This is a genomic window from Pseudomonas sp. TE3644 (assembly GCF_056278815.1).
Genome location: NZ_JBWBQF010000001.1, coordinates 5397968 through 5512397, shown reverse-complemented (window position 1 = coordinate 5512397; position 114430 = coordinate 5397968). Strand labels below are relative to the sequence as shown.

Sequence of the window (114430 nt, the reverse complement as noted above, 5' to 3'; positions counted from 1 at the left end):
CTCGGTGCCAGCGCCTGCGAAGGACCAAATTCGTTACCGTACGCCTCGGTGTTTGTTACGCCTTGGCGGTGGGGGTAACAGTTTGTCACTCCCCCACGTTTGTTACCTGTGACACTCGATAATTAGCTGAAACGTATCAGCTCTCGCTGGCCACACCCGACTTGCGACGCGGTATGCCCAAACGCTGACGCCGTTCCCACAGACACTTGCGGCTGACGCCCAACTTGCGCGCCAATTCGGTCTCGGTCATGTGGTCCTGGTGTTCCAACACGAAGTGCTGGAAGTAGTCCTCCAGGGACAGGTCCTCGGTGGGCTCGTGGTTGGTGGTGCCGACATTGCTGCCCGGTTGCGCGGCCAGCGCCTCGAAGGCCTCGTCGTCCAGGTCCTCCAGCTCGATATCGATGCCCAGCAGCTCGGCGGAAATTTCCGCGCTCTCGCTGAGAATCACCGAACGTTCCACGGCGTTTTCCAGTTCCCGCACGTTACCCGGCCACGAATAGTGACGGATGGCCTGCTCGGCGTCCGGCGCAAAACGCAGGTCGTTACGGCCGATGCGCGCACTCTGGCGGGCCAGGAAGGCGTTGGCGATTTCGTTGACGTCGGCGCCACGCTCACGCAGGGCCGGCAGCTTCAAGGCGATCACGTGCAGGCGGTAGTACAAGTCCTCACGGAATTGACCGACCTTGGCCAGGCTCTTGAGGTCACGGTGGGTGGCGGCAATCAGGCGTACATCGACCTTTTGCGACTGCACCGAACCCACGCGGCGGATCTCGCCCTCTTGCAGCACGCGCAACAGGCGCGCCTGGGCTTCGAGCGGCAGCTCGCCGATCTCGTCGAGGAACAGCGTGCCGCCGTCCGCCGCTTCCACCAGGCCCGCGCGCCCGGCGCTGGCGCCGGTGAACGCGCCCTTTTCGTGGCCGAACAGCTCGGACTCGATCAGGGTTTCCGGGATGGCGGCGCAGTTGACCGAAATCATCGGCGCCTTGGCCCGGCGTGACAGGTTGTGCAGGGCGCGGGCCACCAGTTCCTTACCGGTGCCCGACTCGCCCTGGATCAGCACGTTGGAGTCGGTGGGTGCCACCTTGCGGATCTTGCTGTACAGGTCCTGCATGGGCGGGCACGAGCCGATGATGCCGATGTCGCCATTGGCGTTCTCGGCCCCGGCTGCCGCCTTGCCGCTGCCGTTGGTGGCGCGTTCGGCGGGGGCGGCGACAGGCGCGGGGGCGCTTTGCCGGTCGCGCAGGATGCGCGCCACGGCCTGCAGCATCTCGTCGTGGTCGAAAGGCTTGGCGATGTAGTCCACCGCGCCCATCTTCATGGAGTCCACCGCCGAGCGCAGGCTGGCGTAGCTGGTCATGATCAGCACCGGCTTGCCTTGGCCCAGCTTGATCAGTTCGGTGCCCGGGGCGCCAGGCAGGCGCAGGTCACTGACGATCAGGTCAAAGGTGGGGATGGAGAAGCGCTCTTGTGCTTCCTGCACGGAGCCGGCTTCGCTGACCTGGTACTGATTCCGTTCAAGCAGGCGTCGCAGGGCAGAACGAATGATTGTTTCGTCTTCGACGATCAGAATGTGCGGCATTGATTCAATACTCTCGACGGTCTCAGTTCACGGCGGACGTCGCTTCGACATGACGCGGCAAGGTCACCCGGATACGGGTGCCGCGTTGGCTCTGGATATCAGCCGGGCTGTCGATGGTGATTTGTCCATAATGCTCTTCAACGATGGAATAGACCAGAGCAAGCCCCAGTCCGGTTCCCTCGCCAGGGTCCTTGGTGGTGAAGAACGGTTCGAATAAACGGTCCATGATGTTCTTGGGAATGCCGCTGCCTTCGTCCTCGACGATCAGGTCCACGGTGTGTTCGCTGGCCTCACTCTTGACCCGCACCGCGCCGCCCGCCTTGGAGGCATCGCGGGCGTTGGACAGCAGGTTGATCAGCACCTGGGCCAGGCGTTGCGGATCGCCCTCCACCCAGTGGTCGGGGTCGCAGAGGTTGTAGAACTGCACTTCGAAATTGCGCCGGTTCAGGGCCAGCAGGCCGATGGCGTCCTGGGCCACCTCGGCCAGGCTCACCGGTTCGTCGCTGTGCTGGTGGCTGCCGGCGTGGGCGAAGCTCATCAGCGACTGCACGATGCGCGACACGCGCTTGGTCTGCTCGAGGATCTGGCTGCTGAGTTCGGTGATCTCGCCGTCTTCTTCGCGCTCTTCACGCAGGTTCTGCGCCAGGCACGCAATGCCGGTGATCGGGTTGCCGATTTCGTGGGCCACACCGGCGGCCAGTCGGCCAATGCTGGCCAGGCGCTCGGAGTGCACCAGCTTGTCTTCCAGCATCTGCGTCTCGGTCAGGTCTTCGACCAACAGCACCAGGCCGCTGTTGCCCGGCGCCAGCGGCTCGTCGATGGCCGCCTTGTGCAGGTTAAGCCAGCGGGTCTGGCCGTCCAGGGCCAGGCGCTGTTTATGCAAGTGCTCGTCAGGCACGTTGATGAAGCCTTGCAGCAGGCCGCGCCACGGCTCGCCGATGGTCATCAGGCGCGAGCCCACCACGCGCTGCGCGGCAATGCCGGTCAGCTCTTCCATGGCCTTGTTCCACATCAGGATTTCCTGGTCCTTGGCCAGCGAGCAGACGCCCATGGGCAGCTCTTGCAGGGTCTGGCGATGGTAGCGGCGCAGGGCGTCGAGCTCGGCGGCAAGGCCGGTAAGGCGCGAGTGGTAGTCTTCCAGGCGGCTCTCGATGAAGTGGATGTCTTCGGTAACGTAGTTCTCGTTGCCCGATTTGTACGGCAGGAAGGTCTCGACCATGTCCTGGGCCACGCTGGGGCCCATCAGGCCGGACAGGTTGGCCTCGATGCGGTCGCGCAGGCGGCGCAGGGCATAGGGGCGGCGCTCGTCGAATGGCAGGTAGAGGTCGCGCAGGGCCTGCTCCACTTCCTTCTGCGCGGCCTTGGCGCCCAGCGGCTTGGCCAGTTGGGTGGCGAATTCCTGGGGCGAGGCGGCGTGCAGCTCGCGGCGCTGGGGCCGGCGCACGTTATCCACGGCGCAGGCTTCGGCGGCGCTGGCCTCTTCGGGGCTGGGGTTACTGAACAGCGAGATCAGGGTGAACATCAGCACGTTGGCCGCCAGCGAGGCGATGGCCGCGATGTGCCAACTGGTGTCGTCCAGCACGTAGATCATGTTCAGCAGTGGGATGTAGAAGCCCTGCAGGTTGCCGATCAACGGCAGCAGCATGGTCACCATCCACACCGTGATGCCCGCCAGCAGCCCGGCGATGAAGCCACGGCGGTTGGCCGCCGGCCAGTAAAGCACGGCCAGCACGCCGGGCAGGAACTGCAGGGTGGCGACGAAGGCGACGATGCCCAGGTTGGCCAGGTCCTGGGCGGTGCCCAGCAGCAGGTAGAAGGCGTAGCCGGCCATGATGATGGCCACGATCAGGCCGCGGCGGGTCCACTTCAGCCAGCGGTAGATGTTGCCCTCGGCCGGCGGCTGGTACAGCGGCAGCACCAGGTGGTTCAGGGCCATGCCCGACAGCGCCAGGGTAGTGACGATGATCAGCCCGCTGGAGGCCGACAGCCCGCCCACGTAGGCCAGCAGCGCCAGGGCCTTGCTGTTGGCGGCGATGCCCACGCCCAGGGTGAAGTATTCCGGGCTGGTGGTGGCGCCCAGGCGCAGGCCGGCCCACAGAATCAGCGGCACCGCCAGGCTCATCAGCAACAGGAACAGCGGCAGGCCCCAGCTGGCGCTGACCAGCGAGCGCGGGTTGAGGTTTTCGGTGAAGGCCATGTGGTACATGTGCGGCATCACGATGGCCGATGCGAAGAACACCAGCAACAGGGTGCGCCATGGGCCTTCTTGCAACGGTGTGTGCAGGGCGGCGAGGGCGGTCTGGTTTTGCAGCAGCCACAGTTCCAGTTCATGGGGGCCGTTGAACACGCCGTACAACGCGTACAGACCGATGCCGCCCACGGCCACCAGCTTGATGATGGACTCGAAGGCGATGGCGAACACCAGGCCTTCGTGCTTTTCCCGGGTGGCGATATGGCGCGAGCCAAAGAAGATGGTGAACAGCGTGATCAGCGCGCAGAACGCCAGCGCCACGCGGTTCTGCACCGGGTCGCGGGTGAGGATGCTGATAGAGTCGGCCACGGCCTGGATCTGCAATGCCAGCAACGGCAGCACGCCGATCAGCATGAACACCGTGGTCAGCGCGCCGGCCCAGGTGCTGCGGAAGCGGAAGGCGAACAGGTCGGCCAATGACGACAGCTGATAGGTGCGGGTGATCTTCAGAATCGGGTACAGCAGCACCGGTGCCAGCAGGAACGCCCCCGACACCCCCAGGTAACACGCCAGGAAGCCGTAGCCGTACTGGTACGCCAGGCCCACCGTGCCATAGAACGCCCAGGCGCTGGCGTACACGCCCAGCGACAGCGTGTAGGTGAGGGGGTGGCGAATGATTGCGCGCGGGATCATCCCGCGTTCGCTGACCCAGGCCACGCCGAACAGCACCAGCAGGTACGCGGCGCTGATCAGGATCATCTGGGTGAGGCTAAAGCTCATCGGCATCACGTTGGCTCTGGAGAATGAAGGTCACCACAATCAGGATCAGCCACAGCAGATACGGCCGATACCAGGCGCCGGTCGGTTCTATCCACCAGTCCATGATCGCGGGGGAGAACAGGTAGATACCGACTACCAGCAGCAGGACCAATCGATAGATATACATGCCGGCCTCTCGAGTGGATAAAGCGTCAAACCCCAGGGTGCTCGACTTATTATTGTACGCATGGGCTAAAAAGGTGCGGCGATGGTAACGCAAGCGCATCGTAGTGCAACTGGAAGTTCACTACATCCGGCTGAGGGCCTCATCGCGAGCAAGCTTTGCTCCCACAGGTGTACGCCTCAGTTGCGGCGGACACTGTGGGAGCAAAGCTTGCTCGCGATAGCCGCGCCGCGGTTCAGGGGGTGAGCTGCGCTTCAGCCAGGGTCAAGGTGCGCGGGATCAGGTCGGCGTTCCAATGGGCGATGCCCCAGGCCAGCACTTCTCCGGGCATGGCATCGCGCAACTGCGCCGGCACCGGCTGCCCCAACGCCCGCAAGGCACGCACCAGCAATGGCGCCGCCTCATCAGCCTGCAACGGCGGCGAGCGGTAACTCTTGCCCAGCTTGTGGCCATCGGGCTGGGTAATCAGCGGCACATGCAGATACCTGGGCTGCGGCAACCCCAGCAACTCCTGCAGGTACAGGTGCCGCGGGGTGGAGTCCAGCAGGTCGGCGCCGCGCACGATGTGCGTCACCCCCTGCCAGGCATCGTCCAGCACCACGGCCAACTGATAGGCATACAGCCCGTCCCGGCGGCGGATCACGAAGTCCCCGGACTCGCGCCCCAGGTGCTGTTCGAAACGCCCTTGCACGCGGTCGACGAAGCTGTAGTTCAGTTCCGGCACGCGGATACGGATGGCTGCGTCCTCCTGGCCATGGCCAAGGTTGCGACACAGCCCCGGGTAGATCCCGTGGTAAGGCTCCAGCTGCTTGCGCGAGCAGGTACAGGCATAGGCCAGCCCCTGCTGGAACAGGCGGTCGATGACCTGGGCATAGGCGTCATGACGCCGGCTTTGGTACACCACCTCGCCGTCCCATTCGAAGCCGTAGTTCTCCAGGGCCTGGAGGATGGCCGCCTGGGCACCGGGCATTTCCCGCGGCGGGTCCAGGTCTTCCATGCGCAGCAGCCAGCGGCCGCCGACGGCACGGGCATCAAGGTAGGAGGCAAGGGCGGCCACCAGCGAGCCGAAATGCAGGAAACCACTGGGCGTTGGCGCGAAGCGGCCAATGTAGGCAGGCGTGTTCATGGGGAACAGGGTACTGGAAATGTCAGCGAAGGGGGGCAGCAGTACCGGGGCGTTGGGCACGCCCCGGGCTCAACAGGTCATTTGCCGACCTGTTTTTCCTTGATCTCTGCCAGGGTCTTGCAGTCGACGCACAGGTCGGCGGTAGGACGGGCTTCAAGGCGCTTGACGCCGATTTCGACGCCGCACGAATCGCACCAGCCGTATTCTTCGTCGGTGATCAGTTGCAGGGTCTTATCGATCTTCTTGATCAGCTTGCGCTCGCGGTCGCGGGCACGCAGTTCCAGGGCGAATTCCTCTTCCTGGCTGGCACGGTCGGCGGGGTCGGGAAAGTTGGCAGCTTCGTCCTTCATATGGTCCACGGTCTTGTCGACGCCGACCATCAGCTCCATCTTCCATTTTTGCAGGAGCTTGGTGAAGTGGGCGCGCATGGGCTTGCCCATGTACTCCTCACCGGGAGCTACTACGTAAGGCTCAAAGCCCGATTCCAGTGTTTGGGTAGATGCTTGCTTTTCATTGGTGGACATTTGGTGACCGCCTCTCGCTCTTCTAATCCATTGCGCAGGATGCTCCATCTCCGACACCCGCCGGCCCTGCGACTGCAAGCCGGCGAACTTAGCAGATCAATCCGGACGGCGCCACTCCCGGTTGTCGAGCCTGTCGCAGATGACGTCAAAGCATATGGACCGGCCGTTTCGCGACACGTTCGACTGGCGTGTCCGGTAGAATCGTCATTTTACACCCTTTTAAGGAAGGTCAATGGCCCAGCCCTACAGTGCGCGCAGCCGCGCCATCGAACCCTTTCACGTCATGGCGCTGCTGGCGCGGGCCAATGAATTGCAGGCGGCGGGCCATGACGTCATCCACCTGGAAATCGGCGAGCCGGACTTCACCACCGCCGAGCCGATCATCAAGGCCGGCCAGGCCGCCCTGGCCAACGGGCAAACCCGTTACACCGCGGCCCGCGGCCTGCCAGCGCTGCGCGAGGCCATTGCCGGTTTCTACGACCAGCGCTACGGCGTGTCGGTGGACCCCCAGCGTATTCTGATTACCCCCGGTGGCTCCGGTGCGCTGTTGCTGGCCAGCAGCCTGCTGGTGGACCCGGGCAAGCACTGGCTGCTGGCCGACCCCGGCTACCCGTGCAACCGCCATTTCCTGCGCTTGGTCGAAGGCGCGGCGCAACTGGTGCCGGTTGGCCCCGAGGTGCGCTACCAACTGACGGCAGACCTGGTGGCCCGCCATTGGGACAGCGATAGCGTCGGCGCCTTGGTGGCGTCGCCGGCCAACCCCACCGGCACGCTGCTGAGCCGGGACGAACTGGCCGAGCTGTCGCAGGCCATCAAGGCACGCAATGGCCACCTGGTCGTGGACGAGATTTACCACGGCCTGACCTACGGCACTGATGCGGCCAGCGTGCTGGAAGTGGACCAGCAAGCCTTCGTCCTGAATAGTTTTTCCAAATATTTCGGCATGACCGGTTGGCGCCTTGGCTGGCTGGTAGCACCGCCTGAAGCAGTGCCTGAGCTGGAGAAGCTGGCGCAGAATCTCTACATCAGCGCCCCGAGCATGGCCCAGCATGCCGCCCTGGCTTGCTTCCAGCCCGAAACGCTGGAGATTCTGGAGCAACGCCGCGCCGAATTCGGCCGCCGTCGTGACTACCTGCTGCCGGCCCTGCGCGAACTGGGCTTCGGTATTGCGGTGGAGCCCGAAGGGGCGTTCTACCTGTACGCCGATATCAGCGCGTTCGGCGGTGATGCCTTCGCGTTCTGCCAGCACTTCCTCGAAACCGAGCACATTGCCTTTACCCCGGGCCTGGACTTCGGCCGCCATCAGGCGGGCCACCATGTGCGGTTCGCCTACACCCAGAGCCTGCCGCGCCTGGAGCAGGCCGTGGAGCGCATCGCCCGTGGCCTGCGGAGCTGGAAAGGCTGATGGAATTCAATCCCCCGTTGCAAGAAGGTCGTCTGCTGCGTCGCTACAAGCGTTTCCTGGCCGACATCCGCACCCTGGACGGCGAAGAGCTGACCATCCATTGCCCCAACACCGGCTCGATGTTCAATTGCATGGTGGAGGGCGGCCAGGTGTGGTTCAGCCGCTCCAACGACCCCAAGCGCAAGCTGCCCGGCACCTGGGAAATCAGCGAAACGCCCCAGGGGCGGCTGGCATGCGTCAACACCGCGCGGGCCAACCGGCTGGTGGAAGAGGCGTTGAACGCCGGTGTGATCACCGAACTGGCCGGCTTTACTGCCCTGAAGCGTGAGGTGGCCTATGGCGAGGAAGGCAGCCGCGTCGATTTTTGTCTGCAATACCCCGAAGGCCCGGCCTACGTGGAGGTCAAGAGCGTGACCCTGGGCTACGACGGCACCGCCGTGGCGGCGTTCCCTGACGCCGTGACCCAGCGCGGCGCCAAGCACCTGCGCGAACTGGCGACGTTGGCGCGCAATGGCGTGCGGGCGGTGCAGTTGTATTGCGTGAACCTCACCGGTATCGAGGCCGTGCGGCCGGCCGGGGAGATCGATGCCGCGTATGCCGAGGCGTTGAAGGTGGCGGTGGAGGCGGGTGTGGAGGTGTTGGCGTATGGGGTGCATCTGGACAGCGAGCGGGTGTACGTGAACCGCCGCCTGAACGTGATTCTGTAACCGTCTTTCTTTTGTGGGAGCGGGCTCTGCCCGCGAAAAGAGCGCCTCGGTGTGTCAGAGGTTGCTCGCAGTAGCTTTCGCGGGCAGAGCCCGCTCCCACGAGATTAATTTTTGCCAGGGGTCACACCTCGACCCAAATCCCCTTGTCATCCTCGCGGCAGTCGAAATTCTCCAATTCCTTACCCTCGCAAGGCCCTGCCACGCACTCCCCCGAGTCCATCAGGAACAGCGCCCCATGGCTGGCGCAGCGGATCATGGTGGCGCTGTCGTCCAGAAACACGTCGGTTTCCCACTGCAATGCCGTGCCCCGATGCGGGCAGCGGTTGCGGTAGGCATACACCCGTCCTTCGCGGCGCACGATAAAAAGCTTGATGCCCTCACACTCAAAACCACGGCTTTGTGCTTCGCTCAAAGCGCTGCTTTCACACAGCCACTGCATGCTGACCTCTATGTGTTACCTGATGATACAAGGGTTGGCTTGACGTCCAAATGCAAATAATTATCAAATGGAATGTCGAGTTGCCGTTCGGGCGCGCATTCAACGGGATATCGTCGAGCGCCGCAACCCTTGCCATTTATTGATCAGAGGATTACCAGATGCGCTTGAGCGCCAAGGTCATCGGTTTCACCGCCACCCTGTTGCTGCACCCCTGGGCCATGGCCGCCGAAGCACTGCCCCAGCACTGGGCCAGCGCCGGCGGCAGCTTGACCGAGTGGGTGGTGGCCATGGGCGGGGAGAGCAAGCTGGTGGGCGTTGACACCACTAGCCAGCACCCGGACAGCGTCAAGGCGCTGAAAAGCATCGGCTATCAGCGTGCGCTGTCGTCCGAGGGCATCCTCAGCCTCACGCCGCGCCCCGATATTCTCATTGGCACCGAGGAAATGGGACCACCGCCGGTCCTGGAGCAGATCCGCAGCGCCGGCCTGAAAGTGGAAATGTTCGACAGCAAGGCGGACCTGCCGACCCTGCAAGCCACTTTGCTGCACTTGGGCCGCCTGTTGGGCGACGAAGCCCATGCCGGCAAGCTGTTCGATGATTACCGTCAGCAATTGGCCAACCATCAGGAGTGGGTCAAGCAGGCCGAAGCCAAACAGCCGGCACCGGGGGTTATCCTGATGCTCGGGCACATGGGCGCCAAGCCGCTGGTGGCAGGGCCCGACACCGTCGCGGGCTGGCTGATTACCCAGGCAGGGGGCCGTAACCTGGCCACGCAGCCGGGTTACAAGAACTTCTCCACCGAAGTGCTGGCGGCCCTGGACCCGCAGGTGATCGTGTTCGCCGATCGCTCACTCAGTGGTGAGGCGGCCATCGCCGCGCTGCTCAAGGACAACCCGGCGCTGGCCACCACCCAGGCGGTGAAGAACAAGCGCATCGTGCAGCTTGACCCGACCCTGCTGGTGGGTGGCCTGGGCCCGCGTCTGCCGGCCAGCCTGAACGGCTTGTCGCAGGCGTTCTTCCCTGATGCCAAGCCTGCACCATGAGGCCAGTGCTGGCGCCGCGCACGCTGTTCGTTGCCCTGGGGCTGTTGTGCCTGCTGGCCTGTTGGCTGTCGCTGGCGCTGGGGCCTGTAAGCTTGCCGCTGCTGGACACCGTGCGGGCCTGCCTGCATCTGCTCGGGGTGCCGATGCAGGGGCAAGGGCTGGAACAGGCGGAAATGATCGTCGGCCAGATCCGTCTGCCGCGCACGCTGCTGGGCCTGACCGCCGGTGCGGTACTGGCGCTGGCGGGCGTGGCCATGCAGGGGTTGTTTCGCAACCCGCTAGCCGATCCCGGCTTGGTCGGTGTGTCCAGCGGGGCGGCGTTGGGGGCGGCCATTGCCATTGTCGGGGGCAGCTGGTTGGGTGGCTTGCCGCCGATGCTGGAGCCTTACCTGCTGTCGATCTGCGCGTTCCTGGGCGGGCTGGGCGTGACCGCGTTGGTCTATCGCCTGGGGCGCAAGGACGGCCAGACCAGCGTGGCGGTGATGCTGCTGGCCGGCGTCGCCCTGACAGCGCTGGCCGGCGCAGCAGTGGGGCTGTTCACCTACCTGGCCGATGACGCCACCCTGCGTACCCTGACGTTCTGGAACCTGGGCAGCCTCAATGGCGCCAGCTATCAGCGCTTGTGGCCGCTGTTGCTGATTGCCACCGGGGTATCGCTGTGGCTGCCACGCCGGGCCAAGGCGCTGAATGCGCTGTTGCTGGGTGAATCGGAAGCACGACACCTGGGCATCGATGTGGAGCGCCTCAAGCGTGAACTGGTGTTCTGCGCCGCGCTGGGCGTGGGCGCGGCGGTGGCCGCTGCGGGGCTGATCGGCTTTATCGGCCTGGTGGTGCCGCACCTGGTGCGTCAGGTATCGGGGCCTGATCATCGCGTTCTGCTCCCAGCTTCGCTGTTGGCCGGGGCGAGCCTGCTGCTGTTTGCCGATTTGATTGCGCGCATGGCCCTGGCGCCGGCTGAATTGCCGATTGGCATCGTCACGGCGTTCCTGGGCGCGCCGTTCTTTCTTTTTCTGTTGGTGCGGGGGCGTCCCTGATGGTGCGTGTGGATAACCTGAGCGTGCTGCGCGGTCAGGACGTGGTGCTGGAGGACATCAGCCTGGCGTTGCAGCCGGGTGAAGTGCTGGGCGTGCTGGGGCCCAATGGTGCCGGCAAAAGCACCTTGCTGGGGGCGTTGTGCGGCGAACTGGCGGTGAAGCAAGGTCAGGTATGGCTGCATGACCGGCTGCTGGCCGAATGGACCGGGCCGGAGCGGGCGCGACGGTTGGCGGTATTGCCGCAGGTGTCGACGCTGGGGTTTGCCTTCCGGGTCGAAGAAGTGGTGGGCATGGGCAGGCTGCCCCACGACAGCGGTTTGGCACGTGATGGCGAGATCATCGAGGCCGCTTTGCAGGCTGCCGATGCACTGCACCTGTGCGGCCGCAGCTACCTGGCACTGTCGGGTGGCGAGCGGCAGCGCGTGCACCTGGCGCGGGTGCTGGCGCAGCTATGGCCGGGGGAGCCGGGCACCACGTTGTTGCTGGACGAGCCCACCTCTGCCCTCGACCCCTTGCATCAGCACGTCACCCTTCAGGCGGTGCGGGCGTTTGCCGACCGCGGTGCAGCGGTGCTGGTGATTCTGCATGACCTGAACCTGGCGGCGCGGTATTGCGACCGGATTCTGTTGTTGCAGCAGGGTAGGGCGGTGGCGCTGGATACGCCTGGCAAGGTGTTGCAGCCCGATGTGCTGCAGGCAGTGTTCGGGTTGGAAGTGCTGGTGCAGGCCCACCCGGAGCGGGGGCACCCACTGATCATCGCCCGGTGATGCTGTAGCCGCTGCCGTCAGGCTGCGCTGGCCCCTGAGTACACCCGGCAAACCCCAGCGTATAGGAGGGCCAGCGCAGCCTGGCGGCAGCGGCTACGGATCGCGAGGCAAATCGCAGGCAAAAAAAGACCCGGCAAAAAGCCGGGTCAATAACCGTGATTAGCCTGATGAGGAGATAATCTGAGAGTCCGAACCAAGGTCTTTCAAATCATCACTGGCCTCGCGACCAGATGTGATAATCATAACAATTCTCATTTAGAAGTCAACAGGCCGTTCCAATCTTTTTCACGGGCTGTCGATCAGCCGTGTCACCTGCTTGTTCAATGCCTCGATGCGTCGCGCCATGCTCTCGATCAAGCTATGAGCAATGCGCGGGTTGGTCTGGGTCAGGCTGAGGAACTGCTCCTTGGGGATGATCATCAGCGTGGTGGGCTGGCTGGCGATCACGGTGGCGCTGCGCCTCTCGTGGGTGAAGATGGCCATGGCGCCGAAAATCTCGTCCTTGGGCACATCGCCCACCTTGTGCCCGTCCACAAACGCCTCGGCGTGGCCGTCGATGATCACGAACACGTGGTCGGCCTCATCGCCCTGATTGATCAGTACCGCCCCGGCCGCCACGTGCTGGAAGCCGTTGCTGGCGCGGTACTCGGGCTGCTTGAGGCGGGTGATGGCATCGCACAGCAGGGTGGTCTGCCCGGTCAGGTACTCGATCAGCAGTTCCTGGGTGCTTGGGGTGGCGTTAATGTGCGCCAGTACTTCGCTGCGCAGGTAGGGCACCAGGCGCAGCAGGCCGTCGGTGCTGTACTGATAGGCCAGGTCGTCGCGGTTCTGGTACAGGCCCAGCAGGTCGCCGTCCTGCAGGTAGAACAGCGGGCGCTGGCTGATGCAGGCCTTGATCAGGCCGCTGTCGATCAGGTACAGGTGGCTGTCGACCAGCAAGGGCGACAGGTCAGCCCCCGGTTCCAGCTCCAGGGCCGGGCCATGCGGCGCCACGCCCAGCAGCAGTTGCGAAGCAATCCCCTGCAGGCGATTGACCCACGCATCGGCGTACGCCGGCTGCTCTCCAAATAGATACATTGCGCGATTCCCTCGACAGTCGAGCCTGACGCGCGGGCGCGGTCAGTTTTTACGACGAGACGATATCGCGTCGAGTTGCTGATTCAAAGCCTCTTTGCGCTCGGCGGGGATGTCATTCCAGTGCACATCCAGCAGCGCGCCCTCGATGGCATACAGCAACACCTTGGAGGCGCGGAAACCTCGGGTCTTGACCGCGCGGTAGGCGTCCACCGCGCCCAGGCGGCGCAAGTCCGAGGCGCTGTGGATGCCGACGGCGTGCAGCCATTGGGCTGAGGTCTTGCCCAGGTTTTTCAAATGCTGAAGCTCATCGTTCATCAAGCCTCCTTGCGTCAGCGGAACGGGTCGGGGCGCAATTGCTGGCCATTATGAAAAGGGAGTGTAGCGGCAGATTGGAAATGCGCTCAGGCACGCTTTTCTGCGGATATCAGCAGCTTGCAGGCGTCAGCGATCCGGCACGCAGGGCGCCGGACGGCCGCGGGGGGAGGTTTCAGCGGGTGCGGTAGCGCAGGCGGGTGCCGAAATTGACCGACATCAGGATTTCGTCGGCGCTCAATTCCACCGGGAAGTAGGCACCGGAGATTTGCGCATGGGCCAGGCTGGCGCCTTCCATGCAGCTGTGGCGCAGGTCCAGGCCGCGCAGGTCGGCGGTACGGAAATAGGCGTCGGTGAAGTCAATGCCGCGGGCGTCGAGTTCGCGCAGGTCCAGGCCGCGAAAGTCACCGCCACGGAAATCGACCTTGCCCTCAGGCGGGCGTTGTTCATTGAAACCGCGAACGTTTTCGTGGTGCACGAGGGCGTAGAGGGGCGAGTCGAGCTGCTTGGGCTGGCTCATGGCGACTTCCTGTTGGAATTATTGACGCCATTACAATGACATCATTCGCTGGGCCAGACTGTCGACTGCTTCACGGCTGGAGAAAATATCTTGTGGGACCGGGCGAAGCTCGGGAAGCGGCCAGCACGGTCATCGAGTCGTCCGCTTCCCGAGCTTCGCCCGGTCCCACAAAGATAGGTGCCGCTTTTACAGCCCCGGCAAACGCTGACGAATCTGCTCTACCAGCTTGTCCAGGCTGCCGCTTTCATTGGTTTCCACGCGCTTGCTCAGCGCCTGTTCCTCGGCAGTCAACGGCTCACGGCTGGCCTGCTGGGCCTTGATCACTTCCAGGGTGGCGTCGGAAGGGTCGTTCTGCTCGGCCTGACGCTGTTGCAACCACGCTTCCAGCACCGCCTGCGGTGCGTTGCAGTCCAGGATCAGGAATGGCACGCCGGTAGTCTCGGCAATGGCCGCAGCCTGCTGGCGCTGGTCGTGCTTGAGGTAGGTGGCGTCGATCACCACCGGGAACCCGGCGCGCAGGATGCCATCGGCGACCTGGTGCAGATGCTGGTAGGTAGTGACGCTGGCCTCGTTGCTGTAAATGCCGCTTTGCAGCAGGTTGTCGCCCTGCTGCTCACCGAACAGGCGCTTGCGCTCCACGTCCGAGCGCAGGCGGATGGCGCCCAGGGCTTCGACCAGGCGCATGGCCACGTAGCTCTTGCCCACCGCCGACACGCCGCTGGTCACGGCCAGGAAGCGCGACGGGATGGCGCTGTAGCTTTCCGCCAGGTTGGCGTACTTGCGGTACTGCTTGAAGGTGGTGGCGCGCTGCACGGCGTCCGACTCGGGCGTCAGGCCGAACAGGGCGACCTTGGCGCGCACCAGGGCGCGGTAGGCCTTGTAGAAGTTCAGCAGGTCCAGGCCGCGGTAGTCGCCGGTCAGCTCCAGGTACTGGCTGATGAAGCGGCGGGCCAGGCATTTCAGGCCGCGGTCTTCCAGGTCCATGGCCAGGAAGCCGATATCGGCGTACACGTCGGTGAAGCGGAACGGTTCGTTGAACTCGATGCAGTCGAAAATCACTACCTCACCGTCGATCAGCGTGGCGTTGCCCAGGTGGATGTCACCGTGGCATTCGCGGATCGAACCGCCAGCCTTGCGCTCTTGCAACAGCGGCTTCAGGCGCTCGAAGCTGGCCTGGGCCCAGCCTTGCAGAGCGTCGAGTTGTTGCAGGTCGGCCGCATCCTTGAGGAACGGGCGGATCTGGTCGAAGTTCTGCTGCACCGGGGCCATCACCGCTTCCGGGGTGCCGGCTTCGTTGTCGGCCGGCACCACCGGGGCGCTGAGGTGGAATTCGGCGATCTGGCGGGCCATGGAGTCGATGTGCGTGCTGGTCAGCTCGCCATTGGCCTGCAGGGTGCTGAGCAGGTTGCTCTGCGGGAACTGGCGCACTTGCAGGGCGTACTCGATGGCCGGGCCGTCGCCACCCAGCACGGGGGCCTCGGCGGTGCCGGTGATGGGCAGCACTTGCAGGTACAGGTCGTTGGTCAGGCGCTGGTTCAGGCGCAGCTCTTCATGGCAGAAGTGCGCGCGCGATTCCAGGCTGGAGAAGTCCAGGAAGCCGAAATTCATCGGTTTCTTGATCTTGTACACGTAGGGACCGGTGAGCAGCACCCAGGAAATGTGCGTCTCGATGACCTGGAAGCCCTCGACGGGGTGAGGGTAAAGGGCCGGGTTCTGCAGGGCGGCGATAAGGGCTTGGCTCACGGGCGGTCCTTCAAGAGTTGAAAATTCAAGGCCCGCATTATGGCCGCTGGTGGGCCCTGTGCAAACCTTTCATGGGCGCTTGTCGTCGTACGGCCGGGACGTCTGCCCAGCGGGAATAAAGTGCGTATAATCCGCCGCCATGACTCGATCCCGATCCCCCCGCACCCCTAAAAAACGCGCCTCCGGCGGCCTTCGTACCTGGCTTGGCTGGGGCCTTAAGCTGGGCCTGGTAGGCCTGGTGATACTGGCTGGCTTCGCCGTGTACCTGGATGCCATCGTGCAGGAGAAGTTCTCCGGCAAGCGCTGGACCATCCCGGCCAAGGTGTATGCCCGGCCGCTGGAGATGTTCGTCGGCCAGAAGCTGAGCGAAACCGACTTCCTCACCGAACTCGACGCCTTGGGCTACCGCCGCAGCGCCGCCCTGGACGGCCCCGGCACCGCCGTGGTCAAGGGCACCTCGGTAAGCCTCAATACCCGTGGCTTCCAGTTCTATGAAGGGCTGGAGAAAGCCCAGCCGGTGCAAGTGCGCTTCAACGGCGACTACGTGGCCGAGCTCAGCAGCCTGGACGGCGCCAAGCTGCCGGTGGTGCGCCTGGAGCCGCTGCTGATCGGTGGCCTGTACCCTAAAAATCTTGAAGACCGCATCCTGATCAAGCTCGATCAGGTGCCGCCGTACCTGCTCGATACCCTGGTCACGGTGGAAGACCGCGACTTCTATCACCACTTCGGCGTGTCGCCCAAGTCCATCGCCCGCGCCATCTGGGTCAACACCTCGGCCGGTCAGATGCGCCAGGGCGGCAGTACCCTGACCCAGCAGTTGGTGAAGAACTTCTACCTGACCAACGAACGCAGCCTGAGCCGCAAGCTCACCGAAGCGATGATGGCGGTGCTGCTGGAGGTTCACTACAGCAAGCAGGAGATCCTGGAGGCGTACCTCAACGAGGTGTTCATCGGTCAGGACGGCCAGCGTGCGGTGCACGGCTTCGGCCTGGCCAGCCAGTTCTTCTTCAGCCAGCCATTGTCCGAGCTCAAGCTGCACCAGGTGGCGTTGCTGGTGGGCATGGTCAAGGGGCCGTCCTACTACAACCCGCGTCGTTACCCGGACCGTGCGCTGGAGCGCCGTAACCTGGTGCTCGACCTGCTGGCGCAGCAGGGCGTGGCCACCCAGGCGCAAGTGGATGCGGCGAAGAAAATGCCGTTGGGCGTGAGCAAGCAGGGCAGCCTGGCGGACAGCTCGTTCCCCGGTTTCCTGGACCTGGTGAAGCGTCAGTTGCGTGAAGACTACCGCGACGAGGACTTGACTGAAGAAGGCCTGCGGATCTTCACCAGTTTCGACCCGATCCTGCAGCAAAAGGCTGAAGCGTCGGTGACCGACACCTTCAAGCGCCTGGGCAACCGCAAGGGCGTGGACGACGTGGAAGCCGCCATGGTGGTCACCAACCCGGAAAGCGGGGAAGTGCAGGCCCTGGTCGGCAGCCGCGTGCCGGGCTTCGCCGGTTTCAACCGTGCCCTGGACGCCGTGCGCCCGATCGGCTCGCTGGTCAAGCCGTCGATCTACCTGACGGCGCTGGAGAAACCCAGCCAGTACACCCTGACCAGCTGGGTCAAGGATGAGCCATTCGAAGTGAAGGGCGCTGACGGCCAGATCTGGCGGCCGAAGAACTACGAAGGCAACTCCAACGGCACCATCTTCCTGTACCAGGGCCTGGCGCACTCGCTGAACTTGTCCACAGCGCGCCTTGGCCTGGACCTGGGCGTGCCCAACGTGTTCAAGACCATTTCCAAGCTGGGCGTGGACGTGGACTGGCCGACCTACCCGTCGATGCTGCTGGGCGCCGGGGGCATGTCGCCGATTCAGGTGGCCACCATGTACCAGACCATCGCCAACGGCGGTTTCAATACGCCGATGCGCGGCATTCGCAGTGTGCTGACCGCCGATGGCGAGCCACTCAAGCGTTACCCGTTCCAGGTGCAGCAGCGCTTCGACCCGGGCTCCATCTACCTGATCCAGAACGCCATGCAGCGCGTGATGCGCGAAGGTACCGGCCGCTCGGTGTACAACGTACTGCCCAGCTCGCTGAACCTGGCGGGCAAGACCGGTACCAGTAACGACTCGCGCGACAGCTGGTTCGCCGGCTTCAGCCAGGACGTGCTGGCCGTGGTGTGGATTGGCCGTGACGACAACGGCAAGACACCCTTCACCGGTGCCACCGGTGCGTTGCAGGTGTGGACCAGTTTCATGAAGAAGGCTGACCCGTTGCCGCTGGACACCCCGGTGCCGGACAACGTGGTACAGGCCTGGATCGACCCGCACAGCGGCCAGGGCTCGGACGCCAACTGCCCTGGCGCCGTGCAGATGCCGTATATTCGTGGTAGCGAACCCGCCGCAGGCCCCGCCTGTGGTAGCCAGGCACCGGCCGATTCCGTGATGGATTGGGTCAAGGGCTGGCTGAACTGATCTTGGTCGAGCCAAGCAAAGAGGAATCGAAGTGAACAAGTGGTGGTTTCCTGCTGTAACGGCCCTGGCGCTGCTCAATGGCTGCGCCACGGTGCCGCAAGGTTCAATCCCGGTGGTGGACTCGGGCAGTGCCGTGTCCAACAGCGAGCGCGTGTCTGCCGGCAACCGTGGCTACGCCTCGGTACAGCGCCAGGCGCCGCGCGCGGTGTCGGAAGATTCGGGTGTGGTGGTGATGCCTCAGGGCAATTCCGCGCCCATGACCTTCGCTGCGCCGCAAAACGCGCCGATCAGCACCGGGCCAATCACCCCGGGTGCCTACACCCCGCCGCCAGCGGCTGCCCAGCCGTATAACAGCGCGCCGGTCACCAGCAATTACTCGATGCCGTCGAGCAACAGTGCGCCTACCGGCATCCCGCGTGGCAACACCGGTGGCGGCCTGGCCGCTGACGAACAGCTGGACGGCCCGGTGCTGGCGCTGTTGACCACCGCCCAGCAGCAACAGGGCGGTGGCGACCTCAACGGCGCCTCGTCGAGCCTGGAGCGTGCCCAGCGCATTGCCCCGCGTGAGCCGCAGGTGCTGTACCGTCTGGCCCAGGTGCGCCTGTCCCAGGGCGACGCCCCGCAGGCCGAGCAACTGGCCCGTCGTGCCTTGACCTATGCCAACGGCCGCCCTGACCTGCAGGCCAGCCTGTGGAACACCATCGCTCAATCCCGCGAGAAGCAGGGTGACAGCGCCGGTGCCAACCTGGCTCGCCAGAAAGCCTCGGGGAATTGATGATGGACGCACGTTTTCCGCAGATCGCCGACCATTTGCTGCTGATCGAGCGTGAGCTGCGGGTGCAGGGGTGGTGGTGCGAAGCGCTGCCGACGGCTGAACAGTTGTCCAGCCAGGAGCCTTTCAGCGTCGACGTCCTCGACTTTTCCCAGTGGCTGCAGTGGATCTTCCTGCCGCGCATGAAGCAGATCCTGGAGCAGGACCTGCCCTTGCCCAATGCGTCGGGGATTCTGGCCATGGCCGAGATGGTGTATGCCGATCAGGCCGAGAAAAGCCGTGGGATTCGGGTGTTGTTGCATGAGTTTGATGAGTTGATTGCCCAGCACAGCTGAGTGTGCTCTGGAAATCTGCTGGGGGGCTATGGCCAGCGCAGCCTAGCGGCAGCGGCTACAGCGCGTTGTAGCCGCTGCCGCCAGGCTGCGCTGGCTTTTATGCCCGCCGAAAGTCTTCAGTGAGGCGCAATGCCTCATTGGCAATTCTCCGCCAATTGCTTCTGCACCAGCGCAATTTTCCCCTGGCGTTCCTCCTCCGTCAGCGGCTTCAGCTCCCCGCCAATCTCCTGGCGAATCCTCGGATTGCCCTGCAACTGCGCCAGATTGTTACGACTGGTGTCGCAGAATTGCGCCATTTGATCATTCTGGTCCTGTACCTGCTGCTGCACCTGCTGGTCTGCCGCGCGCTGCGCTGCCTGGGCCTGGGCCGGGTCGCGTGCCCTGGGTGCGGCGGGCGGCGGGGGCGCCACCGGTCTGGCCGCGTCCACCGCGGTTGCGTTCTGCCCGGTCGGCGGCTGGGCGTCGAAGTGGGTCACGCCCTGGCTGTCGACCCATTTGTAGATCTGGGCGGCGAAGCCCGCAGGGCTCGCCAGCACCAGCGCAATTGCAGGGATGAGGATCGCTCGCATGCTAATTCCTTGATCATTAACGCAATCATGAAACTACCTGAGACGCTTCTGAGCAAATGTTTTCTGCATCTGGCGAAAAAATTAGCACGCATTAAATTGCAACAGATGGCTTGACTTGAGCGTCGCGAATCACAACAATCGTAAGTCCGCTGTATAGGGACTGCCAGAAGCAGACCTTACCAGCAGATCATGAGGCGCACACCCGCGCCGACCCGCAACACCCGCAACGCGTTACCTCGCGCTGGGTGGGAAACCCCCGCAACACTTTGGGGAAGTCCCAATACTTGCTCAGTCAGTGCTGACGTAGTCGGCGACCACCGTCGCTCATGCTCTGCTGGCAGTAAACCTATTAAGACCCGTTCCCATGGAGCGGTATTCTGGCGTTTTAGAGGTGAACAACGTGGAGCTTTTATCTGGCGCTGAGATGGTCGTCCGCTTTTTGCGTGACGAAGGCGTTAAGCACATCTACGGGTACCCTGGTGGTGCTCTCCTGCATGTTTACGATGCCCTGTTCAAAGAACCGGAAGTGGAACACATCCTGGTTCGTCACGAGCAGGCCGCAACCCATATGGCTGACGGCTACGCCCGTGCCACCGGCAAGGCCGGCGTGGTACTGGTAACCTCCGGCCCGGGTGCGACCAACGCCATCACCGGCATCGCCACGGCCTACATGGACTCGATCCCCATGGTCGTGCTGTCCGGCCAGGTTGCTTCCACTCTGGTAGGTACCGACGCGTTCCAGGAAACCGACATGATCGGTATTTCCCGGCCGATCGTGAAGCACAGCTTCATGATCAAGCACGCGTCGGAAATCCCTGAAGTCATGAAAAAAGCCTTCTACCTGGCGCAGTCCGGTCGCCCGGGGCCTGTCGTTGTCGACATCCCGAAAGACATGACCAACCCGGCCGAGAAGTTCGAATACGTCTACCCGAAAAAGGCCAAGCTGCGCTCCTACAGCCCGGCCGTTCGTGGCCACTCGGGCCAGATCCGCAAAGCCGTGGAAATGCTGCTGGCCGCCAAGCGTCCGGTGATGTACGCCGGCGGTGGCGTGATCCTGGGCGGTGCTTCGGCGCAGTTGACCGAGCTTGCACAGCTGCTGAACCTGCCGGTGACCAACACCCTGATGGGCCTGGGCGCCTACCCGGGCATGGACCGTCAGTTCGTGGGCATGCTGGGCATGCACGGCAGCTACACCGCCAACCTGACCATGCACCACGCCGACGTGATTCTGGCCGTGGGCGCGCGCTTCGATGACCGTGTCATCAACGGCGCCAGCAAGTTCTGCCCGAACGCCAAGATCATCCACATCGACATCGACCCGGCATCGATCTCCAAGACCATCAAGGCAGACGTGCCTATCGTCGGCCCGGTCGACAGCGTGCTGACCGAAATGGTCGCCACCCTGAAGGAAATCGGCGAAACCCCGAACAAAGAGTCGGTGGCCAGCTGGTGGAAGCAGGTTGACGAGTGGCGCGGTGACAAAGGCCTGTTCCCTTACAACAAGGGCGACGGCAGCCTGATCAAGCCGCAGACCGTGATCGAGACCCTGTGCGAAGTGACGGGCGGCGACGCCTACGTCAGCTCCGACGTGGGTCAGCATCAGATGTTCGCAGCCCAGTACTACCGCTTCAACAAGCCGAACCGCTGGATCAACTCCGGCGGCCTGGGCACCATGGGCTTCGGCCTGCCTGCCGCCATGGGCGTGCAGATGAGCTTCCCCGACGCCCACGTGGCCTGCGTGACCGGTGAAGGCAGCATCCAGATGAACATCCAGGAGCTGTCCACCTGCCTGCAGTACGACTTGCCGGTGAAGATCATCCTGCTCAACAACGGCGTGCTGGGCATGGTCCGCCAGTGGCAGGACATGAGCTACGGCGGTCGTCACTCGCACTCGTACGTGGAATCGCTGCCTGACTTCGTCAAGCTGGTCGAGGCCTATGGCCACGTCGGCATGCGTATCACCGATCTGAAAGACTTGAAGCCGATGATGGAAAAAGCCTTCGCCATGAAGGACCGTCTGGTGTTCCTGGACATTCAGGTCGACGTCACCGAGCACGTCTACCCGATGCAGATCAAAGACGGTTCGATGCGCGATATGTGGCTGAGCAAGACGGAGCGTACCTAATCATGCGGCACATTATTTCCCTGCTGTTGGAAAACGAACCGGGTGCGCTGTCGCGTGTGGTCGGGCTGTTCTCGCAACGCAACTACAACATCGAAAGCCTGACCGTGGCGCCAACCGAAGATGCGACCCTGTCGCGCCTGACGCTGACCACTGTCGGCCACGATGAGGTGATCGAGCAGATCACCAAGAACCTCAACAAATTGATCGAAGTGGTCAAGCTGGTCGACCTGTCGGAAAGCGCGCACATCGAACGTGAGTTGATGTTGGTCAAGGTCAAGGCCACCGGCGCCCAGCGCGCCGAGATCAAGCGCACCACGGATATCTTCCGCGGGCAGATCGTTGACGTCACCAGCAGTGTCTACACCGTACAACTGGCCGGGACCAGCGATAAGCTGGACAGCTTCATCCAGGCCATCGGCACCGCCTCGATCCTGGAGACCGTCCGCAGCGGCGTCACCGGCATCGCCCGCGGCGACAAAGTGCTGAGCATCTGAACACGGCAGTAAAGGTGGCGGGACAACCCGCCACCCTCAACCAAATTAGCGTATGGCCACAGGCCAAGATAACAGGGGTAATTTCATGAAAGTTTTCTACGACAAAGACTGCGACCTGTCCATCATCCAGGGCAAGAAAGTTGCCATCATCGGTTACGGCTCCCAGGGCCACGCTCAAGCGTGCAACCTGAAAGACTCCGGTGTTGACGTCACTGTCGGTCTGCGCAAAGGCTCGGCCACTGTTGCCAAGGCTGAAGCCCACGGTCTGAAAGTTGCCGACGTGGCTAGCGCCGTCGCTGCTGCCGACCTGGTCATGATCCTGACCCCGGACGAGTTCCAGGGCGCCCTGTACCGTGACGAAATCGAGCCGAACATCAAGAAGGGCGCTACCCTGGCCTTCTCCCACGGTTTCTCGATCCACTACAACCAAGTCGTGCCACGCGCTGACCTGGACGTCATCATGATCGCGCCGAAGGCCCCAGGTCACACCGTGCGTTCCGAGTTCGTCAAAGGCGGCGGTATCCCTGACCTGATCGCTATCTACCAGGACGCTTCGGGCAACGCCAAGAACGTTGCTCTGTCGTACGCTTCGGGCGTTGGCGGCGGCCGTACCGGCATCATCGAAACCACCTTCAAGGACGAGACTGAAACCGACCTGTTCGGCGAACAAGCCGTACTGTGCGGCGGTACCGTTGAACTGGTAAAAGCCGGTTTCGAAACCCTGGTTGAAGCTGGCTACGCGCCGGAAATGGCCTACTTCGAGTGCCTGCACGAACTGAAGCTGATCGTTGACCTCATGTACGAAGGCGGTATCGCCAACATGAACTACTCGATCTCCAACAACGCCGAATACGGCGAGTACGTGACCGGCCCTGAAGTCATCAACGCCGAATCCCGTCAGGCCATGCGCAACGCTCTGAAGCGCATCCAGGATGGCGAATACGCCAAGATGTTCATCAGCGAAGGCGCTACCAACTACCCTTCGATGACCGCCAAACGTCGCAACAACGCCGCTCACGGCATCGAAGTCATCGGCGAGCAACTGCGCTCGATGATGCCTTGGATCTCGGCGAACAAAATCGTCGACAAAGCCAAGAACTGATTCAAGTCTTGTAGCGATGAAAAACGCGGCTTAGGCCGCGTTTTTTCGTTATGGCGGTCAGGTTCTGGTATAAAGCTGCAACGTTTGCGGTCGAACCCCGGCCGCGCACGTCTGTCGAAACTTTCCACACCGTTGCAAGGTACTGTCCATGAGCGAACGTCCCGAAGAGCCGCACACGGCCTCTGACGCCGAAAGCCTGCTGCCGATCGATGAGCATGTCGAAGAAGGGCATGACGCAGAAGGGCGTAAAGTCCGGCATCGCGGCATCTATCTGCTGCCAAACCTGTTTACCACGGCAAACCTGTTTGCCGGGTTCTACTCGATCATCAATTCCATCAGCGCGCAAAGTGCACTGAGCGCCGGCAACTCCGTCGATGCCGCCAAGTACTTCTCGTTTGCTGCCATCGCCATTTTCGTTGCCATGGTGCTCGATGGCCTGGACGGCCGCGTGGCGCGCATGACCAACACCCAGAGCGCCTTTGGCGCCGAATACGATTCGCTGTCCGACATGGTCGCCTTTGGCCTGGCGCCGGCGCTGCTGGCCTTCGGCTGGGCGCTGGGCGACATGGGCAAGGTGGGCTGGATGGTCGCCTTCATCTATGTAGCCGGTGCCGCGCTGCGCCTGGCTCGCTTCAACACCCAGGTCGGCACCGCCGACAAGCGCTACTTCATCGGCCTGGCCAGCCCGGCTGCGGCCGGCGTTGTGGCCGGTACCGTGTGGGCGTTCAGCGACTACGGCATCCAGGGTTCCAAGCTGTCGTTCCTGGTGGCCTTGCTGGTTGCAGCGGCGGGCATGCTGATGGTCAGCAACATCAAGTACAACAGCTTCAAGGAGCTGGACCTCAAGGGCCGCGTGCCTTTCGTGGCCATCCTGGCCGTGGTGCTGGTGTTCGCCGTGGTGTTCAGCGATCCGCCGCGCATTTTGCTGCTGATCTTCCTGTGCTACGCAGCCTCCGGCCCGATTCAATATCTGTTACGCAAGAGCCGGCACAAGGCGGGCGAATAAGCTCATACTCCGTGGTCTGATGCTGATATAGCCAGACCGCGGAGCGCTTATGCTGATCAAGCTTGCAAAGACTTCGGACTGCAACGAGTCCGAAGTCACCCCTCACGCTACCTACCTTTCGCGTCGCACCTTGCTCGGCGGCTCCCTGCTGGCCCTGGCCGCGACCGGCCTGCCGCGCATCGCCACGGCCGACCCCTCTTTATATAGTGACGTAGAACCCGGCAAGGCACCTGGCTGGTTCAGCGACAAGCTGCCCGGTACCCAGTGGCAGGCCATGACCGTGAAAGGGGAGGCCATCACCCCGTTCAAGGACGCCACCCACTACAACAACTTCTACGAGTTCGGCACCGACAAGGGTGACCCGGCTGCCAATGCCGGCGCCTTGAAGACTGAGCCGTGGACCGTGGTGATTGACGGCGAAGTCGGCAAGCCGGGGCGCTACGCGCTGGAAGACTTCATGAAGCCTTACCAGTTGCAGGAGCGCATCTATCGCATGCGCTGTGTCGAGGCCTGGTCGATGGTCATTCCCTGGCTGGGGTTTCCCCTGGCCGATCTGCTCAAGCAGGTGGAGCCCACCAGCAAGGCGAAATACATCCGCTTCGAAACGCTCAACGACCCGAAGGTGATGCCAGGTCAGCGATCCGATTTCGCCCTGATCCAATGGCCTTATGTAGAGGGCCTGCGCCTGGACGAGGCCATGCACCCGCTGACCATCCTGGCGGTGGGCATGTACGGCCGCGAACTGCCCAACCAGAATGGCGCGCCGTTGCGCCTGGTGGTGCCGTGGAAGTATGGCTTCAAGGGCGTGAAGTCTATCGTGCGTATCAGCCTGGTCAGCGAGCCGCCGGTTACCACCTGGCAGAACATCGCCCCGGACGAGTACGGCTTCTACGCCAACGTAAACCCCCAGGTTGACCACCCCCGTTGGACCCAGGCCCGCGAGCGCCGCCTGCCCAGCGGGCTGTTCAGCCCCAATGTGCGCGACACCTTGATGTTCAATGGGTATGAGGAGGAGGTGGCTTCTCTTTATACGGGTATGGATCTGCGGAAGAACTATTGATGCGTTACGTGTGGTGGCGGTTGGCGGTGTTTGTCGCGGCGGGGGTATGGCCGTTCTGGTGGGTGTATCAGGCGTGGATCTTCGCGCTGGGGCCAGACCCGGGCAAGGTGCTGGTAGATCGCCTGGGGTTGGGCACCTTGATATTGCTGATGGTGACCTTGTGCATGACCCCGTTGCAGAAGTTGACGGGGTGGGCCGGGTGGCTGCGTGTTCGGCGGCAGCTGGGGTTGTGGTGCTTTGCTTATGTGGTGATGCACCTGGCGGCGTATCTGTTTTTTGTCCTGGGATTGGATTGGGGGCAGTTGGGCGTGGAGTTGCGCAAGCGGCCTTACATTATTGTGGGGGCGTTGGGGTTTGTGTGTTTGCTGGTGATGGCGGTGACGTCGAACCGTTATAGCCAGCGGCGGCTGGGGCGGCGGTGGAAGATGCTGCATCGGTTGGCTTATGGGGTGCTGGGGTTGGGGTTGTTGCATTTTTTGTGGGTGGTGAGGGCGGATTTGAAGGAGTGGGTGGTTTATGCGGGGGTGGGGGTGTTGTTGATGGTGGTTAGGGTGCCTGGGGTGGCGCGGCGGATTCCGCGGGTGGTTTAGGGTTGGGTGTTGTGGGATTGCATGAGGGCGGCTAGGTGCATGTCTTTGGATTGCATTAAGGCCACCAGGTGCATGCCTTTAGGATTTCATGCCTCATGAAATCGAGCGCCGCCCGCGCGGCGCTTCGCGGGCAGAGCCCGCTCCCACGTTTGTTTCGGGCCAGTTATGCCAGTGCCATCACCTCGTCCGCCTTGTTTGCCCACTGCAGATCTGTGTTGGTGCCGCCAGGTGCACCACCAATCCACAGCGGGGCACGTTGCAACCAACGTGGGAGCGGGCTCTGCCCGCGAAGCGCCGCGCGGGCGGCGCTCGATCTCATGAGGCATGAACCTCTCCCGACATGCACCTGGCGGCCCCGATCCGGTGTGCTGCGTGGATGCTTTTGACTTTAAAGACAATTTGTTGAAATTAACCCTTGACCTGCCTTTGAATCTCTCTATAATTCGCCCCACTTCCGGCGCAGACGAAACGGAAAACTCCTTGAAACTCAATGAGTTAACCGAAGTAACCAGCCCTGAAGTGTTTCGATCTTAACGTCGAAAGCGGCAAAAAGGCAGTTGACAGCGACTCAAATCACTGTAAAATTCGCCTCCCGCTAACGAGAGATCGAAGCGAGCCAAGTGTTTGAAGTTCAACGAGAAATTCTGAAAAACTTCAAAATAAACGCTTGACAGGCTCTGAGGAAAGCGTAGAATGCGCGCCTCGGTTGAGACGAAAGAATCAACCAACCGCTCTTTAACAACTGAATCAAGCAATTCGTGTGGGTGCTTGTGACTCAGACTGATAGTCAAAAAGATTATCAGCATCACAAGTTACTCCGCGAGAAATCAAAGATGTAACCAACGATTGCTGAGCCAAGTTTATAAGGTTTTCTCAAAACCTAATTGCAGTATTGAACTGAAGAGTTTGATCATGGCTCAGATTGAACGCTGGCGGCAGGCCTAACACATGCAAGTCGAGCGGATGAGAAGAGCTTGCTCTTCGATTCAGCGGCGGACGGGTGAGTAATGCCTAGGAATCTGCCTGGTAGTGGGGGACAACGTTTCGAAAGGAACGCTAATACCGCATACGTCCTACGGGAGAAAGCAGGGGACCTTCGGGCCTTGCGCTATCAGATGAGCCTAGGTCGGATTAGCTAGTTGGTGAGGTAATGGCTCACCAAGGCGACGATCCGTAACTGGTCTGAGAGGATGATCAGTCACACTGGAACTGAGACACGGTCCAGACTCCTACGGGAGGCAGCAGTGGGGAATATTGGACAATGGGCGAAAGCCTGATCCAGCCATGCCGCGTGTGTGAAGAAGGTCTTCGGATTGTAAAGCACTTTAAGGTGGGAGGAAGGGTTGTAGATTAATACTCTGCAATTTTGACGTTACCGCCAGAATAAGCACCGGCTAACTCTGTGCCAGCAGCCGCGGTAATACAGAGGGTGCAAGCGTTAATCGGAATTACTGGGCGTAAAGCGCGCGTAGGTGGTTTGTTAAGTCGGATGTGAAATCCCCGGGCTCAACCTGGGAACTGCATCCGAAACTGGCAAGCTAGAGTATGGTAGAGGGTAGTGGAATTTCCTGTGTAGCGGTGAAATGCGTAGATATAGGAAGGAACACCAGTGGCGAAGGCGACTACCTGGACTGATACTGACACTGAGGTGCGAAAGCGTGGGGAGCAAACAGGATTAGATACCCTGGTAGTCCACGCCGTAAACGATGTCAACTAGCCGTTGGGGACCTTGAGTCTTTAGTGGCGCAGCTAACGCATTAAGTTGACCGCCTGGGGAGTACGGCCGCAAGGTTAAAACTCAAATGAATTGACGGGGGCCCGCACAAGCGGTGGAGCATGTGGTTTAATTCGAAGCAACGCGAAGAACCTTACCAGGCCTTGACATCCAATGAACTTTCCAGAGATGGATTGGTGCCTTCGGGAACATTGAGACAGGTGCTGCATGGCTGTCGTCAGCTCGTGTCGTGAGATGTTGGGTTAAGTCCCGTAACGAGCGCAACCCTTGTCCTTAGTTACCAGCACGTTATGGTGGGCACTCTAAGGAGACTGCCGGTGACAAACCGGAGGAAGGTGGGGATGACGTCAAGTCATCATGGCCCTTACGGCCTGGGCTACACACGTGCTACAATGGTCGGTACAGAGGGTTGCCAAGCCGCGAGGTGGAGCTAATCTCACAAAACCGATCGTAGTCCGGATCGCAGTCTGCAACTCGACTGCGTGAAGTAGGAATCGCTAGTAATCGCGAATCAGAATGTCGCGGTGAATACGTTCCCGGGCCTTGTACACACCGCCCGTCACACCATGGGAGTGGGTTGCACCAGAAGTAGCTAGTCTAACCTTCGGGGGGACGGTTACCACGGTGTGATTCATGACTGGGGTGAAGTCGTAACAAGGTAGCCGTAGGGGAACCTGCGGCTGGATCACCTCCTTAATCGACGACATCAGCTGTATCATGAGCTCCCACACGAATTGCTTGATTCATTGAAGAAGACGATAGAAGCAGCTTTAAGCTCCAAGCTGATAGCTGAACTAGCTAACAGTTACGCTCGAAATTGGGTCTGTAGCTCAGTTGGTTAGAGCGCACCCCTGATAAGGGTGAGGTCGGCAGTTCGAATCTGCCCAGACCCACCAATTTTGTTATGGGGCCATAGCTCAGCTGGGAGAGCGCCTGCCTTGCACGCAGGAGGTCAGCGGTTCGATCCCGCTTGGCTCCACCATAAACTGCTTCCAAAGCTTAGAAATGAGTATTCGCATCGAATATTGATTTCTGAACTTTATCAGAATCGTTCTTTAAAAATTTGGGTATGTGATAGAAAGATAGACTGAACGTTACTTTCACTGGTAACGGATCAGGCTAAGGTAAAATTTGTGATTCAAATTGCAAATTTTCGGCGAATGTCGTCTTCATAGTATAACCAGATTGCTTGGGGTTATATGGTCAAGTGAAGAAGCGCATACGGTGGATGCCTTGGCAGTCAGAGGCGATGAAAGACGTGGTAGCCTGCGAAAAGCTTCGGGGAGTCGGCAAACAGACTGTGATCCGGAGATGTCTGAATGGGGGAACCCAGCCATCATAAGATGGTTATCTTGTACTGAATACATAGGTGCAAGAGGCGAACCAGGGGAACTGAAACATCTAAGTACCCTGAGGAAAAGAAATCAACCGAGATTCCCTTAGTAGTGGCGAGCGAACGGGGACCAGCCCTTAAGTTGATTTGAGATTAGCGGAACGCTCTGGAAAGTGCGGCCATAGTGGGTGATAGCCCTGTACGCGAAAATCTCTTGTCAATGAAATCGAGTAGGACGGAGCACGAGAAACTTTGTCTGAATATGGGGGGACCATCCTCCAAGGCTAAATACTACTGACTGACCGATAGTGAACTAGTACCGTGAGGGAAAGGCGAAAAGAACCCCGGAGAGGGGAGTGAAATAGATCCTGAAACCGTATGCGTACAAGCAGTGGGAGCAGACTTTGTTCTGTGACTGCGTACCTTTTGTATAATGGGTCAGCGACTTATATTCAGTGGCGAGCTTAACCGAATAGGGGAGGCGTAGCGAAAGCGAGTGTTAATAGCGCGTTTAGTCGCTGGGTATAGACCCGAAACCGGGCGATCTATCCATGGGCAGGTTGAAGGTTGGGTAACACTAACTGGAGGACCGAACCGACTACCGTTGAAAAGTTAGCGGATGACCTGTGGATCGGAGTGAAAGGCTAATCAAGCTCGGAGATAGCTGGTTCTCCTCGAAAGCTATTTAGGTAGCGCCTCATGTATCACTGTAGGGGGTAGAGCACTGTTTCGGCTAGGGGGTCATCCCGACTTACCAAACCGATGCAAACTCCGAATACCTACAAGTGCCGAGCATGGGAGACACACGGCGGGTGCTAACGTCCGTCGTGAAAAGGGAAACAACCCAGACCGTCAGCTAAGGTCCCAAAGTCATGGTTAAGTGGGAAACGATGTGGGAAGGCTTAGACAGCTAGGAGGTTGGCTTAGAAGCAGCCACCCTTTAAAGAAAGCGTAATAGCTCACTAGTCGAGTCGGCCTGCGCGGAAGATGTAACGGGGCTCAAACCATGCACCGAAGCTACGGGTATCACCTTTTGGTGATGCGGTAGAGGAGCGTTCTGTAAGCCTGTGAAGGTGAGTTGAGAAGCTTGCTGGAGGTATCAGAAGTGCGAATGCTGACATGAGTAACGACAATGGGTGTGAAAAACACCCACGCCGAAAGACCAAGGTTTCCTGCGCAACGTTAATCGACGCAGGGTTAGTCGGTCCCTAAGGCGAGGCTGAAAAGCGTAGTCGATGGAAAACAGGTTAATATTCCTGTACTTCTGGTTATTGCGATGGAGGGACGGAGAAGGCTAGGCCAGCTTGGCGTTGGTTGTCCAAGTTTAAGGTGGTAGGCTGGAATCTTAGGTAAATCCGGGATTCTAAGGCCGAGAGCTGATGACGAGTTGTCTTTAGACGACGAAGTGGTTGATGCCATGCTTCCAAGAAAAGCTTCTAAGCTTCAGGTAACCAGGAACCGTACCCCAAACCGACACAGGTGGTTGGGTAGAGAATACCAAGGCGCTTGAGAGAACTCGGGTGAAGGAACTAGGCAAAATGGCACCGTAACTTCGGGAGAAGGTGCGCCGGTGAGGGTGAAGGACTTGCTCCGTAAGCTCATGCCGGTCGAAGATACCAGGCCGCTGCGACTGTTTATTAAAAACACAGCACTCTGCAAACACGAAAGTGGACGTATAGGGTGTGACGCCTGCCCGGTGCCGGAAGGTTAATTGATGGGGTTAGCTAACGCGAAGCTCTTGATCGAAGCCCCGGTAAACGGCGGCCGTAACTATAACGGTCCTAAGGTAGCGAAATTCCTTGTCGGGTAAGTTCCGACCTGCACGAATGGCGTAACGATGGCGGCGCTGTCTCCACCCGAGACTCAGTGAAATTGAAATCGCTGTGAAGATGCAGTGTATCCGCGGCTAGACGGAAAGACCCCGTGAACCTTTACTATAGCTTTGCACTGGACTTTGAATTTGCTTGTGTAGGATAGGTGGGAGGCTTTGAAGCGTGGACGCCAGTTCGCGTGGAGCCATCCTTGAAATACCACCCTGGCAACTTTGAGGTTCTAACTCAGGTCCGTTATCCGGATCGAGGACAGTGTATGGTGGGTAGTTTGACTGGGGCGGTCTCCTCCTAAAGAGTAACGGAGGAGTACGAAGGTGCGCTCAGACCGGTCGGAAATCGGTCGTAGAGTATAAAGGCAAAAGCGCGCTTGACTGCGAGACAGACACGTCGAGCAGGTACGAAAGTAGGTCTTAGTGATCCGGTGGTTCTGTATGGAAGGGCCATCGCTCAACGGATAAAAGGTACTCCGGGGATAACAGGCTGATACCGCCCAAGAGTTCATATCGACGGCGGTGTTTGGCACCTCGATGTCGGCTCATCACATCCTGGGGCTGAAGCCGGTCCCAAGGGTATGGCTGTTCGCCATTTAAAGTGGTACGCGAGCTGGGTTTAGAACGTCGTGAGACAGTTCGGTCCCTATCTGCCGTGGACGTTTGAGATTTGAGAGGGGCTGCTCCTAGTACGAGAGGACCGGAGTGGACGAACCTCTGGTGTTCCGGTTGTCACGCCAGTGGCATTGCCGGGTAGCTATGTTCGGAAAAGATAACCGCTGAAAGCATCTAAGCGGGAAACTTGCCTCAAGATGAGATCTCACTGGAACCTTGAGTTCCCTGAAGGGCCGTCGAAGACTACGACGTTGATAGGTTGGGTGTGTAAGCGCTGTGAGGCGTTGAGCTAACCAATACTAATTGCCCGTGAGGCTTGACCATATAACACCCAAGCAATTTGAGCGGAAGCCAGATTGCGGTGTTGTGAAGATGATACGAACCGAAAGTTTGCTGATCCACAAATACCATCACATACCCGATTCGCTGGAATGCCACCCAAAGGGCATCCTGGCTACAGAATTTCTTGACGACCATAGAGCATTGGAACCACCTGATCCCATCCCGAACTCAGCAGTGAAACGATGCATCGCCGATGGTAGTGTGGGGTTTCCCCATGTGAGAGTAGGTCATCGTCAAGATTAAATTCCGAAACCCCCATCTGCGAAAGCAGGTGGGGGTTTTGTATTTATGGCTCCCCCACTCCCTTGTGGGACCGGGCGAAGCTCGGGAAGCGAACGACTCGATTCCCCTGCTGGCCCCTTCCCGAGCTTCGCCCGGTCCCACAGGCGCCTTGCCGTAGCCGCTGCCGCCAGGCTGCGCTGGCCGCAAGCCTCACTGAAGATCTGCAGCGCACTCCAGGGCCAGCGCAGCCTACGGCAGCGGCTACAGGTTTCGCAGGCACAAAAAACCACCCATCGCGGGTGGTTTCTTTGCAAGCCATCAGCTCAGATCAAGCCGAAACCTCTTCAGCCTCATCATCCTCAACCACCACCTTCACCGCATCATGACGACGGATGTACTTCCAGTCCGACTCATCAATGTAGATGCCGTTAGGCCCGCTACCACCTTCCAGGTCGATGGCCACATGGGCCGACACCTGTGGCTTCACGCTCGCCAGAATCGGTACAAAGCCCAATTGCTGGCTGGTTTCCAACAGCGCCGACTGGTTACGCTCGTCGATGTCCGCCGCCTCGTCCAGGTAGTAAGGCAAGCGAATACGCCCCGCCTGGTCACGGTCCATCAAGTGCAGCAACAAGTACATGTTGGTCAGCGCCTTGATGGTCATGGTGGTGCCGTTGGACGCCGCACCGTCGATGTCGGTGTGGATGATTGGCTGGCCGTTGACCTTGGTGATCTCGAAGGCCAGTTCGAACAGGTCCTTGAGACCCAGCTGGTTATGGTTGGCAGCTACCAGGCGGGCCAGGTATTCCTTGGCCTCTTCGTTCTTGTTGTCCTGCTCGGCGCTTTGGCTGAGGTCGAACACCGACAGCGTCTCGCCTTCTTCGTACTGGCCGGCGCTGTGGATGATCTGGTCAATGTGCTTGAGCGCTTCCTTGTTGGGGGCCAACACGATGCGGAAGCTCTGCAGGTTGGACACCTGACGCTTGTTGATCTCGCGGTTGAACAGCGCCAGCTGGTGTTCCAGGCTGTCGTAGTCGCTGCGGATGTTGCGCAGGGTACGGGCGATGTCGGTCACCGCCGCGCGCCGGGCCTTGGCCAGGGTGATGGCTTCTTCGCTGCGGTGGTCATAGGCGTTGATCAGCAGTTGCAGACGGCGCTCCATGTCATCTTCGCTGTCGAACTTGGCCACGCCTTTCAAGCGCACCTGGGCGTATAGCGCGTCGATCTGACCGTCCACGCGCTGCAGGCCTTGCCAGCTGTCCTGGTAGTCGTTGAGCAGTGGCAGCAGGTTGTCCATGGAGTCGTCCACCGCTTCCATGAACGGCGTGCCGAACGGCAGGTCAGCCGGCAGCAGCTGACGGCGGCGCAGTGCGTCGTCCAGGGTGCGTTGCTTGGCTTCCATGTCAGCGATCTGGCGGCCTACTAATTGCAGCTTGGCCGACAGTTGCTGGACGCGTTCGGTAAAGGCATCGCTGGAGCGCTTGAGTTCGTCCTGGGCGGCTTCCAGTTGCGCCAGTTGTTCCAGCTTGTCTTCTTCCTCGGCACCCAGGGTCTGGGCACGGCGGAAATCTTCCAAAGCCTTCTGGGCATCGAGTACCTGCTGGTACAGGGCCTCGGTCTGCTCTTTGCTGGCGGCGCGGTCGGAGGCCACGGCCTGCTGGGTCTTGAGCTGCTTGAGCTCTTTCTCCAGACGCTCCTTCTGCTCGCGCAAGGCGGCACGGTCGGCCAGGGCCTGCAGGGCAGGGGGCTCGATGTGGGACAGGTCGATGGAAATACCCGGCACTTCGAAACGCTCACCCTTGAAGCTGTCCAGGATCGCTTCCAGGGATTTGACCCAGGCGTCGCTGTCATCCAGGGCAATGCCCTGCTCACCCAGCGGCAGGCTGAACAGCGCGCTGTTGAACAGGCGCATCAGGCGCTCCACGTCCTGTTGCGAGAACTCCTCGCGCAGGCGGGCGTAGCTGTTGTTGTCGGCATGGTCGAGTTGCTGACGCACCGACTTCAGGCGTTTTTCCAGGTCGCGCAGACGCTCTTCCAGGTCTTCGGCGCTGAACTGACGTGACTGCGCCAAGGCACCGGCCAGTTCGTCGTGGGCGTCCTTGGCGGCCAGCAGTTGCTGTTCCAGCACCTTCACGTCGGTGACCAGCGCGAAGCGATGCTTGAGCACCGACAACTCGCCCAGCCAGCGCTGCACTCCGGTGATCTCGCGCTCCAGGCGCATCAGTTCCTGGGTGCCGCCACGCTGGTTGTTCTGCAGCGCGTCCTGTTCCTTGCGGTAGTGCTCGGACTGGATGACCAGCTCTTCCTTGCGCGCACCGGAGTAGTCCTGCCAGGTACCCAACAGCGAATCCAGTACCGGCGAGATGCGGTGCAGCTTGCCGCGCAGAATGTCGCGCTGACGCACGCCGTTGGCCAGGGCCTCGACCAGCGGGCCGGCGGACACCAGCGAGTTGTAGTCCTGCTCCATGCGTCGCACATCACGGAAGGCTTCTTCGCACGCGGCGATGTAGTCGACGCTGCCCGAACGCAGGCTGTGCTCGAAGGCATCCAGGAACAGCTGCTTGAGCTTGGCCGCGGTGATTTCGCGCATGTGCAGCAGGTTGATGAACAGCGCGCGGAAAGTCTTCAGGCTCTGCTCGCTGGTGGAGCGCAGCGGGATCAGGGTCAGGTCCAGCGGTACCGAGGTGTGGCCGCCTACCAGCAGGCGGCGCAGTTCGTCGGGCTTGAGCTCGTAGGCCTTCAGGCCATTGCGCTCCAGGTTGCTGAACAGCTCTTTCTGCCGCAGGCAGGTGTCGTTCTTTTGGTAGTGCGCCAGGTCCAGCTCGCCTTTATAGGCAAAGAACTGGTGACCGAAACCACCACCCGGGCCGCGACCGACCACGCCGATCACGTGCCGGCCGTGGGGCAGCGACACTTCGCAGAGGATGTAGCTGGTGTCGCTGGCAAAGTAGAAGCGCCGCGATTGCTCCAGGCTGTACTTGCCGAAACTCATGTCCGACATGCGCGCCAGAATCGGGAACTGCAGCGCGTTGATCGACGCCGACTTGCCCAGGTTATTGGCACCGTACACCGACAGCGGGTTTTCCAGCGGGAACAGGCCCAGGCTGTAGCCGGCGGTGTTGAGCAGGGCAAAGCGGGTGATGCCGTAGCGTTCCTGGCTCATGCATCGATCTCCTGTTCTTCGGCGATGGCACGCGCCAGGGCTTCTTCTTCCGACTCGTCGGCGTCATCGATGACGATGATGTCGTCTTCATCCACCAGCACCGGGGTCGGCAGTGGCAGGTCGCTGTGCAGGCTGGCGGCCAGGTTGCGGTCCTGCTGCACCGACAGGCACACGTCGAGAAAACGGTGCATGGGCGGCAGGAAGCGGAACACGCCGTTTTCTTCGCCGGCGAAACCCAGCTGGGTCATGCGGCGCATGATCTTTTCTTCCAGCTCTTCGGGGGTCTGCACCTCGGCCTGCAGAAACAGGTCACGGTACTTCTCCAGCAGCGAAGGCAACTCGTCGCGGCCGATGCTGCCGCCGTCCAGGACGGCCATCGGGTCGCGGCCCTGGTCGGCCAGGTGTTCTACCAGGATGAAGGTGAACAGCGACAGGCGCTGGGCGGTCTTGTTGACCTGCGCCGCAGCCTGCTCGGGCACGAAGTAGTAGAAACCGCGGGTGTCGCATACCAGTTCGAAGCCCAGCGCGCGGAACAGGCCGCGGTACTGGTCTTGCAGGTTGGACAGTTGCGCGTACAGCTCCGGGTCCCGGCGGCTGATGTGGAAGCCCTTGTACAGCTCGCGAAAGATCGGCGCCAGCTGGGACATTTCGGACAGATCAAGATTCATGTGCAGTGCTCGCAGAGGGTTCCAACGGCGCCGCGATGGGCGTATCGGCGCTGGAAAGCAGGGCGAAGGAGCGCAGGCTGACGCGGTGCTCCAGGGTGTGATATTCGCGGCGCTCCAGGCGCTCGCGGGCAAAGCGTTTGTCGCGCGACAGGCGCGAGAACCAGTACAGCAGTTCGTCGGTGGCGCCCTCGGGCTCCTGCTCCAGTAGCCATACCATCAGGTCGGGCAGGGGCAGGGCGTCTTCGCAACGGTCGAGCATTTCCTTGACCGTGCGCGGTGCTTTCGGCGGCTCGCCGTCGCGGGTCTTGTGCGCCTTAGGGAACTGCGCCGGCTTGGCTTCGAAGCGCGCCAGGGCGTAGACATAGGCCTCCACCTGGCTGGCACTGCCCAGGAAGGTGCTTTGCGGCCGGGTGAACATCGGCATGGCGGCCTGTGGCACGGCATCCAGGCCCTTGCGGCGGATGGCCGACAGGGCCAGGGCGGCGCCACGGGTCACGGCGTTGTGGCGGCGCGCCTCTTCACGCAGCGGCAGCAGCAGTTCGCGCGCATGACGCAGGGTCAGCTGGGCGCGGGTCTGCATTTCGAGGATGCGCGCGTGGGTGCGCAGCAACATGTCGTCGTCCACCAGATGGCCCAGGCGCTGTTGCTCGGTGAGCATGCGCAACAGCACGTTCTCGACCTTGCGCACGCCTTGCTCGAAGGCGCCGTCGGCGTTCACCAACTGGATCATCGGCTCGACGTATTCGTCCCAGGTGGCCAGTACTTCTGCGTAACGCTGACGCAGCGGAATCTGCCGGTCGCTGGTCTTGGCGCGCTCGGCCACGGCCACCAGGGCCTGCTCATCGTTGTCGAGCTTCTTCAGCACGTCGCGGATCCGCATGTCCAGCAGGCGCAGTTGGCGGGCCAGGTCGTTGCCATCGCGAATGTCGAAGGCGTCCTGAATGTGCCCGGCCAGCCGCTCCAGGTGGCGCAGGTAGGCTTCGATTTCCAGGCACAGCCCCAGGCGGTGCTCGCGACGCAGGTAGGCGAGGAAGTCGTGGATCTGCGCATTGAGCTCAAACCGGTTGGGGCTCTTGGCCACCGGCACCAGAATGTCCAGGCGGATCCACACGTCCAGCACCGCGGTGATTTCCTGCGGCGTGCTGTCCAGTTGCTGGGCAGCCACCTGCTGGCGAAGTTCGCTCAGGCTCAGGGTGCCCTGGTCGAAATGGGCGCACAAAGGTTCCAGCAATGCCCAGTGTTCGGCGAGTGCGCGCAAGACGCGCTTGGGTTCGATCATTGGATGGCCGACTCGTTGCCAAATAAAAGCGGCGATTGTACTGCATCAACCGCCCCTTCATTGAGCCCCTGATCGACTTGGCGCAGGTTTGTGATGATCAACTGCGGCACGGCGCACAGAACGGCGGTAGAATTGGCGTTTAACTTATCCACAGATGGCCGCGCTTTGTTGATCGAATCCAGTCGCCGCGCTTACCTGGCCGCCATGCAAGTGGTGCAATGGCTGCCGCGCACCGAATTGCCGTTCGCCGCGCCCTCGCGCTCGGAACTGCTGGCCCCGCCGGCACCGGTCGAGCCGCCGCCGGTCGCCGTGCAGGCCCCCGCAGGCGCATCCGTCGCCCCGGTGGCCCGTTCGTCCGAGCGGCCTAAAATCGAAGTGCCACGGCCCACGCCCAAGGCGGCCAGCAAACCGGCCATCGAGCCTGAAGCCGCCCCCGTGGCGCCCAAGGTTGTGCAAGCCCCGCCGCCACGCTTTGCCCTGCAACTGCTGCGCGCCGGTGCCTGCCTGATCCTGGTGGAACTGCCCACCGGCGAGCCGTTCCAGAGCCGCGACCCGGCCTACCTGCTGCTCAAGGACATGCTGCGCGCCGCCGGCCTGCCCGACGCGCCGCAGATCGTCGGCGAGCCGGTACGCTGGCCGCTGCTGGTACGAGGCAACCTGGACCAGGGCCCGGAAGCGGCCCGTGATTTCGTCCAGGGCTTTGTGCTGGCTCGGCTGGAAGAGGCACCCTGCGAGTGTCTGTGGCTGGTAGGCCTGCCTGCCGTACGCTTTGCCGGCGAAGCCAACGCCGAAGACTACAACCGCGAATTGCAGGTGGAGGGCCTGGGCAGCGCCTGGTGCCTGCCAAGCCTGGAACTGTTGATGGACGAGCCGCAGCGCAAGGCGGACGTCTGGAAAGCCATGCGCCAACTGATGGCGCGCTGGAAATCGAATAATGAGTGATGCCGTAACCTTCCGCCGCATGACCGAAGCGGACCTTGAAGCTGTACTGAAGATTGAATACGCCGCCTACAGCCATCCGTGGACGCGTGGCATCTTTCTCGACGGGCTCAAGTCCTATGAAATCTGGCTGATGTTCGAAGGTGAGCAGCAGGTAGGGCACGGCGTGATCAACGTGATCATCGATGAGGCGCACTTGCTCAACATCACCGTCAAGCCGGAAAGCCAGGGGCGCGGGCTGGGCCTGCGCCTGCTGGAACGCTTGATGAGCCGCGCGTATGAGATGAACGGGCGCGAGTGCTTCCTGGAAGTGCGTGACAGCAACCGTTCGGCGTATCGTTTGTATGAGCGCTTCGGCTTCAACGAAATCGGCCGACGTCGCGATTACTACCCGATTGCTGGCGGCCGGGAAGACGCGCTGGTGATGGCCTGCACCCTGTTCGAATAACCCTCTCCCCCCCTGTGGGACCGGGCGAAGCTCGGGAAAGCCTCACCGCGGTATGTCTGAACCACCGCAGCGTCGTCTTCCCGAGCTTCGCCCGGTCCCACAAGGGATTGTGAGTAGCCCTTTCAGCGCTTGCCATCCAACGGATCAACCTGCGCCCACTCGGCCTCATCCAGCCCATCCCCGCCACCAATCTCATCCTCATCCACCACGCTCAGGCTCGCATCCGCCGCCCGGCCACGCCCGGCTTCATTGGGCGAGCGCGCGCCGTCCTCGTCGATCAGGGTTTCGGGGCTCATGTCGTCATCGGTCGGTTCATGATCATCCATCGAAGCCCCCGTCATACCCGCCTCACGGGCTCGCCGGGGTGGCAGTTGCTGCTCAAGCTCCGGGGTGGTCATCTCGTCACCGATTTTTGCCGTGGGCTCGTCCTGGTCCAGGTGCAGCTCTTCCATGGAGCCCATGCGGTCTTCGTTGTCGTCGATGGGCGCTGGCTGCGGCGCGTGCATCGGGCGGTGTGACTCGGTCATGGCAATTCCTCATGTTTTGGGGCCTTAATAGGGTGGACCCATGGCCTTCATGAAGATTCCCCCCGGTATCGTGCCAGCCATCGTGGCAACCGCGTGACCTGGGGCGCCTGGCGCCAGTCATAGGTTGCGCACCAATTTCGAGGCTAGAATATGAACGATCTACAGGAACTGATTGATAACAACGCCCGCTGGGCCGAAGGCATCAAGCAGAAGGATCCCGATTTCTTTGCCAAGCTGGCACGCCAGCAGACGCCGGAGTTTCTCTGGATCGGCTGCTCCGACGCACGGGTACCGGCCAACGAGATCGTCGGCATGCTGCCGGGCGATCTGTTCGTACACCGCAACGTGGCCAACGTGGTGCTGCACACCGACCTCAACTGCCTGTCGGTGATCCAGTACGCCGTGGACGTGCTCAAGGTCAAACACATCCTGGTCACCGGCCACTACGGCTGCGGCGGCGTGCGCGCTTCCATGCAGGACCGCCAGTTCGGCCTGATCGACGGCTGGCTGCGTTCGATCCGCGACCTGTACTACGAAAACCGCGTGGCCCTGGCCGAGTTGCCCACCGAGGAAGAACAGGTGGACCGCCTGTGCGAACTCAACGTGATCCAGCAAGTGGCCAACGTGGCGCACACCAGCATCGTGCAGAACGCCTGGCACCGTGGCCAGCCGCTGTCGGTGCATGGTTGCATCTACGGCATCAAGGACGGCCGCTGGAAGAGCCTGGGCGCCAACATCAGCGGCTTCGAGCAACTGCCGCCGCAATACCGCCTGCGCCCGATCGACCCGCAGTCGTAACACCGCCGCCCTGTAGCCGCTGCCGAAAGCTGCGCTGGCCCTGACTTACACTGAGAATCTGCAGTGAACACAAGGGCGAGCGCAGCCTGGCGGCAGCGGCTACGTGCTACAGGGGGCTTGGCGGCAAGGTCGCCGGCGCCTTCAGGCTTTTCGCCGCGCTGCACAGCGCTTGCGCCTGCTCCGGCGTGTCCTTGCGAATCGTGGTGTAGAACAATTCGCAGCTCTGCAGCTTGTCCGTCACCTGCCACTTCTGCGTGCACGCGCTCAGCGTCGCCTTCGGGTCAGCCTTCGGGTTGCCACCCATGCCTGCTTGCCAGCAAGCGGCCGTCAGATCCTGCCCCATCACTTTCACACCGGCCGCATCGGCCTGCGCCTGATTGTTGTCATGGTTGGCCGGGTCCGCCGCATACCAGATGTAACTGGGGTGGTTGGCCCCCAACACCGGTACATTCTTGCCCGGCACAGGGCTGATCGTCGCCAGGCCCAGCACTGACACCGTAGGCCCGTATTGGGTCTTGATCCAGTTACGCACCGGCGCACCAAAGGCCACCATCGGCAGCGTCTGCCCGGCCAGGCTCTGGCTGACCTGCTTGACCATGGTGGTCTGGTAATCGTTGAAGTAGCTGTAGGTGCCTTCCAGGTCGCTGCCCGCCGTGGCAGGGGCGGCGATAGGGGCGATGTCGATGATGGTCTGGTAGCCCGGCGTCTGCGCGGCGGCCACGCCGTTGGTGGTCAACAGCTCGGCCCAGCGGTCAGTGGTATTGGATTTCAGATAGTCCTGGGCCTGGGTCAGCGAATAGTCCGGCGGGAAGTGCAGCAACTCCACGCTGCGACGGTTCTCCAACGCCATGCCCAGCGGCAGGAACAGGTACCAGTTGTACGCCCACTTCTTGTCGGCCAGCAATTGGCTGGCGCCCTTGTAGGCCAGGTCGCCTGCGTTGAGCAACTGGATCAGCGGCTGATCGTAGTTGTCGGGCACGCCCTTGAGGGTGGCGAACACCTGTTGATTGTCCACCGTCACCTTGAGCGTGGCGTTGGTATACCCATCGCGTTGCAGGCTCTGGTTGAGGTAGTGCTCCACGGTCTGTTCCAGCGTCCAGTTCTGGAAGCAGATGACATTGCAATTGTTGGGGTAGGCAAACAGCTGGGTGACACGCTGGGTGCTGCCCAGATCAATCTGGATATCGGCCTGGGCGGCGCCGGCCAGGGTCAGGCCGGCCAATACGGTCGCGAGCGCAGAAGCTTTCAACATGCATAACTCCTTGTCAGTGGGAGCGGGCATAGTGCGTGACTGCGCCTTGCCGTGGAATGCCCCCGCGCAAAAAATCTGCGTTGTAGCCGCTGCCGCCAGGCTGCGCAGGCCCCCAGCTACACTGCATATTTTCAGCGCACACTTTTCAGCGTACACCAGGGCCAGCGCAGCCTGGCGGCAGCGGCTACGCAAGGGTGGGGGCACAATGAAGGTGATCGTGGTGATGACGCTGATCAGCACCCTGGCAAGCGCCAGCGATGACCGCGACCAAGCTCAATTCGTGCACTGGCTCCGCCACCACGACACCACCCGCTTCGAACGCTTCCTGGTACAGCGCCACCTCGACACCGTGGTGCCGCTGTACCAACTGCTGCGCACCGCCAGCGACTGGCGCCAATGCCAGGCCCAGCCCTTTGCCATCCCCCCGGCCAGCCAGTGGCCCGCCGTGGAGTCGACCCTCAAGCTGCTCGACACCCTCAGGCAACAAGGCGTGCTGACCCGCTTCGAAGTGGTATCCGCCTACCGCGACAAGCGCCTCAACACCTGTGCCGGCGGCGCGGTCCACAGCGCCCACACCCAGGCTTTCGCCGTGGACCTGGAATTCCCTGAGGGCAGCACCGACCCACAACGCCTGTGCCAATTCTGGCGGCAGCACGGCGGCGAGTGGCAATTGGGCCTGAGCCGCTACCCCTCCGGCCGCGTGCACCTGGACACCACCGGCTACCGCACCTGGGGCGAGGACTACAGCGCCCGCACCTCGTATTGCCTTCAGCCCCAATGAGCCTTGAGCACCGCGAGCACCTCCCGGGCCAGTGGGTCCGCGTGTTCATTGACGCGCGCGCGAAACTGCACCGGGGGCAGTGGCGGCATTTGCCAGTTGGCCGGCACTGGCACCGTGCCCGGCGGTATCGATGACTCATTCAGGCAGGCCACCCCCAGCCCGGCGCTTAGCGCCGATTGCAGACCGGCAACGCCCGATGCCGAATGCGCCACCAGATAGGGGCGGCGAGCGCGGTCGAGGATATCCAGCGCCAGCCCCTGCAACGAGCAACTGGCCGGCAAAATCACCAGTGGCAACGTGGCGGGGCGCTGGTCTGCCAGGTGCTCGGCCACGACCCACTGCAAACGCTCATCACGCACCGTCTCCACGCCTTCGGCGGGCGCCGTATCGTCACGCAGAATCTGCATGTACAGGCCGATATCGAAATCCGCAGGCTCAGCCTCGATCAGCGCGCTTTTGCGCACTGTCACATGCAGGCGCAGGCCGGGGTAACGCTCGGCCAGGCGTTTGAGCAGCGGGGCGATGGCGTTGGGGCGGAAATAGTCGGTAATCAGCAAGCGCAGGTCACCGCTCAGGCGCGTGCCGCGCATGTCGTGCAAAGCCTGCTCATTGAGGTCCAGCAGTTGCCGGGCATGACCCAGCAGCCGCTCGCCTGCCGGCGTCAGGCGAGTGCCGCGCTTGCTGCGGGTGGACAGTTGCAGGTCGCAGAAGGCTTCCAGTTTCTGCAACTGTTCGCTGACCGCCGACTGTGAGCGATGCAAGCGTTCGGCTGCCGCCGACAAGGTGCCGGATTCGGCCACCATCACCAGGGTATGAAGCAGATCAAGGTCGAAGCGCTGCATGATGATCACGCCATTTACCGATGGATATCATTTAAATATCCCGCTTTTCCGATGTCTGGGCAAGGGTGAAGATTACTCCACCACCCATCCCACCAAGGAGCGACATCATGCCTGGCCTGTCATTGCTGATTTCCGGCGAACCCAAATCCGAGCTAATCCCCTTGCTGGCGCGCGAGCTCACCGAGCTGACCTGCGCGGTGCTCGACAAGCACCCACACAGCACCACCGTGCTGATCGACTTTCTGCCCCGCGCCCAGTGGTTTATCCACAACCGCAGCCTGGCGGAACTGGGCAAGGACGCCTTCCGCCTGCAGGTGACCATCACCGACGAAACCACCACCAAGGATCAGAAGGCGCGCTTCCAGAGCGAGGTCTACGCGCTGCTGGCCGAGCGCATCGGCAACCTGCACTCGCACTCCAACGTGCACGTGATCGACTGCCGCGCTTCGGCGTACAGCTACGCCGGCATCACCCAGGAACACCGTTACCAGCATCCCCAGGCGTAGTACTCAAGGCGTAAACGGGATAGGCGTCAGCACCGGCTGGCCAGCGAAGAAGGCCAGCAGGTTCTGATTGACCAGGCTCACCGTGGCCTCCGATGCCTGTGGCGACAAACCCGCCACGTGCGGGGTCAGCACCACGTTGTCCAGCGTCTTGAGGGCATCGGGCACCGATGGCTCGTCATCGAACACATCCAGCGCCGCGCCGGCGATGGTGCCCTGGCGCAGGGCCTCGATCAGGTCGTCGGTGGCGATCACGCTGGCGCGCGCGATGTTGACCACGAAACCGTCCGCGCCCAGCGCCTGCAAGGCGGCCTTGTCGATGGCATGGCGGGTGTCGGCGCCGCCGGGCGTGGCGATGATCAGGAAGTCGCAGGCCGCCGCCAGCTCCAGCGGCGTGGCGCAGTACTGATAGTCCACGTCCGTGCGCGGCCGGCGGTTGTGGTAGCTCACCGACATGTCGAAACCGCGCGCTGCACGTTTGGCAATCGCCAGGCCCACTGCGCCCAACCCCAATACGCCCAGGCGCATGCCCTCCAGCGTCGGGCGGCTCAGTTTGCGCCACTCACCACGGCGTACCGAGGCATCGGCCTGGGGAATGTCGCGCACCAACGACAGCAGCAGCGCCATGGCGTGGTCGGCCACCGACGAGGCGTTGGCGCCGGCGCCATTGGTCACCGTAATGCCGGCGGCATGGGCGGCGGCAAGGTCCACGTGCTCGTACCCGGCACCGATCACACAGATGATCTTGAGATTGGGCAGCGCGGACATTTCATCGGCGAAGAAACCCAGCGGGCCGCGGGTCAGCACCGCATCGATGCGTTCGCCGTGCTCCTTGATCGCGGCCGCGCGCAGCTCGCGGGTAGGCGCCAGGATCAGGTTGAAACCGCTGTCCTCAAGGATATGCAGGTAATCGTTGACGGCCTCTACCAGTACCAACACCGTTGCACTCATGGGGTCCCTCCGGGGGCAAGAAAGTCAGGCGCACGTGGCGCGGCCTCCCATTGACCGATTCCCTGCGACAATGGTCAATGACTAATCAAGCCGCCGCGAGTTTTTTTCATGTTCTGGTTGACCGACCCTGCCGTGTGGACGGCCCTGTTGCAGATCATCGCCATCGACCTGCTGCTGGGTGGCGACAACGCCGTGGTCATCGCCCTGGCCTGCCGCAACCTGCCGCGCCAGCAGCGGCGCAAGGCGATTTTCGGCGGTGTGGTGGGCGCCATTGCGCTGCGCGTGGTGCTGTTGTTTTTTGCCATGCAGTTGCTGTCGTTGCCCTACCTGAAGCTGGTCGGCGCGCTGTTGCTACTGTGGATCGGCATCAAGCTGCTGGTGCAGCAGGATGAAGGCCACGGCGAGATACGTGGCGATGTACACCTGTTCAACGCCATCAAGACCATCATCGTCGCCGACGCCGTGATGTCGCTGGACAACGTACTGGCGGTGGCCGCGGCTGGCGCCGGGAATATCTACCTGGTCAGTTTTGGCGTGTTGATCAGCATCCCGGTGATTGTGCTGGGCAGTCGACTGGTGCTGGCGGCCATGGAGCGCTTCCCGGTGGTGATCCAGTTGGGTGGGGCGTTGATTGGCTGGATTGCGGGCAGCATGGCGGTGGCGGACCCGGTGGTGGCGGGGTGGTTGCCCGGTAGCGTCGGGCTGCAGCATTACGTGGGCAGTGCGGTGGGTGCGCTGTTCGTGTTGGGCATAGGTGCATGCTGGAACCGGCGCTTGAAAGCCCACAAAAATCCCCTGCCGAGCAAACAAGGCTGACAACTCGGCCTGACAGGCTATGGCACGTTGCAACAAACTGTGGGAGCGGGCTCTGCCCGCGAAGCGCCGCGCGGGCGGCGCGCGGTATCAGGGGCACCGAAAAAATCCAGGCTGGCTCCTGTGAGCGTCACTGCAATTTCAAGGCAGGAAATTCGGGGGGTTCTGAATGAGTTCAGCTGTAGATTGCATCATGGCCGCCAGGTGCTAGCCGAAGTTTTTCCAGCGCCCTTCAGATCGCGCGCCGCCCGCGCGGCGCTTCGCGGGCAGAGCCCGCTCCCACAGTTTGTTGCACCGTACCATGGTCTGTCCCATTGAGTTGCCAGCCTTGTTTGCATGGCATAAGACCTGTGTTACCCGCTTGTAGGCCCCCATGAATCCATTTCTGTAGGACGTTTCCCAAGTTGCTTTTGCGGGGTTGTTTACGCCCGCAAACAGGGGGATATTGCCCCCCGTCATCCAAACGGATGGCCGGGTTTGACAGCTCGAACAACCCCTCTGCTTACCTTGCACGTTATGGTGACTGTGCGTGGGGCGCCCTCGGGCGCGCTGGAGGTTAGTGGAGGACTTCGGTCTGTCAACCCGCGCACAGCCACCACCCATTTGTGGGCGTGGCCCACCACTTCAAAGGAATGTTCCATGACTGATTTCATCCCCTCCAGCAGTAACTGCACCTCCACCCCCGTGCTCTACATCGACACCACCGCGCCGTTGCCCGACCTGTTCCAGTTCGCCGACACCCGCGTACGCGCCGTGCGCGACATGCTCAAGAGCCTGGCGTGCATGGGCTACCGTTCGCTGGATGAGGAGGACCTGGGCAGCTTCGCCACCGGCTGTTACCTGCTGCTGGAAACCGGTTGCGATGCGCTGGACCTGTGTGGGCAACGCCTGCAACGTGGTGAGGCTCTGCGCTAACACTCGATCTGCGCTACCCCTCAGACGTCCCTCGCTCCGAACCAGCTGGCTTCACCCGTTTTGAATTCAAATGCAAATCGCAATGTGCCCGATGCGAGGCTTGCTTGTGCTCTGATGATTGTTGTCATTACCCCTTAACCTCCCCCCGCTCTACTGATGCTTTTCCGCGCAAAGGGAGGCGCTAACCCATGACCCACTTCACCCTAGGCCGCCGACGTCTGCTTCAAGCCGCTGGCGCCAGTCTGCTGATGCCCAGCCTGGCCCCCGCCGTGATCGCGTCGGCCAACGACCGCCCGCAATTGACCGACGGTGTGCAGTCCGGCGATCTGCTGGGCGACCGGGCCATGGTGTGGAGCCGCACCGACCGGCCGGCGCGCATGGTGGTGGAGTGGGACACGCGCAGCGTGTTCGGCAACCCGCGACGGGTGGTATCGCCGTTGGCCGATGCGCGTACTGATTTCACCGCCCGGGTGGAGTTGACGGGGCTGCCGGTGGATCAGGCGATTTTCTATCGGGTGCGCTTCGAAGATGCGCAGACCGGTGTCAGCAGCGAGCCCTGGTTCGGCCATCTGCGCAGCGCCCCCAGTCAGCGGCGTGACCTGCGGTTTGTGTGGAGCGGCGACACGGTGGGGCAGGGCTTTGGCATCAACCCGGACATCGGCGGCATGCGCATTTATGAAGCCATGCGCCTGCGCCTGCCGGACTTTTTTATCCACAGCGGCGACACCATTTACGCCGACAGCCCGGTGCCGGCGCAGTTGACCGTGGAGGACGGGCGCATCTGGCGCAACATCACCACCCCGGCCAAAAGCAAGGTCGCCGAGACGCTGGATGAATACCGTGGCAATTACCGCTACAACCTGATGGACGAGAACGTGCGGCGCTTCAATGCCGAGGTGCCACAGATCTGGCAGTGGGACGATCACGAGATGATCAACAACTGGTCGCCCAGCAAGCAGTTGGACAACCGCTACCAGACCCGCGACATCAACGTGCTGGTGGATCACGCGCGCCAGGCCTGGCTGGAGTATTCGCCCATGCGCCGGCAACAGGCGGACAACGGCGGGCGCATTTATCGCAAGCTCAGCTACGGGCCATTGCTGGACGTGTTCGTGCTGGACATGCGCAGCTATCGCGGTGGCAACGGCGCCAACCTGGAAACCCGTATGGACGGCGAGAGTGCCTTCATGGGGCGGGCGCAACTGGACTGGCTCAAGCAGCAACTCAAGGCCTCCACCGCGCAGTGGAAGGTGGTGGCCGCCGACATGCCCATCGGCCTTGGTGTGCCCGACGGCGAGGTCAGCCCTGGCGTGCCGCGCTGGGAGGCCATCGCCAACAATGACCCCGGCGCGCCCAAGGGACGCGAACTGGAGATGGCCGAATTGCTGGCCTTCCTGCGCGAGCACAAGGTGCGCAACCATGTGTGGCTGACTGCCGACGTGCATTACTGCGCGGCTCACCACTACCACCCCGACCGGGCGGCGTTTCAGGATTTCGAGCCGTTCTGGGAGTTCGTCGCCGGGCCCTTGAACGCCGGCAGTTTCGGGCCCAACCCGCTGGACGCCACCTTCGGCCCGCAGGTGGTGTTCCAGAAGGCGCCCCCGGCGCAGAACACCTCGCCACTGGCGGGCTTCCAGTTTTTTGGCGAGGTGAATATCGAAGGGCAAAGCGCTGAGCTGACCGTGACCCTGCGCGACCTGGACGGCGTGGTGGTGTTCAGCCAGAAGCTGCAACCGGCTGTATAGCCGCAGCGCTCACCCAAGCACCTTGATGACCTTGTCGCTGTAACACAGGTAGTAATCGCCTTGGGGGGAGCGCACGGTAGCCGGGCGCCCCTCGCCGAATCCCTGGCCCAGCCTGCAGTCGAAGGCGCTGTTGCCGTCATCCCCGAAATCGGTGTCGGGCTCGCAGCGTTGGTTGACCCGACTGATCTGAAACTGATGGGCCATGAACCGGTCGCTGTAAAGGCCCCAGGTCAACAGCCGGTAACTGCCCTGGTCACCCCAGGAAATGCCACTGCACCACCCGGTTTTGTGCTGGGAGACGCCTACCGGTGTCAGCCACAGTGCGCCACTGTTGAAGCCGGGGTCCACGCTGCCGTCGAGGGTAAAGCCCAACCCCGCGCAGTCACCGTTGCTACGCACACCCAGCACCTTGAAGGTATCGGCGGCATCGAGCACCAGCCGGTTGGTCTTGGCAAAGTCGGCATACGCCAGCGCGACCAGGCCATCGCCTTGCGGTCCGAACGGGAAGTCCCGGGTGCCATCTTCATTGAGGCGGACGACGAAGTTGTCATGCCGATCGGTGGGGGTAAACCGACGCTCCACCAGCACCAGCAGTTTGCCTTTATTGCTGCCGTGCTGTTGAACCTTGAGGTCGACGGGCATGTTCCAGATGGGCTCCTGGCCGGCCAGGTCGATCACGGTGAACCCGGTTTGATTGAAGCCTGCGTCCAGCCCACCGTCCTGGTCCAGTCGCAGCACCACGGTCAGCAGGTGGGTATTGCTGCCCTGCCATTTTGCAGCGAAAGCCACATACCAGTAACTATCGTGCCGGACGGTGGTCAGTTTGCCGCTGAAGGCGGGAATCAAATCGCCCAGTGGCACATACACGGCGCCGTCCTGCCCGAAGCCTGGGTCGGGCAGGCCGTCGGGCTGGTAGCGTTTGATCATCAATTGGCTGGCCTGCGCGGCGATCACGGTGGGGCGGTCATCCCACAGGTGCAGCGCGGCGTTACGCGAACGTAGCGTGCCATCGAACAACGCGCCATCGCCCTTGGCAAAGCGCGTGTCCAGGGCACCCTGGGCGGTGAACTTGCTGAGCCAGTAGCCTTCGTCCGGGTTGTCCGACAGCACTAGCACGCCACCGTCACCGGCAAGTTGCATACCTTGGCACCTGGAAGGCCCGGCAAGGTGATCCAGGCTGACGATTGCGCCCAGCCCAAACGAGGGGTCCAGGTCACCGGGTTCGTTGATTTCGTCTTGAGCACTCATGGTCATATTCCTCTGATGGAAAACGAGGGGGCAGTCAGTCGCGCAGCACTTTGAGCAAGGCCGGGCCAAGGCCAAGCCAATAGGCGTCCTGGGTCAGCAACGTGGTTTTCTTCTCGGCGGAATAGCCGCTGGGCAGGTTGTAGATGAACCGGGAGAGGCCGGCGTCGCCAAAGCCCTCATCCTGCTCGCAATCGCGGTTCACACGGTTCACGTACACGCGGCGCTCATGGGTGGTGTTGTAACCCCATGTCATCAACCGGTAGTCCAATAGTCGGCCGGTGGATGTGCCGCTTAGCCAGAAATCATTGGCGTTCGAGGTCCACAGGCTGCCGCCGTTGAAGGCCACGTCAATGTTGCCGTTGGCGGTATAGCCCCGCGCGGCGCCCTCGAAGTCCCACTGCACGCCGATGACCTTCAGGTCATCGTTTTCGTCCGCGATCATTTCCTGGATATCCAGGATGTCGTCGGCGGGCAGTGCCACCCGGTTTGAATTGCTGTCGCCGAAGGTGTAGTCGTGGCTGCCGTCCGCATTCAACCGCACCATGAAGTCGGACAGAGCATCGGTATCGCCGGTCAGCAAGGCCCTTCTGCGCACAAACAACACGGGCTTGCCGGCGTTGGCGCCATGGGTTTGCACAATCAGGCGCGCGGGGGTGTTCCAGATGATCGCTTCTCCCGCCAGGTCAATGACGGTGTAACCTTTTTTATCGAAGCTCAGGTCGAGTTCGAACTGGTCATTCAGGCACACCAGCACGGATAGATAGCGGTCGCCAAACCAGCGCGCCGCGAAGGCGACAAACCAGCGGTTGCCGTGCTGAACCGTCAGCATGGGGCCTTTTGAGTAACCGGGGACTTTACCGGCCGGTACGCTGGCGCCGGTGTGGGGCAGGTTGAACCCGTCAAAAGGGATGCTGATGCGCCCCCCTGTCCCGAAGCCACTGTCCGGCAGCCCGTTTGGCAGAAAACGGTCAATGGTGAGGTGGGCGATGTCGTCAGAAAAAATCAGGGGCTTGTCACCCTGCAACTGCAGGTCGGCGCTGGCCGAACTGTTCGGGGCGTCGTTGATGATGTAGCCCTTGCCGCCTGCGAAGGTACGGTCCTGCACGCCGCTGGCGCTGTATTTGGACAGGAAAGCACCATAGGTTTGCAGGGAGTTGCACAGCACATACAACTCACCCTGCGCAGTGGTTTTCACAGCCTTTATGTTGGGCAAAGGGTTGCTGCCCAGCTCAATGGTCAGTACACCATCGAGGCCGAAATCGGGGTCCAGTTCACCTGGTTTGCGGGTACTTGAGGAAGCGTTCATGGGCGAGGGCTCCGGCGTCAACGAAGTGTTGATTGGATCCCTCGTCCCACCCGGCGTCTACTGTAAGAACTGACAGGTACCCCCGTCAGTACACATCGCGACGATAACGGCCCTGCTCGCTCAGCGACTCCACAGTATCCTCACCCAACACCTCACGCAGCGCCGCTTCCACGCCGCCGGCCATGCCTTGCAGGCTGCCGCAGACGTAGATCAGCGCACCATCGGCCACCCATTCACGCACCTCGCGGGCATGTTCACGCAGACGGTCCTGCACATAGATCTTGCTGGCCTGGTCACGCGAGAACGCCAGGTCCAGGCGTTGCAGGTGACCGCTGGCGTACCAGGCTTTCAACTCGTCCTGGCACAGGAAGTCGTGGGCACTGTGGCGCTCGCCAAAGATCAGCCAGTTGCGTGCATGGCCTTTGGCGGCGCGGGCCTTGAGCAGGCTGCGCAGGCCGGCCAGGCCGGTGCCGTTGCCGATCAGGATGACGGGCGCATCGTCAGCAGGCACATGGAAGCCGGCGTTGCGACGCACATGCAGGCTGATGGCCGCGCCCAGTGGCGCGTGCTCGGTCAGCCAGCCCGAACCCAGGCCCAGGGTGCCGTCCGGGTGGCGCTCCAGGCGCACGATCAATTCCAGACGGCCATCTTGCGGGATGGACGCAATGGAGTATTCCCGCGCCTGGGTCTGTAGCGGTACGTCGCTGCTCAGGCGCGGCATCACTTCGATCAGGTCGCCCGCTTGCCAGGTGTGCGGCGCCGGTGGCGTCAGCCCCAGCAGGTACACCGGACCGCCTTCGCTGCCGGGGTTCAGCAGGCGGCGCTCGCTCAGGGTCCAGTCTTCGTACAGCGGCGCCTGCCAGGCCATGATCGGCTGCGCGCCGGTGAGCTGGCCCAGTTGTTCCTGCCAGTGTTGCAGCGGCAGCGGGTCGGCGCTGTCCACTTCCACCGGGGCGAAGGCGCTTTGCGCACCGCGCTCGCCCAGCCATTGGTGCAGGCGCTGGCCAAAGCCGCAGAAGTGCTGGTACTGGCGATCGCCCAGGGCCAGCAGTGCATAGTTGAGGTGCGCCAGTGACCAGGCCTGGCCCAGCACTTTACGCTCGAAACCACGGGCGCTGTCCGGTGCTTCGCCGTCGCCGAACGTGCTGACCACAAACAGTGCGTTTTGCGCCTGGCTCAGGTCCTGCTCGGTCAGCCGCGCCAGCGGTTCCACGCGCACCGCAAGGCCTGCGGCTTGCAGTTGGCTGGCGCTCTGCCAGGCCAGTTGCTCGGCGAAGCCGCTCTGGCTGGCGAAGCCGATCAACCAGGCATCGGCTGCGGCCTTGGCGCCATCCACGCCCTGACGAGCAGCGCGCACCTGGCGTTTCTTGCGGCGGCGGTCCAGGTACAGCAGCCAGCCAGTGATGAAGAACAGCGGCATGCACACGGCCGCCGCGGTGTTGAGAATACGGCCGATGATGCCGAAGTAGCTGCCCACGTGCAGGGCGTAGACGCTGTCCAGCAGCTGGCCACCCAGGGCCTTGTCGGCGAAGCGTTCCTGGTGGCGCACCTTGCCGGTCAGCGGCTCGATGATCAGGCTGTTGAACGCGCGCTCATGCGGCGCGTCCTTGAGCAGGTAGAACACAGTCAACGGCTGGCCTTGGGGTGCCAGGCGCAGGTTGTAGGCGCTCAAGTCCGGCCCGGCCTGGTTGCGGATGCTGTCCCAGACGGCGTCGTAGTTCACCTCGACCGGGCCGCTGGGCGGGGCGGGGCGCTGCATGCGTCCGCGTGGTCGCTCATGCTGGCCGCCTTTGGGAGCCTCGCCCAGCATTGTGTTCAAGCCTTCGCGCACCCAGTCGTAAGACCAGAACAGGCCCGTCACCGACAGCAGCAGATAGAAGAATAGACACCAGGTACCGGCGACCGCGTGCAGGTCCCAGTTGAAGGCGCGGCCTTTCTTGGCCCACTCCAATGTCAGCCAGGCGCGCCAGTTCAGCGCCTTGCGCGGCCAGCGCAGGTACAGGCCCGACAGGCAGAAGAACACCAGGATCAAGGTGCAGGCGCCGGTGATGTTCTTGCCGAACTCGCCCATGGCCAGGAACCGGTGCAGTTGCAGGGTAAAGCCGAAGAAGCCTTCACCGCGCACCCGGCCCAGCAGCTCACCGGTGTAGGCGTTGAAGTAACGCAGCTCACCGCGACGCTCGCCCGGTGGCGGGGTGAAGAACACCCGCGAGGCCAGCCCGGTGTCGTTTTCCACCCACAGCGCCGAGATCGACTTGCCCTTGGCCGCCTCAAGCCTGGGCACCAGCTGCGAAGGCGGCAGTACGCCGCTGTCCTGCACCTGCACCTTGAGGCTGGTGGGGTTGAGGGTCTGCAGGATTTCATCCTGGAACGACACCAGCGCACCGGTCACGCCCATCAGGGCCAGGATCAGCCCTGCGGTGATACCGAAAAACCAGTGCACTTGAAACAGTGTTTTCTTCAACACTTGAGATCACCTTGCCAAAACGGGCGCTGAACGCGGCGGGTAGTATGCCGGATCGGTTGCGAATAAGTCCCAAACACGCAAAAGCCCCGCTCAACCAGTGAGCGGGGCCTGGGGCCACTTCTATAGGGTTAGAAGTGGAAGTTGGTGCTGAACAACACGGTACGACCGGCTGCCTGGTTGGCGAAGTGCGCGGCGTAAGCCTTGTCGTAGTAGACCTTGTCGGTCAGGTTTTGCACGTTGAGCTGGAAGTCGACGTTTTTGCTCAGCTTGTACGCGGCCATGGCGTCGTAGCGGGTGTAGGACGGTACGTACACGGTGTTGGCCGTGTCGCCCCAGACTTCGCCCACATAGAAGGCGCCGCCGCCGATGGTCAGCTTCGGTGCCACTTGGTAAGTGGTCCACAGGCTGGCGCTGTGTTTCGGGGTGTTCGGCAGTTCCTTGCCATCGGTAGCAGCACCGCCGGTGACGGTACCGTTACGGCCTGCCAGGCCCCCACTGACGATCTCGCTGTCCAGGTAGCTGTAGCCGGCGAACACTTGCCATTTCTCGGTGATCTTGCCGGTGGCCGACAATTCGAAACCGTCGACGCGGGTCTTGCCGGCGTTTTCATAGGTGTTGTTGGCGGTCAGCACCCGGGTGTTTTCTTTCTCGGTGCGGAAGATGTCAGCGGTCAGCGACACGCGATCCTGGAACACATCCCACTTGGTACCGATTTCGTAGTTTTTGGTGGTTTCCGGCTCCAAGTCGCTCTGCAGCGTGCTGTTACCGGCGGTCAGCGGGTTGCCGTCCACACCTTCGTTGAGCATGGCGCCCGGCGGGGTGGCCGAGGTGGCGAACGAGGCGTAGATGCTGCCGTTGTCCGTCGGCTTGAAGACCAGGCCGGCCTGCCAGTTCCAGAAGTTGGAATCGTTGCTGGTTTTGCCAGTGGTGGCGTTGTCGGCCTTGGTATCGAAGCTGTCGTAGCGCGCGCCCAGGTTCAGCAGCCATTGCGGGTCCAGCTCGATGGTGTCGAAGGCATAGATGGCGCGGGTGTTTGCGGTGGTCTTGGTGCCCGCGTAGTTGCGGGTGATGGTGCCGGTGTAGTCGTCGTTCGGGTTCGGGTCGCTCAGCGAGGTACAGGTGCCGCCGTTGGTCTCGCCTGGCTGGCAACCGGTGCCGCCTGGGGAGGTGGCACCCGGGTTGCTGTTGGCCGGGTTGGCGAAGGTGTAGCCGGTAACATGGCTGACTTCACGCGTGAATTCGACACCGGTGGAGTAGTTGTTCTTGAAGCCCAGTGCGTTGAACTCGCCAAACAGATCGGTCTGGTTGGTGGTGGTTTCGGTGGTGCTGACGCGGGCGTTGGCGCGGCGCCACACGGTGCCGTACTTGTTGACGTTCTTCTGGCTGTCGTCGGGCTGGGTCAGGATGTAGTCCTGGCCGGTGCTGCCGTGGCGCAGGGTGTTTTTCAGCGTCATGGTGTCGCTGAAATCGTGCTCGAACGAAATGGTGCTGATGTCGGCGCGGGTCTTGCGGAAGTCGCGGTCCTTCAGGCCATAGAAGTTGCTGCTGTCGCCGCCGTCGGTGGGTTTGTCGTGCACGTGGGCGGTAGCCGTGGCCGAGCTGTAGCCGTACGGGATGCCCGAGTCCGGCAGGTCGTTGCTTTCCACGTGGTAGTAGCTGAGGTTCAGCCGGTTCTCGGTGCCCAGGCCGAAGGTCAGCGACGGCGCCACGCCCCAACGGTCGTAGTTGACCGAGTCACGGCCGGCCACATTCTGTTCGTGGCTCATCAGGTTCAGGCGGAACGCTGCGGTGTCGAGGAACTTGCGGTTCACGTCCAGGGTGTAGCGACGGGTCTGGTCGGAGCCATAGGTGAAGCCGCCGTCGAGGAAGTCATGGTCCTTGGGCAGCTTGCTGATCAGGTTGATGCTGCCACCGGCCGAGCCGCGGCCGCCGAAGGCCGAGTTCGGGCCCTTGCTGACTTCCACCGATTCAATGTCGAAGATTTCCCGGGTCTGGGCGCCTGTGTCGCGCACACCATCCAGGTAGGTGTCGCCCTGGGCGTCGAAGCCGCGAATGAACGGGCGGTCGCCCTGCGGGTTGCCGCCTTCACCCGCGCCAAAGGTAATGCCCGGCACGGTGCGCAGGGCGTCCTGCAGCGAGGTGGCGGCAGTGTCCTTGATGACTTGCTGGGGGATCACGGTGACCGAACGGGGGGTGTCGGTGAGCGGTGCGGTGTATTTGCTCGAGGCCGATTTCTCGACTTGGTAGGAAGGCTCCTGCGCCTCGCCGGTGATGCTGGTAGCACCCAGCGAAATAGCGCCGGTCTGCTTGGCATCGGTGTCTTCGGCGGCCTGCGTGTACTGGGCAACCGAAGCTGCACCCAAGGCCATGCCGATGGCGGACACCAGCAAGCGCGGTGAGCTGACAGGAACGTAAACGTGTTGGCGTGACATTGTTTTTAGCCTTCCCCAAGGTGTTCGAGGCGGCGGAATGTAGGGTAAATGAAATTCGGTATCAATTGCGACACGGTGCTATCCGCACTGAATTTACGTTCTTTACACTTTTGCCTTACGGTTTTTACAATTTCGTACGTCAGGCACTTGTACACAGTCAATAAGAATCAATACCATTGGCATCCATCCGTTTTCAGGTGCCATCGCCATGCTGTTGCACATCCCCGCCATCTTCTCCCCGAAGGAAGTGGCACGCATCCGCCAGGCCCTGGAAACCGCTGATTGGGCCGACGGCAAAATGACCGCCGGGCACCAGTCAGCCAAGGCCAAGCACAACCTGCAGCTTCCCGAAGGCCACCCGCTGGCGGTGGAGATCGGCGCGGCGATGCTGGAGCGGCTGTGGAAAAATCCGCTGTTCATGTCGGCGGCGTTACCGCACAAGGTGTTTCCACCGTTGCTGAACTGTTACACGGCCGGCGGCAATTTCGATTTCCACATCGACAACGCCGTGCGCCAGGCCCGTGGCAATCCCGAGCGGGTGCGTACCGACCTGTCGTCCACGCTGTTCTTCAGTGACCCTGACGAGTACGACGGCGGCGAGCTGGAAATCCAGGACACCTACGGCACCCAGCGGGTGAAGCTGCCGGCCGGCGACCTGGTGCTGTACCCCGGCACCAGCCTGCACAAGGTCAACGCCGTGACCCGCGGTACCCGCTACGCCTCGTTCTTCTGGACCCAGAGCCTGGTGCGCGAAGACAGCCAGCGGGCGCTGCTGTTCGAGATGGACGGTGCCATCCAGAGCCTGACCCGCGATGTGCCCGATCACCCATCGCTGGTGCGCCTGACCGGCACGTATCACAACCTGCTGCGCCGCTGGGTGGACGTCTGACATGGGCTTTGAGCTGCGCCGCGAAGAGGTGCTCGATGCCGATCGGCTGAGCGCCATGCTCACCGAAAACCCGGCGCGGGCAGCCCAGGCGATCTTGATTGCTGCCCGTGCTGGCGTGGTCGATGCCCAGGCGCTGCTGGGGCAGATCCTGCTTGATGGCCAGGGCATAGAACGTGATCCGGCGCTGGCGCGCACCTGGTTCGAGATTGCTGCCAACGGCGGGCAACTGATGGCGCGCAACATGCTCGGCCGTTGCCATGAGCATGGTTGGGGCGGCCCGGCCGATACCGCGCAGGCGGCAATGCATTATCGCGAAGCGGCGGCAGCGGGGCTGGACTGGGGGCTCTACAACTATGCCAACCTGCTGGGTACCGGCCGTGGCGTGGCCCTGGACCATGAGCTGGCGCTGGTGTGCTACCGGCGTGCCGCGCTGATGGGCCACGCCAAGTCGATGAACCTGCTGGGGCGTTACCTGGAACACGGCATGGCCTGCGAGGCTGACCCGGCCCAGGCCCACGACTGGTATCGGCGTTCGGCGCAGGCCGGGGATTTTCGCGGGCAGTTCAGCCATGCGGCCGTGTTGGCCGAGGCGGGCAGGGTGGATGAGGCCTTGCATTGGCTGCAGGTGGCGCTGGAGGGCGGCAACCTGAATTTCCTGCGGGTCAGCGGGCCGGCGCTGTTGCAGGCCAGCGATGCGCGCATCCGCGCGATGGCCGCCCAATACGCCGCCAAGGCCGCCACCCTGTAGCCGCTGCCGCCAGGCTGCGCTGGCCGGTATTAACCCTGAAAATCTCCAGCGAAGGACAGCGCAGCCTGTCGGCAGCGGCTACAACGCATTCCTGTAGCCGCTGCCGAAGGCTGCGCTGGCCCAGTGCCCCGCCCACGATCCTCAGGGTTCACATTGGCCAGCGCAGTCTGGCGGCAGCGGCTACAAAAAAGCCCCGCACTAGGCGGGGCTTTTTCATTTTGCCAACAGCTTAGATGTAGAACGACTTCAGCGGCGGGAAGCCGTTGAATTCCACAGCGCTGTAGCTGGTGGTGTAGGCACCGGTGGACAGCCAGTACAGGCGGTCACCGATGGCCAGGTTCAGGGGCAGGCCGTACTTGTAGTTTTCGTACATGATGTCGGCGCTGTCGCAGGTTGGGCCGGCGATCACCACTTCTTCCACTTCACCTTTCTTCTCGGTCCAGATCGGGAACTTGATGGCTTCGTCCATGGTTTCGATCAGGCCGCTGAATTTGCCCACGTCGGTGTATACCCAACGCTCGACGGCGGTGCGCGACTTGCGGGCTACCAGTACCACTTCGCTCACCAGGATACCGGCGTTGGCGATCAGCGAACGGCCCGGCTCCAGGATGATTTCCGGCAGTTCGTCACCGAAGTCTTCCTTCAGGAAGCGGATGATTTCTTCAGCGTAGGTTTCCAGGCTGTTGGTACGGGTGATGTAGTTGGCCGGGAAGCCGCCACCCATGTTGATCAGCTTGAGGTGGATACCGTCTTCTTCTTTCAGACGCTCGAAGATCACCTTCACCTTGGCGATGGCGGCGTCCCACACGCTGATGTCGCGCTGCTGCGAACCCACGTGGAAGGAGATGCCGTACGGCACCAGGCCCAGGTCACGGGCCAGGATCAGCAGGTCCATGGCCATGTCGGTCTGGCAGCCGAATTTGCGGGACAGAGGCCAGTCAGCCGTGGTGGAGCCTTCGGTGAGGATACGCACGTACACTTTCGAACCTGGGGCGGCCTTGGCGATGTTGCGCAGGTCGGCTTCGGAGTCGGTGGCGAACAGGCGCACGCCTTTCTCGTAGAAGTAGCGGATGTCCTTGGACTTCTTGATGGTGTTGCCGTAGCTGATGCGCTCAGGACCAACGCCCTGGCCCATGACCTTGTCCAACTCGTAGATGGAGGCGATGTCGAAGCTCGAACCCTTGTCACGCAGCAGGTCGATGATTTCGACGGCTGGGTTGGCCTTGACCGCGTAGTACACCTTGGCGAATTCGAAGCCGGCGCGCAGGTCGTCGTAGGCCTGGCTGATCATCTGAGTGTCGATGAGTACGAAAGGGGTTTCTTGCTTGTCGGCGAACGCCTTCATTTTCTGAAAGGTTTCGCGCGCGAAATAGTCTTCGACCTGGATCGACATGCTGGGACTCCTGCTGGCAAACATTGAAAATATTCATGGGTGAAGGTGGCACCCGGTGCACACCTCTCTTGACCGCCCTCCGTATCCCCACTTTGGTTCGCCTACTTCCCAAGGCATGTCGCCGAAAGCAAAAAGGCCATAAGAAGCGTTGCTTCCACATGGCCTGCTGTCTCGTCGTCAGTACTTGAGCCGGATGGATCGTTTCCAGCATGGACGGTCGGCGCGAACTTTAGGACGTGAGGGGCTCAAGATCAACAAAAAATGTCGCGTTTTTACACGCGTTCGTCGCTGAGCCTTGGGCATACCCTTAGTAACCGACCTGCATGACAGGCTGATGTTCCCCTGCATACCCCAGTAGCCGCTGCCGACGGGCTGCGCTGGCCCTGTGCCTCACTGGAAATTTTCAGCGCACATCAGGGCCAGCGCAGCCTGGCTGCAGCGGCTACAGGTCAGGCAGTGGCCTGCTCTACCAGCTCGGCGGGGGAGACGATGTTGGTCTTCATGCCGCGCGAGCGGCCCGAGCTCAGGTAGGCCGCGATCGACTCCTGTGTCACCTCGCCCAGGAACACATTCTGGGCATCCAGCACCGGCAACCACGCGCGGTTGAACTCGTACATGCGCGACAGCAGGATGCGCAAATGCTCGTCATACGCCGCGGTGGCGTTGAACGGCCGCAGGTAGTCCTGGCAGGTGCCCTGCTGGCGGTGCAGGTCGCGGCGGCGCACGTAGCCCATGGCCTTGTTGTCGGCGTCGGTCATGACCACGTAGCGGCGGTCGTGCTCGTCCATCAGTTCCAGGGCGTCGGCCACCGGCGTCTCGGGGCTTACCGAGGGGGCGTTGTCGGCGGCGTCTTCTGCCTTCACCAGCAGCAGGCGCTTGAGGGTGCTGTCCTGGCCCACGAAGTTGCTGACGAAGTCGTCCACCGGGTGTGCCAGCAGGGTGTCGGGGTGGTCGATCTGCAGCAGTTTGCCGGCGCGGAAAATAGCGATCTTGTCGCCCAGCTTGATGGCTTCGTCGATGTCATGGCTGACCATGATCACGGTCTTGTTCAGCGCGCGCTGCATCTCGAAGAATTCGTTCTGGATCATCTCGCGGTTGATCGGGTCGACCGCGCCGAACGGCTCGTCCATCAGCAGCAGCGGGGCGTCGGCCGCCAGGGCGCGGATCACGCCGATGCGCTGTTGCTGGCCACCCGACAGTTCACGCGGGTAGCGGTGCAGGTACTGCTTGGGCTCCAGCTTGATCATGCTCATCAGGTCGCGGGCGCGCTCGTGGCATTTTTGCTTGTCCCAGCCCAGCAGGCGCGGCACCACGGTGATGTTTTCCTCGATGGTCATGTTGGGGAACAGGCCGATCTGCTGGATTACGTAACCGATGTTGCGGCGCAGGGTCACTTCATCCAGGCCGGTGGTGTCCTCGCCGTTGATCAGCACCTTGCCCGAGGTGGGCATGATCAGGCGGTTGATCATTTTCAGCGTGGTGCTTTTGCCGCAGCCCGAAGGCCCCAGGAACACGCAGATCTCGCCTTCATTGACGGTCAGGCTCACGGAATCCACGGCTTTGACGTCTTTGCCGTTGCTGGTGAAGGTCTTGGTCAGGTTCTGAAGTTCGATCATTTGAGTAATCCTTTGGGAGTCAGGGCGCGTTGCAGCCATTGCAGGGCGAGGTCGGCGATGATCGCCAATACGCTCACCAGCACGGCGCCGACGATGAGCATCGACATGTCGCTGCGGCTGATGGAGGTGAGGATGAGGACGCCCAGGCCACCGGCGCCGATGGTGGCGGCGATGGTCATGACGCCGATGTTCATGACCACGGCGGTGCGTACGCCGGCCAGGATCACCGGCACGGCGATGGGCAGTTCGACCATGCGCAGGCGCTGGCCGAAGGTCATGCCGATGCCGCGCGCCGCTTCACGGATGCCCGGTTCCACGCCGGTCAGGGCCAGGTAGGTGTTACGCATGATGGGCAGCAGCGAGTACAGGAACACCGCGGTGATGGCCGGCAACGGCCCCAGCCCCTGGCCGAACTTGGAGTAGAACGGCAGCAGCAGGCCAAACAGCGCGATGGACGGGATGGTCAGCAGCACCGTGGCGCTGGCCTGCATCACGCCGGCGGCGGAGGGGAAGCGGGTCATGACGATGCCAAGCGGCACGCCCACCAGAATCGCCAGGCTCACGGCCACGCCCACCAGGGCGATGTGCTGGCCGGTCAGGTGCAGCACCTGGGCCCAGTCCAGATGCGAGAAGGTGTCGAGGAAATTCATGGTTGCTCCTTCGCGGCTGCAGGCACGGGGTGGTCACGCAGGAACTGCGCGGCCACGGCGGTCGGGCTCAGGTGCTCGACGTCGACCTGGGCGTTGAGCTGGCGCATGGTTTCGTCGTCCAGCAGTTCGGCCAGCGGCTTGAGGTCGGCGGCCAGGTCCGGGTGGGCGTCGAGAAAGTCCTTACGCACCACCGGCGCTGCGGTGTAGTCCGGGAAGTAGTGCTTGTCGTCTTCCAGCAGCTTGAGGTGGAAAGCGTTCAGGCGGCCGTCGGTGGTGTACACCAGGCCGGTGAACACCTGGCCGTTGCGCAGGGCGGTGTAGACCAGGCCGGCGTCCATCTGTCGGATATCGCGGCGGGTGAATTTCAGGTCGTAGGTGTGGGTCAGGCCCACCAGGCCGTCGGAGCGGTTGGCGAACTCTGTGTCCAGCGCCAGCACGTGGCCCTTGTTCGGTTCATCGCGCAGCACCTGGTTGAGCTGGCTGATGGTGTTGACCTGTGGGTACGCCTTGGCGATGTTTTGCGGCAAGGCCAGGGCGTAGGTGTTGCTGAATTTCGACGGGGTCAGCCACACCAGGCCCTTCTTGGCGTCCAGCTCCTTGACCCGTTGATAGGTGGCGGCGCTGTCTAGTTTCTCGTCCACGTGGTTGTAGGACACCAGCGACACGCCGGTGTATTCCCACACCATATCCAGCTGGTTGGTTTCCTGGGCGCTGCGCGCCAGGTTGCTGCCCAGGCCACTGGTGACCTGCACGTTGTAGCCCTTGGCATCGAGGTATTGCGCGGTGATGGCGGCCAGCACCGACTGTTCGGTGAACACCCGGGCGCCGAGGCGGATCACCGGTTTTTCGGCGGCGTGGGCAACGCCCGCGCACAGCAGGGCCAGGCCCAGCAGCATGCTTGGTACTTTCATGAAGGATCCCTTGTTCAGCGAGTCAGACCGCGTTCCAGCCACAGGCGGCTGGCCATGGACACCAGGCCGTCGAGCAGCAGTGCCAGCAGCGCCGTGCAGGCGGCACCCAGCAGCAGTTGCGGCTGATTGTTCAGGGCGATGCCGGGGAAGATCAGGCTGCCAAGGCTGTTGGCGCCGATCAGGAACGACAGCGGGGCGGTACCGACGTTGATGGCCAGGGCCACGCGCACGCCACCGACGATGATGGGCACGGCGTTGGGCAGTTCGACCTGGAACAGCACCTGGCGCGGCGTCATGCCGATGCCGGTGGCGGCTTCCTTGAGTGAGCCCTGAACGTTTTTCAGGCCTTCATAGGTGTTGCGCACAATGGGCAACAGGGACGCGAGGAACAGGGCGAAGATGGCCGGGCCGCTGCCGATGCCAAGGATGCCCAGGGCGATGGCCAGTACGGCCAAGGGGGGGACGGTGTTACCGATATTGAAGATCTGCATGAAGCGTTCGGCGCGGCCAACCATGTTCGGTCGGCTCAGGGCAATGCCCGCGGGGATCCCCACCACCAGCGCGGCAACCATCGAGGCCACCACCAGAATCAAATGCGCTTGCAGGTAAAACAGTAAATCTTCACGGTACTGCTCGATGGTACTGATGCCGATCCAGTGGATCAGCAGGGCCAGGATGGCGACAACTGCCGCACACCCCATCAGCCCTTTGCCATAGCGAATAGCCACAGGCGGACTCCTATTTTTTCAGTCGGCGCACCCACCGTCGGTGGCGACCAGCCATGCCTGGCGGTCAACGGTGAGTTCGCGAGAAGCAGCTCGCGGACACCTGTGCAGACAGGTGTCGACGCGTGCCATAAGCGCAGCCTCGTCAGGCTACTGTTGCCGGTAGTGCAACACCCTGACGAATGGTCGAATCAGGGGAGTGGACGTCTCTACTTCTTAAAAGGTTCCCATGGACGACAGCATTTGGCCACCCTTTATGGGGTGAGCGGTCATTTTGGGTCCTTTGTTTTCAATGACATAACCCTGCATTGCTCGGAGGCTTTTCCGGTTTATGCCGGAACGCTCGCCCACGTAGTTTGGCCGCTCCATTCATTGGCAGGGAGCCATACCATGGCCAAGTCGTTAGCTGATAAATCGTTTGTCGCCACCATCAAATGTCAGGTTGCAGGGTTCGAGGGGTACTGGGACCGTCACGAGGTGTTCGCCCACCCCTATGGCAGTCATTTGCCTGGGCAGCGCATTGTGTCGTCCTACCTGACGGTCAATAACTTCTGCAATTTTCCTGACGTTGATGAAAGTGAGCGTTGCCGCTTCACCTTCAAATGCTATGCCCTCACGGACGGCTCGCCGGCTTATCAGATATTCGTCAAGGCAGGTGACGAGTATCAGCAGTTGGATGTGACGCAGGAGTTCGGGTATTTGCGCTTCTACCCGGTGAAGGAGTCCGATGCATTCTGGCGCATTTACATCGACGGCCAGCGCGGTGGCCCGACAGAGGTGGGTACGTACCGGCGATTTTCCATGCGCCCGTTTTTCAAGGCGCCATGGACATACCTGGGCAACCGCCAGAAGGATGGCAGGGTGATCCCGGTCAGTCGCAAGAACGATGGCAAGTACTGGCATGCCTATTTCGACGCAGACGGCCACCCCAGCGGCGGGGAGATGGTAGGTGACCTGAACGTGCTGAAGATGGGCTGACAGACCGGGCGTCCACCCACGGGTTCAGCTTGGGGCGGCTTTAGGCTATACTCGCCGCCCTTTTTTCGAATCTCCCTCCAGGCGATCTCCCATGACCCAACAGGCCGCCGAAGTCGCGAAACGCCGCACTTTCGCCATTATCTCCCACCCGGACGCCGGTAAAACCACCATCACCGAGAAACTCTTGCTGATGGGCAAGGCCATTGCCGTCGCCGGTACCGTGAAGTCGCGCAAGTCCGACCGTCACGCCACCTCCGACTGGATGGAGATGGAGAAGCAACGTGGTATCTCCATCACCACCTCGGTGATGCAGTTCCCGTATCGCGACCACATGGTCAACCTGCTCGATACCCCGGGCCACGAAGACTTCTCGGAAGACACCTACCGCACCCTGACCGCGGTGGACTCGGCGCTGATGGTGCTCGACGGCGGTAAAGGCGTAGAGCCGCGTACCATCGCCCTGATGGACGTATGCCGTCTGCGTGACACGCCGATCGTCAGCTTCATCAACAAGCTGGACCGTGACATTCGCGACCCGATCGAGCTGCTCGACGAAATCGAAGCGGTACTGAAGATCAAGGCGGCGCCCATCACCTGGCCGATCGGTTGCTACCGTGACTTCAAGGGCGTGTACCACCTGGCTGGCGACTACATCATCGTCTACACCCCGGGCCACGGCCACGAGCGTACCGAGACCAAGATCATCGAGAAGCTGGACTCCGACGAGGCACGCGCGCACCTGGGTGACGAGTACGACCGTTTCATCGACCAACTGGAACTGGTGCAGGGCGCATGCCACACCTTCAACCAGGAAGAGTTCATGAACGGCCAGATGACCCCGGTGTTCTTCGGCACCGCCCTGGGCAACTTCGGTGTCGACCATGTGCTCGACGCGGTGGTGGACTGGGCGCCGCGTCCGCTGGCCCGCGTGGCCAATGAACGTACCGTGGAACCGGTGGAAGAGAAGTTCACCGGCTTTGTGTTCAAGATCCAGGCGAACATGGACCCCAAGCACCGCGACCGTATCGCCTTCATGCGCATCTGCTCGGGCAAGTACGAGAAAGGCATGAAGATGCGCCACGTGCGCACCGGCAAGGACCTGCGCATCGGCGACGCCCTGACGTTCTTCTCGTCCGAGCGTGAGCAGCTGGAAGAAGCCTTCGCCGGCGACATCATCGGCCTGCACAACCACGGCACCATCCAGATCGGCGACACCTTCAGTGAAGGCGAAGCGCTGGGCTTCACCGGTATCCCGCACTTCGCCCCGGAACTGTTCCGCCGCGTACGCCTGCGTGACCCGCTCAAGTCCAAGCAACTGCGCCAGGGCCTGCAGCAGTTGGCCGAAGAAGGCGCCACCCAGGTGTTCTTCCCCGAGCGCAGCAACGACATCATCCTGGGCGCTGTGGGTGTGCTGCAGTTCGACGTGGTCGCCAGCCGCCTGAAGGAAGAGTACAAGGTGGAATGCTCTTACGAGCCGATCACCGTGTGGTCTGCGCGCTGGGTTGATTGCGCCGACAAGAAGAAATTCGAGGAATTCAAGAACAAGGCCGTGGAAAACCTGGCGGTGGACGGCGGTGGTCACATGACCTACCTGGCGCCTACCCGGGTGAACCTGGCGCTGATGGAAGAGCGCTGGCCGGACGTGAAATTCCGCGCCACGCGCGAGCACCACTAAAAACAAAAAGGGCAGCCCACGGGCTGCCCTTTTTCATTTGCTCAGATCACCTGTAGCCGCTGCCGCCAGGCTGCGCTGGCCCTATGTCTCCCTGGATATCTCAAGTGTCCACAAGGGCCAGCGCAGCCTTCGGCAGCGGCTACAGGTGCTTAGTTTTCTTCCAAAGCCCGCACGCGCTCGCCGCGCTGTTGCGCTTTCGGCGTTTCGGTCGGCTGCAAGGTGAAGTCGAAATCGATTTCGGCAAACGTGCCGCTCACCCCGTGTTGCTGCGCCCGCCCCTGATCATCGCTGAAGCGAATCTGCGCCACCAACTCATCACGCGTCGCATAGGCGAAATCGTCGTACAGGTACTTGTCCCCCGCCAGGTTGATCTGCGTGGTCAGGTGCCGATGCCCCGGCGCCGAGATGAAGAAGTGAATGTGCGCCGGGCGCTGGCCGTGGCGGCCCAGCTGGTCCAGCAACTGCTGGGTAGGGCCGTCCGGCGGGCAGCCATAGCCCGAGGGCACGATGCTGCGGAAACGATAGCGGCCTTCGCTGTCGGCCTGGATGCGACGGCGCAGGTTGAATTCCGACTGTGAGGGGTCGAAGTAGGAGTAGGTGCCGCCGGTGTTGGCCTGCCACACATCGACGATGGCGCCCGGCACGGGCTGGCCGTCGACGTCTTTCACCTGGCCCTGCATGAACAGCACGGTGCCGGCATCGCTGCCGTCGTCCAGGCGCGCTTCGTATTGGCTCAGCGGTGCACCGGCTACGTACAGCGGGCCTTCGATGGTTCGCGGGGTGCCGCCCAACTGGCCGGCTTCTGCGTCCTGGGCATCCAGTTGCAGGTCCATGTAGTGTTCCAGTCCAAGGCCGGCCACCACCAGCCCGGCTTCCTGGCGTGCGCCCAGCACGTTGAGGTAGTTCACGGCAGCCCAGAATTCCTCAGGGGTTACGTTCAGGTCCTCGATGATCTTCACCGAGTCCTTCAGTACGCGATGGATCAAGGTCTTGACCCGCGGATTGCCAGCGTCGTTGAACACACCGCTGGCTTCTTTCAGAAACTGCTGTACCGGTTCGGTTTGCGAAATGTGGACAGTCATGGTTGAGGCCTCATTTTATATTTATTAGTCAGCGCGCCAGGTCAGGCGTGAATCAACGGTCGTCTTCGTGGATCGAGGACGGGTGGCGGCACATCGCGTCCACCTCGATCGCCATGTAGGGGAACAGCGGCAGTTGCATCAGGGTGTCGTGCAGTTCCTGCACGCTGGCCACATCGAACACGCTGTAGTTGGCGTACGCCCCGGCAATGCGCCACAGGTGCCGCCATTTGCCCTCTTGCTGCAGGCGCTGGGCCAGTTCCTTTTCGTCGGCTTTGAGGCGGGTGGCCTTGGCCGGGTCCATGTCAACCGGCAGGTTCACGGTCATTTTTACGTGAAACAGCATGGCAGGTGTCTCCTCAACTGTGGCTGTAGGCTTTGGTCGCCTTGTCGCGGCGGTAAAACGCCACGCGGTCTTCGTCCAGTTCCAGGCCCAGGCCCGGGGTATTCGGTACCTGCAGCTGGAAGTCCTGATACACCGGAGGGGTGGCCAGAATGTCTTCGGTCAGCAACAGCGGGCCGAAAAGCTCGGTGTCCCAGGCCATCTTCGGCAGGGTGATGAAAGCGTGGGCCGAGGCCAGGGTGCCGATGCCGCCTTCCAGCATGGTGCCACCGTACAGGCCGATGCCGGCCGCGTCGGCAATGGCGGCGGCGCGCAGGGCGGCGCGCGGGCCGCCGGTCTTGGCGATCTTCAGGGCGAAAATGGTGCCGGCCCCCAGGCGCGCCAGGTTATAGGCGTCCTCCACTGACTCGATAGCCTCGTCCGCCATGATCGGGATCGGGCTGCTGGCGCTCAGGCGGGCCAGGCCGACCTGGTTGTAACGCGAGATCGGTTGCTCCACCAGGTCGATGCCGTTGTCGCCCAGGACACGGCAGGCGCGCAGGGCCACGGCCTCGTCCCACGCCTGGTTGACGTCCACGCGCACGCTGGCGCGGTCGCCCACGGCCTTCTTGATGGCGATGACGTGAGCCAGGTCCTTGCTGACTTCACCGGCGCCGATCTTCAGTTTGAAGATGCGGTGGCGGCGCACGTCGAGCATCTTTTCCGCCTCGGCAATGTCGCGGCCGGTGTCGCCGCTGGCCAGGGTCCAGGCCACCGGCAGGCTGTCGCGCAGGCGGCCGCCCAGCAGCTCGCTCACGGCCAGGCCCTGGCGCTTGCCCTGGGCGTCCAGCAGGGCGCTTTCGATACCGGACTTGGCGAAGGTGTTGCCGCGCACGCTGCGCTCGATGCGCTGCATGGCCGCGTTGATGTTGTCGGCCGGCTGGCCGACCAGCAGCGGGGTGATGTGGGTGTCGATGTTGACCTTGATGCTGTCCGGGCTTTCGTTGCCGTAGCTCAGACCGCCAATGGTGGTGGACTCGCCGATGCCTTCGATGCCATCGCTGCAACGCAGGCGCAGCAGCACCAGGGTCTGGTTCTGCATGGTGTGCATGGCCAGCTTGTGCGGGCGGATGGTTGGCAGATCGACAATGATCGTCTCGAGAGACTGGATCGTGGGATGACTCATTTCGATACCCGTCAGGTTATGTTCTTGTATGACCCGATAGTGATACGGCGCTTTCTTGCAATCCAATATAGAATTGGTCTGGTTTGATACCTGTCGGGTATTGTCAGCGTGGAGGCGCGTTGTGGAACTCAGGCATCTTCGTTATTTTCAGGCGTTGGCCCAGACCCTGAACTTCACCCGCGCCGCCGAGCGCCTGCACATTGCCCAGCCGCCCTTGAGCCGGCAGATCCAGCAACTGGAGGACGAGTTGGGCGTGAGCCTGATCGAGCGCGGCCGCCCCTTGCGCCTGACCGAAGCAGGCCGTTACTTCTTCGAACACAGCGGCGCATTGCTCCATCAACTCGATACCCTGTGTGAAAACACCCGGCGCATCGGCCTGGGCAAAAAGACCTGGATGGGCATCGGCTTTGCGCCCTCGACGCTGTACGGCGTGCTGCCGGAAATGATCCGCCGCCTGCGCAGCGAAGACGCCGAAATCGAGCTGGAACTGGGGCTGTCGGAGATGACCACGGTGCAGCAGGTGGAAGCCCTGAAGACTGGGCGCATCGACGTGGGCTTTGGCCGCATCCACATCGACGACCCCGCCATCGTCCAGACCGTGCTGCGCGAAGACCGCCTGATCGCCGTGCTGCCCACCGGCCACCCGCTGCTGGGCCACACCGCCAGCCTGGCGCAATTGGCCTGCGAGCCCTTCGTGCTGTACCCCGGCAACCCACGCCCCAGCTACGCCGACCATGTGCTGGCGCTGTTCGCGGCCCATGGCCTGAGCATCAAGGTGGCGCAATGGACCAACGAACTGCAGACCGCCATCGGCCTGGTAGGGGCGGGCATCGGCATTACCCTGGTGCCGGAGTCGGTGCAGATTCTGCATCGCGATGACATCGGCTACAGCCCGTTGCAGGAGGCCAACGCCACCTCGCCGATCATCCTCAGCCGACGGGTGGGGGATGTGTCACCGGCGGTGGGGTATTGCCTGGAGGTGATTGCGGCGCTGAAGGCGGGCACGTACCGGCCTTGAGACGAGCCAACAAGGCTAGAACCCCGGTATCTCAGGCCATGGTACGTTGCAACAAATGTGGGACCGGGCTTGCGCGTGAGGCGGGGAAGCGCCGCGCGGGCGGCGCTCGATCTCAAGAGCAGCGAAAAACCCCAAGGCATGCACTTACAAGCCACACCATCACATCTACAGGGCCGTGGCGTGGCTTAAAGGTGCTTGTCTGGAGGCCTTGTCGTTCTTAAGACCGCGCGCCGCCCGCGCGGCGCTTCCCCGCCTCACGCGCAAGCCCGGTCCCACATTTGTTGCAACGTACCATGGCCTGACACACCGAGGTTTTAGCCTTGTGCGCCTGGCACTTGATCGAGTGAAAGGTGAGTGTCACGCCCCCGCCACCACCTTCCCCCACACCTGCTTGCGCACCAGATCAATATCCGCCGGCATCGCCTCCAACGGAAACAGCCGGCTCATGGTGTCTTCATCCGGGTACACCAGGCTGTTGCCGCGCAGCGACGGGTCGATGAGCGCATCGGCCTTTTCATTGCCGTTGGCGTAATGCACGTAGTTGCTGATGCCGGCGATTACCTTGGGCTCCAGCAAGTAGTTCAGGAAGGCGTAGGCGGCCTTGGGGTCCGGCGCGTCGGCGGGCATGGCAACCATGTCGAACCACAGCGGGGCACCTTCGCGGGGTACGGAGTAGGCGATGTTGACGCCGTTGTTCTTAGCGCGGGCGGCGGTCTGGGCCTGCAGCACGTCGCCGTTGTAGCCCACCACCACGCAGACCTTGCCGTCGGTGAGGTCGTCGATGTAGCGGCCGGTGTCGAAATAGGCCACGTTGGGGCGGATTTTCAGCAGCAGCGCTTCGGCCTTCTGGTAGTCGTCCGGCTTTTTGCTGTGGGGCGCCAGGCCCAGGTAGTTGAGGGTGATGGGCAGCAGTTCCGGGCCGCTGTCGACGAAGGCCACGCCGCAGGCCTTGAGCTTGCTGATGTTCTCGGGCTTGAACACCAGGTCCCAGCTGTCCACGGGGGCGTTGTCGCCCAGCACGGCCTTGACCTTGTCGATGTTGTAGCCGATGCCGGTGCTGCCCCACAGGTAGGGGAAACCGTGGCGGTTGCCGGGGTCGTTGACTTGCAGCAGCTTGAGCAGCACGGGGTTGAGGTTGTCCCAATTGGGCAGTTTGCTGCGGTCCAGCTCCATCAGGTCATGGTGCTGCACCTGGCGCGCCATGTAGTGGGTGGACGGGAACACCACGTCGTAACCGGAGTTGCGTGCCGCCAGCTTGTCGTTCAGCACTTCGTTGCTGTGATACAGCTCGTAGGTGGGGACGATGCCGGTGCGCGCCTGAAAGTTCTTCAGGGTATCGGGGGCGATGTACTCCGACCAGTTGTAGACCTTGACCGTCTCGGCGGCCTGGGCGGCGCCGGTGGCAAGCAGCAGAAGGGCAATCAGGGGACGCAGCATCGGGCAAGCCTTGGCGGAGTGGGCTGCTACAGCATAAGCCACCTTGACGCAGATGGCATGTAGCCGCTGCCGTAGGCTGCGCTGGCCGGTGTGAACCCTGAAGATTTCAAGCGTGGCGCAGGGCCAGCGCAGCCTGCGGCAGCGGCTACTTGCGTTGTTTGAGGTAGGCGGTGGGGGACAGGCCGGTGTGCTGGCGGAAGCATTTGTAGAAGGCTGACAGCGAGTTGAACCCGGCAGCAAAGGCCAGTTCGTCGATGCGCGCGTTGGGTGTCTGCTCCAGGGCGCGCAGCAGGTGTTGCAGGCGGGCCTGGTTGACGTAGGGGTAGAAGCGCTGGCCCAGCACCTGGTTGAGCAGGTAGGACATCTGGTTGCGGCTGTAGCCGCAGGCGCGGGCGACTTCCTGCAGGTCCAGGTCGGGGTTGAGGTAGGGTTGCTGGTGCTGGAAGTAGTGCTGCAGGTCTTGCGCCATGATGCCCAGTTGCCGCGGCGACAGCCCCAGGCGCGCGGTGGCCGGGCGCGGTGCGTCGGCGACGTTTTCGCGTACCAAAGCTGCGTATTCGTTGACCTGCCAGATCAGCCCGTCGCGCACCACGATGGCCTCGCTGGCGCGGAACGACACCAGGTTGGCGGCGCCGCGCAGGGTCAGGGTGTATTGGATGAAGGCGGTGTCGCCGTCGACGCGGATGCGGTCGCTGTGGTCCAGGGCTTCATCGGCGTTGCGCGGCAGGTTGGCCTGCACGTAGTCACGCAATTGGGCCAGGCCCAGGGTGAGGTGCTGGAAAAAGTCGTGGTATTGGATGTCGGGGTGGTAGAGCGCCATGATGCCGTCCAGGTCGCGCTGTTTCCAGCACAGGTGGTAGCGGGTGACGGTGGCTAGGGTGGGGCTGGAGTCGCTGTGCATCGATGCTCCGGTGGTGGGGCTGATGGCCTCATCGCGAGCAAGCTTTGCTCCCACAAGCGTACGCCTCGGTTGTGGTTAGCACTGTGGGAGCAAAGCTTGCTCGCGATAGCGGTAGAACAGCCGCCATCGCGATCAAGGTGGTTACATCAGTTCAAGAACTGCTCGGCATAGTGGCAGGCCACTTGCCGGGTATCGACCTGGCGCAGTTCCGGCACTTCGCTGGCGCAACGCTCGGTGGCGTACGGGCAGCGCTTGTGGAAGGCGCAGCCAGGCGGCGGGTTGAGCGGGTTGGGCAGCTCGCCGACGATCTTGATCTTCGGTTTCGCCGGATCCGGCTTGAGGGTCGGCGTGGCGGACAGCAGCGCCTGGGTGTAAGGGTGCAGCGGACGCTTGTAGATGTCCTCCTTGGGCCCCATTTCCGCCGGCCGGCCCAGGTACATCACCAGCACGTCATCGGCCACATGGCGCACCACCGCCAGGTTGTGGGAGATGAACACGTAGGCGGTGTTGAACTGCTGTTGCAGGTCCATGAACAGGTTCAGCACCTGCGCCTGGATCGACACGTCCAGCGCCGAAGTCGGCTCGTCCGCCACCAGCACCTTGGGCTGCAGCATCATGGCGCGGGCCAGGGCGATGCGCTGGCGCTGGCCACCGGAGAACATGTGCGGGTAGCGCTGGTAATGCTCGGGGCGCAGGCCCACCTGCTGCATCATCGCCTGCACTTTCTCGCGGCGCTCGGCCTTGTTCAGGTTGGTGTTGATCAGCAGCGGCTCGCCCAATTGGTCACCGATTTTCTGCCGCGGGTTGAGCGAGGCGTACGGGCTCTGGAACACCATCTGCACGTCCTTGCGCAGTTGCTTGCGCTCGGCCTTGGTGGCGCCGTGCACTTCCTGGCCGGCGATTTTCAGCGAGCCGGAAGTGGGTTCCTCGATCAGGGTCAGGGCGCGCGCCAGGGTGGACTTGCCACAGCCCGACTCGCCGACCACGGCCAAAGTCTTGCCGGCCTCCAGTTCGAACGACACGCCATTGAGCGCGCGCACCAGGGCGTGGCCCTTGAACAGGCCACGGGACACTTCATAGTGACGGGTGAGGTCGCGGGCAGTAAGTACGACGGCCATCAAGCCACCTCCTGGTTCAGCGGGTAGAAGCAACGGGCCAGGCTATGGGCCTTGGGGTCCAGCGCCGGGCGCTGGGTGCGGCAGTTGTCCTGGGCGTAGGGGCAGCGTGGCGACAACAGGCAGCCCTGGGGGCGGTCATAGCGGCCGGGGACGATGCCCGGCAGCGTGGCCAGGCGCGCGGCGCCTTCGCTGTGCTCGGGGATCGCCGCCAGCAACGCTTCGCTGTACGGGTGGCCCGGCAGGTCGAACAATTGCGGCACCTGGCCCACTTCAACGGCTTGGCCGGCGTACATCACGCACACGCGCTGGGCGGTTTCGGCCACCACGGCCAGGTCGTGGGTGATCAGGATCAGCGCCATGTCCTGCTCTTTCTGCAGGTTGAGCAACAGCTCCATGATCTGCGCCTGGATGGTCACGTCCAGGGCGGTGGTGGGTTCGTCGGCGATCAGCAGTTTCGGCTCGCCGGCGATGGCCATGGCGATGGCCACGCGCTGGCTCATGCCACCGGACAGCTGGTGCGGGTAGGCATCCAGACGGCTTTCGGCGCCGGGGATTTCCACCTTCTTCAGCAGTTCCAAGGCACGCTGACGCGCCTGCTTGTTGTTCATGCCCAGGTGCTGGCGCAGCACTTCCTGAATCTGGAAGCCCACGGTGTAGCTGGGGTTGAGCGCGGTCATGGGGTCCTGGAAAATCATCGCCAGGTCTTTGCCCACCACTTGCCGACGTTGGCGTGCGCTGAGCTTGAGCATGTCGCGGCCGTCGAAGTTCAGTGCGTCGGCAGTGATGATGCCAGGGTGATCGATCAGGCCCATCAGCGCCATCATGGTCACGGATTTGCCCGAGCCCGATTCGCCGACGATCGCCAGTACTTCACCCTTGTCCACCGACAGGTCCAGCCCGTCGACCACCGGCACGGCCTTGGCATCGCCAAAGCGCACATTCAGATTGTTGATTTGCAACAGTGACATGGTCGTCCCCTCAGGCGGCATTCTTGAGTTTGGGGTCCAGCGCATCGCGCAGCCCGTCGCCCATCAGGTTGATTGCCAGCACGCTGAGCAAAATGGTCAAACCAGGCAGGCTCACCACCCACCAGGCACGTTCGATGTAGTCGCGGGCCGAGGCCAGCATGGTGCCCCACTCAGGGGTAGGCGGCTGTACGCCCAGGCCCAGGAAGCCCAGCGCCGCAGCGTCGAGGATCGCCGAGCTGAAGCTCAAGGTGGCCTGCACGATCAGCGGTGCCATGCAGTTGGGCAGCACGGTGACGAACATCAGGCGCAGCAGGCCGGCACCGGCCAGGCGCGCGGCGGTGACGTAGTCGCGGTTCAGTTCGCCCATCACCGCGGCGCGGGTCAGGCGCACGTAGGAGGGCAGCGAAACCACGGCAATGGCGATCACGGTGTTGATCAGGCCTGGGCCGAGGATGGCGACAATCGCCACGGCCAGCAGCAGCGAGGGCAGGGCCAGCATCACGTCCATCAGGCGCATGATGCTGGGGCCCATGATGCGCGGGAAGAACCCGGCCAGCAGGCCCATGAAGATGCCCGGGATCAGCGACATCACCACCGACGACAGGCCGATCAGCAGCGACAAACGCGAGCCGTGGATCAGGCGCGACAGCAGGTCACGGCCCAGCTCGTCGGTGCCCAGCAGGTATTGCCACTGGCCGCCCTGCAGCCACACGGGCGGGGTCAGCAGCGCATCGCGAAACTGCTCGCTGGGGTCATGGGGCGCCACCCACGGCGCGAACAGCGCGCAGAAGATGATCAGCAGCATGAAGGCAAGGCCGGCGACGGCGCCCTTGTTCTTGGCGAACGCTTGCCAGAATTCCTTGTACGGCGAGGGGTACAGCAGGCTTTGGTCAACGGTGACCGCGTTGTTTGGAGTAGTCATGTGCGGTACCTCAGCGCTGATGGCGGATGCGTGGGTTGGCCAGGCCGTAGAGGATGTCCACCACGAAGTTGACCAGGATCACCAGGCAGGCGATCAACAGGATGCCGTTCTGCACCACGGGGTAGTCCCGGGCGCCGATGGCTTCGATCAGCCATTTGCCCACGCCGGGCCAGGAGAAGATGGTCTCGGTCAGTACGGCACCGGCCAGCAGGGTACCCACTTGCAGGCCGAACACGGTCAGTACCGGGATCAGCGCGTTGCGCAGGCCATGCACGAACACCACGCGCGCGGGCGACAGGCCCTTGGCGCGGGCGGTGCGCACGTAGTCTTCACGCAGCACTTCGAGCATGGAGGAACGGGTCATGCGCGCGATCACCGCCAGCGGGATGGTACCCAGCACGATGGCCGGCAAAATCAGGTGGCGCAGCGCATCCACGAACGAGCCTGGCTCGTCACTGAGCAGCGTGTCGATGAGCATGAAGCCGGTTTTCGGCTCGATGTCGTACAGCAGGTCAATGCGCCCGGACACCGGCGTCCAGCCTAGGCTGACCGAGAAGAACATGATCAGGATCAGGCCCCACCAGAAGATTGGCATCGAATAGCCAGCCAGGGAGATGCCCATCACCCCATGGTCAAATAAAGACCCCCGCTTGAGCGCGGCGATCACGCCGGCCAGCAGCCCGACGATGCCGGCGAAGATCAGCGCGGCGATCGACAGCTCCAGGGTGGCCGGGAACAGCGACAGGAATTCGTGCCAGACGCTTTCGCGGGTACGCAGCGATTCGCCCAGGTTGCCATGCGCCAGGTTGCCGATGTAATCCAGGTACTGGGCATAGAGGGGTTTGTTCAGGCCCAGGCGCTCCATGGCCTGGGCGTGCATTTCAGGGTCGACGCGCCGTTCGCCCATCATCACTTCCACGGGGTCGCCCGGAATCAGGCGTATCAGTGCGAATGTCAGCAACGTGATGCCGAAGAAGGTGGGGATCAACAACCCCACGCGGCGGGCTATAAAACTAAACATCTTGAGTGGTACCTCATCAGCCGGTTAGGCAGTTCCTGCCCGCAGCCCGTGGGGGATGCGGGCGGGCGTTCTTCTTGTTACTTCACCAGGGTTGTAGCGAAGTTGTTATTGGTCAGGGGGTTAATGTGATAACCCTCGACGTTTTTGCGCACGGCGGTAAACAAGCGTGGGTAGGCCAGGCTCAGCCAGGGGATGTCCTTGGCAAAAATAGCCTGGGCCTGCTTGTAGGCCTGTTCGCGTTCTGCCGGGTCGCTGCTGGCACGTGCCTTGGCGAGGAACCCGTCGAAGTCCTTGTTGCACCAGCGTGCGGCGTTCTCGCCGCTGCTGGTTGCATCGCAGCTCAGGTTGGGGCTGAGGAAATTGTCCGGGTCGCCGTTGTCGCCGGCCCAGCCGTAGAAAGCCAGGTCATGTTCGCCCTGTTTGATGCGTTTGACCATTTCACCCCATTCGAGCACGCGAATATCGAGCTTGAGACCGATCTTGGCAAGGTCTCCCTGCAACAACTGGGCCGCCAGGGTGGGGTTGGGGTTGGTGGGGCCGGCGCCGTTGCGGGCGAACACGGTGAATGAGGTGCCCTCGGGCACGCCCGCTTCCTTGAGCAAGGCGCGGGCCTTGTCCAGGTCGTGGGGCGGGTCGACGATGCTTTTGTCAAAGCCCAGCAGGGTAGGCGGATACGGCCCGGTACCGGAGGTGGCACCGCCCGCGCCGAACAAGGTCTTGACCAGGGTGGGCTTGTCCACGGCCATGGCGATGGCCTGGCGCACGCGCACGTCGCTCAGGTACTTGTGCGAGGTGTTGATGGCCAGGTAGCTGGTCATCAGCGCCTCCATTTCGTCCACCCGCAGGTTGGGGTCGGCCTTGATGGCGGCGATGTCGTCGGGCTTGGGGTAAACGGCGACCTGGCATTCATTGGCGCGCAATTTCTGCAGGCGCACGTTGCTGTCCAGGGTAATGGCGAACACCAGCGCTTCGCTGGGGGCCACGCCTTTGTAGTAATCGGGGTTGGCCTTGTAACGGACCATGGCGTCCTTGCTGTAGCGCACCAGGATGAACGGCCCGGTGCCAATCGGCTTGCTGTTGATGTCGGCGGTCTTGCCGGCTTTCAGCAGTTGGTCGCCATATTCGGCGGAGTAGATCGACGCAAAGCCCATGGCCATATCCCGCAGGAAGGGTGACTCGGGACGCTTGAGGGTGAAACGCACAGTGTAGTCGTCCACCTTGTCGATGCCTGCGATCAGGTCTTTCATGCCCATGGCTTCAAAGTAGGGGAAGCCCATGGGCGCCTTGTCGTGCCACGGATGCTTGGGGTCCAGCTGGCGCTGGAAGCTCCACAACACGTCATCGGCGTTGAAGGTGCGGCTGGGCTTGAAGTAGTCGGTGGTCTGGAACTTCACGCCCTGGCGCAGGTGAAACGTGTAGGTGGTGCCGTCGTCGCTGATGTCCCAGCGCTCGGCCAGGTCAGGGATGACGTCGGTGGTACCCGGTTTGAAGCCCACCAGGCGATTGAAGAGGGTTTCCGAGGACGCGTCGGCGGTGACGGCGGCCGTGTACTGCACGATGTCGAACCCTTCGGGGCTGGCTTCGGTGCACACCACCAGAGGTTTTGCCGAGACGCCGACGGCGACGCTGAACAGTGCTGCCGCAATTGCGGCACGTAGGGGAAGCGCTTTCATGTAGTCCCTCTTTGATCAATTGCCAGTGGCCTTGGGGCGGTGGATCGCACCGTCCCAGGAGCCGTGGTTTACAGGATGTTGAACGGAACCGTGGTAACGATCCGCAGTTCGTCCAGGCTGCCATCAGCCTGGTTGGCACTGGCGCGGTGGGCGGTATAGGTGGCCCGCACGCTGGTGTCTTTCAGGGCGCCGCTCTGAATCACGTAGGAGGTGCCCACGCCGTATTCATAGTGATGCTCGCCGTCCATCTGGTTCACTTTGTAGGCAGTGCCGGTGTAGTGCGTACCGTCGATACCCCAGCCGCGCGCGGTGTACACGTTGAACTTGAGGCCCGGTACACCGTACTGGGCCATGTTCAGGCCGTAGGCCACCTGGAAGGACTTCTCGTTGGGACCGTTGAAGTCCGACAGCAGCGAGTTGGCCAGGAAAATGCCGTTGGTTTCGTGCAAGTAGTCGAAGTACTCGTTGCCGTTGATCTCCTGGTAGGCCAGGGTCAGGCTGTGGGCCTGGTGGGTGGCGGTCAGCGACAGGCTGCCGGCCTGGTTGTCGATCTCGCCCATCTTGCGGGCGCCGGTGTCGCGGGTTTTGTAGTAGTTGACCCCGGTGGTCAGGCTGACCACGGCGCTGTCACCCAGCACGTGGGTGGCGCCGAAGTAGTACTGGTTCCAGAAGTCTTCCACCTGGGTGGCGAACAGCGTGGTGGTGACGCTTTCGAACGGCTGGTAGTTCACGCCGGCAGTGCTGACGCGGTCGGTCTCCACGCCCGTGTTGCTGTATTCGGAGCGGAACTTGCTCAGGCTCTGCTCGGTACGCGGCGAGACGCGGTCGAAAGTGCCGGCCTGGAACGACAGGTTGTTGAATTCCTTGCTGTCGATCGAAATGCCCTGGAAGCTGGACGGCAGCGCGCGGTTGCCGATGGTGGCCACCATGGGGGTGTCCATGGCCTGGCGGCCCAGGGTCAGGGTGGTGTTGGACACTCGCGCCTTGAGGTTGCCCAGGCCCAGTTTGCTCCACTGGCCCACGGCATCACCGTTGCTGTCAGCCAGGGTGCGGTTGTTGGAGCCGCCGTTGCGGGCGCTGCCGCGTTCCAGTGCCACTTCGTTGTACAGCGCCGCTTCCACGCCAAAGCCTACCGTGCCCTGGGTGAACCCCGAGGTGTAGTTCACGGTGGTGCTTTGCAGCCAGTTGGTGCGGTTGTTCATCGGTTCACGGTCGCCGTTTTTGGCGTGTGTGAACAGCGGCCCACGCTTGGATTGTTCGCGGGCGTACCAGTTGCGGGTATTGCCCGACAGGCTCTGGTCTTCGACGAAACCCTTGGCGTCGGCCTGGGCGCTGGTGGTTTTCAGCGTGGTGGGCGTGAAGGCCTGGCTGGCGTCATCGGCAAACGCCAGGGTCGACAGCCCGCTGATGGATAAGGCCAGCATTGTTTTTCTTGTCATGCTCATGGTGAAGCTCCTTGGTCTTTTCTTTTTTTTATGCCGGTACCTTCAGGTACGCGGTCAACTAGGTACAACTGTGTTTGCAAACGTTTGGCCTTGTTCAATTGGCCGCAGTTTGCCGTGCGTTGATGCCCGCAAGCCTGGGCTTGCGCATCGGTGCGGGTTGGCTCACTCGGTGACGGATACCCCGGAGAACTCGTTGCGGCCAAAGGGGCTGACCTTGAAGCCCTGCACCTTGGCGCTGATGGGTTGGCTGACGGTGGAGTGCGCCACCGGCGTGATCGGCACCTGGGCCTTGAGGATCTGCTGGGCCTGGCGGTACAGCTCGCTGCGCTGTTCGCGGTCGGCCAGGGTCTTGGCTTTTTTCACCAGCGCGTCGTAGGTGGGGTCACACCAGCGCGCGGCGTTATTGCTGCCGATGGCGTCGCAGCTGTACAGGGTGCCCAGCCAGTTGTCGGGGTCGCCGTTGTCGCCGGTCCAGCCCAGCAGGGCGACGTCGTGTTCGCCATTCTTGGTGCGCTTGAGGTACTCGCCCCATTCGTAGCTGACGATGCGCGCCTTGATGCCTACCTTGGCCCAGTCGGACTGCAGCATTTCGGCCATCAGCTTGGCGTTGGGGTTGTAGGGGCGCTGCACGGGCATGGCCCACAGGGTGATTTCCTGGCCTTCCTTGACCCCGGCTTCGCGCAGCAGCTGGCGCGCTTTTTCAGGGTTGTAGGGCGCGTCCTTGACGCTTTCGTCATAAGACCACTGGGTGGGCGGCATGGAGTTGACCGCCAGCTGCCCCGACTCGTGGTAGACCGACTCTACGATGGCCTGCTTGTTGACAGCCATGTCCAGCGCCTGGCGCACCTTGAGCTGATTGAACGGCGCACGCTCGACGTTGTAGGCGATGTAGCCCAGGTTGTAGCCCGGGGCTTCCAGTACCTTCAGTTTGCTGTCCGCCTTCAGCGCGGCCAGGTCTGCCGGGCGTGGGTTGAGGGTGACCTGGCATTCGTTTTTGCGCAGCTTCTGCACGCGCACCGAGGCGTCGACGTTGATGGCGTAGATCAACTGCTCGATCTTGACCTGCTCGGGTTCCCAGTAGTGTTCATGGGCCTTGTAGCGGATCTGCGAGTCTTTCTGGTAGCGCTGCAGGGCGAAGGGGCCGGTGCCGATGGGCTTGTGGTTGATGTCACTGGGCTTGCCGGCCTTGAGCAACTGCTCGGCGTATTCGGCCGACAGGATGGCGGCGAAGCTCATGGCAATGTTCTGCACGAACGCGGCGTCCACGCTGCGCAGGGTAAAGACCACGGTCATGGGGTCTTGCTTGGTGATGCTGACGATATTCTTGTCCAGCCCCATGGAGCCGAAGTACAGGAACTCGGTGGGGTAGGCCTTGGTGAACGGGTGGTTGCGGTCGAGCATGCGGTTGAAGGTGAACAGCACGTCGTCGGCATTGAAGTTGCGGCTGGGGGTGAAGTCCTTGTTGCTGTGAAAACGCACGCCTTCGCGCAGGTGGAAGGTGTAGGTCAGGCCATCTTCGGAAATGTCCCAGCGGGTGGCCAGGGCCGGGACCACGGCGGTGCCGCCGCGCTCGAACTCGGTGAGGCGGTTGTACAGCGGGTGCGCGGCATCGTTGTCGGTACCGCCGGTGAACTGGGCGATATCGAAGCCTGCCGGGCTGCCTTCGGAGCAGAACACCAGGCTCTTGCCGTTGGCGTGGCTCAGCGGTATCTCAGCCAGCAGGCCGAGGCTCAGTAGCGATGCAACCAGATGGTGTTGACGCATGACGGTCTATTCCTTGGTGTCTGGATCGAAGTGCCCGTGTATTGCTTGAGGGCGGGCTTCGAAACTAGGGGCGCCAGCCTTGACCGTAAATGCGCGTTTTCCCTGGGGCTTGTAGGACGTTTCTGAAATGCACGAAGTCCCTGCGTGAAAATGCAGTAATCGTTGTCTTCAGGAAATTCCCACGGACCAATGTGTAGCCGCTGCCGCCAGGCTGCGCTGGCCCTGTGCCCCACGGGGAATCTCCGGGGTTCACTCGGGCCAGCGCAGCCTTCGGCAGCGGCTACAGGTTTACTTCTTGCTGTCGTCGATGCCCACGCCGTAGAACGAGTTCAGGCCGAACGGGCTGATCTTGAAGTCCACCACGCTGTTGCGCATTGGCTGATAGACCGTGGAGTGGGCGATCGGAGTGATCGGCACCTGGTCTTTCACGCGATGCTGGGCCTGCTTGTACAGCTCGGTGCGCTTGGCCTGATCAGCAGTGGCCTTGGCCGCCTTGACCAGTTTGTCGAAGTCGGCGTCACACCATTTGCCGAAGTTGTTGCCGTTGATGGCATCGCAACCCAGCAGGGTGCCCAGCCAGTTGTCCGGGTCACCGTTGTCACCGCTCCAGCCGATCAGCATGGCATCAGTCTCGCCGTTGTGGGCGCGCTTGATGTACTCGCCCCACTCGTAGCTGACGATGTTGGCCTTGATGCCGATCTTGCCCCAGTCCGACTGCAGCATTTCAGCCATCAGTTTGGCGTTGGGGTTGTACGGGCGCTGCACCGGCATGGCCCACAGGTTGATGGTGGTGCCCTCGGGAATGCCGGCTTCCTTGAGCAGAGCCTTGGCCTTCTCGGGGTCGTAGGCCGGGTCCTTGATGGTGGTGTCGTAAGACCACTGGGTCGGCGGCATGGCGTTGACGGCCAGCTGGCCTGCGCCCAGGTACACCGACTTGATGATCTGCTGCTTGTTGACCGCCATGTCCAGCGCCTGGCGGAACTTGAGGTTGTCGAACGGCTTGTGGGTCACGTTGTAGGCGATGTAACCGAGGTTGAAGCCGGCCTGCTCAGGCATCTTCAGGTTTGGGTCGGCCTTGAGCGGCTCGATGTCGGCCGGGCGCGGGTACGCGGTGATCTGGCACTCGTTTTTCTTCAGCTTCTGCATGCGCACCGAGGCATCGGTGGTGATGGCGAAGATCAGGTTATCGACCTTCACATCCTCAGGCTTCCAGTAGTCCTTGTTGCCCTTGAAGCGGATCTGGGCGTCCTTCTGGTACTTGCTGAACACGAAAGGACCGGTGCCGATCGGCTTCTGGTTGAGATCCTGTGGCTTGCCTTCCTTCAACAGTTGGGCGGCGTATTCGGCCGACTGGATGGAGGCGAAGCTCATGGCCATGTCCTGGATGAACGCGGCGTCGACGGTCTTGAGGGTGAACTTGACGGTGTGGTCGTCCAGTTTCTCGACCTTGGTGATGTTGTCGTTCATCCCCATGTCGGTGAAATACGGGAATTCGGTGGGGTACGCCTTGCGGAACGGCATGTCCTTGTCCAGCATGCGGTTGAAGGTGAACAGCACGTCGTCGGCGTTGAAATCGCGGGTCGGCTTGAAGTAGTCGGTGGTGTGGAACTTGACCCCTTCACGCAGATGGAAGGTGTAGGTCAGGCCGTCCGGGGCGATGTCCCAGCTGGTGGCCAGGCCAGGAACGACGGCGGTGCCGCCGCGCTCGAACTGGCTGAGGCGGTTGAACATGGTTTCGGCCGAGGCGTCGAAGTCAGTGCCGGTGGTGTACTGGCCCGGGTCGAAGCCCGCCGGGCTGCCTTCGGAGCAAAACACCAGGCTGGTGGGTGCTGCCAGGGCAAAAGGAGCGCTGGCTAGCAGCCCGGCGCCGATCAGAAACGGAATGACCGCGTGTTTGAGCATGGTGGCCTCAGTTGTTGTGTTTTTTGATTGAGGAGGACCTTGTGGGTCTACCTGCCGATACTTATGCAGGCGGCATACCCAAAGCAATACTTTGGCGTCAGCGAAAGGACAAACTGTGGAACTGGCGTACAAGAATGTCGCATGGATATAAAAAAGTATTCATTTGAACGTTTGCGTACGTTTTATTTGGTGCGTTGCGCGCCCAAAAACTGATCATTTGGTCAGGATTGTGCGCCAAAATGGTGCGCCACATAACGGCCTTCCCTGTGGGAGCGGGCTCTGCCCGCGAAGGGCGCGCCGCGTTGTACCTGGCGAGCTGAGGCGCTCTTTTCGCGGGTAGAACCCGCTCCCACGTGCCGGGAAAGGCTACTTCAGGCTTACGCCATAGAAGGGCGTCAAGCCGAACGGGCTGATGCGGAAGTCCTGTACTTCCTTGCGCATGGGTTGGAACACCGTGGAGTTGGCGATCGGGGTGATCGGCACCTGCGCCTTGAGGATGTGCTGGGCCTGTTGGTACAGCTTGATCCGCTCGTCACGGTTGCTGCTCAGCTTGGCCTGCTGGATCAGCTTGTCGTAGGCGGGGTCGCACCACTTGGCGTAGTTGCTGCCCTTCACCGCACCGCAGCTGTACAGCACGCCCAGCCAGTTGTCGGGGTCGCCGTTGTCACCGGTCCAGCCGTAGATCATCACGTCGTGCTCGCCGGCCTTGGCGCGCTTGATGTACTCGCCCCATTCATAGCTGACGATATTGGCCTTGATGCCCACCTTGGCCCAGTCGCTCTGGATCATCTGCGCCGACATGCGCGCATTGGGGTTGGAGGCGCGTTGCACGGTCATGGCCCACAGATCGATGGTGGTGCCTTCCTTGACCCCGGCTTCCTTCAGCAGCGCACGCGCTTTATCCGGGTTGTAGGGGGCGTCCTTGACGGTCGGGTCGTAAGACCATTGGCCCGGCGGGATGGCGTTCTGCGCCAGCTGGCCGGCGCTCTGGTACACCGCCTTGATGATGGCCGGCTTGTCGATGGCCATGTCCAGGGCCTGGCGCACCTTGAGCTGGTCCAGGGGCTTGTGGGTGACGTTATAGGCCAGGAAACCCAGGTTGAAGCCGGGCTGGCTGAGCACTTTCAGGTCGGGGTCCTGCTTGGCCACTTCGATGTCTTCGGGGCGTGGGTAGCCGCTGACCTGGCACTCGCCGCGCTTGAGCTTCTGCAGGCGCACAGCGGCGTCCGGGGTGATGGAGAAGATCAGGTTGTCGAGCTTCACATCCTCGGGCTTCCAGTAGTCCTTGTTGCCGACGAAGCGGATCTGCGCGTCCTTCTGGTAGCGCTTGAACACGAACGGACCGGTGCCGATGGGCTTCTGGTTGATGTCGGCGGCCTTGCCCTGCTTGAGCAATTGATTGGCGTATTCGGCGGACTGGATGGAGGCGAAGCTCATGGCCAGGTTCTGCACGAAGGCGGCGTCGATATGGTTGAGGCTGAACACCACCGTGTGCTCGTCGGTCTTGGTCACCGACTTGATGGTGGTGTTGAGGTCCATGTCGTTGAAGTACGGCGACTCCGACGGGTAGGCCTGGCGGAACGGCTGCTGCGGGTCCAGCAGGCGGTGGAAGGTGAACAGCACGTCGTCGGCATTGAAGGTGCGCGTGGGCGTGAAATAGTCGGTGGTGTGGAACTTGACGCCGTCGCGCAGGTGGAAGGTATACGTCAGGCCGTCCTTGGACACGTCCCAGGAGGTGGCCAGCCCCGGTTCGACCTCGGTGCCGCCGCGCTTGAACTGGGTCAGGCGGTTGAACACGGTTTCGGCCGAGGCATCGAAATCGGTGCCGCTGGTGTACTGGCTGGGGTCGAAGCCGGCGGGGCTGGCTTCCGAGCAATAGACCAGGGTGCTGGCGGCCTGCGCCAGGGGCGCGCCGGCCAGCAGGGCGGCGGCGAGCAGCAGCGGGGTGAAGGCGGTTTTGTCCATGAAAGCCTCAAGGGGTGCGTTAATCGAACGCAGAATACCCCATCTGTTGCCCCTATCACCGTAGCCGCTGCCGCAGGCTGCGCTGTCCGGCGTGAACCCTGAAGATCTCCAGTGGGGCAAAGGGCCAGCGCAGCCTGGCGGCAGCGGCTACAGCGGTTACGGCATCTGCACTTCGATGGTGCCGTCAGCGTTCATGCTGACCTGGCTGGTGCCGGCTTCCACTTCAGGGGTAGGTGCCGAATCGGCCATGGCCGACTTCATCATCATCGCCGCCCGGGGGAACGGCTGCTGATAGCCGCTGCTGTTGAGGTTCATGCTGACCACTTTATAGCCCTTGCCGCCCAGCGCCTCGGTCGCCAATTGGGCGCGGGCCTTGAACGCGGCCACGGCATCCTTGAGCAGCGCGTCTTCGCTCTGGGTGCGGGTCTTGGGTGAAATGGTGAAGGTCATGCCGCCCATCTTCAGGTCTTGCAGCAACTGCCCGGTGAGGGTGGACAGGGCCGGGAAGTCGGCGCTTTCCAGGCGCAGCTCGGCGTGCTCGCGCCAGCCGGTGATCTTCTGGCCCTTGTCGTCGTAGATAGGGTAGCTGTTGCGGCTGCCCTGGCTGATCTTCACTTCCTTCACCGCGCGGGCCTTGCCCAGCGCCTTGTTCATAGCCTCGGTGACCTGGGCGGCGAGCTTGGCGGGGTCGGCGTTCTGTTCTTCGCTGTACAGGGTGACCAGCATCAGGTCACGTGGCACTTCCTGGCTGACCTCGGCGCGCAGCGAGATCTGGTTGTAGCGGGGCTCGTCGGCCATGGCCGACAGGCTGGCAAGCAGGCCGGCGCCCAGGAGGAGGGCGGTGCTGCGGCGGAGGGTGTGCATGGGGGACTCCTTGTGGGCAAACCGATGAGACTGTAGCTGCCGGGCGGCGGTTCATCATGGATGTGTAACCATTTATGCCCCACAAATGCCTCCAGTCAAAAAACAGAGGCGGCTGAGGTGACCTCACAGACATAACTGGCCCGAAACAAATGTAGGACCGGCCTCTGGCCGGGAAGCGCCGCGCGGGCGGCGCGCGATCTCCAGAACGCAGCAGAACCCAAGGCATGCACCTCCAAACCACAACGCGATCCTGTAGCAGCGGCCGCCAGGCCGCGTCGGCGGTGTCCCTGGCGGACCGCAGTGCCTGTGACGCGACCTGGCGGCCGCTGCTACGGGGGATGTGGTGTTGTTGAGAGGTGCATGTCTTGAGTTCTGCTGCGTTCTGAAGATCGCGCGCCGCCCGCGCGGCGCTTCCCGGCCAGAGGCCGGTCCTACATTTGTTTCGGGCCAATTATGTCTGGGAGGTCGCCTGGTCCGCCCTGTTTGTTTGGCATAGGAGCTGTGGCGCGGCATTTGCGCTGTGGCGCTTTGCCGCAGTTTTGTCTGCGCCCTGCGCTAGTTTGTTACACTTGTAACGATCTACCTGGAGCGCTCATCAGGAGAGCTCATGCTCGTCCCATCCATGCCGTTGTCCGCTACACGTCAGAACCTCTGGCGCCTGACCTTTATCCGCATCCTGGTGCTGGCCGCGCAAGCCGGTTCGGTGGGCTTTGCCTACCTGACGCATTTGTTGCCGCTGCCTTGGCTGCAATTGAGCATCACCCTGGCGATATCGCTGCTGCTGTGCACCGTCACCGCGCTGCGCGTGCGTGCTTCGCTGCCGGTGACCGAGCAGGAATACGCCCTGCAACTGACCTGCGACCTGCTGCTGCACAGTGCGCTGCTGTATTACTCGGGTGGGTCGACCAACCCGTTCGTCTCGTATTACCTGGTGCCCCTGACGATTGCGGCGGTAACGTTGCCGTGGCTGTATTCGGTGATTCTCTCGGGTATCGCCCTGGCCTGCTATTCGCTGCTGCTGGTGCGCTTCTATCCGTTGCCCACCTTCCCCATCGACCGGGCCATTCTGCAGAACTACGGCATGTGGCTGAGTTTTGCCCTGGCCGCCGGGGTGATCACCTTCTTCGCCGCGAAAATGGCCGAGGAACTGCGCCGTCAGGAGCAGATGCGCGCCCAGCGCCGCGAAGAGGGCCTGCGTGACCAGCAACTGCTGGCCGTGGCCACCGAAGCCGCTGGCGCGGCCCATGAATTGGGCACGCCGCTGGCGACCATGAGCGTGCTGCTCAAGGAAATGCGCCAGGACCACCACGACCCGGCCCTACAGGAAGACCTGCAGGTGCTGCAGGACCAGGTCAAACTGTGCAAGGAAACCTTGCAGCAGCTGGTGCGCGCCGCCGAGGCCAACCGCCGCATGGCCGTGCTGGAGCAGCCCGTCACCCAGTGGCTGGACGAAGCCCTGAACCGCTGGCACCTGATGCGCCCCGAAGCCACCTACCGCTTCCAGCGTCTGGGCCAGGGCGAGGTGCCGGAGCTGGCGCCACCGCCAGACCTGACCCAGGCGCTGCTGAACCTGCTGAACAACGCTGCCGACGCCTGCTCCGAAGGCTTGCAGGTGCACCTGGACTGGAACGCTGAAGATATCTTCATCGTGATTCGCGACCACGGACCCGGTGTGCCTCTGGCTATCGCCGAGCAAATCGGCAAACCTTTCTTTACCACCAAGGGCAAAGGCTTCGGCCTGGGCCTGTTTTTGAGCAAGGCCAGCGTGACACGCGCAGGCGGCTCGGTAAAACTCTATAGTCATGAACAGGGCGGCACACTTACCGAGCTGCGCCTGCCCCGTGACGCCCGAGGAGACAGACATGAGTGACGAAAACCAGGTCGAAGGCGAAGAGCTGCCGCATCTGTTGCTGGTCGACGACGATTCGACCTTTACCCGCGTGATGGCCCGCGCCATGGCGCGTCGCGGCTTTCGCGTAAGCACCGCCGCCAGCGCCGAGGAAGGCCTGAAGCTGGCCCAGGACGACATTCCCGACTACGCCGCCCTGGACCTGAAAATGGAAGGCGACTCGGGCCTGGTGCTGCTGCCCAAGCTGCTGGAGCTGGACCCGGAAATGCGCGTGGTGATCCTGACCGGTTACTCGAGCATTGCCACCGCGGTGGAGGCTATCAAGCGCGGCGCCTGCAACTACCTGTGCAAGCCGGCCGACGCCGACGACGTGCTGGCGGCCCTGCTGTCCGAACACGCCGACCTGGACACCCTGGTGCCGGAAAACCCGATGTCGGTGGACCGCCTGCAGTGGGAACACATCCAGCGCGTGCTGACCGAGCACGAAGGCAACATCTCCGCCACTGCCCGCGCCCTGGGCATGCACCGGCGCACCCTGCAGCGTAAATTGCAGAAGCGCCCAGTCCGGCGCTGAGCGCCCGACGTGTTGATTCCAGATCCCCGCGCATCAAGGCCGATGCGCGCGCGGGTCACCATTATCGAGCTTATTCATGAATCAGAACGCTGAGCATTCCGCGGTCAACGATGCTGTGCGCGGTCATTTTCTGCGCCGGGTCTGGGGTTTGATTACCCCGTATTGGAAAAGTGAAGAAAAGGGCAAGGCCTGGTTGCTGCTGCTGACCATCCTCGGTCTGTCGCTGGCCATCGTGGCCATGTCGGTATGGTTCAACAGCTTCAACCGCGACATGTACAACGCTCTCGAGAAGAAGCAGTACGACGCGTTCGTCAAACTGATCCTCTATTTCTGCGGCATGGCCACGGTGTTCATCGCCCTTGGCGTAACCCAGACCTACCTGACGCAGATGCTGACCATCAGTTGGCGGCGCTGGCTGACGGAAAAGCATTTCCACAAGTGGCTGGCGCACAAGAATTACTACCGTCTTGAGCAGCAGGGCTCCACGGACAACCCCGACCAGCGGTTGACCGAGGATTTGCGCGACTTCACCAGCGACACCCTGACCATCGGGCTGGGCTTTATCAGCAATATCGTCAGCCTGGCGTCGTTTTCGGTGATCCTGTGGGGTATTTCCGGCGCGCTTGAAGTCTGGGGCATCACCGTTCATGGCTACATGTTCTGGGCGGCGGTGCTGTATGCACTGGCCGGCACCCTGATCACGCACCTGGTGGGGCGCCGCCTGATCGGCTTGAGCAACAACCAGCAACGGTACGAGGCAGACCTGCGTTTCGGGCTGATTCGCATGCGTGAAAACGCCGAGACGATCGCCTTGCTGGATGGCGAAAAGGTGGAGAACCAGCGTCTGGAGGCGCGTTTCCGCCAAGTGTGGAACAACTACTGGTCGATCATGCGCGTACAGAAACGCATGAATATCTTTACCAGTGGTTACGCACAGATCGCCAACATTTTCCCTGTCGTGGTCGCCGCGCCGCGGTATTTCTCCGGGGCTATCGAACTGGGTGTGCTGATGCAGGTGGCCGGCGCGTTCGGCAACGTGCAGGGCAGCTTGAGCTGGTTCATCGATGCGTATGCCAAGCTGGCTGACTGGCGCGCCACCTGCGACCGTCTGCTCAGTTTCCGCCAGGCCATGGACGAGAACGAGTCGCGCACCGGGGGTATCCAGGTGCAGCAACAAGGCAATCAATTGCACATTGCCGACCTGGAACTGACGTTTGGTAGCCGCCAGCTGCTGCAAGGCGCCAGTCTGAATGTTGCGGCGGGTGAGCGCGTGTTGCTCAGCGGTCGTTCAGGCAGCGGCAAGAGCACCCTACTGCGGGCCATGGGCAATCTGCTGGCCCAGGGGCAGGGGCGCATCGACATGCCCCAGGCACGTTCGCTGTTCATGCCGCAGAAGCCTTACCTGCCCATTGGCAGCCTGCGCGAGGCGTTGAGTTATCCACAACCGGGAGACGCGTATGCTCAGGATCGCTATGAGCACGTGCTGACGGTCTGTCGCCTGCCGCACCTGGTGGCACGCCTGGACGAAAGCGCCCACTGGCAAAGTCTGCTGTCCCCAGGCGAGCAACAACGCCTGGCCTTCGCCCGCGCCTTGCTGTACGCGCCGCAGTGGCTCTATTTGGACGAAGCCACCTCGGCCATGGACGAAGAAGACGAAGCCTTGCTGTACCAGGCCCTGATCGACGAATTACCCGGTATCACATTGATCAGCGTCGGCCACCGCAGCAGCCTCAAGCGTTTCCACTCCCGGCACATACGCCTGGAGGGTGGACATTTGCAGACACAAACAATGGGCGAGGCGACCACCGTCTAGGTGGTCGTACCACTGGAATGCGCTATGATGCGCCTATACACGTGATTTCGAGATAAGAAGTTCGCCATGGAAACGCCAATCGCCCCGCCTCGCGGCCGCCGCAAACCGCGCAGCCTTGCCCAGGAACTGGTCACCGTGCTGACCGAGCGCATCCTCAAGGGTGAGCTCAAGCGCGGCGACAAGCTGCCCACCGAGTCGGCGATCATGCAGGAGCAGGGCGTCAGCCGCACCGTAGTGCGCGAAGCCATTTCGCGCCTGCAGGCAGCGGGGCAGGTGGAAACCCGCCATGGCATCGGCACCTTCGTGCTCGACACGCCCAGCCCCAGCGGCTTCCGCATCGACCCGGCAACCATCGTCACCTTGCGTGACGTACTGGCGGTGCTGGAACTGCGCATCAGCCTGGAAGTGGAATCGGCCGGGCTGGCCGCCCAGCGCCGCTCGCCTGAACAGCTGGCGGCCATGCGTGCGGCGCTCGACGCCCTGGCGGAAAGCGCGGCGCATGCCTCGGACGCCGTGGCGTCTGACTTCCAGTTCCACCTGCAGATTGCCCTGTCCACGGGCAACCGCTATTTCACCGACATCATGACCCACCTGGGCACCAGCATCATCCCGCGCACGCGGCTGAACTCTGCGCGCCTGGCCCATGATGACCAGCAGCACTACATGAACCGCCTGAGCCGCGAGCACGAAGAGATCTACGAGGCCATCGCCCGTCAGGACTCCGACGCTGCCCGCGCGGCCATGCGCCTGCACCTGACCAACAGCCGCGAACGGCTGCGCCAGGCGCACGAAGAGGCGCAGGCAACCGCCTGATCCTGTTGGTTCTTTGTAAGCATATGTGGGAGCGGGCTCTGCCCGCGAAAAGCCCGCCGCGGTGCTTCAGCTGCTGCGCGGTGTTCTTTTCGCGGGCAGAGCCCGCTCCCACATGGTGTCCCTCAATTCCATTTTTGCTGCATCTACGCCCCGTATGACATTTCGTCGCACACCCTATTGAGCATTCATAATTTCAGTTGTACGATGACGTACGACATCAGCGAAGGCTGAGCGCACATTCCACGCAAACCAGGGTGTTCGAATAATGAATCCACAAGAACTGAAGTCCATCCTCTCCGCCGGCCTGCTGTCTTTCCCGGTGACCGATTTCAATGCCCAGGGCGATTTCGATCGCACTGGTTACATCAAGCGCCTGGAGTGGCTGGCCCCGTACGGTGCCAGCGCCCTGTTCGCTGCCGGCGGTACCGGTGAATTCTTCTCCCTGGCTGCCAGCGAGTACTCGCAAGTCATCAAGACTGCCGTCGACACCTGCGCCCGTAGCGTGCCAATCCTCGCCGGCGTCGGTGGCGCCACCCGCCAGGCCATCGAATACGCCCAGGAAGCCGAGCGCCTGGGCGCCAAAGGCCTGCTGCTGCTGCCGCACTACCTGACCGAAGCCAGCCAGGACGGCGTTGCCGCCCACGTGGAAGCGGTGTGCAAATCGGTGAACATCGGCGTCATCGTCTACAACCGCAATGTCTGCCGCCTGAACGCCGTGCAGCTGGAACGCCTGGCCGAGCGCTGCCCTAACCTGATCGGTTACAAGGACGGCCTGGGTGACATCGAATTGATGGTGTCGATCCGCCGTCGCCTGGGCGACCGCTTCAGCTACCTGGGTGGCCTGCCGACCGCCGAAGTCTACGCCGCTGCCTACAAGGCGCTGGGCGTGCCGGTTTACTCCTCGGCGGTGTTCAACTTCATCCCGAAAACCGCGATGGACTTCTACCACGCCATCGCCAAGGAAGATCACGTCACCGTCGGCAAGATCATCGACGACTTCTTCCTGCCGTACCTGGACATCCGTAACCGCAAAGCCGGCTACGCCGTGAGCATCGTCAAGGCGGGCGCCAAGATCGCCGGCTACGACGCAGGCCCGGTGCGTACCCCGCTGACCGACCTGACGGGTGAAGAGTACGAAATGCTGGCTGCCCTGATGGACAAGATGGGCCCGCAGTAAGCGTTGACCGCTCCTGCCCACCGCCGAGGGACCCGGCGGTGGGTGGGGCAACAAGCGTGGCGCCAGCCTGACGTCCCCGCTGATACAGTTTGTGAAAAACCCGCGTTAAAAAAAATAATCAGTGGGAGTACACCTTCATGCAAGCCGCCAAGCAGACGCATGTCCGCTATTTGATCCTGTTCATGCTGTTTGTGGTGACCACGATCAACTACGCCGACCGCGCGACCATCGCTATTGCCGGTTCCAGCCTGCAAAAAAGCCTCGGCATTGACGCCGTCACCTTGGGTTTCATCTTCTCCGCGTTCGGTTGGGCCTATGTGGCCGGGCAAATCCCCGGTGGCTGGCTGCTGGACCGCTTCGGCTCGAAGAAAGTCTACGCGCTGAGCATTTTCACCTGGTCGCTGTTCACCGTGCTGCAAGGCTTCGTCGGTGAATTCGGCGTTTCTACCGCCGTGGTTGCGCTGTTCATGCTGCGCTTTCTGGTGGGGCTGGCCGAAGCGCCGTCCTTCCCCGGCAACGCGCGCATCGTCGCGGCCTGGTTCCCCACGGCCGAACGCGGCACCGCGTCGGCGATTTTCAATTCCGCGCAATATTTCGCCACCGTGCTGTTCGCACCGCTGATGGGCTGGATTGTCTTCACCTTCGGCTGGCAGCATGTGTTCATGGTGATGGGCGGCATTGGCATCGTGTTTTCGGCGGTGTGGCTGAAAGTGATCTACAGCCCGCGCCAGCACCCACGCATCAACAGTGCCGAGTTCGAACACATCGCCAGCAACGGCGGCATGGTCGACATGGACGACAAGCCCCAGGGCAAGCGCGAAGGCCCGAAATGGGACTACGTGCGCCAGCTGTTGACCAACCGCATGATGCTGGGCGTGTACCTGGGCCAGTACTGTATCAACGGCATTACCTATTTCTTCCTGACCTGGTTCCCGGTGTACCTGGTGCAGGAGCGCGGCATGACCATCCTCAAGGCTGGTTTTATCGCTTCGCTGCCGGCCATCTGCGGCTTTATCGGCGGCGTGCTGGGCGGCATCATTTCCGACTGGCTGCTGCGCCGTGGCCATTCCCTGACCTTCGCGCGCAAGACGCCAATCATCGGCGGCCTGCTGCTGTCGACCACCATCGTGGCCTGCAACTACGTGGACATCGAATGGATGGTGGTAGGCTTCATGGCCCTGGCGTTCTTCGGCAAGGGTGTGGGCGCGCTGGGCTGGGCGGTGGTATCGGACACCTCGCCCAAGCAGATCGCCGGCCTGAGCGGTGGCCTGTTCAACATGTTCGGCAACATTGCCTCGATCACCACGCCGATCGTCATCGGCTACATCATCAGCACCACCGGCTCGTTCAAATGGGCCCTGGTGTTCGTCGGCGCCAACGCGCTGGTGGCGGTGATCAGCTACCTGGTGATTGTCGGCCAGATCAAACGGGTCGAGCTGACCGAGCCGCCGAGCAAAGGCTCGCGCAAGCCGGTAGAACAGCTGGCCCCAGCCAAAATTTGAGGAGCGCGTTCCATGCAGTTAATTGAGCACGCTGACTCGCCGCGGGTGATCCGCCTGCACGAGCGCGACAACGTTGTAGTCATCGTCAACGACCAGGGCGTGCCGGAAGGCACCGAGCTGCCGGGTGGCCTGATTACCCTTGAGCATGTGCCGCAAAGCCACAAGGTCAACCTGGTGGACATCGCCGAAGGTGGTGAAGTGATTCGCTACGGCCAGGTGATCGGCTATGCGCTCAAGCCCATCCCGCGCGGTACCTGGGTGCGCGAGGACCTGCTGCGCATGCCGACAGCGCCGGCGCTGGACAGCCTGCCAATGTCCGACAAGGTGCCCCAGGCTTTGCCGCCGCTGGAAGGCTTCACTTTCGAAGGCTACCGCAACGCCGACGGCACCGTGGGCACTCGCAACATCCTGGGCATCACCACCACCGTGCAGTGCGTGACCGGTGTACTGGACCATGCGGTGAAGCGCATCCGTGATGAGCTGTTGCCCAAGTACCCCCATGTGGATGACGTGGTTGCCATTACCCACAGCTACGGCTGCGGCGTGGCCATCACTGCCACCGACGCCTATATCCCGATCCGCACCGTGCGCAACTTGGCGCGCAACCCCAACCTGGGTGGCGAAGCACTGGTGATCAGCCTGGGCTGCGAGAAACTGCAGGCCGGGCAGGTGATGCACGAAAACGACAGTTCAGTGGACCTCAGCGAGCCATGGCTGTACCGCCTGCAGGATGCCAGCCACGGCTTCACGGAAATGATCGAGCAGATCATGGAACTGGCCGAAACGCGCCTGAAAAAACTCAACGAGCGCCGTCGCGAAACCGTGCCGGCCAGCGAGTTGATCCTGGGCATGCAGTGCGGTGGCAGCGACGCTTTCTCCGGTATCACCGCCAACCCGGCGCTGGGTTACGCCAGCGACCTGCTGCTGCGCGCCGGTGCCACGGTGATGTTCTCGGAAGTGACCGAGGTACGCGACGCCATCTACCTGCTGACCTCGCGCGCCGAAACCCCGGCCGTGGCCGATGCGCTGGTGCGCGAGATGGACTGGTACGACCGCTATCTGGCCAAGGGCGAAGCTGATCGCAGCGCCAATACCACCCCGGGCAACAAGAAGGGCGGGTTGTCGAACATTGTCGAGAAGTCGTTGGGTTCGATCGTCAAATCCGGCAACAGCGCCATCAATGCCGTGGTGGGGCCGGGCGAGCGGGTGCAGCGCAAGGGCCTGATCTTCTGTGCCACCCCGGCCAGTGACTTTGTCTGCGGCACCTTGCAGTTGGCGGCGGGGATGAACCTGCATGTGTTCACCACCGGTCGCGGTACGCCGTATGGCTTGGCCATGGCGCCGGTGGTCAAGGTGTCGACCCGTACCGAACTGGCCCAGCGCTGGCCGGACCTGATCGACGTCGACGCCGGCCGCATCGCCACCGGGCGGGCCAGCATCGAGGACCTGGGCTGGGAGCTGTTCCACTACTACCTGGACGTGGCCAGCGGCAAACAGCAAACCTGGGCGGAGAAGCACAAGCTGCATAACGACATCGTGCTGTTCAACCCTGCGCCCATTACCTGACCTGTAGCCGCTGCCGCCAGGCTGCGCTGGCCCCTAAGCACCCTGGAGATCTCCAGCGAAGCACAGGGCCAGCGCAGCCTTCGGCAGCGGCTACGCAGGTGGATAAAACCCTGCACCGCAGGCCCTGCAAGGCTTATCATTAGCCCCCTAAAACGGGCAATCAGGTTCCCTTGGCATGCTGGCCATTTTCATACAGACGCTGAACATCACCGCACCGGTGTTCGCCATGCTGTTTCTCGGTGTGTTCCTCAAACGCATCGACTGGATCAACGACAACTTCATTCATATCGCCTCGGCCCTGGTGTTCAACGTCTGCATGCCGGCGCTGCTGTTTTTGGGCATTTACCACGCCGACCTGCACGCGGCCATGAAGCCCGGGCTGCTGGTCTATTTCGTGGTGGTGACCTTCGCCAGTTTCGCCGCCGCTTGGGGCATGGCCCTGTGGCGCAGCCCGCCGGCAGACCGTGGCATCTATACCCAGGGCGCGTTCCGCGGCAACAACGGTGTGGTGGGCCTGGCGCTGGCGGCCAGCATGTACGGCGACTACGGCATCTCCCTGGGCGCAATCCTCGCCGGGCTGGTGATCCTGCTCTACAACAGCCTGTCCACCGTGGTGTTGGCCATCTACAGCCCCAACATCAAGTCCGACCCCTGGAGTATCTTCAAGAGCGTGCTGGCCAACCCGCTGATCATCAGCGTACTGGCGGCCGCGCCCATGAATTACCTGCAGATCGGCCTGCCCAACTGGCTGCTGGCCAGCGGTGATTACCTGGCGCAGATGACCCTGCCCCTGGCGCTGATCTGCATCGGTGGCACCCTGTCACTGGCAGCCCTGCGCGAAAGCGGCCAGCTGGCCCTGAGCGCCAGCCTGGTGAAAATGGTCTGGCTGCCGCTGTTCGGCACCTTGGGCGCCTGGTTGTGCGGTTTCCGCGGTGCCGAGCTGGGCATTCTGTTCCTGTACATCGGCAGCCCGACGGCGGCAGCCAGCTATGTCATGGCCCGCGCGGCCAACGGCAACCATCAATTGGCCGCGGCGATCATCGTGATTACGACCGTTGGTGCCGCGATTACCACCAATATCGGCATTTTCCTATTGCAGTGGGGCGGCTGGATCTAGATCCTGTGCGCCTTTGCGCATGCCCTCATGCAGTCATCCGAGCTCAAGGAAGCTTCAATGGACCAACAAACGACGCCCACGGGTTTGCACCGGGGCCTCAAGAACCGTCATATCCAGCTGATAGCGCTGGGTGGTGCCATCGGCACCGGGCTGTTCCTGGGCATTGCCCAGACCATCAACATGGCCGGGCCGTCGGTGATCCTCGGCTACGCCATCGCCGGCCTGATGGCGTTCTTCATCATGCGCCAGCTGGGCGAGATGGTGGTGGACGAGCCGGTGGCGGGCAGCTTCAGCCACTTCGCCAGCCGCTACTGGGGCGGCATGGCCGGCTTTGTGTCGGGCTGGAACTATTGGGTGGTGTACGTGCTGGTGGGCATGGCCGAACTGACGGCCGTGGGCATCTACGTGCAGTACTGGTGGCCGGGCGTGCCGACCTGGGTGTCGGCGGCGATTTTCTTCGTGCTGATCAACCTGATCAACCTCACCCAGGTGAAGGTGTTCGGCGAGATGGAGTTCTGGTTCTCGCTGGTCAAGGTGGCGGCCATCATCGGCATGATCGGCTTCGGTGCCTGGCTGCTGGCCAGCGGCAACGGCGGCCCTGACGCGGCGGTGGCTAACCTGTGGCAGCACGGCGGCTTCTTCCCCAACGGCATCGAAGGCCTGGCCATGGCCATGGCGGTGATCATGTTCTCCTTCGGCGGCCTGGAATTGGTAGGTATCACCGCCGCCGAGGCCGATGACCCGCAGCGCAGCATCCCGCGTGCCACCAACCAGGTGATCTACCGCATCCTGCTGTTCTACGTGGGTGCGTTGGCGATCCTGCTGTCGCTGTACCCGTGGCAGAAAGTGGTGACTGGCGGCAGCCCGTTCGTGCTGATCTTCCATGCCCTGGACAGCAACCTGGTCGCCACGCTGCTCAACGCCGTGGTGCTGACCGCCGCGCTGTCCGTCTACAACAGCTGTGTGTACAGCAACAGCCGCATGCTGTTCGGCCTGGCCACCCAGGGTGACGCGCCCAAGGCGCTGCTTAAGGTCAACAAGCGCGGCGTACCGCTGACAGCGCTGGGCGTGTCGGCCACCGCCACCGGCCTGTGCGTGCTGATCAACTACCTGATGCCGGGCCAGGCGTTCGGCTTGCTGATGGCGCTGGCCGTGGCAGCACTGGTGATCAACTGGGTGATCATCAGCATCACCCACCTGATGTTCCGCAAGGCCAAGCGCCAGGCTGGCGAAGCCACCTTGTTCAAAAGCTGGGGCTACCCGTTCACCAACTACCTGTGCCTGCTGTTCGTGGCCGGTATCGTGCTGGTGATGTGGCTGACCCCGGGCATTCGCATCTCGGTCATCCTGATGCCGGCCTGGGTGATTGCGCTGGCGCTTGCCTATGTGATCAAGCGCCGCGCCAGGGCTTAAGCCGGCTGATAGCTGTCGATGACTTCCTGCGCGGCACGGAAGGCATCGATGGCCGCCGGTACGCCGGCGTATACCGCGCAGTGCAGCAGCGCTTCGCGCATCTCCTCTACCGTACAACCGTTGTTCAAGGCGCCACGCACGTGGCCCTTGAGCTCTTGCGGGCACTTGAGCGCCGTCAGCGCGGCCAGGGTGATCAGGCTGCGGGTCTTCAGCTCAAGGCCCGGACGGTTCCACACGCTGCCCCAAGCGTGTTCATTGACGAAATCCTGCAGCGGTTGGCTGAACTCGGTGGCATTGCCCAGGGCGCGGTCGACGAAGGCGTCGCCCATGACCTGGCGGCGCATCTCGACGCCTGGCTTGCTGGTGTTGTTTTCGCTCATGGCCTTCTCCTTTCTTAATGTTGGCGGCGCCAGGCAACCACCGTGCTGACCAGCACGAACAGCCCCAGCACCGGCAGGACGTAAAACAGCATCAGGTGTTCAAGCCGCCCGGCCAGGGCCATGCCGGTGGTGAAGGTGATCACGTGCAGGCCGTAGGCAGCGAACAAGCCCAGCAGCACCAGGCCTTCGGCACGGGTGATGCGGTAGCCGGAATAGAACAGCGGCAGGCACAGCACCGACACACCGAGCATCACCGGCAGGTCGAAGTCCAGGGCGTTGGGGGAGACCGAAAGGGGCATGGGCGCGATGACGGCGGTGAAGCCCAGCACGCCCAGCAGGTTGAACAGGTTGCTGCCGATCACGTTGCCCACGGCAATCTCACGCTCGCCACGCAGGGCGGCGATCAGCGAGGTGGCCAGTTCCGGCAGCGAGGTGCACACGGCGACGATGGTCAGGCCGATGATGCGGTCGGAAAAGCCGTAGTCGGTGGCCAGTTCCACCGCCGCCCCCAATATCAGGTGCCCACCCCACACCAGCAGGCCCAGCCCGGCCAGGGTCATGAGCACGCTGCTGAGCCAGGGCGCCGGGCCATGACGCTCCACGGCGTGGGTATGCACTCGCGGGCGGTGATAGCGGCGTGACTGGCGCAACAGCAGGGCGAAATACCCGCCAAGGGCCAGCAGCAGCACCACGCCTTCCAGACGGCCGAGGGTCTGGTTCAGGGCCAGGGCGAACACCAGGGCGCTGGCGCTGATCATCAGCGGGATGTCCAGGCGCACCAGTTGGCGCGACACCCGCAAGGGGATGATCAGCGCGCACAGGCCCAGGGTCACCAGCACGTTGAAAATGTTGCTGCCGAACACGCTGCCCACGGCAATGTCCGGGGCATGGGTGAAGGCCGCTTGCAGGCTGACCGCCATCTGCGGCGCGCTGCTGCCCAGGGCCACCACGCTGAGGCCGATGATCAGCGGCCGCACCTTGAAGCTGGCCGCCAGGCGCACGGCGGCGCGCACCATCAGCTCGGCACCGAGGATAAGCAGCACCAGGCCGCCGGCCAGTTGCAGCAGGCTGAAGACGGTAAAAGTGTCCAGGTCGAAAATGGTTGAAGCTCCGGTGTGAGGGCTCAGTCGCTCAGACTTTGTACCCGTACGCGCGCCGATCCGCTACCGATCATGCCCAATTGTTCGGCGGCGCCCTTGGAAAGGTCGATCAGCCGGCCACGGGTATGCGGGCCGCGGTCGTTGATGCGCACTTGCACCTTGCGGTTGTTGGCAAGGTTAGTCACCAGCACGCGGGTGCCGAAGGGCAATTGGCGGTGGGCGGCGGTCATGGCGTTGAGGTCGAAACGCTCGCCGCTGGCGGTGCGCTTGCCTTGGTGTCTGGCGCCGTAGAAGCTGGCGGTGCCCGTTTCATCGTAGCCGCGGGGGTCGATGTCGTGGGTGGCGCAGCCAGCGAGGAAGGTGAGTAGCAGGAGGGGGATGAGCAGGCGCAGCATGCAGCGTTCTCCAGCAGGACAGTGGGCGCGCCGACGCTGAAACCCTGTGTGGGAGCGGGCTCTGCCCGCGAAAAGGACGCCGCGATGTTTCAGGCAATACGCGGCGCCTGTTTCGCGGGCAGAGCCCGCTCCCACAAGAGATCTGCACTGCCCCGTGAATGGGCAGTGCAAGCTTGGCAGATCAGCCTTCGAGTTTGCTTTTCAGCAATTCGTTCACCTGTTGCGGGTTGGCCTTGCCTTTGGAGGCTTTCATGGCCTGGCCCACGAAGAAGCCGAACATCTTGCCGCGCTTGGCTTCGTCGGCGGCGCGGTACTGTTCGACCTGCTCGGCGTTGGCGGCCAGCATTTCGTCCAGCACCTTCTCGATGGCGCCGCTGTCGGTAACCTGTTTCAGGCCGCGCGCTTCGATGATCTGGTCGGCATTGCCTTCGCCGTTGGCCATGGCTTCAAAGACCATCTTGGCGATCTTGCCGCTGATGGTGTTGTCCTTGATGCGCACCAGCATGCCGCCCAGTTGCTCGGCGCTGACCGGCGACTGTTCGATTTCCACGCCCAGCTTGTTCAGCAGGCTGCCCAGCTCGACCATGGTCCAGTTGGCGGCCAGCTTGGCGTCGCCGCTGATGCCCACCACCTGCTCGAAGAAGTCGGCTTGTTCGCGGCTGGAGGCCAGCACGCTGGCGTCGTAGGCCGACAGGCCGTACTGGCTCTGGAAGCGCTCGCGCTTGGCCGGTGGCAGCTCGGGCAGGGTGGCGCGCACGGTGTCCAGGAACGCTTGTTCGATGACCACCGGCAGCAGGTCCGGGTCGGGGAAGTAACGGTAGTCGTTGGCTTCCTCCTTGCTGCGCATGGCGCGGGTCTCGTCCTTGTTCGGGTCGTACAGGCGCGTTTGCTGAACCACCTTGCCGCCGTCCTCGATCAATTCGATCTGACGGGCGATCTCGCTGTTGATGGCCTTTTCGATGAAGCGGAACGAGTTGACGTTCTTGATCTCGCAGCGGGTGCCGAACTCGACCTGGCCCTTGGGGCGAACCGAGACGTTGCAGTCGCAACGCAGCGAGCCTTCGGCCATGTTGCCGTCGCAGATGCCCAGGTAGCGCACCAGCGCGTGCATGGCCTTGACGTAGGCCACGGCTTCCTTGGCGCTGCGCATGTCAGGCTCGGAAACGATTTCCAGCAGCGGCGTGCCGGCACGGTTCAGGTCAACGCCGGTCAGGCCGTTGAAGTCTTCGTGCAGGCTTTTGCCGGCGTCTTCTTCCAGGTGCGCGCGGGTGACGCCGATGCGCTTGACGGTGCCGTCTTCCAGGGTGATGTCCAGGTGGCCCTTGCCGACGATCGGCAGCTCCATCTGGCTGATCTGGTAACCCTTGGGCAGGTCAGGGTAGAAGTAGTTCTTGCGGGCGAACACGTTGTGCTGGCCGATCTCGGCGTCGATGGCCAGGCCGAACTTGACCGCCATTTGCACCGCTTGCTGGTTCAGCACCGGCAGCACGCCGGGCATGCCCAGGTCTACCAGGCTGGCCTGGGTGTTGGGCTCGGAGCCGAACGTGGTGGAACTGCCGGAGAAAATCTTCGACTGGGTGGTGAGCTGGGTATGAATCTCCAGCCCGATGACGACTTCCCATTGCATACAAGTTTCTCCTTAGAAGCCTTCGGGCGAGCGGGTGTGCCAGTCAGTTGCCTGCTGGTACTGGTGCGCGACGTTGAGCAGGCGAGCTTCCTGGAAGTACGGCGCCACCAGTTGCACGCCCACCGGCAAGCCGTCGACGAAGCCGGCGGGCATGGACAGCCCCGGCAGGCCAGCGAGGTTGGCGGTGATGGTGTACACGTCTTCCAGGTACTCGGCGACCGGGTCGGCGTTCTTGTCGCCGATTTTCCAGGCCGGGTTCGGCGTGGTCGGGCCCAGGATGACGTCGACGTCGTGGAACGCGGCCATGAAGTCGTTCTTGATCAGGCGGCGGATTTTCTGCGCCTGCAGGTAGTAGGCGTCGTAGTAGCCGGCCGACAGCGCGTAGGCGCCGACCATGATGCGACGCTGCACTTCAATGCCGAAACCTTCGCCGCGCGAGCGCTTGTACAGGTCGGTGAGGTCGGCCGGGTTCTCGCAGCGGTAGCCGAAACGCACGCCGTCGAAACGCGACAGGTTGGACGAGGCTTCGGCCGGGGCGATCACGTAGTACGCAGGGATGGCGTGCTGCATGTTCGGCAGGCTGATTTCCTTGACCGTGGCGCCCAGTTTCTCCAGTTCTTTGATGCTGTGCTGGATCAGGTCGGCGATGCGCGGGTCCAGGCCGGCACCGAAGTATTCCTTCGGCACGCCGATGCGCAGGCCTTGCAGCGAACCGTTCAGGCCGGCGCTGTAGTCAGGCACTGGCTCGTCGATGCTGGTGGAGTCCTGCGGGTCGAAACCGGCCATGCCTTGCAGCAGCAGGGCGCAGTCTTCGGCGGTGCGGGCGAAGGTGCCGGCCTGATCAAGGCTGGACGCGTAGGCGATCATGCCCCAGCGCGACACACGACCGTACGTCGGTTTCAGGCCTGTCAGGTTGGTAAAAGCTGCCGGTTGTCGGATCGAGCCACCGGTGTCGGTACCTGTCGCAACTGGCAGCAGGCGAGCTGCCACTGCAGCGGCCGAACCGCCCGACGAACCACCCGGTACGTGGGCCAGGTTCCACGGGTTTTTGACCGCGCCGTAGAAGCTGTTTTCGTTGCCCGAGCCCATGGCGAATTCGTCCATGTTGGTCTTGCCCAGGCTGACCGCACCGGCCTTGGCCAGGCGCGACACCACGGTGGCGTCGTAGGGGGCGGTGAAGTTGTCGAGCATCCTGGAGGCGCAGCTGGTGCGCACGCCCTGGGTGCAGAACAGGTCTTTGTGGGCCAGCGGCGCGCCCAGCAGGGCACCGGTTTCACCGGCGGCGCGACGGGCGTCGGCGGCCTGGGCCTGGGCAATGGCCAGCTCCGGGGTGACGGTGATGAAGCTGTTGAGCTGCGGGTCCAGCTGGGCGATACGCGCCAGCAGGGTGCGGGTCAGCTCTTCAGCGGAAAACTTCTTGTCGGCGAGACCACGGGCGATCTCGGCCAGAGTCATTTGATGCATGGCAGGCTCTTTTCCCTTTTAGTCGATGACTTTCGGAACCAGGTACAGGCCGTTCTCGACCGCAGGCGCGATGGCCTGGTAGGCCTCGCGATGGTTGCTTTCGGTGACCTGGTCGGCGCGCAGGCGCTGACTGGCTTCCAGGGGGTGGGCCAGGGGCTCGATGCCGCTGGTGTCGACCGCCTGCATCTGGTCGACCAGACCCAGGATACTGTTGAGTGCATCGGTGGTGTGCGAAAGATCTGCCTCAGTCAGGCCCAGACGGGCCAGGTGAGCGATTTTTTCCACGTCGCAGCGTTCAAGCGCCATGGGTATCTCCAGTGGAAAACAGCACGGAAGCGGATCAACTGCCGGTCCGTGTGTTAGATTGTCGGAACAGAACGCCAATTCTACGGTCATATGGCCGCGATTGAGTGAGGGCCTGCTCGGAAAAACAGCCAATTTAACATATTGGCGCCTTGCCCAAAATCCCCGCCGTTGTTAGAGTTTGCCGCACTTTTTTACCCACGCGTTGCCTAGGGTCACTTTCCCATGTTCAAGAAACTGCGTGGCATGTTTTCCAGCGATCTTTCCATCGACCTGGGCACTGCCAACACCCTTATTTACGTGCGTGAGCGCGGTATCGTCCTGAATGAGCCATCGGTCGTGGCCATCCGGACCCACGGAAATCAGAAAAGTGTTGTTGCCGTCGGTACCGAGGCAAAGCGCATGCTGGGCCGTACACCGGGCAACATCGCAGCCATTCGTCCGATGAAGGACGGCGTGATCGCCGACTTCAGCGTGTGCGAAAAGATGCTCCAGTACTTCATCAACAAGGTTCACGAGAACAGCTTCCTGCAGCCAAGCCCGCGCGTGCTGATCTGTGTGCCTTGCAAATCCACCCAGGTGGAACGTCGTGCCATTCGTGAATCGGCGCTGGGCGCCGGTGCCCGTGAAGTGTTCCTGATTGAAGAACCAATGGCCGCTGCCATCGGTGCCGGCCTGCCGGTAGAGGAAGCGCGCGGTTCGATGGTGGTCGACATCGGTGGTGGTACCACCGAAATCGCCCTGATCTCCCTGAACGGCGTAGTGTATGCCGAGTCCGTGCGTGTGGGCGGCGACCGTTTCGACGAAGCGATCGTGACCTACGTGCGCCGCAACTACGGCAGCCTGATCGGCGAGTCCACCGCCGAGCGCATCAAGCAGGAAATCGGTACTGCCTACCCAGGCGGCGAGGTACGTGAAGTCGACGTGCGCGGTCGTAACCTGGCCGAAGGCGTGCCACGTGCCTTCACCCTGAACTCCAACGAAGTGCTGGAGGCTCTGCAGGAGTCGCTGGCGACCATCGTTCAGGCCGTGAAAAGCGCCCTGGAGCAGTCGCCGCCGGAGCTGGCTTCCGACATCGCCGAGCGCGGCCTGGTGCTGACCGGTGGTGGCGCACTGCTGCGTGACCTGGACAAACTGCTGGCTCAGGAAACCGGCCTGCCGGTGATCGTCGCCGAAGACCCGCTGACCTGCGTGGCTCGCGGTGGTGGTCGTGCCCTGGAAATGATGGACAAGCACACCATGGACCTGCTCTCCAGCGAATAACGTCGCTGGCGGCAACCACGGGGCCCGGTCTACAGTTTGCGCTGTCGACCTTGGGCCTGCGCCTGTCGTTGGCGCATTTTCTGTCAATCTGCATCCGGGCCGGTTTGAAGCCGTATGAATGAGCCAATGAACATCAGCCTGGGAGGAGCGGCTTATTAAACCGCTTTTCTCCAAGGGCCCCTCGCTGGGCGTGCGCCTGTTGGTGCTGGTCGTGCTGTCCATCACCCTGATGGTGGTCGATGCGCGCTTCACGCTGCTGCAGCCGGTGCGCAGCCAGATGTCGCTGGTGCTGATGCGCGCCTACTGGGTCACGGACCTGCCTCAGCGTCTGTACCAGGGCGTGTCCAGCCAGTTCGGCAGCCGTACCGAGCTTGTCGCCGAAAACGAAAAACTCAAGACCGAAGCCTTGCTGCTGCAAGGTCGCCTGCAGAAGCTGGCGGCCCTGACCGAGCAGAACGTGCGCCTGCGCGAGTTGCTCAACTCCTCGGCGCTGGTCAACGAGAAAGTCGAAGTGGCCGAGCTGATCGGCATGGACCCCAACCCCTTCACCCAGCGCATCCTGATCAACAAGGGTGAGCGCGACGGCGTGTTCCTGGGCCAGCCGGTGCTCGACGCCCGGGGCCTGATGGGCCAGGTGGTGGAGTTGATGCCGTACACCTCGCGTGTGCTGCTGCTCACCGATTCCACCCACAGCATCCCGGTGCAGGTGAACCGTAACGGTTTGCGTGCCATTGCCAGCGGTACCGGCAACCCGGAACGCCTGGAATTGCGGCACGTAGCCGACACCGCCGACATCAAGGAAGGTGATTTGCTGGTCAGCTCCGGCCTGGGGCAGCGCTTCCCGGCCGGCTACCCGGTGGCCACGGTGAAGGAGGTGATTCATGACTCCGGCCAGCCGTTCGCCATTGTCCGGGCCGTGCCTACCGCTGCCCTGAACCGTAGCCGCTACCTGTTGCTGGTGTTCTCCGACAGCCGCTCGCCCGAGCAGCGCGCCACCGAGGCCGCCCAGGCCCAGGAAGCCGCCGACCAGAAAGGCCAGGCAACGGCCACCGGTACACCGGCTGCGCCCGCTGCGACCACGCCAGCCCCGGCGCCGGCCGCTGCGCCTGCGCCCGCTGCCGAGCATCCGGCCGCTGCCGCCAAGCCCGCCGCCGCGCCTGTTGCGGCTCCGGCCAAGCCGGCCGCCCATGGCACCTCTCGGGAGAGACACTGATGGTCAACAGCACCCGCCCGCGCAACGGTTGGTTCGTGTGGTTCACCTTCGTCATCGGCCTGCTGCTGAGCGTTTCGCCCCTGCCGCAGTTCATGGAAATCCTGCGCCCGCTGTGGTTGGCCCTGTTGCTGACGTTCTGGACCCTGGCCCTGCCGCACAAGGTGGGCATGACCACGGCGTTCCTGCTGGGCCTGGCCGAGGACGTGCTGTACGGCACCTACCTGGGCCAGAACGCCCTGATTCTCAGCCTGATCAGCTTCCTGGTGCTATCCCTGGCCCAGCGCATGCGCACCTTCCATGTGTGGCAGCAGTGCCTGGTGATTCTGGTGGTGTTCGGCCTGGGCCAGTTGGCGCAGCTGTGGCTCAGCGCCCTGACCGGTAACCGCCAGCCTACTTTGGCCTTGCTGCTGCCAGCAGTGATGAGTGCCTTGCTGTGGCCGTGGGTCAGCTTTGCCCTGCGAGGCCTGCGTCGCCGCCTGGGCATCAACTGAGCGTGACGCGGGCTTGTGCCCGGTATCCGAATTTCGACAGGGAGACGTCTGCATGAACTCGCTTTACCTGGCCTCCGGCTCCCCCCGACGTCGCGAACTGCTGACCCAGATCGGCGTTCCTTTCGCGCCCCTGAGCGCTTCCATCGACGAAACCCCACTGCCTGGCGAAGCGCCGCTGGCCTATGTCGAGCGCCTGGCGCGTGGCAAGGCCCAGGCGGGGCTGGCGCAATTGCGCGCCAACGGCACGGCCGCCGGTGCCGTGGTGCTGGGCGCCGACACCGCGGTGGTGCTGGATGGCCGCATCCTCGGCAAGCCGCTGGATCAAGCCGATGCCCTGGCCATGCTGGCCGCCCTGTCGGGGCGCGAGCATCAGGTGCTGACGGCCGTGGCCCTGGCCGACGAGCAGCGCTGCGAGGTACGCAGCGTCACCAGTCACGTGCGTTTTCGCCCCATCAGTGCCCAGCAGGCCCAGGCCTACTGGGCCAGTGGCGAGCCCTGCGACAAGGCCGGCAGTTACGCCATCCAAGGCCTTGCGGCGATCTTCGTCGAAAGCCTGTCCGGCAGTTATTCTGCGGTAGTGGGCCTGCCGCTGTGCGAAACCGCAGACCTGCTGGGCCATTTCGGCATACCCTGTTGGCAAGGCCAACAGGCACACTGAGCCTCTGACGCCAGCGTGCGAGAATGGAAACGTCGACAAGCGCGGCGTAATCCATCATTTTCGGTGACTACCTTTTGACGAGACCCTGCCATGAGTGAAGAGATTCTGATCAACATCACGCCGATGGAATCGCGCGTGGCGGTGGTAGAGAACGGTGTTCTGCAGGAAGTCCATGTCGAGCGCACCCAGCGCCGCGGCATCGTCGGCAATATCTACAAGGGCAAGGTGGTGCGGGTGCTGCCGGGCATGCAGGCGGCGTTCGTCGACATCGGCCTGGAACGGGCCGCCTTCATCCACGCTTCGGAAATTTCCCTGCGCGAAGGCTCGGCAGTGGAAACCATCAGCGCCCTGGTGCATGAAGGCCAGAGCCTGGTAGTGCAGGTGACCAAGGACCCCATTGGCTCCAAGGGCGCGCGCCTGACCACGCAACTGTCGATCCCGTCTCGCTACCTGGTGTACATGCCGCGCACCAGCCATGTCGGCATTTCCCTGAAGATCGAAGACGAAGGCGAGCGCGATCGGCTGAAAAAAGTGGTCAGCGACTGCGTGGCCCAGGAAGGCATCAAGGAAACCGGCGGCTTCATCCTGCGTACGGCGGCCGAGGGCGCCGGCGCCGATGAGATCCTGATGGACATCCGCTACCTGCGCCGTCTGTGGGATCAGATCGGCCTGCAGATCAAGACCGTGGGTGCGCCCACCGAAATCTACGAAGACCTGGGCCTGGCCCTGCGCACCCTGCGCGACCTGGTCAGCCCCAAGATCGAGAAAATCCGCATCGATTCCCGGGAAACCTTCCAGAAAACCACGCAGTTCGTGGCCGAGTTGATGCCCGAGATCGCCGACCGCCTGGAACACTACCCCGGCGAACGGCCGATTTTCGACCTGTACGGCGTGGAAGACGAGATCCAGCGCGCGCTGGACCGCAAGGTGCCGCTCAAGTCCGGGGGCTACCTGGTGGTGGACCCGGCCGAGGCCATGACCACCATCGACGTCAACACCGGCGCGTTCGTGGGCCATCGCAACCTGGAAGAAACTATCTTCAAGACCAACCTGGAAGCGGCCACGGCCATTGCCCGGCAACTGCGCCTGCGCAACATTGGCGGCATCATCATCATCGACTTCATCGACATGGAAGACGAAGAGCACCAGCGCCAGGTACTCCGTACCCTGGAAAAACAGCTGGAACGTGATCACGCCAAGACCAACATCATCGGCATCACCGAGCTGGGCCTGGTGCAGATGACCCGCAAGCGCACCCGCGAAAGCCTCGAACAGGTGCTGTGCGAGCCCTGCATCAGCTGTCAGGGGCGCGGCAAGCTGAAAACCCCGGAGACGATCTGTTACGAGATTTTCCGCGAAATCCTCCGGGAAGCGCGTGCCTATCAGGCCGAAGGGTATAGAGTGCTGGCCAACCAGAAGGTGGTGGACCGCCTGCTGGATGAAGAATCCGGCAATGTGGCGGAACTGGAGGCTTTTATCGGGCGAACGATTCGCTTTCAGGTAGAGTCCATGTATTCCCAGGAACAATATGACGTGGTGCTGCTCTGATTTCGTTCACCCCCCTGTGGCCACGCGCCACTGATTGCACCACCTGTTCCCGGACGCCTTGCCCATGCAGCGTCTGACCCGTGTGCTGGGCGCACTGACCCGCTGGGGGTTGGGGTTGTGTGCGCTGCTGTCCGTGCTGGTCGCTGTGTATGTGAGTCTGGGGCGCGAGTTGGTGCCGCTGGTCGATCAATACCGCTACGACGTGCAGGACAAGGCCACCCAAGCCTTGGGCGAATCGGTGTCCATCGGCAGCCTGGATGGGCGTTGGAGCGGCCTGGCGCCGATCCTGCTGGCCCGTGACGTGACGGTGGGCGAGGGCGACAGCGCCCTGCGCCTGGACCAGGTGCGCGTGGTGCCCGACCTGTGGGCCAGCCTGCGCACGCGTTCGGTGCGCATCGCCCACCTGGAAGTCAGTGGCTTGCAGCTGACCGCCGAGCAGGCCGAGGACGGCCAGTGGTCGCTCAAGGGTATCCCCATGCCCCACAGCGACGGGCCCATGGACCCGGGGCAGATACTGTCGCGCATGCAACAGGTCAGCAAAGTCTCGGTGCTCGACAGCCAGCTGACCCTGGTGCCCTACGACCGGGCGCCCATGACCCTGACCTACGTGGGCGCCAGCCTGACCAACGGCTTCAGCCGCCAGCGCCTGGACCTGCGCCTGACCCTGCCCGATGGCCAGCCCCTGGCGCTGAACCTGCGCACGCGCATCGACGCCGCCCACTGGCAGGACGCCGAGGGCCAGGCCTACCTGAGCCTGCCGCAAAGCGACTGGTCACGTTGGCTGCCGCCGCAATTGACCCAGCAGTGGAAGCTCAACGTACTCAAGGCCGGTGGCGAGGTGTGGGCCCAATGGGGCAAGGGCACGCTGCAAAGTGCCACCGTGCGTCTCAATGCCCCGGCGTTCAAGGGCGCCTACGCGGACCGCAAGCCGATCAGCATCGACAACCTGGCCCTCAATGGCTGGTTCCAGCGCACGGGCGCAGGCTACGACGTGACGCTGGACTCCCTGGCCATGAGCCTGGGCAAGACCCGCTGGGAGTCGCACCTGCAACTGCGTCAGTCCGATGCCACCGATTCCACCCTGCAAACCTATCACCTGCAGGCTGACCGCCTGGACCTGACCCCGGTGACCCCGGTGCTCGACGCCCTGGTGCCGATCCCGGACAAGGTCGCCGCGGTGGTCGATGCGCTGAAGGTCACCGGCGGCCTGCGCAACGTGCTGCTGGACTATCGCCCCCAGGCCACGGGCGACGAGCGCCTGAGCTTTGCCGCCAACCTCGACAATGTCGGCTTCCAGGCCACCCATGGTGCGCCAGCGGCCGGTGGCGTGAGTGGCGCCATCAACGGCAACCTGGGCCAGGGCGAGCTGCGCCTGGCCACCGACAAGTTCATGCTGCACCTGTACCCGATCTTCGCCAACCCGTGGGACTACCACCAGGCCAACGCGCGCCTGACCTGGAAGCTCAACCCGGATGGCTTCACCCTGATCGCCCCCTACCTGAAGGTGAAAGGCGATGAGGGGGACATCGCCGGCGACTTCCTGATCCGCCTGCCGTTCCACGAAAACGTCGAGCCCTACATGGACCTGCGCGTGGGCCTGACCCACGGCGATGGCAGCTACACCGCCAAATACCTGCCCCAGGTGCTGAGCCCGGCCGTGGACCACTGGCTGCGCACGGCTATCCTGGCCGGTGCCGTGGACCAGGGCTATTTCCAGTACCAGGGCTCGCTCAGCCATGCCGCCCCCGACCACTCACGCAGCATCACCCTGTACTTCAAGGTGCACGACACCCGCCTGGCGTTCCAGCCGGGCTGGCCGGAGTTGTCGCAGGTGGCGGGCGACGTCTTCATCCAGGACGGCGACGTGCGTATCGAGGCCAGCAAGGGCCAGTTGCTCGGTACCCAGGTCAGCAACGTTGTGGTCACCGTTCCCCACGTGCCGGCCGACCAGCATTCACACTTGTATGTGAAGGGCGATTTCGACGGCTCCCTGGGGGATGGCATCAAGATCCTGCAGGACGCCCCCATCGGCACCGGGCCGATCTTCGCCGGGTGGCAGGGCACCGGTCCGCTGGACGGCAAGCTCAATCTCGACATCCCGCTGGTCAAGGGCGAGGAGCCCAAGGTGGTGGTCGACTTCAACACCGAAGGCGCAGCCCTGAAAATCGCGGAGCCGGCGCTGGACCTGAGTCAGCTCAAAGGCAACTTCCGTTTCGACTACGACAAGGGGCTGAGTGGGCAGAACATTGCGGTGCAGGCATTCGATCGCCCGGTCAGCGCGCAGATCTTCGCCGAGGGCAAGCCTGGCAGCCCGCTGACCCGGATCACCGCCAAGGGCAGCATCGCCCTCAAGCGCCTGACCGACTGGCTGCAAGTGAACAGCAATCTGCCCGCCTCGGGCGACTTGCCGTATCAGCTGCAAGTCAGCCTGGGCGGCACCAATCAGCTGAACATCAAGAGTGACCTCAAGGGCCTGGCCATCGATCTGCCGGCCCCCTTTGGCAAGGCCGCTGGCGACGCCCGCGACACCCAGTTCCAGATGAACCTCAAAGGCGCCGACCGTCGCATCGATGTCAGCTATGCCGACCTGGCCACCCTCAGCTACCTGGCCCCCGGTGGCAAGCTGGCGGACGGGCGTGGCGAACTGCTGCTGGGCGCCGGCACACCGCAGCTGCCCGGCGAGAAGGGCCTGCGTGTGCGCGGGAGCCTCGATACCCTCGACGTCACGCCGTGGAAAGCGCAGGTGGACCGCTACGCCGGTGACGATCCGGGCGGCAGCGCCCGCCAGGCGCTGAACAGCATCGACCTGAAGGTGGGCAAGATCACCGGCTTCGGTTTCGACCTGGATCAGGCGCGGGTATTGCTCAACCGCAGCTCCAGTGCCTGGAACCTGTCGGTGGCCAGCAAGCAGCTTACCGGCACCGCCAGCCTGCCGGACACCAAGGGCGTGCCGATTCTGGTCGACATGCAGACCGTGCGCCTGCCTGCACCTGATCCCAAGGCCGTGACCGACGAAAACGCGCCCGACCCGCTGGCCTCGGTGGACCCGCGCAAGATCCCCGCCGTGGACGTGAAAATCATCAAGCTGTACCAGGGTGACGACTTGATGGGCGGTTGGTCGCTGAAGATCCGGCCAAATGGCAAGGGCATCGCCCTCAATGACCTGGACCTGGGCCTCAAGGGCATCAGCCTGGTGGGCGACGCCAGTTGGGAAGGGGCGCCCGGTGCGTCGGCCAGCTGGCTGAAGGGCAATCTCAAGGGCAAGAACCTGGCCGATGTCCTCAAGGCCTGGGGCTACGCGCCCAGCACCACCAGCCAGGACTTCCAGCTGAACGTGGACGGCAGTTGGCCGGGCTCGCCGGCGTGGGCGGCGCTCAAGCGCTTCTCCGGCAGCCTGGATGCCACCCTCAACCACGGCCAGTTCGTCGAAGTGGACGGCAGCGCCCAGGCGCTGCGGGTGTTCGGCCTGCTGAACTTCAACTCCATCGGCCGCCGCCTGCGTCTGGACTTCTCGGACCTGGTGGGCAAGGGCTTGAGCTATGACAAGGTCAAGGGCCTGCTGGTAGCCAGCAACGGCGTGTTCGTGACCCGCGAGCCGATCACCATGACCGGCCCGTCCACCAATCTGGAACTCAATGGCACCCTGGACATGAACCAGGACCGGGTCGACGCCAAGCTGCTGGTGACCTTGCCGCTGACCACCAACCTGCCGATCGCCGCGTTGCTGGTAGGCGCGCCGGCCGTGGGCGGCGCGCTGTTCCTGGTGGACAAGCTGCTGGGTGACCGCGTGGCCCGCTTCGCCAGCGTGCAATACAAGGTCGAAGGGCCGTGGAAAGAGCCTAAGATTACCTTCGACAAGCCTTTTCAGAAGTCCAACTGACAGCAGGAGCCGGTCATGACGGTGGCAGTGATTCAAATGGTCAGCCAGAGCGACGTGCTCGCCAACCTGGCCAGCGCCCGACGCCTGTTGGAGCAAGCCGCTGCCGGTGGCGCGAAGCTGGCGGTGCTGCCGGAAAACTTCTCTGCCCTGGGCCGTCGTGACAGCGCCGATATCGGTCGCAATGAAGCCCTTGGTCGGGGCCCGATCCTGCCATGGTTGAAACAGGCCGCCCGCGACCTCAACTTATGGATTGTGGCCGGCACCTTGCCGCTGCCGCCCCGGGGGCAACCCGACGCCAAGGTGCGGGCCTGCTCGCTGCTGGTGGACGCGCGCGGCGAAGAGGTGGCGCGCTACGACAAGCTGCACCTGTTCGATGTGGACGTGGCCGACAGCCGCGGCCGCTACCGTGAGTCGGACGACTATGCTCATGGGCAGGAGGTGGTGGTGGCCGACACGCCGGTGGGGCGCCTGGGACTGACCGTGTGTTACGACCTGCGCTTCCCCGAGCTGTACAGCGAATTGCGCAAGGCGGGGGCCGAACTGATTACCGCGCCCTCGGCTTTTACGGCGGTAACGGGGGCGGCGCACTGGGAAGTGCTGATCCGCGCCCGCGCCATTGAAACCCAATGCTATGTCCTGGCGGCGGCCCAGGGCGGAACCCATCCAGGGCCGCGCGAGACCTACGGGCACGCGGCCATCGTCGATCCGTGGGGGCGCATCGTCGCCGAACAGGATCAAGGCGAAGCCGTGCTGCTGGCCGAACGGGACAGCAGCGAACAGGCGTCCATCAGGGCGCGGATGCCGGTGTCCAGTCACCGGCGCTTTTTCTCGCAGGGCGCCACGCGGCCTGCGTCTATCGCGGAGTGATTATGAGCGAGATGTTATCCACCGTCAGCGAACACCTGCTGAGCCCCGGCGGCTTGACCCTGGACAGCCTGCAATCGGTGCTGGGCGAGCTCGCGGGGCCAGGCATCGACGCTGCCGACCTGTATTTCCAGGGGCAGATTTCCGAGTCCTGGTCGCTGGAAGACGGCATCGTCAAGGAAGGCAGTTTCAACCTCGACCAGGGCGTGGGCGTGCGTGCCCAGTCCGGCGAGAAGACCGGTTTCGCCTACAGCAACACCATCAACCAGGACGCCCTGCTGCAGGCCGCCCGTGCGGCCCGCTCGATCTCCCGCGCCGGCCAGAACGGCCGCGTGCAGGCGTTCAGCAGCCAGGACGTGGCCCAGTTGTACGCGCCTGACAACCCCCTGGACGTGCTGAGCCGTGCCGAGAAGGTCGAGCTGCTCAAGCGCATCGACGTCGCCACCCGTGCCCTGGACCCTCGTATCCAGCAGGTCAGCGTGAGCATGGCCGGCGTGTGGGAACGCATTCTGGTGGCCGCTGCCGATGGCAGCCTGGCCGCTGACATCCGTCCGCTGGTGCGTTTCAACGTCAGCGTCATCGTCGAGCAGAACGGCCGTCGCGAGCGCGGCGGCCATGGCGGCGGCGGGCGTACCGACTACCGCTACTTCCTGCAGGACGACCGCGCCATGGGCTACGCCCGCGAGGCCCTGCGCCAGGCGCTGGTGAACCTGGAGGCCATCCCGGCGCCAGCGGGCACCTTGCCGGTGGTATTGGGTTCGGGCTGGTCCGGCGTGCTGCTGCACGAAGCCGTGGGCCACGGCCTGGAAGGCGACTTCAACCGCAAGGGCAGCTCCAACTACAGCGGCCGCCTGGGCGAGATGGTGGCGTCCAAGCTGTGCACCATCGTCGACGACGGCACCCTGGCGGGCCGCCGCGGCTCGCTGAGCGTGGACGACGAAGGCACCCCCACCCAGTGCACCACGCTGATCGAGAATGGCGTGCTCACCGGTTACATGCAGGACAAGCTCAACGCCCGCCTGATGGGCATGGCGGCCACCGGCAACGGTCGCCGCGAGTCCTACGCGCACCTGCCGATGCCGCGCATGACCAACACCTACATGCTGGGCGGCCAGAGCGACCCGGCAGAAATCATCGCCTCGGTGAAGCGCGGTATCTACTGCGCCAACCTGGGCGGTGGCCAGGTGGACATCACCAGCGGCAAGTTCGTGTTCTCCACCAGCGAAGCGTACCTGATCGAAGACGGCAAGATCACTGCCCCGGTCAAGGGCGCGACGTTGATCGGCAATGGCCCTGAGGCCATGAGCAAGGTATCGATGGTGGGTAATGACCTGTCGCTGGACAGCGGCGTGGGCACGTGCGGCAAGGATGGGCAGTCGGTGCCGGTGGGTGTTGGCCAGCCGACGCTGAAGATTGATGCGATTACCGTGGGTGGGACAGGGGCATAGCGGGGGCCTTTTCCCGAGCTCCGCCCGGTCCCACACAGGCCTGCATAAACCCTGTGGGACCGAGCGAAGCTCGGGAAGGCCACACACTGGCCAAACCTGCTATCAGCGCAAACCGCGCTGAGTCTCGTCCAGCTCGCGGATGTACTTGAAGATTTTACGCGTGGCCGCTGGCGGTTTGTTCTGCGCGGTCTCGTGCTGGGCCTGGCGGATCAGCTGGCGCAGGTGCTGGCGGTCGGCGTCAGGGTATTCACTGACGAATTTCTCCAGAACCTCGTCAGTACCCGAGACCAAGCGGTCGCGCCAGCGCTCCAGATTGTGGAAACGCTCGTTGTACTGGCGAGTGGAGGCATCGAGTTGATCGAGCAATTGCAGGATCGCGTCAGTGTCCTGGTCACGCATCAGGCGGCCGATGAACAGGATGTGCCGCTTGCGAGCGATATTGGCGGTGTGCTTCGGCGCATCGGCCAGGGCACGGCGCAAACCGTCGGTCAGGGGCAGTTTGGCCACAATATCGGCCTTGAGTGTGGTCAGGCGTTCGCCCAGATCGACCAGCGCGTGCAGCTCGCGTTTGACCTGAGTTTTGCTTTTTCCCTCGTCGAGGGAGTCGTCGTAAGAATCAACCATGGGGGCAGTCCGCTAATAAACGCCGCCATGATAACCAGTCAGGGGCCGCTTGTCCGGCCCGGTCGTAGCTTGACCCCCTGATGACAGCAGATTTTGAGTGGAGAACACCATGAACGCAATTCAAAGCGTCGGTCCCGCGGCACTGCCGGCCCTGCAGGAACAGGTTGAGCAGATCGTCGCCGAAGCCAAGCGCCAGGGTGCCAGCGCCTGTGAAGTGGCGGTGTCGCTGGAGCAGGGCCTGTCGACCTCGGTGCGCCAGCGCGAAGTGGAAACCGTGGAGTTCAACCGCGACCAGGGTTTCGGCATTACCCTGTACGTGGGCCAGCGCAAGGGTTCGGCCAGCACCTCGGCCAGCGGCCCGGATGCCATTCGCGAAACCGTGGCCGCCGCCCTGGCCATCGCCAAGCACACCTCGGAAGACGAGGCCTCGGGCCTGGCCGACGCCGCCCTGATGGCCCGCGACCTGCCGGACTTCGACCTTTACCACGCCTGGGACATCAGCCCCGAGCAGGCCATCGAACGCGCGCTGGCCTGTGAGGCCGCTGCGTTCGATGCCGACCCGCGCATCCTCAATGCCGACGGCACCACCCTCAGCAGCCACCAGGGCTGCCGTGTGTACGGTAACAGCCACGGCTTCATCGGTGGCTACGCCTCGACCCGTCACAGCCTGAGCTGCGTAATGATCGCTGAGGCCGACGGCCAGATGCAGCGCGACTACTGGTATGACGTGAACCGCCAGGGCGAACTGCTGCTGGACCCGGCGGTGATCGGCCAGCGTGCCGCCCAACGTGCCGCCGGTCGCCTGGGCGCGCGCCCGGTGCCGACCTGCGAAGTGCCGGTGCTGTTCAGCGCCGAACTGGCCGGTGGTTTGTTCGGCAGCTTCCTGTCGGCAGTCAGCGGCGGCAACCTGTACCGCAAGTCGTCGTTCCTGGAAGGCGCCATGGGCCAGACCCTGTTCCCCGAGTGGCTGACCCTGGACGAGCGCCCGCACCTGCAACGCGCGCTGGGCAGCGCCGCGTTCGACGGTGACGGCCTAGCCACCTACGCCAAACCGTTCGTCGAAAACGGCCGTCTGGTCTCGTATGTACTGAGCACCTACTCGGGCCGCAAG

The 114430-nt window shown here is 62.8% G+C and carries 95 protein-coding genes, 2 tRNA genes and 3 rRNA genes (1 of these 100 only partly in view); 50 read left to right on the top strand and 50 right to left on the bottom strand.

All coding sequences use genetic code 11. The features are described from left to right. Positions 1 to 136: 136 nt before the first annotated feature. The 5 genes from ACZ9GA_RS24380 to dksA form a co-directional block, all read right to left on the bottom strand. Positions 137 to 1579 carry a sigma-54-dependent transcriptional regulator gene (locus ACZ9GA_RS24380; protein ID WP_457360218.1) on the bottom strand — a complete coding sequence of 481 codons (1443 nt, stop codon included), beginning with the start codon at positions 1577 to 1579 and terminating at the stop codon, positions 137 to 139. Between the two features lie 22 nt (positions 1580 to 1601). Continuing rightward, complete coding sequence (locus ACZ9GA_RS24375; protein ID WP_457360219.1) at positions 1602 to 4556, bottom strand: sensor histidine kinase; 2955 nt, start codon at positions 4554 to 4556, stop codon at positions 1602 to 1604. After that, the gene (locus ACZ9GA_RS24370) at positions 4540 to 4716 is read right to left on the bottom strand and encodes a hypothetical protein (RefSeq protein ID WP_003250005.1); all 177 of its coding nucleotides are present in this window, start codon (positions 4714 to 4716) and stop codon (positions 4540 to 4542) included. The genes ACZ9GA_RS24375 and ACZ9GA_RS24370 overlap by 17 nt, the downstream gene beginning before the upstream one ends. A 232-nt stretch (positions 4717 to 4948) precedes the next feature. Further along, positions 4949 to 5839, bottom strand: coding sequence for a tRNA glutamyl-Q(34) synthetase GluQRS (gene gluQRS, locus ACZ9GA_RS24365; protein ID WP_457363655.1), 891 nt, complete (start codon positions 5837 to 5839; stop codon positions 4949 to 4951). 77 nt (positions 5840 to 5916) lie between these two features. Beyond that, a complete protein-coding gene (dksA, locus tag ACZ9GA_RS24360; RefSeq protein WP_457360221.1) occupies positions 5917 to 6363 on the bottom strand; it encodes an RNA polymerase-binding protein DksA in 447 nt (148 codons plus the stop codon). A gap of 232 nt (positions 6364 to 6595) precedes the next feature. Here dksA and ACZ9GA_RS24355 point away from each other — a divergent pair, with 232 nt between their 5' ends. Then, complete coding sequence (locus ACZ9GA_RS24355; RefSeq protein WP_457360223.1) at positions 6596 to 7768, top strand: pyridoxal phosphate-dependent aminotransferase; 1173 nt, start codon at positions 6596 to 6598, stop codon at positions 7766 to 7768. Continuing rightward, on the top strand, positions 7768 to 8475 hold the full coding sequence (gene sfsA, locus ACZ9GA_RS24350) for a DNA/RNA nuclease SfsA (RefSeq protein ID WP_457360225.1): 708 nt from the start codon (positions 7768 to 7770) through the stop codon (positions 8473 to 8475). The genes ACZ9GA_RS24355 and sfsA overlap by 1 nt, the downstream gene beginning before the upstream one ends. Positions 8476 to 8596: 121 nt before the next feature. On the opposite strand, the gene ACZ9GA_RS24345 is transcribed toward sfsA, so the two are convergent. Further along, positions 8597 to 8914 carry a Rieske (2Fe-2S) protein gene (locus ACZ9GA_RS24345; RefSeq protein ID WP_457360227.1) on the bottom strand — a complete coding sequence of 106 codons (318 nt, stop codon included), beginning with the start codon at positions 8912 to 8914 and terminating at the stop codon, positions 8597 to 8599. A 158-nt stretch (positions 8915 to 9072) separates the two neighbouring features. On the opposite strand from ACZ9GA_RS24345, the gene ACZ9GA_RS24340 reads away from it, so the two are divergent. Genes ACZ9GA_RS24340 through ACZ9GA_RS24330 form a run of 3 tightly spaced genes read left to right on the top strand, consistent with a single transcriptional unit; the run spans position 9073 to position 11758 of the window. After that, the gene (locus tag ACZ9GA_RS24340; protein WP_457360229.1) at positions 9073 to 9957 is read left to right on the top strand and encodes a heme/hemin ABC transporter substrate-binding protein; all 885 of its coding nucleotides are present in this window, start codon (positions 9073 to 9075) and stop codon (positions 9955 to 9957) included. Positions 9958 to 10007: 50 nt separating this feature from the next. Next, positions 10008 to 10991 carry a FecCD family ABC transporter permease gene (locus tag ACZ9GA_RS24335; RefSeq protein WP_457363656.1) on the top strand — a complete coding sequence of 328 codons (984 nt, stop codon included), beginning with the start codon at positions 10008 to 10010 and terminating at the stop codon, positions 10989 to 10991. Next, positions 10991 to 11758, top strand: coding sequence for a heme ABC transporter ATP-binding protein (locus ACZ9GA_RS24330; RefSeq protein ID WP_476226994.1), 768 nt, complete (start codon positions 10991 to 10993; stop codon positions 11756 to 11758). The genes ACZ9GA_RS24335 and ACZ9GA_RS24330 overlap by 1 nt, the downstream gene beginning before the upstream one ends. A 285-nt stretch (positions 11759 to 12043) precedes the next feature. Here ACZ9GA_RS24330 and ACZ9GA_RS24325 read toward each other — a convergent pair whose 3' ends face one another. The 4 genes from ACZ9GA_RS24325 to ACZ9GA_RS24310 form a co-directional block, all read right to left on the bottom strand. After that, positions 12044 to 12835, bottom strand: coding sequence for a Crp/Fnr family transcriptional regulator (locus ACZ9GA_RS24325; protein WP_457360231.1), 792 nt, complete (start codon positions 12833 to 12835; stop codon positions 12044 to 12046). Positions 12836 to 12877: 42 nt separating this feature from the next. Continuing rightward, complete coding sequence (locus ACZ9GA_RS24320) at positions 12878 to 13150, bottom strand: TfoX/Sxy family protein (protein WP_008375598.1); 273 nt, start codon at positions 13148 to 13150, stop codon at positions 12878 to 12880. 172 nt (positions 13151 to 13322) lie between these two features. Then, positions 13323 to 13667 carry a pentapeptide repeat-containing protein gene (locus ACZ9GA_RS24315; protein WP_027981904.1) on the bottom strand — a complete coding sequence of 115 codons (345 nt, stop codon included), beginning with the start codon at positions 13665 to 13667 and terminating at the stop codon, positions 13323 to 13325. A 186-nt stretch (positions 13668 to 13853) separates the two neighbouring features. Continuing rightward, complete coding sequence (locus tag ACZ9GA_RS24310; RefSeq protein WP_457360233.1) at positions 13854 to 15410, bottom strand: bifunctional aminoglycoside phosphotransferase/ATP-binding protein; 1557 nt, start codon at positions 15408 to 15410, stop codon at positions 13854 to 13856. A gap of 139 nt (positions 15411 to 15549) precedes the next feature. Between ACZ9GA_RS24310 and mrcB the strand changes: the two genes are divergently transcribed. Genes mrcB through ACZ9GA_RS24295 form a run of 3 tightly spaced genes read left to right on the top strand, consistent with a single transcriptional unit; the run spans position 15550 to position 18975 of the window. Next, complete coding sequence (gene mrcB / locus ACZ9GA_RS24305) at positions 15550 to 17868, top strand: penicillin-binding protein 1B (protein WP_457360235.1); 2319 nt, start codon at positions 15550 to 15552, stop codon at positions 17866 to 17868. A 31-nt stretch (positions 17869 to 17899) separates the two neighbouring features. Beyond that, positions 17900 to 18643: a tetratricopeptide repeat protein gene (locus ACZ9GA_RS24300; protein ID WP_457360236.1), complete on the top strand. Its 744-nt coding sequence runs from the start codon at positions 17900 to 17902 to the stop codon at positions 18641 to 18643. A gap of 2 nt (positions 18644 to 18645) precedes the next feature. Further along, positions 18646 to 18975 (top strand): YqcC family protein, encoded by a 330-nt coding sequence (locus ACZ9GA_RS24295; RefSeq protein ID WP_457360238.1) that lies wholly within the window; start codon positions 18646 to 18648, stop codon positions 18973 to 18975. 134 nt (positions 18976 to 19109) lie between these two features. Here ACZ9GA_RS24295 and ACZ9GA_RS24290 read toward each other — a convergent pair whose 3' ends face one another. Beyond that, positions 19110 to 19544: a DUF4124 domain-containing protein gene (locus ACZ9GA_RS24290; protein WP_457360240.1), complete on the bottom strand. Its 435-nt coding sequence runs from the start codon at positions 19542 to 19544 to the stop codon at positions 19110 to 19112. A 400-nt stretch (positions 19545 to 19944) separates the two neighbouring features. On the opposite strand from ACZ9GA_RS24290, the gene ACZ9GA_RS24285 reads away from it, so the two are divergent. The 11 genes from ACZ9GA_RS24285 to rrf all read left to right on the top strand — a co-directional run bounded on the left by ACZ9GA_RS24285 (position 19945) and on the right by rrf (position 32007). Continuing rightward, positions 19945 to 21669: an acetolactate synthase 3 large subunit gene (locus ACZ9GA_RS24285; protein ID WP_457360241.1), complete on the top strand. Its 1725-nt coding sequence runs from the start codon at positions 19945 to 19947 to the stop codon at positions 21667 to 21669. Positions 21670 to 21671: 2 nt separating this feature from the next. Next, positions 21672 to 22163: an acetolactate synthase small subunit gene (gene ilvN, locus ACZ9GA_RS24280; RefSeq protein ID WP_027981911.1), complete on the top strand. Its 492-nt coding sequence runs from the start codon at positions 21672 to 21674 to the stop codon at positions 22161 to 22163. Positions 22164 to 22248: 85 nt separating this feature from the next. Next, positions 22249 to 23265: a ketol-acid reductoisomerase gene (gene ilvC / locus ACZ9GA_RS24275; RefSeq protein WP_455922534.1), complete on the top strand. Its 1017-nt coding sequence runs from the start codon at positions 22249 to 22251 to the stop codon at positions 23263 to 23265. 148 nt (positions 23266 to 23413) lie between these two features. After that, positions 23414 to 24271: a CDP-diacylglycerol--serine O-phosphatidyltransferase gene (gene pssA / locus ACZ9GA_RS24270; protein ID WP_457360243.1), complete on the top strand. Its 858-nt coding sequence runs from the start codon at positions 23414 to 23416 to the stop codon at positions 24269 to 24271. A gap of 49 nt (positions 24272 to 24320) precedes the next feature. Continuing rightward, the gene (msrP, locus tag ACZ9GA_RS24265) at positions 24321 to 25331 is read left to right on the top strand and encodes a protein-methionine-sulfoxide reductase catalytic subunit MsrP (protein ID WP_457360245.1); all 1011 of its coding nucleotides are present in this window, start codon (positions 24321 to 24323) and stop codon (positions 25329 to 25331) included. After that, positions 25331 to 25921, top strand: coding sequence for a protein-methionine-sulfoxide reductase heme-binding subunit MsrQ (gene msrQ / locus ACZ9GA_RS24260; protein WP_457360247.1), 591 nt, complete (start codon positions 25331 to 25333; stop codon positions 25919 to 25921). The genes msrP and msrQ overlap by 1 nt, the downstream gene beginning before the upstream one ends. Positions 25922 to 26815: 894 nt before the next feature. Continuing rightward, positions 26816 to 28352 (top strand): 16S ribosomal RNA (locus ACZ9GA_RS24255). A 123-nt stretch (positions 28353 to 28475) separates the two neighbouring features. Further along, a tRNA-Ile gene (locus tag ACZ9GA_RS24250) sits at positions 28476 to 28552 on the top strand. Between the two features lie 10 nt (positions 28553 to 28562). After that, positions 28563 to 28638, top strand: a tRNA-Ala gene (locus ACZ9GA_RS24245). Between the two features lie 219 nt (positions 28639 to 28857). Beyond that, positions 28858 to 31750: ribosomal RNA gene (locus tag ACZ9GA_RS24240) — 23S ribosomal RNA — on the top strand. Between the two features lie 141 nt (positions 31751 to 31891). Continuing rightward, positions 31892 to 32007: ribosomal RNA gene (gene rrf, locus ACZ9GA_RS24235) — 5S ribosomal RNA — on the top strand. Together the 16S, 23S and 5S rRNA genes with 2 tRNA genes alongside form the textbook arrangement of a ribosomal RNA operon. 311 nt (positions 32008 to 32318) lie before the next feature. On the opposite strand, the gene mksF is transcribed toward rrf, so the two are convergent. The 4 genes from mksF to ACZ9GA_RS24215 are packed head-to-tail and all read right to left on the bottom strand — an operon-like array spanning position 32319 to position 37252. Then, positions 32319 to 35153, bottom strand: a complete 2835-nt coding sequence (mksF, locus tag ACZ9GA_RS24230; RefSeq protein ID WP_457360248.1) for an Mks condensin complex protein MksF — start codon at positions 35151 to 35153, stop codon at positions 32319 to 32321. Beyond that, on the bottom strand, positions 35150 to 35821 hold the full coding sequence (gene mksE, locus ACZ9GA_RS24225; protein ID WP_457360250.1) for an Mks condensin complex protein MksE: 672 nt from the start codon (positions 35819 to 35821) through the stop codon (positions 35150 to 35152). The genes mksF and mksE overlap by 4 nt, the downstream gene beginning before the upstream one ends. Continuing rightward, positions 35811 to 37100 (bottom strand): Mks condensin complex protein MksB, encoded by a 1290-nt coding sequence (gene mksB, locus ACZ9GA_RS24220; protein ID WP_457360252.1) that lies wholly within the window; start codon positions 37098 to 37100, stop codon positions 35811 to 35813. The genes mksE and mksB overlap by 11 nt, the downstream gene beginning before the upstream one ends. Continuing rightward, positions 37097 to 37252: a hypothetical protein gene (locus ACZ9GA_RS24215; RefSeq protein WP_155980421.1), complete on the bottom strand. Its 156-nt coding sequence runs from the start codon at positions 37250 to 37252 to the stop codon at positions 37097 to 37099. Before ACZ9GA_RS24215 ends, mksB begins: the two co-directional genes overlap by 4 nt. Before the next feature lie 13 nt (positions 37253 to 37265). On the opposite strand from ACZ9GA_RS24215, the gene ACZ9GA_RS24210 reads away from it, so the two are divergent. Both ACZ9GA_RS24210 and rimI read left to right on the top strand, forming a co-directional pair. Further along, positions 37266 to 38042 carry an energy transducer TonB gene (locus ACZ9GA_RS24210; protein WP_457360254.1) on the top strand — a complete coding sequence of 259 codons (777 nt, stop codon included), beginning with the start codon at positions 37266 to 37268 and terminating at the stop codon, positions 38040 to 38042. Beyond that, a complete protein-coding gene (gene rimI / locus ACZ9GA_RS24205) occupies positions 38035 to 38487 on the top strand; it encodes a ribosomal protein S18-alanine N-acetyltransferase (RefSeq protein WP_027976748.1) in 453 nt (150 codons plus the stop codon). Before ACZ9GA_RS24210 ends, rimI begins: the two co-directional genes overlap by 8 nt. Before the next feature lie 122 nt (positions 38488 to 38609). On the opposite strand, the gene ACZ9GA_RS24200 is transcribed toward rimI, so the two are convergent. Continuing rightward, entirely contained in the window at positions 38610 to 39014 is a 405-nt protein-coding gene (locus ACZ9GA_RS24200; protein WP_457360256.1) for a serine kinase/phosphatase, read from the bottom strand. 150 nt (positions 39015 to 39164) lie between these two features. Between ACZ9GA_RS24200 and can the strand changes: the two genes are divergently transcribed. Beyond that, positions 39165 to 39812, top strand: a complete 648-nt coding sequence (can, locus tag ACZ9GA_RS24195; RefSeq protein ID WP_457360258.1) for a carbonate dehydratase — start codon at positions 39165 to 39167, stop codon at positions 39810 to 39812. Between the two features lie 106 nt (positions 39813 to 39918). Here can and ACZ9GA_RS24190 read toward each other — a convergent pair whose 3' ends face one another. Then, positions 39919 to 41064 carry a hypothetical protein gene (locus ACZ9GA_RS24190; RefSeq protein WP_457360259.1) on the bottom strand — a complete coding sequence of 382 codons (1146 nt, stop codon included), beginning with the start codon at positions 41062 to 41064 and terminating at the stop codon, positions 39919 to 39921. Between the two features lie 205 nt (positions 41065 to 41269). Here ACZ9GA_RS24190 and ACZ9GA_RS24185 point away from each other — a divergent pair, with 205 nt between their 5' ends. Further along, positions 41270 to 41845, top strand: coding sequence for a D-Ala-D-Ala carboxypeptidase family metallohydrolase (locus ACZ9GA_RS24185; RefSeq protein ID WP_457360260.1), 576 nt, complete (start codon positions 41270 to 41272; stop codon positions 41843 to 41845). Here ACZ9GA_RS24185 and ACZ9GA_RS24180 read toward each other — a convergent pair. After that, positions 41833 to 42687, bottom strand: coding sequence for a LysR family transcriptional regulator (locus tag ACZ9GA_RS24180; RefSeq protein ID WP_457360262.1), 855 nt, complete (start codon positions 42685 to 42687; stop codon positions 41833 to 41835). The two genes, ACZ9GA_RS24185 and ACZ9GA_RS24180, sit on opposite strands and share 13 nt — an antisense overlap. A 107-nt stretch (positions 42688 to 42794) precedes the next feature. Here ACZ9GA_RS24180 and ACZ9GA_RS24175 point away from each other — a divergent pair, with 107 nt between their 5' ends. Beyond that, entirely contained in the window at positions 42795 to 43193 is a 399-nt protein-coding gene (locus ACZ9GA_RS24175; RefSeq protein ID WP_457360264.1) for a tautomerase family protein, read from the top strand. Positions 43194 to 43196: 3 nt separating this feature from the next. Here ACZ9GA_RS24175 and ACZ9GA_RS24170 read toward each other — a convergent pair whose 3' ends face one another. Continuing rightward, on the bottom strand, positions 43197 to 44141 hold the full coding sequence (locus ACZ9GA_RS24170; protein WP_457360265.1) for a 2-hydroxyacid dehydrogenase: 945 nt from the start codon (positions 44139 to 44141) through the stop codon (positions 43197 to 43199). Positions 44142 to 44249: 108 nt separating this feature from the next. Here ACZ9GA_RS24170 and ACZ9GA_RS24165 point away from each other — a divergent pair, with 108 nt between their 5' ends. The 3 genes from ACZ9GA_RS24165 (at position 44250) to ACZ9GA_RS24155 (ending at position 47614) form a co-directional block, all read left to right on the top strand. Further along, entirely contained in the window at positions 44250 to 44957 is a 708-nt protein-coding gene (locus tag ACZ9GA_RS24165) for a TerC family protein (protein ID WP_457360267.1), read from the top strand. Positions 44958 to 45593: 636 nt separating this feature from the next. After that, positions 45594 to 45869 (top strand): hypothetical protein, encoded by a 276-nt coding sequence (locus tag ACZ9GA_RS24160; protein WP_457360269.1) that lies wholly within the window; start codon positions 45594 to 45596, stop codon positions 45867 to 45869. Positions 45870 to 46057: 188 nt separating this feature from the next. Next, a complete protein-coding gene (locus tag ACZ9GA_RS24155; RefSeq protein ID WP_457360271.1) occupies positions 46058 to 47614 on the top strand; it encodes an alkaline phosphatase D family protein in 1557 nt (518 codons plus the stop codon). 9 nt (positions 47615 to 47623) lie between these two features. Here the strand turns inward: ACZ9GA_RS24155 and ACZ9GA_RS24150 are convergent, their stop codons facing one another. From ACZ9GA_RS24150 to ACZ9GA_RS24135, 4 genes are all read right to left on the bottom strand, one after another. Next, positions 47624 to 48862, bottom strand: a complete 1239-nt coding sequence (locus ACZ9GA_RS24150) for a hypothetical protein (protein ID WP_457360273.1) — start codon at positions 48860 to 48862, stop codon at positions 47624 to 47626. Positions 48863 to 48896: 34 nt separating this feature from the next. After that, entirely contained in the window at positions 48897 to 50168 is a 1272-nt protein-coding gene (locus ACZ9GA_RS24145; protein WP_457360275.1) for a hypothetical protein, read from the bottom strand. A gap of 85 nt (positions 50169 to 50253) precedes the next feature. Next, a complete protein-coding gene (locus tag ACZ9GA_RS24140) occupies positions 50254 to 52635 on the bottom strand; it encodes a PepSY domain-containing protein (RefSeq protein WP_457360277.1) in 2382 nt (793 codons plus the stop codon). A 128-nt stretch (positions 52636 to 52763) separates the two neighbouring features. Then, positions 52764 to 55067, bottom strand: a complete 2304-nt coding sequence (locus ACZ9GA_RS24135) for a TonB-dependent receptor (protein WP_457360279.1) — start codon at positions 55065 to 55067, stop codon at positions 52764 to 52766. A gap of 208 nt (positions 55068 to 55275) precedes the next feature. Here ACZ9GA_RS24135 and ACZ9GA_RS24130 point away from each other — a divergent pair, with 208 nt between their 5' ends. Both ACZ9GA_RS24130 and ACZ9GA_RS24125 read left to right on the top strand, forming a co-directional pair. Further along, positions 55276 to 55956: a Fe2+-dependent dioxygenase gene (locus tag ACZ9GA_RS24130; protein WP_457360281.1), complete on the top strand. Its 681-nt coding sequence runs from the start codon at positions 55276 to 55278 to the stop codon at positions 55954 to 55956. 1 nt (position 55957) lies between these two features. Beyond that, positions 55958 to 56704 carry a tetratricopeptide repeat protein gene (locus ACZ9GA_RS24125; RefSeq protein WP_457360283.1) on the top strand — a complete coding sequence of 249 codons (747 nt, stop codon included), beginning with the start codon at positions 55958 to 55960 and terminating at the stop codon, positions 56702 to 56704. 229 nt (positions 56705 to 56933) lie between these two features. Here the strand turns inward: ACZ9GA_RS24125 and ACZ9GA_RS24120 are convergent, their stop codons facing one another. The 5 genes from ACZ9GA_RS24120 to ACZ9GA_RS24100 form a co-directional block, all read right to left on the bottom strand. After that, entirely contained in the window at positions 56934 to 58097 is a 1164-nt protein-coding gene (locus ACZ9GA_RS24120) for a type III PLP-dependent enzyme (protein WP_457360285.1), read from the bottom strand. Positions 58098 to 58546: 449 nt separating this feature from the next. Next, positions 58547 to 59713, bottom strand: a complete 1167-nt coding sequence (locus ACZ9GA_RS24115) for an osmoprotectant ABC transporter ATP-binding protein OsmV (protein WP_457360287.1) — start codon at positions 59711 to 59713, stop codon at positions 58547 to 58549. Continuing rightward, positions 59710 to 60363: an ABC transporter permease gene (locus tag ACZ9GA_RS24110; protein WP_457360289.1), complete on the bottom strand. Its 654-nt coding sequence runs from the start codon at positions 60361 to 60363 to the stop codon at positions 59710 to 59712. Before ACZ9GA_RS24110 ends, ACZ9GA_RS24115 begins: the two co-directional genes overlap by 4 nt. Next, a complete protein-coding gene (locus tag ACZ9GA_RS24105; protein WP_457360291.1) occupies positions 60360 to 61274 on the bottom strand; it encodes a glycine betaine ABC transporter substrate-binding protein in 915 nt (304 codons plus the stop codon). The genes ACZ9GA_RS24110 and ACZ9GA_RS24105 overlap by 4 nt, the downstream gene beginning before the upstream one ends. 14 nt (positions 61275 to 61288) lie before the next feature. Beyond that, entirely contained in the window at positions 61289 to 61975 is a 687-nt protein-coding gene (locus ACZ9GA_RS24100) for an ABC transporter permease (protein ID WP_457363658.1), read from the bottom strand. A 414-nt stretch (positions 61976 to 62389) separates the two neighbouring features. On the opposite strand from ACZ9GA_RS24100, the gene ACZ9GA_RS24095 reads away from it, so the two are divergent. Both ACZ9GA_RS24095 and ACZ9GA_RS24090 read left to right on the top strand, forming a co-directional pair. Next, complete coding sequence (locus ACZ9GA_RS24095) at positions 62390 to 62977, top strand: hypothetical protein (protein WP_457360293.1); 588 nt, start codon at positions 62390 to 62392, stop codon at positions 62975 to 62977. 91 nt (positions 62978 to 63068) lie between these two features. Then, positions 63069 to 64652 (top strand): peptide chain release factor 3, encoded by a 1584-nt coding sequence (locus tag ACZ9GA_RS24090; RefSeq protein WP_457360295.1) that lies wholly within the window; start codon positions 63069 to 63071, stop codon positions 64650 to 64652. Positions 64653 to 64801: 149 nt separating this feature from the next. Here the strand turns inward: ACZ9GA_RS24090 and catA are convergent, their stop codons facing one another. The 3 genes from catA to ACZ9GA_RS24075 are packed head-to-tail and all read right to left on the bottom strand — an operon-like array spanning position 64802 to position 67239. Continuing rightward, on the bottom strand, positions 64802 to 65734 hold the full coding sequence (catA, locus tag ACZ9GA_RS24085) for a catechol 1,2-dioxygenase (protein ID WP_457360297.1): 933 nt from the start codon (positions 65732 to 65734) through the stop codon (positions 64802 to 64804). Positions 65735 to 65786: 52 nt separating this feature from the next. Further along, complete coding sequence (gene catC, locus ACZ9GA_RS24080; protein ID WP_455925564.1) at positions 65787 to 66077, bottom strand: muconolactone Delta-isomerase; 291 nt, start codon at positions 66075 to 66077, stop codon at positions 65787 to 65789. A 13-nt stretch (positions 66078 to 66090) separates the two neighbouring features. Next, positions 66091 to 67239, bottom strand: coding sequence for a muconate cycloisomerase family protein (locus tag ACZ9GA_RS24075; protein ID WP_457360299.1), 1149 nt, complete (start codon positions 67237 to 67239; stop codon positions 66091 to 66093). A gap of 121 nt (positions 67240 to 67360) precedes the next feature. On the opposite strand from ACZ9GA_RS24075, the gene ACZ9GA_RS24070 reads away from it, so the two are divergent. After that, the gene (locus ACZ9GA_RS24070; RefSeq protein WP_457360301.1) at positions 67361 to 68257 is read left to right on the top strand and encodes a LysR family transcriptional regulator; all 897 of its coding nucleotides are present in this window, start codon (positions 67361 to 67363) and stop codon (positions 68255 to 68257) included. A gap of 357 nt (positions 68258 to 68614) precedes the next feature. On the opposite strand, the gene ACZ9GA_RS24065 is transcribed toward ACZ9GA_RS24070, so the two are convergent. The 12 genes from ACZ9GA_RS24065 to ACZ9GA_RS24010 form a co-directional block, all read right to left on the bottom strand. After that, positions 68615 to 69694, bottom strand: coding sequence for a polyamine ABC transporter substrate-binding protein (locus ACZ9GA_RS24065; RefSeq protein WP_457360303.1), 1080 nt, complete (start codon positions 69692 to 69694; stop codon positions 68615 to 68617). Between the two features lie 145 nt (positions 69695 to 69839). Continuing rightward, positions 69840 to 70595 (bottom strand): AraC family transcriptional regulator, encoded by a 756-nt coding sequence (locus ACZ9GA_RS24060; RefSeq protein ID WP_457360305.1) that lies wholly within the window; start codon positions 70593 to 70595, stop codon positions 69840 to 69842. 146 nt (positions 70596 to 70741) lie between these two features. Continuing rightward, the gene (locus ACZ9GA_RS24055; protein WP_457360307.1) at positions 70742 to 71713 is read right to left on the bottom strand and encodes a peptide ABC transporter ATP-binding protein; all 972 of its coding nucleotides are present in this window, start codon (positions 71711 to 71713) and stop codon (positions 70742 to 70744) included. Next, complete coding sequence (locus tag ACZ9GA_RS24050; RefSeq protein ID WP_457360309.1) at positions 71713 to 72681, bottom strand: ABC transporter ATP-binding protein; 969 nt, start codon at positions 72679 to 72681, stop codon at positions 71713 to 71715. Before ACZ9GA_RS24050 ends, ACZ9GA_RS24055 begins: the two co-directional genes overlap by 1 nt. A 10-nt stretch (positions 72682 to 72691) precedes the next feature. After that, positions 72692 to 73603 carry an ABC transporter permease subunit gene (locus ACZ9GA_RS24045; protein ID WP_027976777.1) on the bottom strand — a complete coding sequence of 304 codons (912 nt, stop codon included), beginning with the start codon at positions 73601 to 73603 and terminating at the stop codon, positions 72692 to 72694. Positions 73604 to 73613: 10 nt separating this feature from the next. Beyond that, entirely contained in the window at positions 73614 to 74624 is a 1011-nt protein-coding gene (locus ACZ9GA_RS24040) for an ABC transporter permease subunit (protein ID WP_027976778.1), read from the bottom strand. A 77-nt stretch (positions 74625 to 74701) separates the two neighbouring features. Further along, positions 74702 to 76297: an ABC transporter substrate-binding protein gene (locus ACZ9GA_RS24035; protein WP_457360311.1), complete on the bottom strand. Its 1596-nt coding sequence runs from the start codon at positions 76295 to 76297 to the stop codon at positions 74702 to 74704. Between the two features lie 68 nt (positions 76298 to 76365). Further along, entirely contained in the window at positions 76366 to 77742 is a 1377-nt protein-coding gene (locus ACZ9GA_RS24030) for an OprD family porin (RefSeq protein WP_457360313.1), read from the bottom strand. A 162-nt stretch (positions 77743 to 77904) separates the two neighbouring features. Then, entirely contained in the window at positions 77905 to 79506 is a 1602-nt protein-coding gene (locus ACZ9GA_RS24025) for an ABC transporter substrate-binding protein (RefSeq protein WP_457360315.1), read from the bottom strand. Between the two features lie 288 nt (positions 79507 to 79794). Further along, on the bottom strand, positions 79795 to 81408 hold the full coding sequence (locus tag ACZ9GA_RS24020) for an ABC transporter substrate-binding protein (protein ID WP_457360317.1): 1614 nt from the start codon (positions 81406 to 81408) through the stop codon (positions 79795 to 79797). Positions 81409 to 81774: 366 nt separating this feature from the next. Beyond that, positions 81775 to 83373, bottom strand: coding sequence for an ABC transporter substrate-binding protein (locus ACZ9GA_RS24015; RefSeq protein WP_457360319.1), 1599 nt, complete (start codon positions 83371 to 83373; stop codon positions 81775 to 81777). A gap of 156 nt (positions 83374 to 83529) precedes the next feature. After that, positions 83530 to 84237, bottom strand: a complete 708-nt coding sequence (locus tag ACZ9GA_RS24010) for an SIMPL domain-containing protein (RefSeq protein ID WP_457360321.1) — start codon at positions 84235 to 84237, stop codon at positions 83530 to 83532. A gap of 607 nt (positions 84238 to 84844) precedes the next feature. On the opposite strand from ACZ9GA_RS24010, the gene ACZ9GA_RS24005 reads away from it, so the two are divergent. The 9 genes from ACZ9GA_RS24005 (at position 84845) to ACZ9GA_RS23965 (ending at position 96061) form a co-directional block, all read left to right on the top strand. Next, on the top strand, positions 84845 to 86107 hold the full coding sequence (locus ACZ9GA_RS24005; protein WP_457360323.1) for an ATP-binding protein: 1263 nt from the start codon (positions 84845 to 84847) through the stop codon (positions 86105 to 86107). Further along, the gene (locus ACZ9GA_RS24000; protein ID WP_027976787.1) at positions 86100 to 86660 is read left to right on the top strand and encodes a response regulator transcription factor; all 561 of its coding nucleotides are present in this window, start codon (positions 86100 to 86102) and stop codon (positions 86658 to 86660) included. Before ACZ9GA_RS24005 ends, ACZ9GA_RS24000 begins: the two co-directional genes overlap by 8 nt. Positions 86661 to 86736: 76 nt before the next feature. After that, on the top strand, positions 86737 to 88473 hold the full coding sequence (locus ACZ9GA_RS23995) for an ABC transporter ATP-binding protein/permease (RefSeq protein ID WP_457360325.1): 1737 nt from the start codon (positions 86737 to 86739) through the stop codon (positions 88471 to 88473). A 66-nt stretch (positions 88474 to 88539) separates the two neighbouring features. Continuing rightward, on the top strand, positions 88540 to 89286 hold the full coding sequence (locus ACZ9GA_RS23990; RefSeq protein WP_027976789.1) for a FadR/GntR family transcriptional regulator: 747 nt from the start codon (positions 88540 to 88542) through the stop codon (positions 89284 to 89286). A gap of 265 nt (positions 89287 to 89551) precedes the next feature. Beyond that, on the top strand, positions 89552 to 90463 hold the full coding sequence (kdgD, locus tag ACZ9GA_RS23985) for a 5-dehydro-4-deoxyglucarate dehydratase (protein ID WP_457360327.1): 912 nt from the start codon (positions 89552 to 89554) through the stop codon (positions 90461 to 90463). 137 nt (positions 90464 to 90600) lie between these two features. Beyond that, a complete protein-coding gene (locus ACZ9GA_RS23980) occupies positions 90601 to 91965 on the top strand; it encodes an MFS transporter (protein ID WP_457360329.1) in 1365 nt (454 codons plus the stop codon). Positions 91966 to 91977: 12 nt separating this feature from the next. Next, positions 91978 to 93531 carry a galactarate dehydratase gene (gene garD / locus ACZ9GA_RS23975; RefSeq protein WP_027976792.1) on the top strand — a complete coding sequence of 518 codons (1554 nt, stop codon included), beginning with the start codon at positions 91978 to 91980 and terminating at the stop codon, positions 93529 to 93531. Positions 93532 to 93706: 175 nt separating this feature from the next. After that, positions 93707 to 94648, top strand: a complete 942-nt coding sequence (locus ACZ9GA_RS23970; protein ID WP_457360331.1) for an AEC family transporter — start codon at positions 93707 to 93709, stop codon at positions 94646 to 94648. 57 nt (positions 94649 to 94705) lie between these two features. Continuing rightward, complete coding sequence (locus tag ACZ9GA_RS23965) at positions 94706 to 96061, top strand: amino acid permease (RefSeq protein WP_457360333.1); 1356 nt, start codon at positions 94706 to 94708, stop codon at positions 96059 to 96061. On the opposite strand, the gene ACZ9GA_RS23960 is transcribed toward ACZ9GA_RS23965, so the two are convergent. The 6 genes from ACZ9GA_RS23960 to gatC form a co-directional block, all read right to left on the bottom strand. Beyond that, entirely contained in the window at positions 96058 to 96441 is a 384-nt protein-coding gene (locus tag ACZ9GA_RS23960; RefSeq protein WP_457360335.1) for a carboxymuconolactone decarboxylase family protein, read from the bottom strand. The two genes, ACZ9GA_RS23965 and ACZ9GA_RS23960, sit on opposite strands and share 4 nt — an antisense overlap. A gap of 14 nt (positions 96442 to 96455) precedes the next feature. After that, positions 96456 to 97508 (bottom strand): calcium/sodium antiporter, encoded by a 1053-nt coding sequence (locus ACZ9GA_RS23955; protein ID WP_457363659.1) that lies wholly within the window; start codon positions 97506 to 97508, stop codon positions 96456 to 96458. 56 nt (positions 97509 to 97564) lie between these two features. Continuing rightward, the gene (locus ACZ9GA_RS23950; RefSeq protein WP_457360337.1) at positions 97565 to 97936 is read right to left on the bottom strand and encodes a septal ring lytic transglycosylase RlpA family protein; all 372 of its coding nucleotides are present in this window, start codon (positions 97934 to 97936) and stop codon (positions 97565 to 97567) included. A gap of 181 nt (positions 97937 to 98117) precedes the next feature. Further along, positions 98118 to 99563, bottom strand: a complete 1446-nt coding sequence (gene gatB / locus ACZ9GA_RS23945; RefSeq protein WP_457360339.1) for an Asp-tRNA(Asn)/Glu-tRNA(Gln) amidotransferase subunit GatB — start codon at positions 99561 to 99563, stop codon at positions 98118 to 98120. A 12-nt stretch (positions 99564 to 99575) separates the two neighbouring features. Continuing rightward, on the bottom strand, positions 99576 to 101027 hold the full coding sequence (gatA, locus tag ACZ9GA_RS23940; protein WP_457360341.1) for an Asp-tRNA(Asn)/Glu-tRNA(Gln) amidotransferase subunit GatA: 1452 nt from the start codon (positions 101025 to 101027) through the stop codon (positions 99576 to 99578). Between the two features lie 18 nt (positions 101028 to 101045). Next, on the bottom strand, positions 101046 to 101333 hold the full coding sequence (gatC, locus tag ACZ9GA_RS23935) for an Asp-tRNA(Asn)/Glu-tRNA(Gln) amidotransferase subunit GatC (RefSeq protein ID WP_027976800.1): 288 nt from the start codon (positions 101331 to 101333) through the stop codon (positions 101046 to 101048). A 222-nt stretch (positions 101334 to 101555) separates the two neighbouring features. Between gatC and mreB the strand changes: the two genes are divergently transcribed. From mreB to tldD, 8 genes are all read left to right on the top strand, one after another. Continuing rightward, the gene (gene mreB, locus ACZ9GA_RS23930) at positions 101556 to 102593 is read left to right on the top strand and encodes a rod shape-determining protein MreB (RefSeq protein WP_008371426.1); all 1038 of its coding nucleotides are present in this window, start codon (positions 101556 to 101558) and stop codon (positions 102591 to 102593) included. A 202-nt stretch (positions 102594 to 102795) separates the two neighbouring features. Beyond that, on the top strand, positions 102796 to 103806 hold the full coding sequence (gene mreC / locus ACZ9GA_RS23925) for a rod shape-determining protein MreC (RefSeq protein ID WP_457363660.1): 1011 nt from the start codon (positions 102796 to 102798) through the stop codon (positions 103804 to 103806). Beyond that, on the top strand, positions 103806 to 104297 hold the full coding sequence (mreD, locus tag ACZ9GA_RS23920) for a rod shape-determining protein MreD (RefSeq protein ID WP_457360343.1): 492 nt from the start codon (positions 103806 to 103808) through the stop codon (positions 104295 to 104297). Before mreC ends, mreD begins: the two co-directional genes overlap by 1 nt. A gap of 52 nt (positions 104298 to 104349) precedes the next feature. After that, the gene (locus ACZ9GA_RS23915; RefSeq protein WP_457360345.1) at positions 104350 to 104955 is read left to right on the top strand and encodes a Maf family protein; all 606 of its coding nucleotides are present in this window, start codon (positions 104350 to 104352) and stop codon (positions 104953 to 104955) included. 90 nt (positions 104956 to 105045) lie between these two features. Next, positions 105046 to 106503 (top strand): ribonuclease G, encoded by a 1458-nt coding sequence (rng, locus tag ACZ9GA_RS23910; protein ID WP_457360347.1) that lies wholly within the window; start codon positions 105046 to 105048, stop codon positions 106501 to 106503. 64 nt (positions 106504 to 106567) lie between these two features. Continuing rightward, positions 106568 to 110383 carry a YhdP family protein gene (locus ACZ9GA_RS23905; protein ID WP_457360349.1) on the top strand — a complete coding sequence of 1272 codons (3816 nt, stop codon included), beginning with the start codon at positions 106568 to 106570 and terminating at the stop codon, positions 110381 to 110383. A 15-nt stretch (positions 110384 to 110398) separates the two neighbouring features. After that, positions 110399 to 111250 carry a carbon-nitrogen hydrolase family protein gene (locus tag ACZ9GA_RS23900; protein ID WP_457360351.1) on the top strand — a complete coding sequence of 284 codons (852 nt, stop codon included), beginning with the start codon at positions 110399 to 110401 and terminating at the stop codon, positions 111248 to 111250. A 2-nt stretch (positions 111251 to 111252) separates the two neighbouring features. Continuing rightward, complete coding sequence (gene tldD, locus ACZ9GA_RS23895; protein ID WP_027976807.1) at positions 111253 to 112695, top strand: metalloprotease TldD; 1443 nt, start codon at positions 111253 to 111255, stop codon at positions 112693 to 112695. A gap of 102 nt (positions 112696 to 112797) precedes the next feature. Here the strand turns inward: tldD and yjgA are convergent, their stop codons facing one another. After that, complete coding sequence (gene yjgA, locus ACZ9GA_RS23890; RefSeq protein ID WP_457360353.1) at positions 112798 to 113319, bottom strand: ribosome biogenesis factor YjgA; 522 nt, start codon at positions 113317 to 113319, stop codon at positions 112798 to 112800. 109 nt (positions 113320 to 113428) lie between these two features. Here yjgA and pmbA point away from each other — a divergent pair, with 109 nt between their 5' ends. Then, on the top strand, positions 113429 to 114430 hold the 5' portion of the coding sequence (gene pmbA, locus ACZ9GA_RS23885; protein WP_027976809.1) for a metalloprotease PmbA. The gene runs 345 nt beyond the window's last position; 1002 of the gene's 1347 nt are visible here — the first part of the coding sequence; its start codon is at positions 113429 to 113431; the stop codon falls past the right edge of the window.

What these genes read in the sequence shown, in the direction of transcription:
- pssA (WP_457360243.1), top strand. Translation starts at nt 23,414, where the DNA reads ATGAGCGAACGTCCCGAAGAGCCGCACACGGCCTCTGACGCCGAAAGC.
- ACZ9GA_RS24165 (WP_457360267.1), top strand. Translation starts at nt 44,250, where the DNA reads ATGTTCTGGTTGACCGACCCTGCCGTGTGGACGGCCCTGTTGCAGATC.
- ACZ9GA_RS23915 (WP_457360345.1), top strand. Translation starts at nt 104,350, where the DNA reads ATGAACTCGCTTTACCTGGCCTCCGGCTCCCCCCGACGTCGCGAACTG.
- ACZ9GA_RS24015 (WP_457360319.1), bottom strand. Translation starts at nt 83,373, where the DNA reads ATGGACAAAACCGCCTTCACCCCGCTGCTGCTCGCCGCCGCCCTGCTG.
- ACZ9GA_RS23900 (WP_457360351.1), top strand. Translation starts at nt 110,399, where the DNA reads ATGACGGTGGCAGTGATTCAAATGGTCAGCCAGAGCGACGTGCTCGCC.
- gatC (WP_027976800.1), bottom strand. Translation starts at nt 101,333, where the DNA reads ATGGCGCTTGAACGCTGCGACGTGGAAAAAATCGCTCACCTGGCCCGT.
- ACZ9GA_RS24040 (WP_027976778.1), bottom strand. Translation starts at nt 74,624, where the DNA reads ATGTTTAGTTTTATAGCCCGCCGCGTGGGGTTGTTGATCCCCACCTTC.
- kdgD (WP_457360327.1), top strand. Translation starts at nt 89,552, where the DNA reads ATGAATCCACAAGAACTGAAGTCCATCCTCTCCGCCGGCCTGCTGTCT.
- mksF (WP_457360248.1), bottom strand. Translation starts at nt 35,153, where the DNA reads ATGAGCCAGGAACGCTACGGCATCACCCGCTTTGCCCTGCTCAACACC.
- ACZ9GA_RS24375 (WP_457360219.1), bottom strand. Translation starts at nt 4,556, where the DNA reads ATGCCGATGAGCTTTAGCCTCACCCAGATGATCCTGATCAGCGCCGCG.
- msrP (WP_457360245.1), top strand. Translation starts at nt 24,321, where the DNA reads ATGCTGATCAAGCTTGCAAAGACTTCGGACTGCAACGAGTCCGAAGTC.
- rng (WP_457360347.1), top strand. Translation starts at nt 105,046, where the DNA reads ATGAGTGAAGAGATTCTGATCAACATCACGCCGATGGAATCGCGCGTG.
- ACZ9GA_RS24125 (WP_457360283.1), top strand. Translation starts at nt 55,958, where the DNA reads ATGGGCTTTGAGCTGCGCCGCGAAGAGGTGCTCGATGCCGATCGGCTG.
- ACZ9GA_RS24160 (WP_457360269.1), top strand. Translation starts at nt 45,594, where the DNA reads ATGACTGATTTCATCCCCTCCAGCAGTAACTGCACCTCCACCCCCGTG.
- rimI (WP_027976748.1), top strand. Translation starts at nt 38,035, where the DNA reads ATGAGTGATGCCGTAACCTTCCGCCGCATGACCGAAGCGGACCTTGAA.
- ACZ9GA_RS23960 (WP_457360335.1), bottom strand. Translation starts at nt 96,441, where the DNA reads ATGAGCGAAAACAACACCAGCAAGCCAGGCGTCGAGATGCGCCGCCAG.
- ACZ9GA_RS24175 (WP_457360264.1), top strand. Translation starts at nt 42,795, where the DNA reads ATGCCTGGCCTGTCATTGCTGATTTCCGGCGAACCCAAATCCGAGCTA.
- dksA (WP_457360221.1), bottom strand. Translation starts at nt 6,363, where the DNA reads ATGTCCACCAATGAAAAGCAAGCATCTACCCAAACACTGGAATCGGGC.
- mreB (WP_008371426.1), top strand. Translation starts at nt 101,556, where the DNA reads ATGTTCAAGAAACTGCGTGGCATGTTTTCCAGCGATCTTTCCATCGAC.
- ACZ9GA_RS24200 (WP_457360256.1), bottom strand. Translation starts at nt 39,014, where the DNA reads ATGACCGAGTCACACCGCCCGATGCACGCGCCGCAGCCAGCGCCCATC.
- sfsA (WP_457360225.1), top strand. Translation starts at nt 7,768, where the DNA reads ATGGAATTCAATCCCCCGTTGCAAGAAGGTCGTCTGCTGCGTCGCTAC.
- ACZ9GA_RS24145 (WP_457360275.1), bottom strand. Translation starts at nt 50,168, where the DNA reads ATGAACGCTTCCTCAAGTACCCGCAAACCAGGTGAACTGGACCCCGAT.
- ACZ9GA_RS24120 (WP_457360285.1), bottom strand. Translation starts at nt 58,097, where the DNA reads ATGTCGATCCAGGTCGAAGACTATTTCGCGCGCGAAACCTTTCAGAAA.
- catC (WP_455925564.1), bottom strand. Translation starts at nt 66,077, where the DNA reads ATGCTGTTTCACGTAAAAATGACCGTGAACCTGCCGGTTGACATGGAC.
- ACZ9GA_RS24170 (WP_457360265.1), bottom strand. Translation starts at nt 44,141, where the DNA reads ATGAGTGCAACGGTGTTGGTACTGGTAGAGGCCGTCAACGATTACCTG.
- ACZ9GA_RS24185 (WP_457360260.1), top strand. Translation starts at nt 41,270, where the DNA reads ATGAAGGTGATCGTGGTGATGACGCTGATCAGCACCCTGGCAAGCGCC.
- ACZ9GA_RS24325 (WP_457360231.1), bottom strand. Translation starts at nt 12,835, where the DNA reads ATGTATCTATTTGGAGAGCAGCCGGCGTACGCCGATGCGTGGGTCAAT.
- ACZ9GA_RS24010 (WP_457360321.1), bottom strand. Translation starts at nt 84,237, where the DNA reads ATGCACACCCTCCGCCGCAGCACCGCCCTCCTCCTGGGCGCCGGCCTG.
- ACZ9GA_RS23970 (WP_457360331.1), top strand. Translation starts at nt 93,707, where the DNA reads ATGCTGGCCATTTTCATACAGACGCTGAACATCACCGCACCGGTGTTC.
- ACZ9GA_RS24295 (WP_457360238.1), top strand. Translation starts at nt 18,646, where the DNA reads ATGGACGCACGTTTTCCGCAGATCGCCGACCATTTGCTGCTGATCGAG.
- mksB (WP_457360252.1), bottom strand. Translation starts at nt 37,100, where the DNA reads ATGATCGAACCCAAGCGCGTCTTGCGCGCACTCGCCGAACACTGGGCA.
- ACZ9GA_RS23965 (WP_457360333.1), top strand. Translation starts at nt 94,706, where the DNA reads ATGGACCAACAAACGACGCCCACGGGTTTGCACCGGGGCCTCAAGAAC.
- ACZ9GA_RS24155 (WP_457360271.1), top strand. Translation starts at nt 46,058, where the DNA reads ATGACCCACTTCACCCTAGGCCGCCGACGTCTGCTTCAAGCCGCTGGC.
- ACZ9GA_RS24315 (WP_027981904.1), bottom strand. Translation starts at nt 13,667, where the DNA reads ATGAGCCAGCCCAAGCAGCTCGACTCGCCCCTCTACGCCCTCGTGCAC.
- ACZ9GA_RS24055 (WP_457360307.1), bottom strand. Translation starts at nt 71,713, where the DNA reads ATGGCCGTCGTACTTACTGCCCGCGACCTCACCCGTCACTATGAAGTG.
- ACZ9GA_RS24050 (WP_457360309.1), bottom strand. Translation starts at nt 72,681, where the DNA reads ATGTCACTGTTGCAAATCAACAATCTGAATGTGCGCTTTGGCGATGCC.
- ACZ9GA_RS24045 (WP_027976777.1), bottom strand. Translation starts at nt 73,603, where the DNA reads ATGACTACTCCAAACAACGCGGTCACCGTTGACCAAAGCCTGCTGTAC.
- ACZ9GA_RS24020 (WP_457360317.1), bottom strand. Translation starts at nt 81,408, where the DNA reads ATGCTCAAACACGCGGTCATTCCGTTTCTGATCGGCGCCGGGCTGCTA.
- ACZ9GA_RS24180 (WP_457360262.1), bottom strand. Translation starts at nt 42,687, where the DNA reads ATGCAGCGCTTCGACCTTGATCTGCTTCATACCCTGGTGATGGTGGCC.
- ACZ9GA_RS24370 (WP_003250005.1), bottom strand. Translation starts at nt 4,716, where the DNA reads ATGTATATCTATCGATTGGTCCTGCTGCTGGTAGTCGGTATCTACCTG.
- ACZ9GA_RS24135 (WP_457360279.1), bottom strand. Translation starts at nt 55,067, where the DNA reads ATGTCACGCCAACACGTTTACGTTCCTGTCAGCTCACCGCGCTTGCTG.
- gatA (WP_457360341.1), bottom strand. Translation starts at nt 101,027, where the DNA reads ATGCATCAAATGACTCTGGCCGAGATCGCCCGTGGTCTCGCCGACAAG.
- ACZ9GA_RS24340 (WP_457360229.1), top strand. Translation starts at nt 9,073, where the DNA reads ATGCGCTTGAGCGCCAAGGTCATCGGTTTCACCGCCACCCTGTTGCTG.
- ACZ9GA_RS24000 (WP_027976787.1), top strand. Translation starts at nt 86,100, where the DNA reads ATGAGTGACGAAAACCAGGTCGAAGGCGAAGAGCTGCCGCATCTGTTG.
- ACZ9GA_RS23980 (WP_457360329.1), top strand. Translation starts at nt 90,601, where the DNA reads ATGCAAGCCGCCAAGCAGACGCATGTCCGCTATTTGATCCTGTTCATG.
- ACZ9GA_RS24025 (WP_457360315.1), bottom strand. Translation starts at nt 79,506, where the DNA reads ATGCGTCAACACCATCTGGTTGCATCGCTACTGAGCCTCGGCCTGCTG.
- ACZ9GA_RS23905 (WP_457360349.1), top strand. Translation starts at nt 106,568, where the DNA reads ATGCAGCGTCTGACCCGTGTGCTGGGCGCACTGACCCGCTGGGGGTTG.
- gatB (WP_457360339.1), bottom strand. Translation starts at nt 99,563, where the DNA reads ATGCAATGGGAAGTCGTCATCGGGCTGGAGATTCATACCCAGCTCACC.
- ACZ9GA_RS24190 (WP_457360259.1), bottom strand. Translation starts at nt 41,064, where the DNA reads ATGTTGAAAGCTTCTGCGCTCGCGACCGTATTGGCCGGCCTGACCCTG.
- ACZ9GA_RS24065 (WP_457360303.1), bottom strand. Translation starts at nt 69,694, where the DNA reads ATGCTGCGTCCCCTGATTGCCCTTCTGCTGCTTGCCACCGGCGCCGCC.
- yjgA (WP_457360353.1), bottom strand. Translation starts at nt 113,319, where the DNA reads ATGGTTGATTCTTACGACGACTCCCTCGACGAGGGAAAAAGCAAAACT.
- ACZ9GA_RS24380 (WP_457360218.1), bottom strand. Translation starts at nt 1,579, where the DNA reads ATGCCGCACATTCTGATCGTCGAAGACGAAACAATCATTCGTTCTGCC.
- ACZ9GA_RS24320 (WP_008375598.1), bottom strand. Translation starts at nt 13,150, where the DNA reads ATGAACGATGAGCTTCAGCATTTGAAAAACCTGGGCAAGACCTCAGCC.
- ACZ9GA_RS24130 (WP_457360281.1), top strand. Translation starts at nt 55,276, where the DNA reads ATGCTGTTGCACATCCCCGCCATCTTCTCCCCGAAGGAAGTGGCACGC.
- ACZ9GA_RS23990 (WP_027976789.1), top strand. Translation starts at nt 88,540, where the DNA reads ATGGAAACGCCAATCGCCCCGCCTCGCGGCCGCCGCAAACCGCGCAGC.
- ACZ9GA_RS24090 (WP_457360295.1), top strand. Translation starts at nt 63,069, where the DNA reads ATGACCCAACAGGCCGCCGAAGTCGCGAAACGCCGCACTTTCGCCATT.
- ACZ9GA_RS23950 (WP_457360337.1), bottom strand. Translation starts at nt 97,936, where the DNA reads ATGCTGCGCCTGCTCATCCCCCTCCTGCTACTCACCTTCCTCGCTGGC.
- ilvN (WP_027981911.1), top strand. Translation starts at nt 21,672, where the DNA reads ATGCGGCACATTATTTCCCTGCTGTTGGAAAACGAACCGGGTGCGCTG.
- ACZ9GA_RS24035 (WP_457360311.1), bottom strand. Translation starts at nt 76,297, where the DNA reads ATGAAAGCGCTTCCCCTACGTGCCGCAATTGCGGCAGCACTGTTCAGC.
- mreD (WP_457360343.1), top strand. Translation starts at nt 103,806, where the DNA reads ATGGTCAACAGCACCCGCCCGCGCAACGGTTGGTTCGTGTGGTTCACC.
- mksE (WP_457360250.1), bottom strand. Translation starts at nt 35,821, where the DNA reads ATGAATCTTGATCTGTCCGAAATGTCCCAGCTGGCGCCGATCTTTCGC.
- ACZ9GA_RS24030 (WP_457360313.1), bottom strand. Translation starts at nt 77,742, where the DNA reads ATGAGCATGACAAGAAAAACAATGCTGGCCTTATCCATCAGCGGGCTG.
- ACZ9GA_RS24110 (WP_457360289.1), bottom strand. Translation starts at nt 60,363, where the DNA reads ATGAATTTCCTCGACACCTTCTCGCATCTGGACTGGGCCCAGGTGCTG.
- garD (WP_027976792.1), top strand. Translation starts at nt 91,978, where the DNA reads ATGCAGTTAATTGAGCACGCTGACTCGCCGCGGGTGATCCGCCTGCAC.
- ACZ9GA_RS24095 (WP_457360293.1), top strand. Translation starts at nt 62,390, where the DNA reads ATGGCCAAGTCGTTAGCTGATAAATCGTTTGTCGCCACCATCAAATGT.
- ACZ9GA_RS24105 (WP_457360291.1), bottom strand. Translation starts at nt 61,274, where the DNA reads ATGAAAGTACCAAGCATGCTGCTGGGCCTGGCCCTGCTGTGCGCGGGC.
- catA (WP_457360297.1), bottom strand. Translation starts at nt 65,734, where the DNA reads ATGACTGTCCACATTTCGCAAACCGAACCGGTACAGCAGTTTCTGAAA.
- can (WP_457360258.1), top strand. Translation starts at nt 39,165, where the DNA reads ATGAACGATCTACAGGAACTGATTGATAACAACGCCCGCTGGGCCGAA.
- ACZ9GA_RS24005 (WP_457360323.1), top strand. Translation starts at nt 84,845, where the DNA reads ATGCTCGTCCCATCCATGCCGTTGTCCGCTACACGTCAGAACCTCTGG.
- ACZ9GA_RS24345 (WP_457360227.1), bottom strand. Translation starts at nt 8,914, where the DNA reads ATGCAGTGGCTGTGTGAAAGCAGCGCTTTGAGCGAAGCACAAAGCCGT.
- ACZ9GA_RS24115 (WP_457360287.1), bottom strand. Translation starts at nt 59,713, where the DNA reads ATGATCGAACTTCAGAACCTGACCAAGACCTTCACCAGCAACGGCAAA.
- ACZ9GA_RS24150 (WP_457360273.1), bottom strand. Translation starts at nt 48,862, where the DNA reads ATGAGTGCTCAAGACGAAATCAACGAACCCGGTGACCTGGACCCCTCG.
- ACZ9GA_RS24355 (WP_457360223.1), top strand. Translation starts at nt 6,596, where the DNA reads ATGGCCCAGCCCTACAGTGCGCGCAGCCGCGCCATCGAACCCTTTCAC.
- ACZ9GA_RS24330 (WP_476226994.1), top strand. Translation starts at nt 10,991, where the DNA reads ATGGTGCGTGTGGATAACCTGAGCGTGCTGCGCGGTCAGGACGTGGTG.
- ilvC (WP_455922534.1), top strand. Translation starts at nt 22,249, where the DNA reads ATGAAAGTTTTCTACGACAAAGACTGCGACCTGTCCATCATCCAGGGC.
- ACZ9GA_RS24290 (WP_457360240.1), bottom strand. Translation starts at nt 19,544, where the DNA reads ATGCGAGCGATCCTCATCCCTGCAATTGCGCTGGTGCTGGCGAGCCCT.
- ACZ9GA_RS24060 (WP_457360305.1), bottom strand. Translation starts at nt 70,595, where the DNA reads ATGCACAGCGACTCCAGCCCCACCCTAGCCACCGTCACCCGCTACCAC.
- mrcB (WP_457360235.1), top strand. Translation starts at nt 15,550, where the DNA reads ATGACTCGATCCCGATCCCCCCGCACCCCTAAAAAACGCGCCTCCGGC.
- tldD (WP_027976807.1), top strand. Translation starts at nt 111,253, where the DNA reads ATGAGCGAGATGTTATCCACCGTCAGCGAACACCTGCTGAGCCCCGGC.
- ACZ9GA_RS24100 (WP_457363658.1), bottom strand. Translation starts at nt 61,975, where the DNA reads ATGGGGTGTGCGGCAGTTGTCGCCATCCTGGCCCTGCTGATCCACTGG.
- gluQRS (WP_457363655.1), bottom strand. Translation starts at nt 5,839, where the DNA reads ATGAACACGCCTGCCTACATTGGCCGCTTCGCGCCAACGCCCAGTGGT.
- ACZ9GA_RS23995 (WP_457360325.1), top strand. Translation starts at nt 86,737, where the DNA reads ATGAATCAGAACGCTGAGCATTCCGCGGTCAACGATGCTGTGCGCGGT.
- msrQ (WP_457360247.1), top strand. Translation starts at nt 25,331, where the DNA reads ATGCGTTACGTGTGGTGGCGGTTGGCGGTGTTTGTCGCGGCGGGGGTA.
- ACZ9GA_RS24075 (WP_457360299.1), bottom strand. Translation starts at nt 67,239, where the DNA reads ATGAGTCATCCCACGATCCAGTCTCTCGAGACGATCATTGTCGATCTG.